The sequence below is a fragment of the uncultured Tenacibaculum sp. genome (assembly GCF_947498805.1).
Classification (GTDB): Bacteria; Bacteroidota; Bacteroidia; order Flavobacteriales; family Flavobacteriaceae; genus Polaribacter.
Map to the genome: position 1 here is coordinate 1 of NZ_CANMLT010000009.1, position 115,343 is coordinate 115,343.

A 115,343-nucleotide genomic window follows, 5' to 3' on the forward strand; every position below is an offset into this window, starting at 1 on the left:
GCATTGGTAAAGGCTGCTGTTGTATCATTTAAACATACTTCTGCTTGTCCTCCTGCAATCGCTGCTACCGTTGGTAAAGCGTTGACAGTGATTGTTACAGATTCTTCTTGAACACATCCATCAGCACTTGTTGCTAATACGTAATATGTAGTAGTCGTGGTTGGACTTACCGTTGAGCTTGCTAATTCATTTCCAGGTGCAGTAACACCTCCCCTTGCAGGAGTTGCACTATGATATGTATAGGTTGCTCCCGAACTATTAGCATCTGTAATTGTTAATGTACTTAAATCAAAAGAATCCCCTTCACATATTGCACTTGGAGGAGTTATTGTTATATCTGGTGGCAGTAATGCTCTAATAGTAGCTGTTGCGTAGTCATCTTCATGACTTCTATTATTATTAGAAGCAGCACCTCCTGTATAGGTATCGTAAACAACAGGGGTAGTTATCTCAGTTGTAACGACACTAAACTCATTATCAAAATAACCATTTGTTATATCAGCTGCAGTAATTGTATAATTAACAGAGTACGTTTTAACTTGACCTGTGGTCAAAACATCTCCAGTAACAACTGAAGTACCTCCGTTCAATGTAACATTAACTCCATTAAGTGTAATGTTACCAATATTACGCACAGTTACTTGGTAGGTGATTATATTTCCTGCTACATTTGCTCCATCTTCAGTAGTAGATGAAGGGCTAGCATCTGTAGAGGTTTCATTTGCTATAATGGCAATACCCTGAGAAAATACTTTTTGGGTAGTAAAAGAAAAAGCTAACAGAAACAGTAATATACTTACTATATTACTTATTCTTGGGCTTTTATTGGAGAGATTATTTTTTCCCATAACTTTAATTTCCGTTATTTGGTAATGAGTCTATATCTGTTTGATTGCTATTTGCAATCTCTGCTGTATTTATTATTGTTCCTGAATCACTGACTGTTACAGTAATATCTATTTTTTCTGTTTCGTTAATGTCTATACTTCCTATAGTCCAAACATCTGTTCCCGTATCATATGAACCTTTTGAAGCAGCATAAGTTCCACTGTAATTAAGACCCATTGGAAGTACATCGGTCACATCAATTCCTGTAGCATTTAACAAACCATTGTTTTTTACTGTAATAGTAAAAATCACAGTATCCCCTACTTTAGGCAATGCTTCACTTACCGATTTCGTCAAACTTAAATCTACCGTACAAGCCTTACTTATGTTATCATCAATAACTTCAGCAGTTGTATCTTGCTGAAAACCTGAACCATTAACTATTGGACTACCATTAACATCTGAAGAATCCCCAAGGTTCTGAATACTTCCTCCAGTGCTTCCTCCTACTAAATCAACTAATAACGTAGTATCCAAAACTCCTCCATTCCCTTCAATAGCATCGGGACATCCATCATTATCACTATCTGTATCTAAATGATTTGCGATTCCATCTCCATCTGTATCGCAAAAATCTGTACTGTAAGCAAATCCATCAAACCCATGTGGGTCATAAGAACCAGATCGTATAGAACCGCTAATAACATCATGTCTTATTACTACTTGATTCACAGATTCAAGTGTTACAAAGCCAATTGAACTTTCTAAATTCTGACCAACCATATGAGATCCTTTTAAATTATTATTGGCATCATATATATTCACAGTACCAGTAATATCATCTCCTACGATAGTCCCTTTCAAATAAGCGATCAATTTTCCGTCTGCATAAACTTGATAACTTAATTCGGGACTATTTGTTGTAAACGTATCAAAGGCATCCACTATATCTAAACTAAAGGCCGTTACCGGTGTTACAAAATCAATTTCTATGCTGTAATAATCTCCTACTCCCAAACCTAATTCCGGTTCTAAATAAGCTGCATCACCTGAATTTCCAGATACAAACCCAGAAGATGGATTATCACTAAACTCCGCTCTATTATTTGTAGGATGATTTGAAACATATTTCATGGTACCATTAGCAAAATTTATTGTAGTATTTATGGCTGTACCATGATTTTGATTACCTCCTGTAAAATCATTTGACCCGCTCAAAACAGTTAAGCTTTTGCCTTGACCATAGGCTCCTTGTTCAAAACCAGACTCTTGATATCCTAAACCATTTGTATTTCCACCAATGGTGTATACATCAAAGCCGTTCAAACTCCAATAAACTCTATTAGTTGTATCTGGTGATGCTGCTCCTGGAATTGTAGAACATAACTCGTTAATATCTATAATACCATCATTATCATCATCAACATCACAAAGGTTAACGACACCATCTCCGTCGGTATTAACGCCCGAACATTGCGCCTGCATATTGAGTGTATTAAATACAAGAAGTAAAATCAAAACAACATATATATTGTTGTTTTTCAAAAATGAATAAACGTAGTTTTTCCCCATAAATTTCTTTTTAGTTTGCACATATTACAATACTATTAAGTGATTTTACACTTTTGATATACTCCATAAGAACGATTGATACTAATAAAAGTCCCCTGAAGTTACAATACCGATACAATACAATTTTATATTGCATCTATGTTTTATGGGGGGGACTTTACCTTACTAAATACTAGCTCGGTACATTAAACACAAAAATATATATTTTTTTATATTAATTTAACATTTTTTAACTAATTTCTTTAAAACCTATCATTTGTTACGTTTTAACCACCATTATTAGGGGTTGAATCGACATCTGTTTCATTTATTTGTGAAATTTGCGCTGTATTTATAATTATTCCTGACTGTTCTACTCTAACTGTTATTTCCAGTGTTTTTGTTTCGTTAATTCCAATATCACCTATTGTCCAAATATCTGTTGTTGTACTATAACTTCCTTGCGAAGGGTTATCACTTACATATGTTAAAACTGTTGGAGGAATCACATCTACCACATTTACACCTGTTGCTTTAGATCTTCCTCTATTTACTACTGATAACAAGTAAACAACATTATCCCCTACTTTTGGCAACGCTGCTCCGACCGTTTTTGTTAACTTCAAATCTACTGTACATGCTGTACTAATAGCATTATTTGTTACTTCAGAAGTGTTTGCTTGTCCTGAAGGGGCTAGTGTATCTATTAATCCGTCGTCATTACTATCAGTTCCTGTCAATCTATCTCCAGTTAAATCTGATGGATAAAAACTTCCTGCAGCTTCCACAGCATCAGGGCAACCATCATTATCTGAATCTGTATCTAAATAATCAGGCGTACCATCTCCATCAGAATCTCTTACTGTACAAAAAGAAAAGTCTAAAATTTCTATTGCTTGAAAATTAGGATTTGTAAACCCTTGACCATCTCCCAACCTATTCGTAATCACCAACCTTCTTACATGCGCACTTGATGTTATTGTTAATTGATTTGAGGCATCCGTACCTGAAGCCCCAAAAGTTCCTGTTGGATCAACCACATAACCATCTGAATTATAAGCCAAAGCACTTCCCAAGGCAAAACTTAATTGTACTGCATTATTATTCTCATCGAATGCCTGCACCTCTACTTCATCCTGGAACCCCGCTCTATCAATATCTGCTATTATAAAATTTGTAAGCCTAATACTTTCTGAGAAAACAAAATTCAACACAGAATTCTGACTCGCATCATTAATATCTGTACCATCCATTCCAAAAAGAAGAATATCTCCAGAAATCCCAATAACATTGGACCCCACATTATTAAAAGATGTATTCAAATCTAAATTAACACCAGATCCTGAAATATTATTAAAAGTTTGACTAAGTCCACCACTTACTATCCCTAAAGCTGAAATATCCACATTATAAGAAGCCACACAATTCCCTTCATTAGAATCTAAAATCCCGTCATTATCTTTATCTAAATCACACGCTTCATTTACCCCATCGGCATCATCATCATGAACCGTTACTGTTCCGCTAGTTGCACCTACAGTACACACATCTACTGGAGGAGCAGTACAAGAAATAGTTGCTTGCCAACCAAAATCCACAACAATATTATCAGAAAAAAACACAAAATGCAGAGAACCAGTTGTTGATGTTACTAGCCCTGGCGAATTGGTACCACAATAAGTACCTATCAAAGGCGCACCCGCACTAGTTCCATCATAAATTGATAATGTATCAAAACACCCAAAAAAATCAGGATCTTCCAAATCAAAACCAAAAAAATCAATTTGTATTTGACCTCCATTGTTTGCTGAAAAAGTTACTGAGTGAGTTGCATCAGTATCGTACAAACCAGTTACCCCAGGTCCTCCTGGGTCATAAAATGTACCTGAACAAGTGCTAATAGTTTGCCCATCTACATCATCAATATTATAGGTTTGCGAAAAAGAATAAGTACTAAAAATAAGCGCCAAAAATAAGAGAAAGAACTTTCTCTTAAATATCATCGGAAGGAGGGGTAAGTTTCTCATAAAACTTATAAATATTAATAGTTAACCGAAGACACAAAAAAAGCCCTCGAAACAACATTAAACACTTGAACACAAGCAGTATAACATTTGCTTCGGGGGACGAAATTTTATATTACAAATATAATTAATATAAATAGTTATCAAATATTTAGACACTTTTTTTTATTTCAAGTCACATCAAACGAACAAAAAACATAATAAAAAAATACTATCAAAAATAATTCCACATAATTAAAAACTATAAAACAACCACCTATATTACGCTTTTTAAAAAACTATATAAAACAAGTAACCCAATCCTATATAAACATAAAAAAAAGCGCTTAAAAACGCTTATTTAGATAAAAATCTGTTTTTACAAAAATTAACCACTATATCTAAATCTTCTTTTATCGTATACTTACTAAAAGAAAATCTTACTGAAGTCTTTTTCGCTTCTTGCTCATTTAAAAAAGTACTCAAAACATGTGATCCTTTATTACTACCACTCTGACAAGCACTCCCTCCTGAAACTGCAATTCCTTGCAAATCCATATTAAACAACATCATCTTATCCTCCACTGGAAATCGAACACTTAAAACAGTATATGTACTTTTATCCAAATCGGAAGACATCCCATTAAATTGAATATCTGAAGAAATTGCTCTCAACTCATCTAACAAATACTTCTTTACTCCTTTAATATAATCAGTATCGACAACTAAATTCTCATATGCCACCTCAAAAGCTTTCCCCATACCTAAAATAGCATGAACATTTTCTGTACTAGATCTTGCCCCCTTCTCCTGATTCCCTCCATGAATCATCGGCTGTATTCCAAATCCTTTTCCAAAATATGCAAAACCAACTCCTTTAGGACCATGAAACTTATGAGCGGAAGCTGTAATAAAATCAACCGGAGTAGCTTTTAAATCTAATTTATAATGCCCAATACCCTGAACAGTATCTGAATGAAACAAAGCATTATACCTTTTACATACATCCGAAACTTCTTTTAATGGTAACAAATTCCCCACCTCGTTATTTACCCACATCAAACTCACCAAAACCTTTCCATCAATCCTACTTAACTTATCCTCTAAATCATCAAGAACAACTTCACCAAACTCATCAACATCAACATAAACCAGTTCAACCCCATACTTCTCAACTAAAAACTCTATACTATGTAAAACCGCATGATGCTCTATTTTTGAAGTAATTATTGTTTTTACACCTAAATTTTCTACAGCATTTTTTATAATTAAGTTATCAGCCTCCGTTCCACCAGCAGTAAAAATAATTTCACTCGAAGAAACATTTAATTCTTTTGCAATCTCTTTTCTCACCCTCTCTATTGAAGCTTTCGCTTTTCTTCCAAACTGATGCGTTGACGAAGGGTTTCCAAAATTTTCTTGCATGGACTGACGCATAACTTCAACAACTTCTGGTAGCATAGGTGTTGTTGCCGCATTATCTAAGTAAATCGATTTCATTTTGCAAAAATACTATTAAATACTGTTTTGAAAAATATAAACTTCTGTTGCTCCTAACCCGTACCTATTATATGAAGCATCACTATAAGTAACCGGATAATTATTAAACAAATAATTCAATTCTGTTCTCAAAACCCCTTCCCCTACACCATGTATAAACACCACTTTAGAAATACGATTTCTAATACAATATTCCAATTTTGCTTTTGCTGTATTTACTTGTAAGGTAAGTATATCAAAATTATCCAACCCCTTAATAGACTTCACAAGCTTCTCAACATGTAAATCCACTTCCATCACCACCTCATTTCTTTGCTTAATGAATTGCGTTTTTTTCTTTTTCTTTTCTTTTTGTTTTTCCCTTAGAAGAGAATTATTAATATCTGAATATTTCGTCAAGTCATTCTGATCCATTTCAATTTTTACCAATTCAGATCTCAAAAACCGAAATTCCATACCACTATCATCTTTAACAAAAACAAAATCATTATCAAGTTTTGTTACGATACCCTTAACAATATCATCTATTACAGCTACTTTATTACCAATTTCTAAACACATCCTTAACCTTAGCTTAATTATCTAATCCTCCTTAAGACTCTATTTTTGCAAAAATAAAACAAATAATAGCTAATCGCTATATGACACAAACGAAAACAACAAACCCTATACTTTTTTTTGAAGAAGCTCTAAAAAGCACTTTAATATCTCAAGAAAGAGAAAGCCTTTTACAAGACATTGCTACAACACTTTTCAACGAATACAGCGACAGAAACAAATTAAACATTAATTTTATCTGCACTCATAACTCAAGAAGAAGCCAGATAGCACAAGTATGGAGTTTTCTTGCCATCGAATACTTTAATCTAGAAAATATTTTTTCTTTTTCCGGAGGAACAGAAACAACTGCATTTCACAGAAACACAGTTAGAACATTACAAGAAGTTGGTTTTGAGTTTAATGTTATTGATTTTTCGCATCAAAACCCAAAATACCTTATCACTTTCAAACAAACTAAAAAATCTACGATTGGGTACTCTAAAATATATGATGATTCTGAAAATAACTTCCCTTATATAGCTATAACCACTTGTGATAGCGCAGATGAAAACTGTCCTTTTATCCCTGATGCAATTCACAGATTTCACTTACCATACACCGACCCAAAAACATCAGACAACACAGCGCTTACGTCGGAAACATATTTAAAAACAAATCAACAAATTGCAGCTGAAGTTTTTATTATTTTCAACACTTTGCACCAATATATAAACAACAATTAAACAACTGTATTTTTATCATAAGGAATGCTATTTAGTATATGCTGAATAGCACTTACCCTCGCAGTAGTTTTTCTATTAGCCCTAATAACTCTCCATGGTGAAACCTTAGTATTGGTTTTAGAGAACATTGCTTTTTTATACACAGTATAATCATCCCACAACTCTTGAGCTCTTTCATCAACTGGAGTCATCTTCCACTGTTTTAAAGGATTATTTTTTATATCCTTAAATCGCTTAGCCTGCTCTTTCTTTGTTATTGACATATAAATCTTAACCAATCTAATACCGGACTCTAAAATCATTCTTTCAAAATCATTAACCTGATTCATAAAGACCTGATACTCTTCTTTTGTACAAAAACCATTTACCGGCTCAACGACTGCCCTATTATACCAACTCCTATCAAAAAAAACCATTTCTCCTGCCTTTGGAAACTGTTCTACATATCGCTGAAAATACCATTGCGTTTTCTCATCTTCACTTGGTTTCGGTAAAGCTACAATTCGCATAAAACGAGGATTAATTCGCTCTGTTATCCTTCTAATTGCTCCACCTTTACCAGCAGCATCTCTTCCTTCAAAAATAACAATAATCCTTTCATTTTCTTTGATACCCCAAGTCTGCAGCTTAATTAATTCTAACTGTAACTTTTTAAGCTTTCGTTCATAGTCTACATAGCGAATTGCCCTTTCAACATTAAAAGGTTCTCGAGATAAAATTGCCTTTATCCCTCTATTAGAATTTAACTTATTTACATCTTTTTGAGTTAACTTTTCCATACAAATTAATCTAAATGATTTACCGATCTATAATACCTCATTACCACATTAGGATCAGGATTTAAAAGTGTTTCAGCCTCTTCTTTACCCTCGTAATTAAACTGAGATAAAACATAACGCATACACTCTACTCTTGCCACTTTTTTATTATTGGTTTTTACAACAATCCAAGGACTATAGGTTGTATGTGTATTACTAAACATTTCATCTTTATAGAAAGTATACTTATCCCACAATTCCTGCCCTTTTCTATCTACTGGACTAAACTTCCATCTTTTTAAAGGGTTTTTGTTACGCGCATTAAACCTTCTTAACTGCTCTTCTTTTGATATTGACAACCAAAATTTAATAATAACAACTCCATCTTCATATAACATATGCTCGAACTCAGGTACTTGCACTAAAAACTTCTTGTACTCTCTTTCCGTACAAAACCCCATAACAGGCTCTACGACAGCTCTATTATACCAACTCCTATCAAAAAACACAATCTCTCCAGGGTTAGGCAATTCTTTTATATATCGTTGAAAATACCATTGCCCTTTCTCAACTTCTGTAGGTTTATTCAAAGCCACTAAACGCATTGACCTGGGATTTAAATGTTCCATAAAACGTCGTATACTTCCTCCCTTCCCGGCAGCATCTCTACCTTCAAAAATTACCGCTACACGTTTGTTTTCCCTAGCAACCCACTGCTGCAACTTCACCAATTCAATCTGCAATTCTTTTAATTCATCTTCATAATTAATCTTCACATCCACAGCTTCAGTTGAAATTTTTTTCTTCTTTAGAAGTTCCCTAAATGCTTTATTGGAAGTTATATTTTCAAAATCCTCTACTGTTAGCTTTGCTTTGTTTTCCATATAAATATTTAACAGAAGACTAATGTAACAATTATATCAAAGAACCAATGCATTTAATTTGTAAAAAAAGCCACATTATACGACTAATGAAAACAGCTACTAACAAAATGTTAAACCCAATAAACAAGCTTAATAAAATCATATATTTGTTTTCATGATAAAGAAACTTACTACACTTACAATATTCTTATTGTCTTTCAATTCGTTTACCTTATTTTCTCAGAAACATTTCTCTAAAGAGTTTAGTATATACAACGATAATGATTTGTACACCTCTGTAAAACGTGACAGATACTATACTAATGGTTTATTCTTATCCTACAGGTATATCTCAAAAAAAGCTAACGATCATCTTGAAAAAAAGATATACGAGTTCCAAATTGGTCAAGAAATGTATACACCTTTCAAAGCTACTGTTAACTTAAAAGGAGATCATGACAGACCTTTTGCTGCACATCTTTTTGGTAGTTTTGGAATCAATCGTTTCTACAAAAACAAATCAGCTTTAAACACCAAATTACAAATTGGAATTATTGGCCCAGACGCTCTTGGACAAGAACTACAAGATTTTATTCACTCTATATACAATTATAAAAAAGCTATTGGATGGAATTATCAAATTGCGAACGCAATTTCTGTTAACTTCAACACTGAGTACTTAAAGTATTTAGCCAGTAACAAAGCCAAAACACTTGATATTACATGGACCAATAGATTAAGAACTGGTACTGTTTATACAGATATAAGCACAGGACTTTATGGAAGAATAGGTTTTAAGCCTCTTCAAGAATTATTCAATTCGATTGCCTTTAGTAGTAATCTAAACACCGCTAATTCTAAAACCTCAAATAAACCAGAAGCTTTTCTATTTATAAAACCAATGATTCATTATGTTTTATATGATGCCACGATACAAGGAAGCTTCCTTAATGAAAATAGCCCTGTTACTTTTGAACTAAGACCAATTACTTTTACCACCCAAGTTGGTATACAATTTACGGCAAACAGATTCAACTTTGGATATTTTGTAAATTACCATTCTAAAAAGCTAAAAAGCATCCGTGTTCCTAATGCAAATTTTTATGGAACTATTTTAATAAATTACCAATTTAACTAAAGGAAAAAAGTATTTCCGATTTTATTTTAATTATCATCAAATTAAAATATATTTGTAAGTCTAATAATTAGAAACAATAATCAATGAAATTTATCGTATCTAGCTCTCAACTATTAAAACAATTACAAGTTTTAGGAGGGGTTATCAACAGCAATAACACATTACCAATTTTAGATAATTTTTTATTCGAATTATCTGAAAATCAATTAAAAATATCTGCTTCTGACCTAGAAACTACTATGTCAGCAGCTGTTGAAGTTGAAAGTACTGATACGGGGTCTATTGCTATTAATGCTCGTTTATTACTAGACACATTAAAAACATTTCCTGACCAACCTTTAACATTTAAAACAGAAGGAGATAGTACGATAGAAATTATTTCTGAGCAAGGTAAGTACGATATGGCGTATTTTAGTGGAGAAGAGTTCCCTAAAGCTGTAGAACTACCTTCACCAAGTAGCACTGAGGTTCCTTCTCATATCTTAGCAACTGCAATAGCTAAAACTATTTTTGCAGCTGGTAATGATGATTTAAGACCAGTGATGAGCGGTGTCTTCTTTCAATTTAACTCTAAGGAGTTGACTTTTGTAGCTACTGATGCTCACAAATTAGTAAAATATACTCGTACTGATGTTACTGCTGATAAGTCTGCTGAATTTATCATGCCAAAGAAGCCTTTAAATCTATTAAAAGGAATTTTATCAGGATCAGAAGAAAATGTAACTATAGAATACAACGACACGAATGCTAAATTCACTTTTGATAACGTGGTTTTAGTTTGTCGTTTGATCGACGGGAAATATCCTAACTACGAAGCTGTAATTCCTAAAGAAAACCCAAACAAGCTTACTGTTGACAGAGCTTCTTTCTTAAATTCTGTTCGTCGTGTTTCTATTTTCTCTAGTAAAACAACACATCAAATTCGTTTGAAAATGGCTGGTACAGAATTAAATATTTCTGCAGAAGATTTAGATTACTCTAACAAAGCCGATGAACGATTAAGTTGTGACTACCAAGGTGATGACATGCAAATTGGGTTTAACTCACGCTTTTTAAGTGAAATGTTAAGTAACTTAGGGTCTAACGACGTTTTAATTGAAATGAGTTTACCTAATCGCGCTGGTATTTTAACTCCTATTGATGGAACTGAAGAGGGAGAAAACATCACAATGTTAGTAATGCCTGTTATGTTAAATAGCTAAACGCAAAATACTTATATTATATAAAAAACCATGGTTTTACGCCATGGTTTTTTTTTATTTGCATCTAACAATCAACAGCTTACCACATTGTTAACATCTTTCACTTTTAAAAACCATAAATAATTGTAAATTTACCTCTTTCAAACTTTTTTAAACAATGGGTAGAATTATTGCAATTGCAAATCAAAAAGGAGGGGTAGGTAAAACAACTACAACAGTAAATTTAGCTGCAGCACTAGGTGTTTTAGAAAAAAAAGTACTTTTAATAGATGCAGACCCTCAGGCAAATGCTACTTCTGGTTTAGGTTTAGATGTTGAAACTATTGAACTTGGAACTTATCAGGTCTTAGAACATACTATATCTCCGAAGGATGCCATTTTAACAACAGAATCACCCAATGTAGATTTAATCCCCGCACATATTGATTTAGTTGCTATTGAAATTGAATTAGTAGATAAGCAACAAAGAGAGTACATGTTACAAAAAGCTTTACAAGATGTAAAAGACGACTATGATTACATTTTGATTGATTGTGCTCCTTCCCTTGGATTAATTACATTAAACTCTTTAGTAGCTGCCGATTCGGTCATCATACCAATACAATGTGAATACTTCGCATTAGAGGGATTAGGAAAACTATTGAACACTATTAAAAGTGTACAAAAAATCCATAATCAAAACTTAGCTATTGAAGGACTATTATTAACCATGTTTGACGCTCGTTTACGACTTTCAAACCAAGTAGTTGAAGAAGTACGTAAGCATTTCAGTACCATGGTTTTTGAAACAATAGTACATCGAAATATTCGCTTAAGTGAAGCTCCTAGTTATGGTGAAAGTATTATTTCTTACGATGCCACTAGTAAAGGAGCGGTAAATTACCTAAATTTGGCGAACGAAATCTTAAATAAAAACGCGTAATCGTAATGGCAAAAGCAACCAAAAAACAAGCTCTAGGTAGAGGTTTATCGGCATTATTAAAAGAAACAGCTGAAGTAAGTTCAGCTTCTGATAAAAATGCAGATAAGTTAGTTGGAAATATTATTGAAATTGATGTTAATTCAATTGACGTAAATCCATACCAGCCAAGAACTTATTTTGACGAAGAAGCTTTACGAGAATTAGCAAGTTCCATCAAAGAGCTAGGTGTTATTCAACCAATTACAGTTCGTAAACTAGATGGGAATAAATTTCAATTAGTTTCTGGTGAAAGACGTTTTAGAGCTTCTAAATTAATTGGAAACAAAACCGTCCCTGCATATATTCGTTTGGCAAACGATCAAGAAATGCTCGAAATGGCATTGGTTGAAAATATTCAACGTAAAAATCTTGATCCAATAGAAGTTGCTTTATCATATCAGCGATTGATAGATGAAATTCAGCTTACTCAAGAAGAGTTAAGTACACGTGTAGGTAAAAAGCGTTCTACAGTCACGAATTATTTACGCTTATTAAAGCTTGATCCAATTATCCAAACGGGTATGAGAGATGGTTTTATTTCAATGGGACACGGTAGAGCTTTAATTAATATTGAAAGTACTATAGACCAATTAACTATATATGAAAAAATAGTAAGAGATAAACTTTCGGTACGCCAAACAGAAGAATTAGTTAAAAATTTAAAAGCTGGTACTGTTGCTAAAGCAGCAAAGAAAAAAGCTTTACCAAAGTATATTTCTGATAGTGTAAAAGACATGAGTGAATACTTTGGAAACAAAATAGACGTTAGTGTTAATAACAGAGGAAAAGGAAAAATCACAATTCCCTTTACTTCTGAAGAAGATTTTAACCGCATCAAAAACTTACTAAAGTAAATTGTCTATTTTACGTAACATATTAATTACCATAAGTTTATTTTGGAGTGTCCTTGGGTTTGCTCAAACAGATACTTCTCAAATTAAAGTAGAAAAACTTCAATTAAGTAGTGATAAATACAATCCACTTTCTCCATCAAAAGCAGCTTTTTACTCTGCTATTTTTCCTGGAGGTGGACAAATTTATAACAAAAAATACTGGAAAGCTCCTATCGTATGGGCTGCTATTGGTACAAGTGTGTATTTTTACATTGACAATAGCAATGAATATGATAGGTTTAGAACCGCTTTCAAATTAAGAAGTCAAGGTATTAGAGATGAATTCACAAGAGAAGATGGAACTGTATTAATTTCTACTCAAGGGCTTGAAAACGCACAAAAAACGCTTAGAAAAAACAGAGATCTATCCCTTCTATCAGGAATTCTTTTATATGTCTTACAAATTGTAGAAGCCAGTGTTAATGCTCATTTGTTACAATTTGACACAGACGATAGTTTGTCTATTAAACCAAATATTAATATAGACCCTATGCTTATTGAAGCTCCTAAAGTGGGATTAACCTTTAAATATTCTTTTTAAATGAAAATAGCTTTACTTGGCTACGGAAGAATGGGTAAAGAAATTGAAAAAATTGCTTTACAAAGAGGACATGAAGTAGTAATAAAATACTCTGGAAAAGAAAACTACGATATTTCATTGGCTGATGTAGCTATTGATTTTAGTCTTCCAAACGTTGCTTTTGATAATATTTCCAACTGTATCCACAACAAAATTCCTGTAATTTCTGGAACTACGGGATGGTTAGATAAATATCAAGACATTGTTAATTTATGTAACGAAAAAAACGGGGCCTTTATTTATGCCTCGAATTTTAGTTTAGGAGTAAATATTTTCTTCGAACTAAATAAGCAACTCGCTAAAATGATGAATTCTTTACAGGAATACAATGTAAGTATTGAAGAAATTCACCATACTAAAAAATTAGATGCCCCTAGTGGTACTGCCATTACTTTAGCTGAAGGAATTGTTGATAGTTCCAAATTAAACGGATGGACCTTAACTCCTGAAAAACAAAAAAACAACATCCCTATCACTGCTATTAGAACACCTGACGTACCAGGAACACATACGATAGAATATCAATCTGAGATAGATTCAATTGAAATAAAACATACTGCTCATAACCGACAAGGCTTTGCATTAGGAGCTGTGGTTGCAGCAGAATGGTTGGCTGATAAGACAGGAGTTTATAGCATGAAAGATGTGTTAAACTTAGGTTAAAAGCCGTAACATTAATAAATAGAAAACACTAATACTCTTAAGAAGAGTAAAAACAAAAATATTATGACATTTACTGAGTGGTTTATCGTTTTTGTAATCATACAAGTAATTCATTTCTTAGGAACATGGAAGCTATATGTTCGAGCTGGAAGAAAAGCATGGGAAGCAGCAGTGCCTGTATATAACGCTGTTGTATTAATGCAAATAATTAGAAGACCTAAATGGTGGGTGATTCTATTATTTTTCCCAATCGTTAATTTATTAATGTTTCCAATTATCTGGGTTGAAACTTGTAGAAGTTTTGGATTTAACCAAAGAAAGGATACAATATTAGCCATTGTCACTTTGGGTCTGTATATCTATTATATTAATTATGCTACTGAGGCTACTTATATAGAAAATAGAAGTTTACAACCTAGAACCGCTCTGGGAGAATGGGTTAGTTCTATTGCTTTTGCTATAATTGCAGCAACCTTAGTGCATACTTATTTTATGCAACCATATACAATTCCAACTTCATCATTAGAAAAGACATTATTAGTCGGAGACTATTTATTTGTTAGTAAATTTCATTATGGAGCAAGAGTACCTATGACAACGGTTTCAGCTCCTATGGTACATGATACCATACCTGGATTGGGGCTTAAATCATTCATGTCAGATGATAAAAACAAAGAAGGTTTATTAAACAAACTTACTTTGCCCTATATGAGACTTCCAGGGCTACAAAAAATAAAGCGCAATGACATTGTTGTATTTAGCTGGCCAGCAGACAGTTTAGCTTCAATGTGGGGAGATACTTCAGGAAAACACACTTATAAGCCTATCGACAAACGTACTAACTATGTAAAACGATCTGTAGGAATACCAGGAGATAGTTTAGAAGTACGAGATGGTTATGTATTTATAAATGGACAACAAACTGTTTTACCGGACAGAGCCAAACCACAATGGATACATCTAGTTGAAACTGGAGGTGAAAAATTTGCTCCAGGTGCTATTCAAAAATACAATATCAGAGAAGGTTCTGTAACTAAAGATGGTAAATACTATCTTAATCTTACAGATGATGAAGCTGCAGCTATTGCCAAAGATCCAATTGTAAAAAGCGTTAAAAAGCAACTGCAACCAAAAGGACATTATAACAAGGCTGTTTTTCCTCATGATCCAAGATATGCATGGTCTTCAGATAACTTTGGCCCTATTTATATCCCTAAAAAAGGAGCCACTGTTACCTTAAATGCAGCAACTATTCCTTTTTATGAGCAAATTATTAGACGTTATGAAAACAATGATTTAACCATTTTTGGTGATGATATTTACATCAACGGTAAAAAGGCTAATACCTACACTTTTAAGCAAGATTATTACTGGATGATGGGTGACAATCGTCAAAACTCATTAGATGCAAGAAATTGGGGTTATGTACCATTTGATCATGTTGTAGGTAAACCTGTAATGATTTGGTTAAGTTGGGATGCCAAAGCTCCAAACTTTATGGCTAAATTACAATCTATTCGTTGGGACAGAATGTTTACTACTGTTGGAGGTAGTGGAAAACCTGTTTCTTACTTATGGGTAGTTATCTTATTAATCTTAGGATACACAATTTTTAGTTTTAATAAAGGAAGAAAGAAAGAATAATGGCTTTATTTATTCCAACATATTTCTCCCCTATTGCTCAATATTCAGCTATTTTTAAAGAAGATTCTGTTATATTTGAAATAGAGGATAATTTCCAAAAACAAACCTATAGAAATCGTTGTTATATCTATGGTGCCAATGGAAAACTTTCATTAAATATACCTGTTAAACACAAGATTTCTGGAAGTAGAAAAAAAACTAAAGACACTTTAGTTGAAAATGATTTTCCTTGGCAGCAACAGCATTTAAAATCTCTACAAAGCGCTTATAGAGCATCTCCATTTTTTGAATTCTATGAGGATGACTTACTTCCTATTTTCAACAAAAAATATACGTATTTACAAGATGTAAATATTGATACTTTTTTATTTGTTAGTGAAGCTTTAGAATTATCGAATGCTTATACAAAAACTGCTGAGTATACACTTAATGCTACTAATGATTTTAGAGATTTAGCCATTGCTAAAAAGGGTATTGAAATAGAAATGGATACCTATATACAAATGTTTGATGACAAGTACGGATTCATCCCAAACCTCTCAATATTAGACCTTTTGTTTATGGAAGGTCCAAATACCGTTAGCTTTTTAGAAAAAATTAATGTAGATTTGAAATAAAACCTTTTTATTTCTTACTATGGATACTATACAGCAATTTTTGGCTGCATATAGTCCGTTATCATCTAACTCAACCAAAGAGTTTAAACAAATATTTAGTTTAAAAACTTATCGAAAAGGAGAAGTAATAGCAGGCTATAGCCAATCTAAAAGTAAATTTTTTATAATCAAAGAAGGTATTGCCTGTTCGTATTTAAACGATCACAAAGGCAAAAAGGTCATTAGAACCTTGTTTACCCCAATATCTGTTATTGCTTCGTTAAAATCTATTGTACGCTTAAAACAAGTAAATGTTGACTACTATTGTTTGACCGATTGCTGTATTTTAACAGCCAATTTAGACGATTTTCTTGCACTTGTAGACAAACACCATGACATTTCTAAATTATACATTGAAATACTCGAAAAATCTTATGCTATGCTTATAGAAAGAGTAACTCAACTAACTACATTAGAAGCTACGGAAAGGTATTTATTACTAAAAGAAATTGCACCAAACATTGAAAATCAAATTCCACAATACCAAATTGCTTCTTACTTAAACATTACTCCCATTCAGTTAAGTAGAATTCGTAAGAAACTTCTTTTTGATTCCTAGTGATCTTTTTTTAATTTATCTATCATATTCCTTTTTATGAAAAATTTAATGTAAATTTGAGATAAGTCCCACGTTAAAAAGCATCTATTATGGATTTTTTAAAAAACTTTGTATTCAATATTCATAATGTCTCTCTAAATTCTTTAAAGGAGTTTGAAAACATAGTGCAAGAAAAAAGTTTTAAAAAAGGGCATAATTTGGTTAAAATCGGTGAAATTTCTAAAAACTTTTATATCTTAAAAAAAGGAATTATTCGTTCTTTCTTGGTAGACGAAAAAGGAAAAGAACATACAAGAACATTATATACTCCACCTTCTACTTCTGGTAATTTATCTTCATTAATTAGTAAACAACCTTCTATATTAATATATGAATGCTTAACAGACTGTGAAGTTTTAGAATGTAATTACGAAAGCTTTTACAAACTTTCTTCGAAACATCATGACCTCTCAATATTCCAATATAAAGCGCTCGAATTTATTTATATACGCGAAGAATCTCGAATCTTAGAGCTAAGCATGCTAAATGCAACCGAACGTTATCAGCTACTTTTAGAAAAATCACCAGGAATAGATCAAAAAATCAATCAATATCATATCGCTTCATATTTAAACATTACTCCAGTACAATTAAGTAGAGTCAAAAAAAACATGTTACATAGTTAATTATTAACATATGTTATTTAGTTAATTTTTATTGTTACCTATATTTACCATGTAATTAACAAGTTACATCCGTAAATACTTTTCCCCTTATACCAAAGTTTTTTTGGTAAGCAAACCTTTATAGTTTTATAAAGGTTTGTTTTTCATTTTGTTTCCTTTTGCTTTATTTAATAAATTTAGTTACATTTATTCAGTGTTAAATACACGGAATAACTTGTTAAATTATTTATGGTAAACAGTGATATCGAGATTTTTCTAAATCGATATATCTCGTTACCTCCTCATATTATCGAAATTTTTGAGGGGCTGATAGAGTATGTTGAATTTTCTCCTAACGAATTTCTTGTAAAGTCAGAAGAATATTCTACCGATTTTTTTATAATAAAATCTGGTATTGTTCGGTCTTACTACCTCACTCAAAAAGGAAAAGAAATTACGAGAGCCTTTTTTACACCTGGTTATGTTACAGGTGCTTCTTCTGCCATTATGCAAGGAATCCCTTCAGAATTAAATTATCAAAGTTTAACAAAAGTTACAGCCTACAGAGGTAGTCTAGTAAAATTAAAAGAGCTTACTTTAGCTCATCATGAAATGTCTATGTTTTATATTAAAACACTTGAAGATGCTTATTTAAAAGCGGAGGCTATTGTTTTAGAAATTGCCACATCGAATGCCGAAGAACGCTACATATCCTTAAAAGAAAGAGTTCCTAATATAGATAATATTATAGCTCAAAAATATATAGCTTCTTACCTTAATGTAACCTCAGTACAGTTAAGTAGAATTAGAAAAAAACTCTATTCAAAATAAATACAAATCTGTTTATTTCAATCTTCTATTAATCAAATTATTAATTTGATTTGAAATATTCAACTTATATCCCAAAAACAAATATACTGGAACAATAATTATACTCTTGAGGATAATATTTACCAAAGGATGTATCGCATAATCTCCCAAATAAAAACTAGGAACATTAAAATTCCAAGCATTAAAAACCAAATAAAAAACTAAAATTTGGATAATTATAAGTGCCGTTTTATTAGTAAAAGGATTCATACTCATTTTATGATGTACAAACCAAAGTCTAAACATCCCTACTAATAATGTCACTAACAATGTAGATAAAGCCAACCCATCAGTTCCTAAACCTAAAGTGTAATAGAAATAATTATTTAAATAATAAACACTAAGAGCCATTCCTAGCCCCATTGGAAGTGTTACTCGATAAAACTTAGAATTATTGATTATAGCACCGTTATTTCCTAAAAGCATTAAAAACAATTTAGCTGATGAAATCATTAATACCACTAATTCTCCTCCTGCATATCCCTTATTAGGTAATATCTTAAACAACTCAGTAACATTTGAATTTACCAACACAAAAAATAAACCTCCTACTAGCAATAAGTTTATAGAACTTTTTTTATACAAACTCTTAACTTCATTTGTATTTTCTTCATTGATAGATTTTGATGTTAAGGGTTGTAATATTTGTGTCATCGCTCTACTTGGAGCCTCAATAAAAGAACCAATAAATAAGGCTACTGTATAAAACGCAGCTACCTGAAACCCTTCTTTACCAGGAATCATTACCTTATCTATATCTAGTACAATTGCTCCAGCACTACCCGCTAATAATATATAAACCGTATACTTTACAACTTCTCCAAAGTTTTCTGGTAATGAAAAACTAATTTTCGGAAAATAAAGTTTAAAAGCATACAGCATCATTAAAATAGTTCTCAAAACATAAGCCAAAGACATATAAAAAAGAAAGTCTTCTTTCCCAAAAAAGCCAAAAGCTACTGCAAATAGCATCATCATTGTTGCCGCTCTGTTATAAAGCTCTTTTAAAGTATTTCCAAACACAGATTGCATTTGCACCTTTGCCCACGCATAAAACACTTCAAAATACGCACAACAAACCGCCACAACATAAATATAAAACGTGTAGCTCTCCACTATCAGATTCTCTTTTACATTACTTTGAGCTACATATGACATAATTAAATTATGAAAATAATCCCAAAAGAATCCTATAGGAATAGCTATAAACAAGGGTAGAAAAAGAAAAGTGCTTAAAAAACGATCTCGTTCTTTTTTAGATTTATACGCCGAGAAAAATTTAATTATTGAAAAATGTACACCAAAAGCTATTAACGGAGTAACAATGTTGGACGCAGCAAAAATATACTGCGCTAATCCGTAATACTCAGATGTTAAAAAACGATCATAAAGAATTAATGTATTAATCCCTCCAATTAAAAAACCTAAATAAATTATAAAGGTATTTTTTAATGATTGTTTAAATATAATTCCCAATTTTTTCCTCTCTTTTATTTAACTATTATAAACCTTCCCAATATAATCAACTAAATTTTTCGTTAGCTGTTTCCTATGATATTTTTCAATTGAATTATCAAGTTTAGGTATACCTCCTAACTTATATTGGTTATATAGTTTCAATATATATTCTTTTAACTCTTTTTTATTCTGATAACTAAATACCCTTCCTGCATTATTCTCTTTAACTATATCGGCTAAATCACCATCTTCTGGTCCTATACCTACTATTGGTCTTTTAGCCTGTAAATATTCAAAAGTTTTACCAGGAATCATTTCCTTTGCACTTGCATAATCATTTACCACAATTAATAGCACTTGTGTTTCTTTTTGATATTGTTTTGCAACCGGATGTGGTACATAGCTAATCTTCTCTACATTTTTCAAATTGCTTTTTTCTATTTCCTCTGAAATTGTATTGTCAATTTTACCTATGAATTTTAAAACAAAATCATCAGCAAAGTTTGCATTCTCTTTTGATAATTCCGAAAGTACTTCCCATAATATCTTAGGATTTCTCTCAGAGTTCATCATTCCAATATGTGTAAGCGTAAATTTATTATCTACAACAACCTCTTCTTCTTCTGAATGAATTCCATCTACATCAAAACCATTGGTTATAACCTCAATTAGCTTGGCATTTTCCTCGTACTTCTTTTTCGCGTGATTACTTACCATAAGTACTCCATCTGCCTCCTTTACAACTTTCTCTTCTAATGTATAATGTTTTTTCAAAGAGTTTTTTGTCAACGGTAGCAAATGAAAATAATCTACACTCGTCCATGGATCTCTAAAATCTGCAATCCACTTTATTTTTAACTGTTGCTGTATTTTTAAACCAATTAAATGCACGCTATAAGGCGGTCCTGTTGTTATTAATACATCAACTTTATTATTTTTAAGGTATTCTTTTAGCTTTTTTACAGAAGGTTTAATCCAAAACTTTCGAGCATCAGGAATAAAGTAATTAGCTCTAATATACATTAACACCTTATCTAAAAATGTAGGGTTTGGATTTAAAAACCCCATACTATTTTGAGTTCCTTTTTTCTTAAACTTCGATAAAATACTATTCGGCTCAAATATTGAGCTTTTAATAACTTCAATTCCATCTGGAACATCCTTTATCAACGATTCATCTAAAATTGGATAACTTGGATTTTCCGCAGTAAAAACTACAGGCTCTACACCAAAATCCCTTAGGTATTTTACAAATTTCAACCATCGCTGTACCCCAGGACCTCCCGCCGGCGGCCAATAATAAGTTACAATTAATACTTTCAAGCTAAATTATTATATAATGCAATTAAATCTTTTGATGTTTTGTCCCAAGTAAAATGATTTCTAACGAAATCTTTTCCATTCTCTCCCATTTTTTTTCTCAACGCCTCATCCTCATACATTCTCAAGAGTTTCTCTGTAAAATCTTCTGAATTTCTTTCCTCATGCACCAAACCTGACTCCACTTCTTCTACAAGTATTTTTTGTACTGTAGCATCACTCACCAATATTGGTTTACCAAAGCTCATGTACTGAAACAACTTGTTTGCAAACGTTGTATCGTGATGAATATTTCTATGTAAAGGAGATAAACCTATATCTGAATTTCTTACCCAATTAGGAAAAGTCTTAGCATCTCTCCACCCCATTAACTTAACACAATCTTTTAATCTAAAACTTTCAATTTGTCTTTCTAGTTCTGGATTTGATTTTCCTACAATTACAAAAGTAAGGTTTTCTATTTTCTCTTTTAACACCACCAAGCTTTCCAATACTGTTTCCAAGCCCCTTCTATTTCCTGTGTCACCTAAATACAACAAGGTAAAGTCTTCTTCCTTCTTTTTATAAGGAACTTCAGGTACATCTGCATTTTCATAAAAAGATTTACGTACGGTATTAGGAACAACAACTATTTTTTCTTCATCAACGCCAACCCTATGCACGATTTCTTTTTTCGCCTCATTAGTTACAACAACTACTTTTGTTGCCTTCTTTATGAACTCTTCTTCCTTTTTCTTCCACTTTTCAATCGAAATAAGCAATTTCCCTCTTAGCTTTTGCATATGAGGATAAAAACGCATTATTTCAGGTCTGTTTTCGTGTAAATCTAAAATTACAGGCAATACATTTTTTTCATTAGCCTTAAATGCTGCTTCCGCAATTCGTATATCATGAATGTGAATTGCTTCTATTTTATTTTTATGAATGAAATTGCTAATTTTTCCTTTCATTAAGAATGTATATACAGGTACTGTATACACCAATGCTGACATTTTATATTCAAAAGTATTCGTTTTATACCTTCTAACATTAATACCTTTTACTAATTCTTCTTCTTTTTCATTACCGTAGGTTAAGCAAAATAAAAAAACATCATGCCCTTTTTTTATTAGTTCAATTGCTTCATTCTCTACTCTTGGGTCTGGTGGATACACATTATCCAAAATCATTCCTATTCTCATAGCTATTTCTCTTTTTCAGCATAAACAGCATAATACCTAGGAGTAAAACTTCTTAAGATTGGTCGAATTCCTATTTTATTTACAGGGTTTGTCCATTTTTCAGTTTCTTTGATATTCCATCCTGATTTTTCCAACAGCCAATCAAATTGCCAATCTTCAAACTCATGATAATGCCTATCCCACATATCTGTCTTACTTCTATAAGCCTTAGAGAACCACAAATCTAATGGTACTGTAGCGACTAACTTTGTTGCTTCAATTTCCCTTAAGACATTAAATGGAGCTATCAAATGTTCAAATATTTCAAAAGCTGTAACCACATCAACATTATATTCTTTAACCAACTGCGGCAACATATCAAGGTCTTCACCATTTGTATTGAAAACAGTGTAACCGTTTTCCTCCATAATTTCGCTAAATGGATTTCTTACCCCTAAATCTAATATTGTTGAAGAAGGTGGAATATGATTTTTTAAAAATTTAAGTGTATGTGTATATCTTTTCTTAGGAAGTTTATTATACATTTTACTATTTTAAAGCAAATGTATTACTATTTTACATATTAAATAAATAAAAAAGGAGAGCAAACTAGTTTGCTCTCCTTAATACGTACTCGTTCTTTTTCAATACTTCTTCTTTCTTATTTCAATTTCTAATTAACTTACTACTACAAATATAAATTTGAAGTTCTAGTTTATCAACTACTATATACGCGCTTTTATAAAAAGCATGTATATTTGTGTAATCACAAACATACTTTTTATAAAAAGTATAACGATTAATTATTTCTATATGCCTAGGTATTTTCTTATTTTCTTGCTAGTTTCTGTCATAAAAATAGGTTATACTCAAAATACTTCGTCAGACTCAATTTATTTAAAAAAAATTGAACTCTTTAAAAACACTAATAGTGACAGTACGCTGTTTTACTCAAAAAAACTTATAAATTCCACTAATATTTGTAATCAGTTAACTGCAGCAAATGCAAAAATCTATGCATTATATCGACAAAAAAAATTCAAAGCAGCTATTGTAGAAATAAAAGCCTTAGATATCAAAATTGATAATCTTTTAAAAAAAGACGAAAAACCATGCTTTTACGATTACAAAGCTGTTATAAATAATAGATTGTTTTGGATAAGTAAAAATCAAGAGAATTATAATCAAGCATACGAATATCTCTTAAAATGTGAACAGTATTTAAAAGCACATCCCATTAAAGATGCTAAAAATTATATGAACAACTTGGGAGTAGCTTCAAGCAAAGCTTTAATAAAAAACAAGCTAAATATGCAAAAGGAAGCTAAACTCCTTCTATTACAAACATATGCCGAAACTAAGAACCCAATATTAAATAGTTTAAAAGACAAAAACAGTTTAAACTTGTTAAAAGCAAATGTCTTAAATTCTTTAGGTAACACTTACTTATCTATTGCCAATAAAAAGAACAATACTATTTTACTAGACTCTGCTTCGTATTATTATGACAAAGCGTATGAATTAACCAAGTTGTTTAAACCGCTTCACAAAGATTCTGAAATTATATATAGCTTTAAAAAAACAGAAGTTTTAATTGCCCAAAAACAATTTAAAAAAGCCCTAGCTTTAATTAATAATTATAAGAACATCAACAAAGGGTACCACTACAAGCATAGAGAGTTTTTTCAAAAAACTATCTGCTTTAATGGCTTACATAGTTCCGATTCAACCATTTATTATGCCTATAAACTTCTTTTAGATAAAAAAGAAGAATGCAAACGCAGTAACTTGATTGCTACTTATGATATTCTTTCTAAGCAATACACTCTTTTAAAAAAGCAAGACAGTGCTTTAAAATACTCTCAAAAAACCTTAGAACAATTCTATCTTGCGGATAAAAACAAAGAAGAAACATTTCATTTACTTTATAAAAATGATTTTGAAAATGCTCAAGATCTAAACAATGCTCTTTTAGAAAAAGAAAATACTACTAACTATACTTTATTTGGGTTTATTGGGAGCTCTTTGTTAGTTACCTCTCTTTTCTTTTTATTGTTTTACAGAAAAGAAAAAAAAGCTAAAAAGAAACTAATCAAAAAGTTAGAAGAAAACACTTATGAAGATAAAAATGAAGTTACCAAGAAAGAGTACAACATCGATGATGCTTTAGAAAATAAAATTTTAAATCAAATCAATAGTATCGACAATAATCTTGATTTCTTAAAGCCTGAATTTACAATTACAAATATTGCTGAAACTTTAAATACCAACACCACATACATTTCTTTCGTCTTCAATAAAAATAAAGGAGTTACTTTTAAGCAGTATTATACCAATTTAAAAATTGAATACATAAAAGAAAAACTAACAACTGAAAATAAGTACAAAAACTATTCGATAAAAGCACTTGCAGAAGAAATTGGATATTCAAATGCCTCTGCTTTTTCTCGTGCTTTTAAGAAGCACACCGGAGTGACTCCTTCTGAATTTATTAAAAATTTGAGCTCTTAATTATTTTTGTTTTTTCTCGACAAAGAACCATCCAATAGGAATTAACAAAATCATTGCATACGCTAATAACGAAATGGTATTTCCTTTACCAATCACTGCTGGTTCAAATTTAAATTCAATCACATGCTTTCCTTCAGGAACTAACATCCCTCTAAGAACATAGTCTACTTGATAATGTGGAACAAGCTCACCATCTAAATAAGCATTCCATCCATCTTTATAATAAATCTCAGAAAACACAGCAAACTGTTTCGACATCGTATTACTTTCGTATACCAACTTAGCTGTATTATATTCTTTCAACTTAATAGTAGCCAATGAATCTTGTTTGAATTGATTTCCTATCTCACTATTCAAACTAGTAGCATTAGACTTAGAAACATTAATAATAGCTGTCTTTTTAGTATTAACAGAATCCAATGCCTGCATCTCTTCATTTGCAGTTTTTACATACTTTATAGTATTTACAAACCACGCATTTCCATTTGCCTCCGGATTTGGTTGTATTTCTGTATCACTAGCTATAAAATATTTGGCATTTAGCATATTTAATATCTCCATATTATTTTTTGCTAACTGATACTCAAATAATTCTTGATAACGCTTCATTTTTGCAGCATGATATCCTCCTAAAGAATTATGAAAATATGATGTTCTTGCTTCGTTTAACATATTTCCAGAAAAATTAGCTACTCTATAATGTGATTTATCTTTTAATATCTTACGATCTGCTTCGTTTACAGTAAAAGGTTTATCAACCTTTCTTGCAGAGGTAAAATCTTCCTTATTCACGTAATTTATATTAACTGAAACTAAATCGAATAGTATCAAAACCGTAATTCCAGCAATAACTGGCACCTGCTTTATTTTTTCCTTCAAATACATCCAAAGAACTCCTCCTACCAATAAAACTAATACAAACGAACGTAAACTATCGTAAATCATCATTGACTTTCGGTCTGAAATTAAAGCATCTACCAATTCTGGCAACTGTTGTTGGTATTGTGCATCTCTTAATCCTTCAAAAGCAAATAAACTCGTTCCTACTAAAGCAAAAAAGAGCGTTATACCTCCAACAACATAAAAAGCTTTCTTTAAAGCAGCTTCTTTTTCTTCTTTATTTCTATTTGAAAAGAAAAACTCTTTTAATGCAATCACTCCCAATAAAGGAATACACAATTCTGCTATTACCTGAATAGATGACACCGCTCTAAATTTATTGTATAACGGGAAGTAATCAATAAACAAATCAGTAGGTAAAGAAAAATTCTTTCCCCAACTCATGATAATCGAAAAAACTGTTGCTGCTACCAACCATTGTTTTAGTTTTCTTCTTACTAAAAAGATGCCTAGGAAAAACAAGAAAATCATGATTGCTCCAACATAAGCTGGTGCTTCAACAATAGGTTGTTTCCCCCAGTATGTTAATACCTGACTCGAGTAATCTTTTGCGACCCCATCTCCAGCTCTTAATTGAACTGTTTCATAAAACTTTGAAGTTTCATCAAGTTTTTCTACTGTTCCTCCTCCCATAAAGCGAGGGATTAACAAATTAAATGTTTCGGCAATGCCGTAACTATATTCAGTAATATAAGCTTTATCAAGGCCAGACACGGCTTCTTTTGGAGTACCGTCTGGATTTATTGTTAGTTCAGATTTTCCTCTTGTACTATAATTCGCATATTCTTTAGTAGCTAAAAGCCTAGTTGCATTTACTCCAATTCCTAGAACAAAAGCCAATAAAACAACTCCAGTTTGCTTAGCAAATACTTGAAGGTTCTTATTCTTTACGGCATCAATTAATTCAACAATTCCAAAAATCAATAAGCAAAACCCAAGATAAAAAGTCATTTGAGGATGATTTGTACTCACTTCTAGAGCCATTGCTAATGCGGTGAGTATAAATCCGAGTAAGTATCTTTTTTGATATACATACAAAACACCGGCAATAACTAAAGGCATATACCCAATCGCATGCGCCTTTGCATTATGTCCCGCCCCAAAAATTATAATCAAGTATGTTGAAAAACCAAAGGACAAACTTCCTAATATAGCCAATTTCCAATCAACTTTTAGTGCAGTTAACAAAACAAAGAAACCTAGAAAATACAAAAACAAATAATCTGCAGGTCTTGGTAAAAAACGAATTGCTTTATCTACGTAGCGAATAAAATCATTTGGGAAATACGCTCCTACTTGATATGTAGGCATTCCTCCAAAAGCATTCCCTAACCAATAGGACTCTTTTCCTGTTTCGGCTCTGTAGTTTGCAGACTCTCTGGCCATTCCAATAAATTGAGTAATATCTCCTTGTTTTATTTTCTTTCCGCTCAAAACCGGGTTGAAATATAATAAGGATGCTATTGTAAACACCACAAGTGCAATAGCGTAAGGTAAAAGTTTCTTAAAGTTCATAGTTAGTCTAGTTCTTCAAAATCAACATATTCTCCAACAGAATTATTGCTTTGCTTTGTATTTTGAGGTTTTTTATCAATTACTGTTTCTCCTTCATTCACCGTACTATCATTTTGTCTATTCTGATTCTGATATTGCTGTTCTGCTTTTTGTTGCATTTTATCCATTGCCTTTTTTACTAAAAAAGGAGCAAACAACTTCATCAAAAAACGTAAAGCATAGTATACAACGAGTATTATTAATATTGTTCTGATCATATTTATAGGTCCAGCTTCTTGTATATTCATTATAAATTTTCAAAAAAACAATCAAAAATAACAATTTGAGACAAAAGCTAGCGTTAAGACTTTACAAAACTTATCATCTATTATATTTGATATTTTTAATGTATGTTTGTGTAACTTCTATAAAATGGATTTATTTAATGAATAAGAAAATTTTATTTTTCATTTTACTTTTAATAACCAGCACTGTTAAATCACAGTATACTAATGTTATAAACTCCAACAGACCTGGTTTTTCAGAAAATCCATATAGTGTAGGAACTGGGGTTTATCAGTTTGAATCTAGTTTGTTTTTTAGAAAAGCTGAGGCAACTCCGCTATTTAGTAATCCACAATCTTTAGGTTTAGACCTACTTTTTAGGACAAGTTTTCTATATGATAGGTTAGAATTAAACTTAAATACAACTTTTCAAAATGATAAAATAGCATTTAAAAATATTTTTGAATCTTCCCATACACAAACTGGACTTGGAAAATTTACCTTAGGAGCTAAATATTTGGTATACACACCAACATACAACGATAAAGGGAAAGAAATAAGAAGCTGGAGAGCACGTCATTCTTTTGATTGGAAGAGATGGATACCTCATGTTGGTGTATATGCAGGTGTTAATTTTGGATCTTTTTTAACAGATTACAATGAAAGAGGAGGAATTTCTCCAAAAATTGGAGTTTTACTACTTAATGAGCTTTCTAATGAACTCAACGTTGTAACCAACTTTTACTACGATTATATTGGAACTGACTTTTCTCAATTCTCTTATATTCTTACAGCAACCTATAACGTTAATGATTATTGGTCTGTTTTCACAGAAATTCAAAGTCAATTCGAAAAATATGAAGACAGAACAAACCTTGGTTTAGGTTTGGCATATTTATACAATGAAAATTTACAATTCAACACATCTCTACGAGCTATGTTCGAAAGAGACAATGCAGGTGTTTATGCCGGTATTGGTGTTTCATATAGAATAAACAGACATGTAGATGAATTTAGTGAAATTGATGAGTTTGGAAATATTATTGAAGAACCAGAAACAGTAAAATACAAAGAGAACAAAGGATTCTTTGGGAGGTTATTTGGAAAAATCACCGGTCTTTTCAAAAAGAAAGACAAAAAGGTGGAGTTAGATATGTCTAAAGAGGAAAAAGAGCTTATCAATGAAGAAAAACCAAGAAGAACTCGTCAAAAATCATTAGTTGAAGAGATCATCAAAGAAGACGCTAAGCAAAAAAAGAAGACTACTAAAGAAGAGAAAAAAGCTGCTAAAAAAGCAAAAAAAGAAGCTGAAAAAGCACAAAGAAAACTTGAAAAAGACAAAGTTAAGGAGGCTAAGAAAAAAGAAAAAGAACGATTAAAACTAGAAAAAGAGCAAGAGAAAGAGCGTTTAAAAATCGAAAAGGAAAAGCAAAAAGAACGCGAAAAACTTGAAAAAGAAATTAAAAAATTAGAAGAGGAAATCAAGAAGGAAGAAGAAGAAAAAGAAAAGCAAAAAGACGGAGGAAACTAGAAATAAAAAATTACTTTTGTTACATGATTCATGTAAAAGAAATAAACTCTACAAAGGAAATGAAACAATTTGTTACGTTTCCTTTTTCCATTTATAAAAACAACGAATGCTGGGTTCCACCCATTATCAAAGACGAGTTAGAGACTTTTGACTCTGAAAAAAATCCAGTTTTTGAGCATGCAACTGCTCGTTTTTTTCTTGCTTACAAAAACGATGAAATTGTTGGACGAATCGCTGCCATAGTTAACACCTACGAAGTGAATCACCAAAACATAAAAAAAATGCGTTTTGGTTGGTATGATACCATAGATGACATTGAAGTAAGTCGCGCATTATTAGAAAAAGTAAAAGAGATTGGCTTTCAAAATAATCTGGAGTATGTAGAAGGTCCAGTAGGATTTAACAATTTAGACAAGACTGGTGTACTTACTTATGGGTTTAACCATATAGGAACAATGATTACCTGGTATCATAATCCCTATCAACATAAGCATCTAGAACAACTAGGTTTTATAAAAGAAAAAGAATATTTAGAAAATAAATTTCCTTTTGCCAATGTAGATTTTAACAAATACCATAAGGCAAGTAATTTAATAAAAAGAAGGTATCAATTAAACGCCCTTAATTTTACAAAAACAAAGGACATTATGCCTTATGTAGACGAAATGTTTGATTTGTTTAACAAAACATATTCTAAACTATCTACATATGTACCTATTTCTCAAAGTCAAATTGATTATTTTAAAAAGAAATATATAAGCTTTATTAATCCTGAATTTATAAAGTTTGTAATTGATAAGGAAGGGAAACTAGTTGCTTTTGCAATAGTGATGCCTTCATTTTCGAAGGCCCTTCAGAAAGCTAAAGGTAAGTTATTCCCCTTTGGTATTTTTCATCTATTAAAAGCTAGAAAAAAAGCAAAAGACGTTACATTTTACTTGATTGGTGTTCATCCAGAATATCAGAACAAAGGTGTTGTTGCCATTATTTTTGAAGAATTTCATAAAACCTTTACAGAGAAAGGAATCATAAATTGTATTAGAACACCAGAATTGGAAGATAATACAGCAATTCATCAAATATGGAAAAACTTTGATCCTTCAACACATAAAAGACGAAGAACTTATAAGCTTAATCTGTAATGCAACTTTTTTACAATCCACATATCACGAAAGACACAGAACAAATTCATTTTGAAAAAGATGAAAGCAGACATATTGTAAAAGTCTTACGTAAAAAAGAAAACGATGTTTTAAAAATCACCAATGGACATGGCTTTCTTTTTGATGCAGAAATAATTATTGCTAGTGATAAAAAATGTGTTGCTAACATTGTAAATATTGTAGAAAAAAAAAGAACTAGAGATTACTATTTACATATTGCAATTGCTCCAACTAAAAATAATGATCGTCTTGAATGGTTCCTAGAAAAAGCTACCGAAATAGGAATTGATGAAATTACACCGATCATTTGTAAAAACTCAGAAAGAAAAGTTGTAAAAACTGAAAGACTATCTAAAATTATACAATCTGCAATGAAACAATCTTTGCAGTTTACACTACCAAAACTCAATGATCCTGTAAAGTTTTCTGATTTTATAGAAAATGATTTTAACGGACAGTTATTTGTAGCACATTGTGAAGATGGTATGGTAATGAAACATCTAAAAACCGAAGTACTACCTAACGCATCCTATACAATCTTAATTGGCCCTGAAGGTGATTTTTCTACAAATGAAATATCTAGGAGTTTAGAAAAAAAATTCAGCCCTATTTCACTAGGTCCAAATCGTTTAAGAACAGAAACAGCAGGGGTTACTGTTACTCAAAGTATTGCCTTCATACATCAATAACCTATTTTTTGTATATTTAGCTAATAAAACCCTACTACAATTGGCAATTACAGAGTTTTTTAATTTGTTTTTATTGATAAGTGCTTTGCATGGCTTTGCTTTTAGTATCGTACTATTCTTTTCTAAAAATGGAAAAGATCGCAGTATGGTATATTTGAACTTACTTATACTAGCGATATCATTAAATAACTTTCAATCATGGGTTATAGAAAGAAAGCTATTCCAACATAGATTTGCACTGGATTATATTGAAGTCCCTTGGATTTTCCTAGCAATGCCTTTTCTATATATGTTTTTAGTACATTACTTAAACATCGAGAAAAATACCTTCAACATATTAAAGGTAGCTATTCCTATGTTTCTTTTCATGACATTGGCTCAAATAATTTTTGTGATGAAAAACAGTGGCCTTCACCCTCAAGAAAACTTGGATTATGTATATGAAAAATACACTACTACTGAAGAAATTGTCAGCTTTTTAACATCTATATCATTATTCATTTATTCTTTCTTTATTTTATTAAAAAAAGAAAAGCTCTTTGAGAAAATTCAATCTTATGATAATCTAAAATGGCTAAGTACATTTTTTAAATTGAGCAGTGTTGGATATATATTATGGATGGTTGCGCTAATTGTTACGGTAAGCTTAAATTTTACTGATTTTATCTTCTCCTATTACCCGTTAAGAATATACACAACAATTTTGATCTATTGGTTAGGTTACCAAGGAATTAGACAATTGCGTATTTTAAAAGAACGAAAAGTAATACGTAAAGGCATTCAGAAAAAAAGCAAAAACAAAATTACTAAATCAAAAGTAACTTACCCGATAAAGAGTTATGCTGTATCAGAAACTCAACTCGAAAAACACAGAGATCAATTTGAAATAATTGACAACTACATTAGAAAAAACAATAAGTTTTTAGAAAGTAAATATACCTTACAAAACTTATCTTTCGATACTGATTTAAGTTCAAGCACACTTTCAGTAATCATTAATAACGTTGCTGGAAAAACATTTACCGATTATCTAAATGAAATGCGTATCGAACAGGCAAAATCTTTGTTATTAGCTCCAGAATTTTCAAATTACACTATAACTTCAATAGGATTAGAGTCTGGTTTTAATTCTAAATCTACTTTTTATACTGTCTTCAAAAAGCATACAGGTATTACTCCTTTTGAATTTAAAAACTCTTTACTTTTAGCCAACTAACCATTCCTTGTTATTTTTTCTTATTAAAAAGTATTAAATCACCCAATCTGGATGATTCCGAACTCACCAAACAAACATATTTCTTAAATTTAAATTGTAAAAAAACTATGAACTTAGGAATTAAAGATATGAAGGGTTCTTTAATTCTTAAGATGAAAACTATTCAAGATACTGTTGATAGGCTACAACCGCCGTCAATAAAGAAAAGGAAAAGAGTGAAAACAAAAAACACTGGTACTATTTGACCAGTGTTTTTTTTGTTCTCATATATTCTAACACACAATATAAAACCACAAAAAATCATGCTTTTTATAAAAAGTCAGAAGCAAAACATCCAATTTGGACGTTTTTGAACCAAGCTTCATTTATGTCATTATATATTTGGCTATCAAAGAAAATAAACAAGTTTTTGAAAGCTTATTAAGGGGGTAGCTTTCATAAAACAAAACATGTTTACTTACTTTTAGGGGGAAAACAACACCATTGATAAAATCTCATTGGTGTTTTTTTTTGTTTTACTATATTGCTACTATTATTTAATAGTATAATGAGGTTATTGTTTTATATATTTTTTTTCACAGCTTCTTGCTGTTTTTCTCAACAAGTAGCAATTTTAAAATATAAAGGTGGTGGGGACTGGTATGCCAATCCTACTTCGCTACCCAATTTAATTAACTTTACTAATAGCAATAGTAAAGCTACCATTAGTAAAAATGTAGCAACTATAAATTCAGATGATGAAGATATCTTTAATTATCCTATTGTTTTTGTAACTGGCCATGGGAATATCTTTTTTTCCAATGATGACATCAACAATTTAAGAAGTTATTTAATGTCTGGTGGGTTTATGCACATATCCGATAATTATGGTTTCGATAAGTACATAAGACGTGAATTGAAAAAACTATTCCCAGAATTAGAGTTAAAAGAAATTCCAAGTAATCATCCCATTTTTCATCAAACGTTTAACTTTCAAAACGGAATTCCTAAAATACATGAACACGATAAAAACCCTCCAAAAGCTTTTGGGCTTTTTTACAATGGGAGACTTATTGTTTTTTATGATTATGAAAGTGATTTAAGTGATGGTTGGGAAGACCAATCTGTTCATAATAATCCCAAAGAAGTAAGAGAAAAAGCTTTAAAAATGGGAGCCAATATCATTGAATATGCTTTTAACAATTAATCCCAACCAAATAGATAGTATCAAAATAAATTTTGACACTGAAGCATTATGGTTATTAAATATTGCTTTGGCAATTATAATGTTTGGCGTTGCATTGTCAATAACCATTGACGATTTTAAAAGATTAATTAAAAACCCTAAAATACTAGCAGTTGGTTTATTATCTCAGTTTATCCTGTTACCATTCTTAACGTTTATTGCTATTTTAATTATCAAACCTCATCCGAGTTTTGCTTTAGGAATGATGTTAGTAGCCGCTTGCCCTGGAGGTAATGTCTCTAATTTTTTTAGTAAAATGGCAAATGCAAACGCAGCACTTTCAGTTAGTTTAACAGCCTTTGCTACTGTTTTTTGCTTAATCATGACACCTTTAAATTTAGAATTTTGGGGAAGTCTTTATGAGCCTACGAACAATATTTTAAAAGAGATTCAATTAAATCCATACGAGCTTTTTAAGCTTGTTTTATTGATTTTAGGCATACCACTGCTATTAGGTATGATAGTTAATCATTATCACCCTCTAATGGCTGAAAAAATTAACAAAATACTTCGCCCTTTTTCTATAACGGTATTTATGATCTTAATCATTGTTGCTCTTTATGATAATGCAGAGATTTTTAAGAACCATATTCATTTAGTTTTATTTCTAGTAATATTCCATAATATCTTTGCGTACTTCATAGGATATTTTACAGCAAAATCTTTCCGACTTGCTAAAAACGATGTCAAAACAATTACCATAGAAACTGGTATTCAAAATAGTGGATTAGGTTTACTATTGGTTTTTGGTTTTTTTGAAGGTTTAGGAGGAATGGCATTATTAACAGCCTTTTGGGGTGTATGGGATTTATTTTCAGGAATGGCATTAGCAACCTATTGGGGTAGAAAAAAGAAATAATGAAAACGTTATTATACTATTTAGTTAAGCTATACATTAAAACTGGACTCTATTTTTATTCTAAGAAAATAAAAGTTGTTGGTTCTGAAAATGTCCCTAAAAAAGGGGCTGTATTGTTTTTGGCAAATCACCCCAATGGTTTAGTAGATCCTTTATTTATTGCCACCAACACATCAAGGAGAACATTTTTCTTAGTAAGAGCTGCTGTTTTTAAGAATAAGGTTGTAGCTTTTTTATTTGATCTAATTGGAATGATGCCTATTTATAGGATACGCGATGGAATAAAAGAACTTTCTAAAAACGATGCTATTTTCAACAAATGCTATGACATACTAGGAAGTAAAAAATCTTTATTAATATTCCCTGAAGGAAGTCATAATAGAAAAAGAACAGTGAGACCCTTAAGTAAAGGGTTTACTCGAATTGTTTTTGGAGCTATTGATAAATACCCTGATCTACAAATACATCTCGTTCCTGTAGGAATTACGTATCAAAATTCTTCGACTTATCCATGTAAAATTGCCTTACACTATGGAAATCCAATTATAGCTAATGACTATTATGATAAAGAAAATATTAATCAATCAGCAAATCAATTAAAAAGCAACATACAAGGCGCTTTAGAGAAACTTTGTGTACACATTCCAACATCAGAATACGAACACACAAATAATCTTTTAAATACTGCTAACATTGATTTTACCAACGTAGCACATACCAATCAAATGATTCAGGATAAAGTTCTTCCAGTTAGTAAACTTAAAAAGAAAAAGAGCATCATCTTACTATCTCTAGTTATCATAAATTCTATCATTCCCCATTTCCTATGGAAAATAGCTTCTAAAAAAGTAGATGAAATTGAGTTTGTAGACACATTTAGATTTGCAATGAATATTGTATTGTTCCCGTTTTTTTATATGCTTCAAGCCTTTATAATCTATAAATTATCAAATCTGAACTTAGCGATTTTATATTTTATTTCCTCGATTATATTAGTTCTGTTATATACAAAAACTAGTCCTACTAATTCAGAATAGCGCTCTGTATATCAGCTTGAATTTTAGTTCTCATATTACTTTTTACCAGCCCTCTATTTCTCATAGTAGGATATACTCTATTTGATAAAAACACGTATAAAATTCCACTTTCAGGATCAGCCCAAGTGTAAGTTCCAGTAAAACCGCTATGTCCAAAACTTTTCTCAGAAACACATCCACAGGTTGGTTTCTCTTTTGGATTAATCTGCGGTTTGTCAAAGCCTAGTCCTCTTCTTACATTTTTATCAGCATAATAACGTTTATTAAACTTGGCTACTGTTTCTGGCTGATAATATTGTTTACCTCCGTAATATCCTTCCTGTAAAAACATCTGCATAATCTTGGCTACATCATTAGAATTACCAAACAATCCTGCATGACCTCCTACTCCACCTTGCATAGCTGCTCCCATATCATGTACATAACCATGCACCAATTGATTTCTATAATAAGAATCCTTTTCACTCGGTACAATTGCCTTCTTTGCAAACTTTTGTAGTGGTAAATAGGAAGTTCTATTAGCTCCTAAAGGAGCGTACAAATAAGTTTCTGCTAACTTGTTTAAAGGTTTATTAAATTTACTTTCTAAGATATCTTTAAATATATAATACCCTAAATCACTGTACTTATACCCTTTTCTATCTCGTTGTTCTGACTCAACAATAAACTTAGAAATAGAGTCTTTATAAATTCTATTTAAGTATAAGTTTTTAGCTACTCTTGTATTGTATTTTTTACTCCACTTCGAACTGTAAAATTCAGGTAGGTTTTTATGGGTTATACTATCTTGTGTTTTAATATAAAACGGAATCCAAGACTTTAAACGTGCCATATGAGACAATACTTCTTTAACCAATAAAGTATCTTTGTTGGACTCTTTATACTTGGTTAAAATATCTCCTAAGCTTGAATAAATACTAAACTTTTTCTCCTCTTCTGCTTTCATTATTAATGGTAACGAAGCAAGTATCTTAGTTAATGAAGCTAAATCATATACATCGTTATCCTTTACTCTAAGTTTTTTAGAATTCGTATGATATCCAAAATTCTTCTTATAAATCACTACTCCATTTCTAGCTACTAAAACCTGACCTCCTGGTGTCATTCTTTTTCTTAAAATAGTATCTATTCGCTTATCGATAATTGATAAGCTATCTGAAGACATTCCTACTTCCTCCGGAATTGAATACTGCAATCTTTTTAATGATTTCTTCTCTACTCCATCTCCTACCTTAAAATCTTCTTTAATAGACACAGGCAACTTACCATTTACATCAAAAGCTCCAAAAATAGCTTGAGCAGATAATTCCTGAGCTAGTTTACTGTTTTGATAAGAAACTACAATTCCATCTATATTTGTAAACGATTTTACTTGTAATAGACTATACGGACTAGTAAGTACATTTAAAATAACTTTATTCTGTCTAGCAATCTCCTGTAATCGAACAAGCTCAACATTTTTAAACTTATAACCTTTCCATGGGTGAGCATTAGACTTATGATATCCCACAATTACAAGGTCATATTTCTTTAACTTTTTTAATAAAACATCTAGCTTTGTACTTGAAATTACGTCTACTTGTGTATAATTGTTCAACATTTTAACAAAGCTCTTGTTATTAGCATCTCCTAATTTTACATAAGCGACTTTTTTACCCGCCAATTCTTTAACTGGTAAAATATCATTTTCATCCTTTAAGAAAGTGATTGATTGCTTTACTAATTTTCTATGTAAAACTTCATCCTCAACACTGTTTAAATCTAATCGAAGGTTTTCTTCTTTGATAGGTTGGTAATTATGTAACCCCGCCCAGTACTTTGTTTTTAAAATCTTTCGTACCGAATGATTCAATCGTTCTTCTGTTAGTTTTCCTGACTCGTATGCTTTCTTAAATAAAGCCATAGTCTTAGGCACATCCTGTGGTATTAACAACAAGTCATTTCCTGCTAAAATTGCAGCCAAATTAATTTCTTCTGAAGTTGAGTAGTTTGCTGCTCCCTTCATATTCAATCCATCTGTAATAACTAAACCATTAAAACCTAATTTATGCTGCAGTAAATTAGTTACTACATTCTTTGAAAGTGATGTTGGCAACACCTCATTAGTTTCTAAAGCTGGAATACTTAAATGCGCCGTCATAACACTTCCCACACCCGCTTCAAACATTTTTTTATACGGATACAACTCTATAGAATCAATTCGTTGTTCCGAAAAATTAATGGTTGGCAATGTATGGTGTGAATCTGTCGCTGTATCTCCATGACCAGGGAAATGCTTAGCATTGGCAAGAACTCCCATACTTTGCATACCTTCTGTCATCGCAATAGCTTTCTCTGTCACATTCTCCTTACTTTCTCCAAAAGATCTGTTTCCTATAATTGGATTATCAGGATTTGTATTTATATCTACTACTGGTGCAAAATTCACGTGAATACCTAAACGCTTACAATGTGCTCCTAAATGCTTCCCAAACTCCTTTAAGGCATTATTATCTTGAATAGCACCTAAAGTCATATTCCAAGGAAAACGGTATGTATTTTTCAAACGCATATCTAAGCCCCACTCTCCATCAAAACCAATTAGCAAAGGAACTTTGGCTATAGACTGATATTCATTATTTAAAACCGCCTGTTTTTCTGGTGTTCCTTGCATAAAAATTAAATTTCCTACATGATACTTTGTAAGCATCTGTTTGATAAAATCTTTATGCTTTTTATCTTTATTTGAATAGGCCTGTACCATAAACAACTGACCTATTTTTTCTTCAACGGTCATATTGTTTAGAATACTATCTACCCAAATAGTTTGATTTTCAGCATCTGTAGTTCGCAATGGATCTATCTGTTGTGCTGATATAAATTGAACAAAAATTAGGGGTAAAAATATTAGTAGTCTCTTTTGCATTCGTATTCTCTTTCTTTAAATATTACAATTCTTATACCAAAAAGCGTGCGTGCCAACTATTACTTGCAGGCACTTCCCATTTAGTCTCAAAATCTTCCTTAGTATTTACCATATTGTTAAACACAACAGTTTCTGAAGTTATCTTTTGCTCTTTAGCATATTTTTGAAAATCTGGTAACTTAACAATATTAATATTCTCTCCATCTTTAAAAGAGATATTCATCTTATTCATTAAATCTACCTCAAGTTCTTTTTCTAACTCTTGTACAAAGCGCACAGAAGCATCGATAGAACATCCTGAAACATTGTTAAAACCTTCGTCTACTCCTAATACTAAAAACTGATTGTATTTTATAGTGAATGAACCTTTTAAATCATCTCCATGACGTGTCCAATTCTCTATAAACAACAAAGCTTTTGCGCTAATATGCTCTATTTCTTCTTGAGTAAACTCTCTATCTGATTGATACACCCAAACTCTTGAGTTATTGGGTAAATTTGTATATGATGTAAACATGTAGTTTATGTTTATTTATTGTAAAAAATAACTTTTGATAAAGTTAGCGAAATTGCTGGTTGTATCCCATTTTCTTTACAAAAAACTTAAAAAAGAAAAGCTCTCACAACCTTAGGTTTAACGAATGTAAAAACTGTAAGTTATAAGAGCTCTTAAGTTGGTGTTAATTTTTTAATTATCTCAAATTAAATTTTTGCTGTAAAGCTTGTAATTTTTCCTCGTCTGTCATGTTACTCTTAGGAGCAGACATACGTTCTTTTATTTGACGCAAAACCTTTTTTGTATATAAAGGAAAATCGGCATTTTGCATCCAAGAATTATATCCTGGGTTTTCTTTCAATACATCTTCAACAGTTCTTCCTTTATATTTTCCAAAAGAAAAGATTTCTTCTTGCTTATCATTAAATAATATGAAACCAGCAAAATCTGCTCTTTGTGTATGTGAAGAAAATTCGCTTAACACATCGACAGAATTTTCGATATCTTCATATTTGTCTAACTGAGCTTTTAAGATTTCATAGGTAGCTAAAGTATCTGCCTCTGCAGAATGCGCATCTTCTAAAGTTTTACCACAATAAAATTGATACCCTGCACTCAATGTACGTTGCTCTTTTTTATGGAAAATTACTTGAACATCAATTGCCTTTCTATCTTCCATATCAAAATCAATTCCTGCACGCAATAACTCTTCTGCCAGTAAAGGAATATCAAAACGATTTGAATTAAATCCTGCTAAATCACATCCTTGAATCATTTCATTAATTTGAGATGCTAATTCTTTAAATGTAGGCTCAGTAACTACTTTTTCATTTGTTATTCCATGAATATCTGAAGCCTCTTTAGGAATTTCTATTTCAGGGTTCACTAACCATGTTTTACTTTCTTTATTCCCGTTCGGAAACACTTTTAATATTGAAATCTCCACAACTCTGTCAGTAGCAATGCTAATTCCTGTTGTTTCTAAATCAAAAAAGATGATGGGTCTTGTTAAATTTAATTCCATTTAATTTATTTCTTGGATAAATTAATAGCTTTAAAAACGCAATGAGATTCTATTTCACAGCTTTCTTTTCTAAAACTTTAATCTAACTATTTTTTTATTCGTTATTCAATTGAGCTTTAAACTCGTCTAATTTTTCTAATACTTTAGCCTCTAAAGTTGGCTCGGTAAAATTATACTTTTTCATAGTTTCCAACAAAGTTTTCGCAACTATAAATCGAGCAGTTGGCTTATCATCTGCTGGTATAACATACCAAGGAGCATAATAGGTCGATGTTCTATTTAAAATATCTTCATAACATTCTTGATATTTATCCCAAAGTTTACGCTCTTTCATATCTCCAGCAGAAAACTTCCAGTTCTTCTCAGGTATATTCAATCGTCTTAACAATCGATTCTTTTGCTCCTCTTTAGATAGATTTAAAAAGAACTTTAAAACAATGGTTCCGTTATCAGACAAATGCTTTTCAAACTGATTCATTCTTTCCATTCTCGAATGGTAAAAAGCATCATCTAAATCACCTAAACTCTTCACAGTTGGAATATTCTCTGAAAAAACATAGTGCGGATGCACTCTTGTCACCAATACATTTTCATAATGCGTACGATTGAATACTCCAATTTTACCCTTAGGAGGTAATGCAATATAGTGACGCCACATAAAATCTTGCTTTAGTTCATGCTCTGTAGGAACTTTAAAACTATGAACTTGTACTCCACGGGCATTTACATCTTTAAATACTTCCCGTATTAAACTATCCTTTCCTGAAGTATCCATTCCTTGTAAGCAAATCAATATACTATACTTTCCTTCCGCATACATCTTATCTTGCAATTCACTAATCCCTTTTCTCAGCTTCTTTAATTTCTTTTTGGCATCTTCTACAACCTCTTTAGTTACTGAATCTTCTAAAGAAACACCTTCAGCTACTTTATAATTATCTGTATTCATTCGCTTCGTATTATAGTATAAAAGTAAGAATTTTCAATCGTTTTTTAATCGATTTTATCTTGGTATCTATCAATTTTAAAAATTGCTTACCAAACTTCTTTTTGATTTTATTACTCAATTTTATAATCTCAAAAATTAAAAATTATGAAATCAACAGTAATAATACAAGCCAGCGCTCAAAGTCAAGGAAACACCAATTTAGTAGTTAACTATCTAAACAAGAACAATGATTTTGACGTTATAGATATCGCTACAAAGAACATCGGACATTTTAACTACAAGTTTGAAAATGCCAATGACGACTTTATTCCTACTATAGAAGCAATAATCGAAAAATACGATACTATCATTTTTGCCACCCCTGTCTATTGGTACACTATGAGTGGACACTTAAAAGTGTTTTTTGATCGTATGTCTGATTTACTACACTACAAAAAAGAATTAGGAAGAAAAATAAGAGGTAAAAAAATGGCAATGATTAGTAACTCTTATGGAAACGATAGACGTGAAGGTTTCAATATGCCTTTTATTGAAAGTGCTAAATATTTAGAAATGGAATACTTAGGTGATGTACATGCATTTTTCAATGAAGAAGAAATTCATATAGAAGCCAAAGAAAAAATTGACACTTTTAGAGGAAGTTTTATAAATTAGTTGCTTCTCTAAATTATTCACATGAAAAATATCATCATTCAAGGTATACAGTTTGACAGTAATTCTTCTTATCAAAAAGGACCAAGATTAGCTCCTCCGCTTATACGAAAAGTATTACACTGTGGATCGTCAAATATGTATGCCGAAAATGGTATTTCTATTGAAAGTGAACACATTCAAGATAAAGGTGATTTTGAGATTCAAAAGTACTTTGATATTGAAAAAATTACCCAACAGCATTTAGAAATAGGTGATAGAATCGTTACTCTTGGAGGTGATCATTCTATCACTTATCCTATTATAAAGGCCTATCATAATACATACAAAAAGATAGACATCCTTCACATTGATGCGCATTCTGATTTATACGATAATTTTGAAGGGGATCAATTTTCTCATGCATGTCCATTCGCAAGAATAATGGAAAACAAATTTGCTGAAAGATTGGTACAAGTAGGCATTAGAACATTAAATACCCACCAAGCCGAACAAGCTGAAAAGTTTAATGTAGAAATACATCAAATGAAAGATTTAGATCTTTCTAAGATTAAAAAATTTGAAAATCCACTATATATCTCTTTAGATATGGATGGTTTTGACCCTGCCTTTGCCCCTGGAGTTTCTCATCACGAACCTGGAGGACTAAGCTCAAGACAGGTTATTGATTTAATTCAAAATCTCGATGCGGAAATCATAGGAGCTGATATTGTGGAATACAATCCTACAAGAGACTTTCAAGAAATGACAGCTTTTCTAGCAGCTAAAATGCTCAAAGAAATTTTAGGTAAAATGTTAACCTAAGACAAACAAAACTCAAGTAATATGTTAAAAATAAGTTAGTTTGAATTTGAATCAAAATATTAATCGTAATATTGCAATATAATAATTAATAAATGGGACTTACTAAATCAGAAATATTTACAACTGAGCAAAACGAGATTGCCAAAATAGCCAAAGTATTAGGACATCCAGCTCGTATTGCTATTATTCAGTATTTATTAAAAATGCAATCTTGTATTTGTGGTGATTTAGTAGAAGAAATCGGTTTAGCTCAACCTACCATTTCTCAACATTTAAAAGAATTAAAAAGCATCGGAATTATTAAAGGAAGTATTGAAGGAACTAGCGTATGTTACTGTATTGATGCTACGAATTGGAAAACTATTCAAAATACCTTAAACAAAATATTCAATCAGAATTCAGAGAATCTGGACTGCTGTAATTAAAAAAATTTAAAACATTTAATCGCAATATTACAATGAACAAGAAATTAACTGAAACTATCGAAAAAGTATCTAAAATTCCAATTGACAATAGTAGAATTGAAATTTTAAATCAACTTTCATCTTATATTCAAAACAAAATCAATCAAAACCAAAAGATTGATATTAATTTCATTTGTACACATAATTCTCGAAGAAGTCACCTAGGACAAGTTTGGATGCAAACATTGGCTGAGCATTTCAATATTAAAAACTTACATGCATATTCTGGAGGTACCGAGGAAACTGCTATGGCAAAACCCATTGTAAACACACTGATTGAACAAGGTTTTACTATTACCTCTCTATCGGATAACACCAATCCAGTATACGCTATAAAAACCAGTGATAATTCACTACCTATGATCGGTTTTTCTAAAAAATATGACCATTCTTTCAATCCTACATCTGGCTTCGCAGCAATTATGACTTGTTCTCAGGCTGATGAAGGTTGTCCGTTTGTAGCGGGATCTGACAAAAGAATTCTGATTACTTATGAAGACCCTAAATCATATGACAACACCGATTTACAAGATGAAAAATACCAAGAAAGAAGTTATCAAATAGCTTCTGAAATATACTATATATTATCGCAAATAAAATAATAATTATGATCTTATCAGAAATAAAAAACCACTTACAAACACTAGATACCATAGCATTTGAACTACCTAATGGAGATTTAGTTCCTGCCCATTTTCATGTAACTGAAGTAGGAAAGATATCGAAACATTTTATTGATTGTGGAGGTACCGTAAGGACAGAAAATGTGATAAACTTTCAACTTTGGAATGCAAATGATTACAACCATCGTTTACACCCAGAAAAATTGACACACATCATAGAACTTTCTGAAAAAACTTTGGGATTAGAAGATTTAGAAATAGAAGTAGAATACCAAGGAGATACTATTGGTAAATATGCTTTAGATTTTAATGGCACTAATTTTTTATTAGTAAATAAAGCTACTGCTTGCTTAGCGGAAGATGCTTGTGGTATCCCAAAACCTAAAGTACGTTTATCTGATTTACAACAACAAGCCTGTGCTCCAAACTCTGGATGCTGTTAATAAAAAAAGAGCGCTTTAATAGCGCTCTTTTTTATTTATTCTACGGGAATACAAAGATCTACAATCCACTTCCCTTCTGGATGCTCTTGTGCATTATTATAATAGATTTCAAACGGATCTCTATCTGCTTTTCTATAACCATTTTCGCCCATCCAAACAAAATTACTTTCCCAAGCTTGCTGAAACTCTCTTGGCGTAACCTCTAAATGCGCCACAATACATTTTGCAGCTGGAATTGTTTTCAGGTTAATCTCTCCATTAGCAATTACTTTTTCATTTAATATCATGCAAGCGCTCATTCTTATTTTAGTCGGATCGGTAATCTTAGGGCTATCGTGATAAATCGTCATCATTCGTAAATTGGGTTGATTCATCAATCCCTTTGGTGCTGCCCACTTCACTAACCTGTCATAAGCATTACCTACAGAATCCATTTTACCTTGATGACTTATATAAGCCACATCCATTTCAGGAAGTACTTTTACTTCTATTTTTTTTGCATTCATTTTAATCCAGTCTAAAGCATTATTAATATTGCTAATGTATTGCTCAAACCGAACTTCTATTTGACCATTCTTGCTTTCCGTTTTACAAATCTTGCTAAATTTTACGGGACTCTCTTTTGAAAACTGTACTGGAGAAATTCCGTAAAACTTTTTAAATGCTCTAGAAAACGAAGATAAATTCGTGAATCCTACTTTTTCAGAAACTTCCGTAATACTCCTATCTTTTTGATGTAATAAATAATGTGCAGCTTTCTCTATCCTTTTTCTTGTAATAAACTCATTAATGGTTTCTTTCGTTACAATTTTAAAAAGCCTATGAAAATGAAATGCAGAAAAATGTGCTTTGGTAGCAATCTCCTCTAAAGTTAATTTTTTATCTAAATTTTCTTCTATATAAAAAATTGCTTTACTTATTCTTACCGCAGTCGTATTAGGTATGTTTACTTCTTTTTTCAGGATTTATTCTCTGTTTGAAATGAATATTGATTTTTCTTTTTAAAAGGACGGATAATTAAACGTGTTTCTCTATCGAAACGAATATAATTATACACCCAATTCATAAAAACAATTACTTTATTTCTAAAACCAATTAATGAAAATAAATGTACAAACATCCACACAAACCAAGCAAATACCCCTTGGAATTTCCACTTTGGTAAATCAACCACAGCTTTGTTTCGTCCGATAGTTGCCATGGATCCTTTATCATTATACGTAAATGGCTTTTGCTTTTTGCCTGTGTATTTTGCCACCAAGTTCTTTCCTAACACAGTTCCTTGTTGAATGGCAGGCTGTGCCATCATAGGATGTCCATATTCAAACTTTTCAGTTTCCATACAAGCAACATCTCCAATTGCATAAATATTATCGTATCCTTCTAATTTAGAAAATCGATCTACTTTCAATCGATTTGGTCTTTCTATTAAACATTCAGAAGAAAGTCCGTCAATTATTTTTCCTTTTACTCCTGCTGCCCAAATTACCGTAGCAGCATCAAAATGATCATGCCCGTTAGTAGTTACCGTTGTTCCATCATAATCCAACACTCGTAAATCTTTCCAAACATCAACTCCTAACTTAATTAAAAAGTCTTCTGCTTTATCAGAAGCTCCTTTACTCATTCCTTTCAGCAATTCACCTGAACTTTGAATTAGGTTTATTTTCATCTGGCGAATATCCAAATCTGGATAATCTTTAGGCAAAATACCTTTTTTCATCTCTGCCAAAGCTCCTGCTAACTCAACTCCTGTAGGACCACCTCCAACAATGACAAAGTTCATTAAAGCTCTTCGCTTCTCTAAATCACTTTGCAATAAGGCTTCTTCAAAATTTTCTAATACTAAACTACGAATATTCAACGCTTGTGGAACTGATTTCATTTCCATTGCATATTTTTTAATATTCGTATTTCCAAAGAAATTGGTTGTAGAACCTGTTGCAATAATCAATTCGTCATACTCTAAATTACCTATAGAAGTTTCTAGAATATTTTCTTCAGCATTTACATTGGTTACTTCTGCTAAACGAAAAAAGAAATTCTCTACATCATTAAACCTCTTTCTCAGAGGAAAGGCAATACTGTCGGGTTCTAATCCACCTGTAGCTACCTGATATAATAAAGGTTGAAAAGTATGATAATTATGTTTGTCTATTAAAACTACTTGAAGTTCTTGATTTTCTAATCCCCTAGCAACGGCTAATCCAGCAAAACCTCCACCTACAATCACAATACGTGGAAAACTGGTTTGAGGTATATTCATATACACTAAATTTTAGATAACAAATTTACGAAAGAGTTAGCTCTTGGCGAATTTCTACCTTAATAATTTGTAAAGATTTATGCGTAGATATCAATTCTTCAATCACTTTTTTTTGAATCGTTTTTAAATCTCCATTTAAATATTTCATCCACTTTGTATCCTTAAAAACAGCTTGAGCACTTTTCAGTTTTTGATGTGCCATTTCAGAAGTCATCAAAAAAAGCTTGGCACCCTTGTCATTTTGTATTCTACAAATCTTAGCATGTTCATTTTCAAAATCTACTGTCAAGTAAAACACTTTGTCCGTATCATTTAAAGGATAAAAATCACTCCAATTGGCAAATCCAACATAATATTTCTGATTCTTATAACCTTCGATTCCTTTTATTTTCCATCGACAATTGGCTACTCTACCCCAATGGTTTGAATATCGAAATACTCCTTCTTCGGTATAATAGTAATAACTTCCAGATTTACTTTGAAAATGTGCTTTCATATCTTTAAAGAAATCCACATTTTTCATTTCAAACTCACAATACGTATATCGGTAAAAATTGAATTTATGATACTGCTTCAATTACAATCTATTTTTTAGTTTTGAAAACTCCTGTTCTAAAAACGATAGTTTATCTTCTAACGGACTATGAAACTCAGGTAACCTATTTAAAAATACATACTGAACATCCCATAATTCTTTGATCGCTTTTTTATCAAAAATCTTATCATCAATATTTTTATGATCCGCTCTAAAAACAAAAGTATCTTCTTTCTTAAAAATACGTCTTAAAATCAACTCCTCTTCTACAACTGCCATCACCAAGTTCCCTTCTCTCATTTCATCAGCTGTGCTAAGTGCTACTTGTTTACCCACGACCATGTCTCCAGGATACAAACCTTTATCATTCGAAGTCATCTCCAAATTCGGAACAATCAAACCTCTTAATACAGCTTCATCTTCAATAGGTAATTTTACCACAGGCAAATCTTTTATAAACTTCGGTTTATCATAATACTTAACATAGTCAGTATAATAATCCTTTGTAATCAGAGGAATTTCCAAAAATTCTCTTTTTGTTACCTCTTCTACCATAATTGTAACATCTCCTTTAAACCTTAATAATGCGTTTACGGTTAATTCAGAGGTTAAAATATCGTCTATAGTTATGCTAAAATAATTAGCAACCTTTATAATTGTCTCTATTTTAGGTTCACTCCTTTCTTCTTCATAAGCACCTAAAGTAGCTCTTTTTAAGTCAAATAGCTCTGCAAATGCCTGCTGACTCATTCCTTTAACTCCTCTAATTTTTTTTATATTTTTTCCAAAAAAAGACATTTTTGCTAATTTTATTTGCAATATTAAAAATAATTTGTACTTTTACACTAACAATATTAGCTAATAATTCTGTTTTGTGCTAATATTTTTAGACAAAAACAGAAAACAAACCAAATATTAACTTAAAAAACACATCATGGTTGCAATAAGTATTTATTTTACTAGCGTAGTTTTTAGAACTTTTTTGTAATATTACATCGCTAAAAAGAGAACTATATTAACAACTACTAAGCCAATTGCTAATGGACAATTACTATTTAAAAACGAAGAGCTTCTTACAAGAACTCAATGTAAACATTATTAAAGAAGACGAGAAAGACGGAATTTTTGTTATCGAAAAGGAAAGCTTCGGTATAAAAAGCATGATTATTGGAGTTGCTGCTCCTATTGTAATCATTGAACAATTTATATTCAAAGTAAACCAACCTAACGAAGAAATATTCAAAAGTCTTCTTAAGAAAAATCGAGACATTGTGCATGGTGCCTTTGTTTTAGACGACAGCGGTGAGCGTGTTATTTTTAGAGACACCTTACAATTAGAAAATCTAGATCTAAATGAATTAGAAGCTAGTTTAAACTCCTTAAGCTTATTGTTAAGTGAGTATTCAGAACAAATTATTACATATTCAAAATATTAAAAAAATTATCATGAACATTTTTAGAAGACTTTTTAGAATAGGAAAAGCTGAAGCACATTCTGCTATCGACAAAATGGAGGATCCTATTAAGATGACCGAGCAAGGAATTAGAGATATGAAGCAAGATTTAGACAAAAGTCTTGAAGCATTAGCTCAAGTAAAAGCTATGGCTATTAGAGCTAATAACGAAAAAGAAGAATACACTTCTAAAGCCGAAGATTATCAAAATAAAGCCATGCTTATTTTAAAGAAAGCTCAAAACGGTGACTTAAATATGGCGGAAGCTGATCGTTTGGCCAAAGAAGCTTTAATCAAAAAAGAAGAAGCTACAAAGCATGTTGAGAGAGCTACTCTTGAAGCGGATAAATTTAACCAATCGGTTTCTCAATTAGAAAAGAATGTTTCTGAGATCAAATCGAACATTAGCAAATGGGAAAATGAATTAAAAACCCTAAAAGCTAGAGTTAAAGTAAGCAACGCTACTAAGAACTTAAACAAGCAAATGGCTGAAATCGATAGTTCAAGTACAGTTTCTATGCTAGAGCGCATGAAGGAAAAAGTACAACAAGAAGAAGCTTTAGCTGACGCTTATGGAGATATTGCTAACAAATCTAAGAGTATCGATGAAGAATTAGATGCTGCCGTAGACACTACAGAAACAAGTGCAATGAGCGACTTAGAAAAATTAAAAGAACAATTAGGAATGAATAATAAAGATTCTGAAAACAGCTAATAGTATAAAACTTAAATAATATATGGTTGGATTAACTGATATACTTTTTTCTCCAGTAAACATTTCGCTAACAATTCTACTAATCATTTTAGTATTGTATTGGCTTTTAACAATAATTTCTGGAATTGATTTCGATCTAGACTTTGATGTAGAAGTTGATGTTGATATAGATAGTGATATTGATATTGATGCTGAAACCAGCTTGGATAGCGGTAATGTATCTATTGAAGATGTTTCAAATGCAGAAGTAAAGCATCAGAATATTATAAAAAACAGAAGAAAGGATTTAAAATGGTGGCAAATAGTATTGATCTACTTCAATTTCGTTGGGCTGCCATTTATGTTCACTTTTACTTTTTGGATTTTTTCTTGGTGGTTTTTAACCGTTTTTACAACCAACCTAACAAATAGCTATAACAATAGCTTAGGTTTTATTATTTTCTTTTTGGCTATTATTCCTTCATTAATATTAACAAAAATAGGTACAACACCTTTCAAATCCTTATTTAAAAACTTTAGTAAAAAAGGAGTTGATTCGCTTGACCTTATTGGAAGAGTTGGAATTTTAGAAACCAATATTAAAGAAGAACGCATTGGAAAAGCAAAAATAAAAATAGAATCAAGTCCAATTATTGTTTATGTAAAATCTATTGATGGAAAACCAATAGGTATGGATGAGAATATAATTATAATCAACCAAGTTAAAGGAGACAATCTTTATTTGGTTCAACACTATGAAAAATAATAACTAACTAAAATCAATTAATTTTATGGAAACATTAAGTAATGGAGCACAAATTGCCATTATAGCTGTTGTAGGTATTTTGTTTTTATTTATAGTATTCATTGCTGTAATTGCAATGTTCTATAAGAAAATACCTCAAGGAGAAGCTCTAGTGAAAACAGGTTTTGGAGGCACTGCAGTTGCTTTTGATAAAGGAATGTATGTTATCCCTGTTTTACACAAAGTAGAAGTAATGGATATTTCGGTTAAAAAAATCGAAATTGAACGTTTAGGTGATGACGGTCTTATATGTAAAGACAATATGCGTGCCGATATTAAAGTAGCATTCTTTTTAAGAGTAAATAAATCTAAAGATGATATTATTGAAGTAGCCCAAACAATTGGGTGTGAAAGAGCTTCTAATATTTCAACCTTAGAAGAGTTGTTTGGAGCTAAATTTTCTGAAGCTTTAAAAACAGTAGGAAAGAAATTCGATTTTGTTGATCTATACGAAGCTCGTATGGAGTTTAGAGACGAAATTATGGAGTTAATTAGAAAAGACTTAAATGGATATGTTTTAGATGATTGTGCCATTGATTATTTGGAGCAAACGGATGTTCAGCACTTAAAGGCAGATAATATCTTAGACTCAGAAGGTATTAAGAAGATTACCGAATTAACAGCCGCTCAAAACATAAAGTCTAATTTGATTAAGCGTGATGAAGAAAAAGTAATTCGTAAACAAGATGTAGAAGCTAGAGAAGCTATTTTAGAGTTAGACAAACAATTAGCAGAAAAAGAAGAGCAACAAAAAAGAGAAATCGCAAATATAAAAGCACGTGAAGAAGCAGAAACTTTAAAAGTGGCTGAAGAAGAGCGTTTAAAATCTGAGACTGCTAGAATTGCTACTGAAGAAAAGGTACAAGTTGCAGAAGAAAATATGCAACGTCAAATCATTGTTGCAGAAAAAAATAAAGTGCGTACAGAGGCTGTTGAAACAGAGCGTGTTGAAAAAGACAGAGCATTAGAGGCTACAGAACGTGAACGTATTGTTACACTTGCTCAAATTGAAAAAGAGAAAGTTGTAGAGGTTGAAAAGAAAAACATTCAAGATGTTATTCGCGATAGAGTGATGCTAGAAAAGGGCGTGGTAGAAGAGCAAGAAAACATGAAAGATATTGAAGCTTTCAAAGGTGCTGATCGTGAAAAGCAAGTTGCTATTACTTTAGCTGAGAAATCTGCGGAAGAGCAATTAATTAAACGAATTAAATTAGCTGAAGCAGAAAAAGAAGCGGCAAAACAAAAAGCTGAAGAAATTAACATTCATGCACAAGCTCAAAAAGAAGCGAGTGAAAAAGAAGCTGAAGCAAGAAAAACATTAGCAGAGGCTAAAGCAAAAGAAGAAGCTACTATTGGTATGTCTGAAGCACAAGTAATGCACGCAAAAGCAGATGCTAACGAACGTCAAGGACTTGTAGAAGCTACTATTATAGAGAAAAAAGCAAAAGCGGAAGCTGCAGGTACTTTAGCAAAAGCGGAGGCCTTAAAAGAAGAAGGTATTGCAGAAGCAGAAGTAATTAAAGAAAAAGCGCTTGCACAAGCAACTGGAGATAGAGAGATTGCATTGGCAGAAGCTGCTGGAATCGAAGAAAAAGCAGAAGCAATGAAGAAACTTGACGGTGTTGGTAAAGAACACGAAGAGTTTAAGCTACGCTTAGATAAAGAATTAAAAGTTGATTTAGCTCATATCAATGTTCAAAAAGATATTGCAGATGCGCAAGCTCAAGTTATTGGTGACGCATTGAAAGCTGCTAATATTGATATTGTAGGTGGAGAAACAATGTTCTTCGATCAAATCATTGGACAAATTACCAAGGCTAAAGGGTTTGATAGATTAGTACAACATAGTGATAATATTCAAGATGTAAAAGATGCTATCTTAGGAAGTGACGATGTAAAAGGAAATTTATTAGATAAAATAAAAGACTTTGCTACCAAATACGGAATCTCTTCTGAAGATATTAAAAACCTAACTGTAGCCAACCTTTTAATGGACTTAAAAGGAAAAGCAACCAGTTCTGATGATGAAACACTTTTTGGTAACCTATTCAATTTAGCAAAAGGTTTAGGTTTATCAAACCAAAAGTTATCATAAAAAGCTAGATTCAAGAGTTTAAAAAGCTCTTGAATTTTAACTGTCTTAGAATTATAATCGTCATTCCGATGGAGGTACGAGTGAAGAAATCTCTTAATAAAAAACAGATTGCTTCTTTCCACTGCGTTTCAATCGCAATGACGATTTTCTGTAAAAACACTCTTTTTACAGAGTACATAATGATTCCAATAGAATTCACTAAAAAAAGTACATGGAAAACCAAAACAATGCGCAGCAATTAGACGGCGGTACTTATGAAATCATTCAAGGTAGATTGCAAAAACAAAAGCAAGATCTACAAGAAAGATTGCATAAGCTAAATGAAGACAGAAAACATGTTTTTGGGGCTATAGAAACCAAATTAATTACTAACGATAGAATCAATACCGAAAACAATTGTATTGCTAGAGATATTGTGTCTTTAGGAAACATTTCTATTTTCGGGTATAACGTTCACTTTGGATTAAGAACCGACATTCAATTATCGGATGTGTTTAGTATCTATGAATTTAAAGATCAACATTTCCAAATTCAGTCTTTAGATTTATTAAACGATCCTATTTTTATAGACGACTTCACCAACCTTTATAAATATTACCGAAATACCATTTTCTCAAAGTTTGCCATTATTGGAAACTACTTGTACATGGTTTTTCAATTGAGCGAAAACAAAAGTGATATCAAAGCTTTTAAATGGCTAATTAATGAAGGTAGTTTACAGTATGTAGACAATCGTAGTGAACATGAATATAAGTTTCCTACCCAACATGAGTTTAAATGGCAAGAGGTAACTCGCGACATGCACCGATACGGTACCTACTCTCACGTTTCTATTTTAGATAAAATTTTTGTAGAAACTATTGGTGGAGATTTAACCATTAAAATTGAAGATAATACAGATGAAGGAAGAGGAATTCTTGCGGAACCTGTTGAACATATAGATCAAACCTTAGATGACGGTCAATTTCGTTATGGTAATTTAGGGAACCTTATTACCTTAGAAGTAAAACCGTTTCAAGAACCTGCCCGATACTTTGTATACAATCATAAACTTCAAGAAGTTCAAAAAATTGATAGTATTAAAGACACTGCAGTTCAGTTACCAGATGATCATGGTATTATATTCCCGAACGGGTACTACCTTCAAACGGGAGAATACAAACTTTTTGAAAACGATGCTAAAGAGGTAAAGTTTCAAGAAAAAATAATCTCTCCAAATGGAGAAGACTTTTTATACGTTTTCTATGCAACCATTCGCGGTTTGTATATTTTAATGTCGTATAATATTATAGAGCAAGAGGTTAAAACTCCAATTATTTGTAATGGTTTTACGGTATTACAAAATGGAGAACTTTGTTATTTTAAAACAGAAAACGAACAAACGAAACACCATGTTGTACAAATTTGGCAAACACCGTATTTAAAGGGCGATTTTATACCTTCTCAACATGAAGATAGCTTGTTATATAAAATAGGAAACAAAGACATTGTTCGTGCCATGGCAGAGTGTCACGAATTAATCAACCTATTAAACAAAGAAGATAATTACACAGGTTTATACAATGATATTGCTAAAATATCTAAAGATATAAACGACACCTATTATTGGTTACCAGAAAAAGAAACTTCTCAACTTAACCTACCAATTGCTCAAATTAATGAAGCAGCCAATGCCGCTATTGAAGAGTTTGAGAAAGTTGTTCAGTTAAAAAAACAAGCTGAAAAGGAAACCAAAAGTATCAATACGAAATCAGAAGAATTATTTGGTAAAATTAAAAGTACTTCTTTTAAATCTATTGATGATTTTGTTGTGCTTTTAAACCAGCTTCGCACCTTACGTGGAGAAGTAATTAGCTTACATGATATTCGCTATATAAATGCAGACCTTTTAAAAGAATTAGAAGAGCAAGTTGCTGAGCAAAATAACCTTATTTCTAAGCGTTGTGTTCAATTTCTTTTAAATGATAAAGCTTTAGAACCATATCATAATCGCGTTGCAGAAAAACAAGAGGCTTTACCAAACATTAAAAAGGTAGTCGACGTAAAATCTTTAGAAAAAGAAGTGAATCAAATTACATCGGATTTAGAGATGTTAATTGATATTGTTTCCAATTTAGAAATCGAAGATACTTCTCAATCTACTAAGATTATTGACAATATTTCTTTGATATTCGCTACACTAAACCAATTAAAATCTGGAATTAAAAACAGTATTAAAAGTTTAGGTAGTAAAGAAGCTAAAGCTGATTTTAATGCGCAATTAAAATTAATTGACCAGAGTATTATCAACTATATTGATATAGCGAATACTCCAGAAAAATGCGACGAGTTCTTAACCAAAACAGCCATTCAACTTGAAGAATTAGAAGGTAAGTTTGCCGACTTCGAAGAGTTTATTGTTCAAATTATTGAAAAAAGAGAAGAAGTTCATGCGGCTTTTGACAATAGAAAGAATAGCTTAATTGAAAAAAGGAATAAGAAAACCGTTGCCTTACAAACTGCTTCAGAAAGAATTTTAAAAGGTGTTCGTAAAAAAGCATTGAGCTTTAATTCTAATGAAGACATCAATGGGTACTTTGCTGCCGACTTAATGATTAACAAAGTAAGAGATATCATTAGTCAGTTAAAAGAACTAGACGATATTGGTAAAGCAGAAGCCATTGAAACGCAATTAAAGGTTGCCAAAGAAGATGCGCTTAGAAAGTTAAAAGACAAACAAGAATTATATGAAGATGGTGAAAATGTAATTAAATTAGGACAACATAAGTTTGGGGTTAACAGACAAATATTAGACCTAACCATTGTTTATAAAAACGAGCAATTATACTATCACCTAACGGGTACAGATTTCTACGAAGAAGTTTCCAATGAAGTCTTACTAAATTCAAAAAAATACTGGAACCAAGAGCTCGTTTCTGAAAACGACACAGTATACAGGTCTTCTTATTTAGCTTTTAAATTATTTAAAAAGTTCAAAGAAGAAGAACTCATCAACCTAACAGAAGAAGACTTATTAGCTTTAATACAAAAAGAAAGCAGTAATTCATATGCTGAAGGATATGTAAAAGGAGTTCACGATGTAGATGCCGCTAAAATATTACACTTATTGATACATAAACATCATGAATTAGGTTTACTAACCTATACTCCTGACACAAGAGCTTTTGCACAGTATTTCTGGAACTCTTTAACAGAAGAGCAAAAGGTTGTCTATAATAATTCTATCAAAGCTTCTGGTGAAGTTTTAGCAGTGTTTCCAAACAGTACCGCTTATGATTTTATTATTGACGATTTAACAGCTGCTTTGAATGCATTTTCTAAAGAAACACAACTTTTTTCTACAGAACAATCGCAAACAATTGCTAAGTATTTATTCAACGAATTAAGAAGCGACAATACCTTCCATACTAGTAGTGAAGCATTGACTTTAAAGGAAACATTTATAAAAACCTTAGACAAGCAAGATGCGCTGCATAAGTTCAAATTAGGAATTCAAAAGTTAGAAGCTTATACAGACAAAATTCAACTAGCAAAACAATGGGTAAGCTCTTATATCATAGAAAAGACACCTAGTGATGTAGAATACATTCATGAAGTAGTTGTATTATTATTGTTTGAAGATTTATCGGCTTTAAATCCGATTAATGTACACCCTAAACAAACCTTACAAGATTTAAAAGGAAATCATGCAACCATTAATGAAAATTCAATTGAGTTCGATTATCATCAATTCATTAAAGATTTAACACACTTTAATCAAAATGAAGTACCGAACTTTATTCAATATAAAGAAGCAAAACAACAAGTTACAGAAGAATTAAAAGAAGATTTAAAACTAGAGGAATTTAAACCTAGAGTACTTTCTTCTTTTGTAAGAAATAAGTTAATTGACCAAGTGTATTTCCCTTTAATTGGTGATAACCTTGCAAAACAATTGGGAACTGTAGGAGGTAATAAGCGTACCGATCGTATGGGAATGCTATTATTGATTTCGCCTCCAGGATATGGTAAAACTACCTTAATGGAATATATTTCAAATCGATTAGGGTTGGTATTTATGAAAATCAATGGTCCGGCTATTGGTCATGAGGTCACTTCTGTAGACCCAATGTCTGCGAACAACTCAGCATCTAGAGAAGAATTAAAAAAGCTAAACTTAGCTTTTGAAATGGGAGACAATGTAATGTTATATCTTGATGATATTCAACATTGTAATCCAGAGTTTTTACAAAAATTCATTTCTCTTTCCGATGGAACAAGAAAGATTGAAGGTATTTACAACGGAAAATCTAAAACCTATGATTTACGTGGTAAAAAATTCTGTGTAATCATGGCAGGAAACCCGTACACCGAAAGTGGAGATAGATTCCAAATACCAGACATGCTTGCCAATAGGGCCGACATTTACAATTTAGGAGATATTATTGGAGATACAGAACACCTATTCAAACTAAGTTTGATAGAAAACTCTTTAACTTCAAATCCAGTATTACATCAATTAAGCAGTAAATACTTTGAAGATGTATATGCTTTGATTGATAAAGTTGAAAACAATACGCAAGAGGTTAACCTAAAAGGAAATCACACCAAACAAGAAGTGCAAGATTATACAGCTGTTCTTGAAAAAGTAATCACGGTTCGAGATACTATTTTAAAAGTAAACCAAACCTATATTCAATCAGCCGCAATGGAAGATAATTATAGAACGGAGCCTTCTTTTAAACTACAAGGTTCGTATCGTGACATGAATAAATTGGTGGCTAAAGTTGTTCCGATTATGAATCATGATGAATTAGAACGTTTGTTATTATCTCATTATGAAAGTGAATCACAAACCTTAACCTCAGCTGCCGAAGCAAACCTTTTGAAGTATAAAGAATTAATTAGTTCTTTATCGGAAGAAGAACAGACTAGATGGAACGACATTAAGAAGATTTTTGTGAAAAACAATAAACTAAATGGTTTAGGAAACAAAAATGAAATGGCACAAATTCTAAGTCAGATGATGGCTTTTACAGAGAATTTAGAAGGAATAAAATCTGTTTTACAGAAAGGACTAGACAACAAAAATTAACAACCTACTACTATGGGATTTTTTGATTTATTCAAAAACAATAAAAAAGAAGAGGAAAAACATTACGATCCGATTGATATCAAAGTAACCGATTTAGAAAATGGTTATTTATTAGACTATGATTTAGAAACATGGACGGTTACCAAAATGTCTGAATACGACTGGGGAGACAGCCATTTTTCTAGAGAATTTCTGATTGAATCTAAAGGAAAGAAATGTTTTCTTCATATTGAAGAAGATGATGAACTGATCATTTCTCTTTCGGAAGAACTAAAATATCGAAAACTTGGGCCAACAGTTACCGACTATATTGATACTAATGGTAAACCTCCAAAGCAAATCGTTCATCAAGACATTACTTACTATTTAGATGAAGAAGCTCCTGGATACTACCGAAATGTAGAAAATGAAAACTGGGAAGAACTGATTTCTTTTTACTACCTAGATGAAGACGAAGAAAAATGTTTAACAATAGAACAATGGGGAGAAGAAGACTTTGAAGCAAGTATTGGAAAAATACTGAAGTCTTATGAAATCTCAAATATTTTACCATCATACAACGAATAAAACTACCATGCGATATATCAACTATTTTTTGCTACTAACCGTTTGCTTACTTATAAGCTCATGTAGTGCAGAAAGAAAACCAAAATTTGTAAAATCACCAATTGACAATATCATTACCAAGTATATTGACAAAAGTGATTATAGTGTCATACTAGCCGATATGGACTATAAAGAAGACACAGATAAGTACTTTCATAAATATCGTATTCTTATTGAAGAAAAACAACCAAGCTTATCTATTGAGCAATTAAAAGACAGCTTAGCCGAACCAACAGATATTAAGGTTATTGATACCAATTGGAAGGAAGTGTCTCCTATTACTTTTGAAGAATACCAAAACGACTTAGGAATGACCATTTTGAGCAAGAAAAATGGTAAACTTGACAAAAACTCTTCTCCTGCAGGTGTAGACAACTATGTTGGAAATCCGAAATATGGAGAATGGAGAACGCATAGCAATGGAAGTTCTTTTTGGGCTTTTTACGGACGTTATCGTTTGTTTTCTGATTTATTCTTTGGTCCAAGATATGGCTACGGATATGGGTATCCTAGAAACGACTGGAATGATTATAATAGAAACTATAGAAACAAGAAGTCATATTATGGAACTTCTAGTAAATATGGAACTACATCTTCTACAAACTCAAAAACAAGTTGGGCGAATAAACCAAAAACTTTTAAAGACAAAGTCAATTCAAAAGTAACTCGAAGTGCTTCTAATTTACGTTCAAGAGGATATACTTCAAGCAAAAGCTATAGTAAAACTAGTCGCAGTGGTTCTCGCTATAGTAGATCTTCTTCTCGTTCAAGAAGTGGTGGATTTGGTAAATAACAACTAACTAAAAAGAATTATCATAGATGGACAATCTAACTGAATATATAGATTTTAACAGCGTAACCCACTCTTTGGGTTATATCGTTACAGCTTTCCTTGTTTTTTATATTGGAAAGTTACTTTACAAACTTGTAAACCCAAAGATTAATATTACCAACGAACTTATAGAAAAGGACAACTTTGCTTTTATCCTTGCCTATGTTGGTTATTTTACTGGACTTGTTATCATTTTAGGTGGTGCTATTATTGGAGAAAGTGCTGGTTTTACCACTGATATTATGCATATTGGTATTTACAGCATTATAGGGATGCTTTTACTACATATATCGCTATTTGTAAGCAACAAATTAATCTTACCAAAATTCGATATCAAAAAAGAAATCATTACTGATAAAAACGAAGGAACCGGAATCATTGAAGCTTGTATTTACATAGCCAATGCCCTACTACTTCATGGTGCACTTATTGGTGAATCTGAAAGTTTACAAGAAGGACTTTTCACCTTTGTAAGCTATTGGGCTATTGGTAATATTATGCTCGTTGTAGCTGCTAAGATTTTTACACTTTGGATTCGTTTTGATGTACACGATCATATTGAAAAAGATAATGTAGCGGTAGGAATTAGTTTCGGTGGCGCCATATTAGCCATTGGTATTGTTATTATGAATGCCCTATTAGATCCGTTTGTTGACTGGACTACAACTATCGTAGATGTAAGTTTGCAAACAGTTTTAGGTATTATATTATTACCTGTTATGCGCTTTATTACCGACAAAGTTCTATTACCAGGACGAAGATTAACTGATGAAATTATCAATCAAGAAAAACCAAATATTGGAGCAGGATTAATCGAAGCATTTGCTTATATAGGTTCTGCAATATTAATTACATGGAGTATTTAAAAAACAATTCATTTATATTAAAATCGGCAATTTTTGCAACTGGTTTTGCAGGAATTGTTGCTGAATATGTTCTTTCTACGCTCGCTACTTATTTTATTGGAAACTCTGTTTTTCAATGGACTATGATTGTTTCCTTAATGCTGTTTTGCATGGGATTAGGTAGTAGATTGAGTAAATACTTCAATAAGAACCTAATCAGAAACTTTCTATTGTTAGAATTAGCGCTATCGTTAATCGTAGCCTTTTCTTCTGTATTGGTTTATACCTTAGCAGCTGTTTCTTCATACTATGAGGTAGTTATTTACTTTTTGAGTATGCTCGTAGGACTGCTTATTGGTTTAGAAATTCCTTTAGTAGTTAGAATTAACAAAGAATATGAGGATTTAAAAACCAACATCTCCTCTATTCTAGAAAAAGATTATTACGGAAGTTTACTTGGAGGGGTTTTCTTTGCTTTTATTGGATTACCTATACTTGGACTTACCTACACTCCTTTTATTCTAGGTTTGATTAACTTTTTTGTAGCTTGCATTGTCTTTTATCGATTTAAAGGAAAAATGCTTCAAAGTCAATTAAAACCAATGCTTGGAATGATAAGTGTGGTTTTGGTAGTACTTGCTTTAGGCGTAAGCTTTACTGATTCAATTATTACTTGGGGAGAACAAAAAAAATACCAAGACAAAGTAGTTTTTGCAACACAAAGTAAATATCAAAAAATTGTTTTAACAGAATGGAAAGATGAACATTGGTTGTACCTCAATGGAAATTTACAATTTTGTTCCATTGACGAAGAAATGTACCACGAACCTTTGGTACATCCAATTATGCAATTGCATCCGAATCCTCAAAAAATTTTAATTCTTGGAGGTGGTGATGGATGTGCTGTTAGAGAGCTTCTTAAATATCCTTCTGTTGACAATATTGATATGGTCGATTTAGATCCGAATATGACTGATTTAGGAAAAAACAATCCTATTCTAATCGATATTAATGAAGGTTCTATGAGCAGTAATAAACTCAACATTTATAACAAAGATGCCTATGTTCATTTAGAACAAGACAACACATCTTTTTATGATGTCATCATTATTGACCTGCCAGACCCACGTAGTGTAGAGCTTGGAAGACTATATTCTCATGAGTTTTATAGCTTATGTAAACGTAAATTACGTCCTAATGGATTAATTATTACACAATCTGGAAGTCCATATTTTGCAACCAAAGCATTTCATTGTATTGATGCCACTTTGCAATCAGCAGGTTTTACTACAGTCCCCATGCACAACCAGGTTATTTCCATGGGAGAATGGGGATGGATTATTGGAACTAAAAACAATCAAATTACCCGAGAAGAATTTAAACAAAAATTGCAACAGCTAAAGTTCTCTTCCATTCCAACAAAGTGGATTAATAACGAAGCTATGATGTTAATCACCTCTTTTGGGAAGAAAGATTTTTTCAATATTGATGCTAACGAAATAGAAATTAACAAAATTCAAAACCCTGTATTATATCAATACTATTTAAAGGGTAATTGGGATTTATACTAACAAGAAATGAATACCACATATAAACATATAAAAGCACAAATTTTTAACCTTCAAGAATGGGTTTCTGAAACCAATCCTGACGTTTTAAAAATTAAATTTGAAGCTTTATTAAAACAAAGTAAGTTTACCATACTAGCGTTTAACGAACACTATTTTGAGCAGCAAGGATACACTTGTTTTTGGTTATTGGGTGAAAGTCATTTAGCCATACACACTTTTCCTGAAAGCAATAAAACCTATATAGAGTTAAGCAGCTGCAATCAAGAAAAATTAGATTCATTTAAAAGCTTGATGTAAACATGAGTACCAAACAAAAATTAATCATTTTTGTGGTAATTGCTCTCATATACAACTTGCTTGTTTATGGATTATATTACTTCGAATCTAACTTTGAAAACACGAATATTCATAATATTTCCGATGCTTATTGGTATTCACTAGTAACACTAACTACAGTAGGGTACGGAGATTTTTATCCTATTACTTTTTGGGGTAGACTTATTGGAATTCTATTTGTTTTAGGAAGCCTTGGAATATTAGGATATATCGTAACAGAATTAAGCTTAAAAATATCAGAATACTTAAAAAAAAGAGAAATGGGATACTTTGGAACCGACATGAATAACCACTGTATAATAATAGGTTGGAATGCCTTTTCTAAACAAGTTGCCGAACAAATTATCAAAGCCAATGAAGATTTGGCTATTGTGGTAAATCAAGAATCAGATTTAAAAACTATAAGACAGATATATTCTGATAAAAAATGTTTTGTTTTATTGGCTGATTTAAATGACTATAACGCGTTAGAAAAAATAAACATTACCTCATCTAGACGTGTTTATATAAGCTTTGAAAATGACACAGACTCATTGGTTTACACTATAAGCTTAAAAAAGCAATTTGAAAGTGTTAACTGTGTAGTTGCTATAGAAAATATTGAACTAAAATCATCTTTCAATTATTTAGGAGTTCAATTTATCATTCCTAAGAAAGAAATCGTTTCTAAGTTTATTGCTAGTTATATTTTTGAACCAAATGTAGCTCTATTAACAGAAGATTTAATTTCTACTTCTAACGACAAAACGAACCTTGATATTTGTGAAACCAAGCTAACTAACAATCACAATTATATCAACACCAGTTTTCTTAAGACTTATATAGACCTAAAAGAAAAATCAGGAATCACACTAGTTGCATTAAGTCGAGAAAATCAACTGATAAAGAATCCAGAAAACGATCTAGTTCTTAAAGAAAATGACGTGCTACTTTATATTGCTAACGGAGAAAACAAACAATTTTTGAATTAACCTCTCATGCAACATCAACTAAACGATATACTCAGTAATGCTCCATTGCTAAGAAAAAAAATTAACAAAATAAGTACCCAACATCAGGTTGACACTGATGAATTACTTTCTGAAATGCTTAAATTTTTAAATCTAATTCATATAACGAATGAGAAATTAAGTCCGTCTCTCATTGTTGATCTTGCTTGGCATGAGTTTATATTATTTACCAGGTATTATCATGAATTTTGCCAGTCTCACTACCAAAGATTTATTCATCACACTCCAAGTGAGAATAGTGATCCTAAGATCTTTCAAAAGACTATTGAACTATATATAAAACATTACAATAAACCTCCAGAAGCTATCTGGGGAACCTATGCTATAAAAGAATGGGAAGCTAGCAATTGCGGAGCTTGTCACAACTAAAAAACAACATATGTATTTAGAAGGAACTATTACTATTGATCCATCTCAACTAACCGAGATAAAAAAAGTAAAGCCTACAAAGGCTTTTAAAAAGATTTTCCACTACTTAACTATTGGTGCTATTTCAGATAAAGAAGAAAGAGAAACCTTTACTGCAGTAGCTATTTTACAACAACTCAATGCTACTTTTAGAAGTTTAAATATTACCAATATTATCAAAATATCTCATGATGATATTACTTTTTACCATGACAAAGATGGTAAAGAAAATGACCTAAAACATGCCTTAGATAAGTATGAAATTGAAGTGAACGAAGCCATGTCTATTCATTTCAAGCAATTAAAACTAGTTTTAGAACATGAAGATGATAATTTCAAATACCTTATAGAAGTTGAAGTCAACAGAGACCATAAAGTTGGCGTATACCCAATAGTTATTAAGGTTTCGGGATTATTTAAAGAATTTAGTTCTGGAGATGTATCTAATAAGATTACCGAAACAACCAGTTCTCAACAAAAATTTGATTCATTTAGAGAGAAAAAAACAGAACGTTTTGATTATTTCTCAAACCAAATAAAATTGGCTTTGAAAAAACAAATTGAAACCGATGATATTCAAACCTATACTAAAACTAAACATATTTTACCTAAGCGTAAGATTAAAGACAGAAAAGACTTTCAACCAAATACCAATGGAGGTGGAATTTATGAAAGACACCATGGATTTGATGATTTTATCTTCTACAGCTTCATATGGTCAGATATAATGCATCATAATAACAATATCATTATAAAAGACGCTTATTTTGAAAATGATGAAGGCGAAGAAGTTGGATACTCAAATGAAATAGATACTTCAAGTGATGTTTTTGACAGTGACTCTAATGAAAGTCTTCTAAACTCAAATACATTTGAAGAAGATCCTTTAAAAATAAATGAGCCCGAATCTGACGAATCAACTAGTTGGTTTGATTTCGATTCCTTTGGAGGTGATTCCTTCTCAGATTCCTCTTCTTGTTCTAGCTGCTCTAGTTGTTCTTCTTGTGGAGGAGATTAATTAATTTAGCTATTATGATATTAGCATTTGACACGTACTATTTTGAAGATAAGGCAAAGACTATTGGTTTGGAATTTAATCAATGGACAGACGAACAAGAATCAAATACATACGAAGAAACTTTAGAAGGTATTAGTGAATATGTTTCTGGAGAGTTTTATAAGAGAGAACTCCCTTGTATTCTAAGCCTTCTAAAAAAGATAAACTTAGATCACTGCGAAGCCATTATTATTGATGGCTTTGTAGTGCTTAACGATGAAGATAAAAACGGTTTAGGAGGCTACTTGTATCAAGAACTAGGTGAAAAAATTCCGATTATAGGAGTAGCCAAAAATAATTTCAATCAAATTACGCAACATAAAAGAGCTGTTTATAGAGGAGAAAGCAGAAAACCACTTTATATTACTGCTAAAGGTATTGATTTAGATGAGGCTTCTCAAAAAATTGAACAGATGCACGGTGAATACCGTATTCCGCATCTATTAAAAAAAGTTGATTCCATTGGAAGAGAAAATAACGATTAATATATGTTTAACGCAGCAATTAAAAGTACTTTAGAAGAAGACATTTCTATTTTAGTAAAAGTCGATAATCATCCTTGGCATTACTTATGTGAATGTGGTGAAGCTAGTAAATTAAGCATTAAAGAAATTCAGAACTGCAATGCTATTTTCATAAGCCATGCCCACATAGATCATTTTATCAATTTTGATACTATTATAAGGCATCAAATAGGGATTGAAAGAAAGGTTACTATTTGCGGTCCCCAAGATATAGCTGCGCAGGTTCAGCACAAATTAAAAGCTTATACTTGGAATCTTATACACAAAGAAGCGCTCTCATATGAAGTAAAAGAAATGATTTCGGATAATGAGATTATTACCTATGAATTATTTCCCCCTCTATGGGACGTTAAAGAAGTTTCAAGAACAAATTCTAATATTCTTTTTGCTGATAAAAAATTTGAAGTTCGCGGAACTTTACTCGATCATAAAACCCCTACTTTGGCGTACAAGTTTATAGAATACGACACTATAAGCTTCAATATTACAAAGACGAATTTTCAAGGAGGTAAATGGGTTAAAGAGCTCAAAGAAGCTTTTGACAAAAAACTAGATCATCAAATCATTGAAATTGAAGATACTCAATACAAAGCAAAAGACCTTTTTCATCTTCTTGAACTAAAGAAAGGGAATACCTTAGGAGTTATTATGGATCATGCATCTTCTGAGATAAATCATAAAAAGATAAAAACACTTTTCCTTAATTGCGATACTGTTTTTATAGAATCGTTTTATAAAAATGAAGATCAACAATTCGCTGAATTGAATTATCATAGCTACGCTAAAATGTCTGGTCAAATTATGAAGGCTTCTGTAGTAAAAGAAGCTATTCCAGTTCATTTTTCTAGAAAATATAAATCAGAAGAAATTGAAGAATTACTACAAGAATTTCACGAAGCATTTACGAATTCCCAAAAACAGTAATTACAATTTTTCTTCTCCCTCCATAATTACGATGTTCTCCTAAATAGATTCCTTGCCAAGTACCTAGGTTTAATCTTCCGTTCGTGATTGGAATTTGTACCTGACATCCTAACATAGAACTTTTAATATGCGCCGGCATATCATCTGACCCTTCATAATCGTGTTTGTAATACGGCATATCTTCTGGAATCATTTTATTAATATGAGTTTCAAAATCCATACGCACGGTTGGATCTGCATTTTCATTTATAGTTAAACTTGCAGAAGTATGTTTTATAAATGCTTGAAACTGCCCTATTTTGACTTCTTTTAATTCTGGCAACGCAGCGATTAAAACATCTGTAATTAAATGATATCCTCTTCTATATTCTGGTAATTGAATTTCTTTTTGATAAAACTTCATACCTCAAAAATAACAAAAGCCAATGACCTAACATCATTGACCTTTTAAACAAACAACTTGATCAAAACCTATAAAGTTCGGTTTTAAATTTAAAATCTCTTGAACGCTCTTTGCTTTTAGGACGTATTTCGAATGCTCCTCCCCAAACATTTTCGTTCCCTAAAACTTTCTTTACAATCACTCTCATGTCTTTATATGCTATTTTTTCTATCGCCTTATCTATACGAACCCAAGCTACATCGCTACACGATGGAGGTGCTTTTATAGCTCCTGAAACATAGCTAGCTTGATAATAATGCATTAAAGTAGGCTTATGATAACCTTCAAAATGAAATGTAAACAATCCTTTTAGCTTAATATTTTCAACTTCTACACCTGCACCTTTCGCCATGCTTTTTACAAATTCCTTCATACCAAAATCTCCAGCAAACCTTCTTCCTTGAATTTCCCAATCATTTCTCCACTTTACTAATAATATTTCATTTGCTTCATTGGTTATCATCAACTTTACAAATGAATAATTTGGCTCTACAGACTTCTTTTGAGCATTTAATTTAATTCCAATTAAAAAAAATACTACTACAATAAATTTCTTATACATTCTCTTTAATAATTAAGAAAACCGAATTGCAAAAACAATTCGGTTTAGAAATAATCAAAACTGCGTTTTTATTCATCTAAATAATCCTCTAAAATTGTAATCCACCCCTTAACTGGATCCAATAATAGTTTTTCGGTATTAGCAGTGTATTCTAACTGAATGGTCCCTTGAGCAACAGGATCTATATTTTGCCCATCTTTAAAGGCCCAAACGGTTACTTTTAAATCGTAAACTTTTCCTTCTTGTAAGTTATCTTGTGTTAATCTTAATAATTCTAAGAAAGCATAATCAGCTACATTGTTTGATCTATTTGTAGTTACTTTTGGATAAAAGAAATAGAAATCATTTGTATAGTCATCTAATTGTGGAATATTTTTAGAAAACTTAGTACTAGTTTTTCTTAATGCTTCTCTATCTGTTTTTTGTCCAGCCATTTCATAAGTGATATTAAACCATGCTCCAGGATGTGATACAGATAATGGTTGATCAAAATAAGGCTTAAACGCTACAGTTTCTCCTAACTCTCTTTTCGTGATAAAATTAGCTACTTTCTCTACTGGTTGATTAGACTTAGAGTTTCTTAAATAATTTGTTCCTTTTGCAAAAGCAATTTTACCGTGGTAATTTTTATAAGCTTCAAAACGCATTAACTTCTTTTTAGTTTTTGCCATTTTTAATGAGCTTAACTCACTTATCATCATATCTACTTTTGCCTGTGCAGTTTCAATATCCCAAGTGTCAAAATCAGCTTTATTCTTAGCCATTACCTCAATTACAGTTCTTTTAGAATCTAATGGAACTGACTCTTCATACTTGTTTAAGCTTCTATCGGTTTGTTGCGTTTGAGCTAATACTCCAGGTGCTACTTCAAACACTTCTATATATGATTTTGCTGAAGTTGAGTACCATACAAAGAACATTTTTATCTGCTTCTTTCTATAATAGCTCTCCTTAAAATTCATTTTTAATTGAGGCTTTTCTTGTTTCTTTTCCCAATAATGTAACTCATTAACAACCTTCCCTTCGTCTTCTTTTACAAATCTAAATCCGAAAGCCTTCTTATCTTTTAATCCGAAATACTCTCCACTTAAACCTAACTCATCGTTTTCACCATTTAAGTAAGCAAAGGTTCCTCCTGAAGCTCCTCCAGATTTTTTTGAACTTCTTGATGAGCTCTTTTTCGATGTTACCTTTTTTAATAATTTTTTAAACTGTGCATTAGACTCATTGCTTGTTCCTAAAAGCATAAATGCACTTAGCATACATGTTAAAAATACTTGTCTTTTCATTTTGTTTTATTTATAGTTAATTAGAAATTCAATTGTACTGCTTTGGTTTGCTTTGTTGTTCTTCCTGGATCTCCAGCAACACCATTTCTTCCTCTACTGGCATGCGAATACTTTGGAGCACCTCCTTTTCCTGCTGCTCCTCCAGAATTATTTAATTCAATATTTAATTTAGTAACAGAAGGATCTTTGATCAGTAGTATGTTTCCTCCTGCTCCACCATTTCCACCGTTTCCTCCATTTGGAGAACTCTTACTTCCTTCAAAACCATTCATTCCTCCACCTCCTTGATTGTTCACAATCAACTTGGTTCCTGTAGTTAATTTATATCGAGCAACATGTTTTTGCTTGGTAGTATTGTAAATGTCAATCTTATTTAGCTTTACTCCTGTTTGCTTATGAGTTACCGTTTTTACTTTTATTGTTAAATTATCACCTCTACCAGCATGTTGTCCATTTTTTCCTTGAAAAACTGTTACATGTTTATGACGATTGTATCCCCAAAATCCATTTTGATTTACCTGAATAGAAATATTATTCGTTGTATTTATGTGTTTTACTGCTTTTAAACTTGGGTGATACTTAGAAATTAGTTCAATAGTAATTCTATCTTCTTTTAATGATTTCGCATCTTCATCAACTCTTACCTCATCAATTGTGTTGCTACATCCTTTATTTTTAAGAGTAAAGTCACTCCAAGGAAGTTTTCCTCCTAAATTTTCTGTAGATAATTTAGAGCCATCCTTTAAGGTAGCAACTACACCATACTTTATTGCTTCTGAAAAATGTGCTACCTTTTGTGGTTTGTTGATAAGCTTAATTTGAATATTAGAAACTTCTTTATTTTCTAAAGAGTTCTTTTTTCTTTCTGCCTCTGCAACAGCTTTCTTTTGTTCTTTTACATTGGCTCTCGCTGAAGTTTGATTCTTAAACACTGCTTTCGCATAATCAGCAACCATCTTGTTTAATTCCTCATATTTTTTCGATAAGCTAACACTCTTTGAAAAAACATACTTTGTAGTAGCTTGTTCTTTTCCATTCCAACTGTAATAAATTCCTAAGCCATTGATAAAAGTTAATCGATAAGATTTAAACGAAAAATAAGCAGGATGTCCTGGTACATCAGGAATAAAATTTTCATCTAAGATCCCTGCTCTCTTTACCAAAACATTACTCACCTCTGTTCCTCCCTTAGTTATCTGAATTGGCCATTGTTTCTTAACCTTGACCATTTTGTATTTTTTATACGATACTTTTTCTACTTTAAACACCGTATACTTCCCTGATTGAAATCCTGCTAAGATTTCATTTTGATTTTTTTGTCCCAAAACAAAAAAAGGTAAAAGAAGTAATATAAGAGCTAGTTGTTTTTTCATTATGAATTCCCTTTTTATATTCCTTCACAAATAAAGCTCAGTCTTAAAGAACTTAAACTAAATTACTTCCCAATGAACGTTTTTCTCTTCCAAACAAAACTTCATCTTTAAAAACAATTACTTTTTATATACCTTTAAATATCAATAACATAACTCAACTTCCCTTCCTTATCTTTATCCAATAAAAAAAGCCAAAACTTTAGCAGTTTTGACCTTCATGTTATTTTTAAAAAATTCTTATTAGAATTTCGAAAGCTTTAATGTTTTACCACAATGTTTGCTTTCTATTTTAAAAATAAGCTTCCCTTTTCTCCCTTTATTCGCCCAGCGTACTTCTTTACCTATTCTACATGAAATACTCGTTTTTGAACCTTTATTTAAAGTTACAAAACCCGAACCCGTATAGATGGATACTTTTTCTTTAGTATCATTTATCAAAGAAATACTGCTACCTATAATTTCTATTTTTGACTCGTTACTTTTAATGTCTATTTCTTTTACCTTACTAAAAGAACATAAAACTAAGAAGCTAAAGACTGTTATAATTGTTCTCATATTTTTCATTTTGTTTTATAGAATTCAAAAAAAGAGTAACTCAATTGAAATGTTACCTTTTTACTTCCGAATCAACTATTTTTTCTTCCGAACATAAATATTCCATAGAACTATGCATAAAAAAGTGCCTCGAACCCTTCTTTATAACTTTTACTTACTGGAACCTTATAATTGGTATCAAGAGTTACCTCTTTTTCTTTTTTGGAATAAACTTCGATTTTATTCACATTTACAATCCAAGACCTATGAATTCGAAAGAAATGTTTTTCTTTACATAATAAATTCTCATAATGACTTAGTTTTTTTGCTATGACATATTTTTTCCCTTTGATTGTGTATAAATTAGAATACATCCTATCTGCTTCAATACATAAGACATCATTGATATCTAAAATGGCATAATCACTTTTATATGGAATTGCTATTTTCTTAATCTCTTTTTTATTTGCTTTAAGAACATCTAGTTTAGTTTGGTTTTGACTAGCATTTTCTATTGTTTTTTTTACCTTTTTTACTGCTTCTTGCAACCTTTCAATGTCTACCGGTTTTAACAAATAATCTAAAGCAGCTACTTCAAATGCTCGAATAGCATATTTATCATAGGCTGTTACAAAAACAACTTGGAAATCTATAGTAGAAAACTCCTCTAATAATTGAAATCCATTTTTTTGAGGCATTTCAATATCTAAAAAAACGAGTTGAGGAGAATGTTTCTTGATCTCTTTAATAGCACCATCTACATTAGAAGTTTCTGAAACCACCTCTACATCCTTGCAAAACTCATTCAGCAAAAAACGTAAATTCTCTCTAGCATTCGCTTCATCATCTACAAGTATAGCTTTTATCTTACTCATCTAAATTTAAATATGGGATTTAATTCTATCAAAAAAGGAATAGTTTTAACTCGTATGAATACATCTTCTTGTTTCCTTTAAAAAAAACATGAAACATAGCACTATTACCATAATTTGTTTCATTGTTACTATTCAACTTCAACAAGTTTGTTACTTGTAAAAGTAAAAGACTTGAAATTGATTACCTTTCAAGTCTTTTAAGTTCATTTTAATCAAACGAGTCTCCAGGGTTTTCTGGGCTCTGCGCTTGCGCTTTTTGAGGGTTTAAAATCATATAGGTTCCTATTGCTGTTAAAGCAGCATACTTACTATAATTCCCTATTTTTTTTAATGCCTCTTTTCTTGAGATATCTTTATTTTCTCCTTTTTTATTATTTGTGTTCATCGTCCTGATTCTTTACTCTATAATTACCTTTCTACTTAAACCTCCCTCTCTTTCTGTTTCCAATTTAACTACGTAAACACCAGTACTTACTTCTGGAAGATTTAAATCATTAATTCCTGTAGATCTAAAAGTCTTTCTAAAAACTTCTTTCCCTAATAAATCAAATATTCTTACGGTAGCTTCTTGTCCTTGTTCTTTAGTTAAAACTCTCAATGAGTTATTCGATACAAACATTGCTAGTTCGTTATTTACTTCTTCCATAGTATCTATAACTTCTTTTGTACTCATATGTAAGTAAAAACGATCTACTGTGTTTTTAGAAACTAATACCTTATAAGATTCTTTAGATACATTTGTAAACCTGTTGGTTAATTTATCTTCAATAAATACATTCATCCCAGCAGGTAAACCTGTAGCATTTGATTTAAAAATTAACTCTTTATCTTCTGATAATGATACTCCTAACGGAATTACCATCTCTTCATGTTTTGAATTCGGTAAACACTGTAAAGTGAAATTATTATCATTATTATTAGATACCAATTTAGTAAATAGGTTAAAGGCTTTTGATTGCGCTGAGAAAACTCTTGCGTCATACCCTGGATCTAAATCGATACTTGTGTTATTTAAAAATTTAACTTCAGTAGTACTTGTTCTATCTGCATTTGTCATTTCAATTTTTATAGAAGGAATTATTGTTGTTCCTCCTCTTGAAAAAACATTTCCTGTTTGATGACTTTGCATCGCTTCAGTAAATTGTACCGTTCCTCCGCCATTTTTTGCTGTCACAAAAAATCCTTGACCTGGTGCTAGGTATTTAGCTGGAGTTGCCTGATTTATTACATCATAAGAGTTTGTACCTGCATTCCAAACATACATTGCTACTGCAGTTGGGTCTAGTTCAGAAGCATTTTGAGTTAAAAAGTTGTTTGTAGCATTTGCGTTAACATTAAAATGTAAACTTGATGTATATGGATTAGAAACTAAGTTTAACTTATTTCCTGTTGCACTTCCATCGGTAATTACCATTGAAACATTTGTTGTGTTCAAACTTCCCGTAAAAGCAAATGTACCTGCGCTTGCTCTTTTTACTGAATATCCTTTTGCCTTTGTAAATGTACCAGCTGAATTAATATCATTAGCCCCCGCTGGAGTTGTATAATATACATAGCGAGATGATGCTAATGAGTTATTATAAGTAGCAACACTATATTTAATACCATTTGTACTCGTTACTAAATCATTTTTAAACGCAACTATATTTTGTCCATCAACTGGCGCTCCAAGTAAATGCCAATCTCCTGATACATATCTGTTATAAGACACAAGTCCTGAACCTGAATGCGTTCCTTTTAAAATTAAAGAACCATTTGTTGTTGCATTTGAATTAATTGTAAACGTTCCGTTTTGAACAAGATTACCTTCAATTGTCAATGCTTGACCATTATCTACTACAACACTTGACCCTGTATGAACCTCTAAATCTTTTACTGAAGCAGAAGTTATATCTACAATTGGTTGATTCGCGGCATTGGCAACTACAGCATCGAATGAAGATGATGGTACACCATTGGTCCAGTTATTTGCTTCACTCCAGTTCGTGTTACTTGCTCCTGTCCAAGTTGTATATTGAGATGTTACATCATATTCATACGCACCTCTATCAACAGTTGTATTTAAAATACGAGCATTTCCAAACAAATCCTTAGTATTCCCTGCTAATATCTTAGTATTGTCACCACTATCTCTAGAAGGTGAAACTGTTTTTAAGTTAAAATCAGAACTACTCATAAATAGAGGATCAGTATTTAAGGTATTCGTTTGATTTCCTGCAACTACATTTGCAAAACTATTAACATCTGTACTATTGAATACTGTTACTGTTCCTAAATTAGCATGAGTTCCTTTTCCTACCGAGTTTACATTTCCTGATAAAAAACTTCTTGTATTATTCCAAAAAATACAATTTGAAACCTCAGCTGTTAGCGTTCCATTGTTTTGTGTTAATCCTAATACGGCATTATCTCCCACAAATTTGTCTGTTCTATCTGCATAACTTAAGCTATTTACATAGGTATTGTTTACAAACTTGGCGCTAATATTAGTTCCTGTATTAGATGCTGTCAACCATCCTCCAGTAAGACCATGAGCTCTTAAACCAGGTGTAGTATTGTTAAAGTTTGTTGATTTGTTAGCTTTAAACAATGAATTTTTAACTTCAATATCAAATTGAGAATTTGCTGCTGGTGATGAGAAAAATGCTGCTCCATATACAGAATAGTTATCTTCAAAAACACAACGATTTATCTTAAAATTACCTCTAGTTACCGTATTATTATACCCTAGATAAATTCCTGCTGAATGACGTGCTATATTATTTTTAAAAATACAGTTTTCTACAGTTAATGTTTCTACATCGTCTGATTTTAAAATAGCTCCTGAATTGTAGTTTGATGGATCACGGTGCGCCGCAGCACCACTTATAGTAAACCCGTTAATAACTACATCTTTTTTAGTTACTCTAATGATATGACGCGTATTATCTGCAGTAGTTCCATTATAAATATTTGTTGATGCAGCATCATTTCCAGACAAATCTCCAGCGAAAATAGTGGCATTATCTGTATGTATTTTAGCATCATCTCTATCAACTAAATTTGCTTCTGTTCCTGTAAATCCACCGTGTACTTCCAATCCTTCAATATCTAAAATGATACTCACATTTGCATTCGAAGCATGTGCTTTATACGCTCCTTTAGCAAACCAAATTTCCTCAAGCATTGGAGTATTTCTTGCTATAGATAGTGCAAACTGTATATCTGTAAATGCATTTGACCATGATAAACCATCGTTAGAACCAGATGAAGTTTCTGTAATGTATAACCTTGTTGCATTAGCATAAGGGTTTACACCAACTGTATTTTCATAACATCCCATATCTATTGTTCCACCAACAACACGAGTATTTCCAAATAAATCTTTCGTTAAACTTCCATTTAACTTTGCATTATCTCCCGAGTTTAAAGCATATGAATAATTTGGTAATGTAAAATCTGGATTTAATAATGGATCATTGTTTGTTGCATTCGTTTTATTTCCTGCTGGTACAATAGAGAAATTCCCTTGCCCAATACTATTAAAAATCGTTACAGTACCTAGGTTCGTAACTGTTGCCTTACCTATTGCAGGAGCTACGACACTACTATTTCTTGTATTTCCCCAGAAAATACAGTTAGCTACTTCTACTGTTGCTGTTCCATTAGTTCTAGATACTCCTATTACAGGATAATCACCACCTGCTGAACCTAATGTTTCGTTATTTACATATGTATTATTTACTAAAGTAGCATTTACTTCTGAACCTGAATAATGACCTCTAATCCAACCTCCGGCGGTACCATATGACTTTAATGTTCCATTTCTATCTTTGGTTTTATTATCCTTAAACAAAGTATTGGTTATAGTTAAATCATACTTTGAATTTGCTGAAGGCAATGCATAAAAAACAGTAGAATGCCTTGCTAAGTTATTTTCAAAAACACAACGATTAAAAGTAAAATTACCTCTGTTAGCTGTATCGTTATAATCAAGGTTTATAACTGCAGACCAATCAGCAATATTGTTTATGAATATACAGTTTGTTACTGTTAATGTTTTAACCGCTTCTGCCTTGAAAATAGCAACTCCTTTTTTATCATCATTATTTGTGGCAGCTTCATTAAAACTACCATTTGAAATTGTTAATCCATCAAAAGTAGTATTGTCCTCAGATACATTTACAATGTGAATTGAATTGTCTGATCTTGTACTGTTTGAAAATGTAATATTAGCATCGTCATTCCCTAATAAATCTCCACTTAAAACAACTTTGTTATTTGTATGTATTTTTGTCACATCTCTAGCTGAAAGCGTAGCTTCATTTCCTGCAAAACCACCATAAAGGGTCAAGTTAGGTACGTCAATATCAAAACTTTTATTTCTATTTGAAGCATCTGGCTTATACGTTCCTTTTGCTATCCAAATTTGTGTCAAGTTTGTATTTAATTTTGCTATATCAATAGCATCATTAATATCTTTAAAAGCATTTGTCCAAGAAGTACCATCATTTACTCCTGTAGCATTCACATCAACAAATAAATTTGTTAATGTACTATATGGACTAACTCCTGAAGTATTTTCAAAACACCCTTTATCAACTGTTCCTTCTACTAATCTTGCGTTACCTGCCAAATCAGTAACAATTGTATTAGATAAATACGTATTGTTTCCTGTATTCATAGCTAGCGAGGTATTTTTTAAAGTATAGTCACCATTAGCCTCATCAGTAAATTTAGGATCAATATTTATCATTGTATCTGCCGTATTAACAGCATTACCTGAAAAAGCTTTTGCTTTTCCATATAGTGGTAGGTTTCCTCCAGAAGCATTCAAGTTATTCCAAAAAATAGAATTATAAACATTAAAAAAAGCTTGTCCTGCATTTCCGTTTGGCCTCAATGCTGCGATAATTCCCTTTGTAACTCCTGTTTCTGTACCAGTATCTACATTATTTACAAAAGTGTTATTATAAAACTTCGCATGTAATCTACCTGAATTATTAACATATAAAGCAACCATTCCTGTTACTCCTTTTCTAGTAGCTTCATCTGCTATTTTATTATTTGCAAATAAAGTATTGTGTATATTTAAATATCCGTTTTGACTAAACGTTTTTCCGAAATACACATATAACGTAGTGTAATATGTACTTAAATTATTCTCAAACTTAGAATTAATAATATCTAATCTATCATTGGTTCTATTGAATGGAGCTTTTATTCCTGCTGATGAGTTTCTAGCAACATTATTTCTTACCGTTAAGTTTCGTAAGGTTAATCTTTCCGCTTCAACGTGCTTATTAATTGCTGCAGCATCTGTAGTAGTATCTGCTCCTTCAATCGTAAACCCATCAATAATTACATCATCCGCCGCCGTTCCTAAAGTAACAATGTTGTTACTATTATCGGATCTAGTAGCATTCGCAAAAGTTATGTTTGCATCATCATTTCCTAACAAATCTCCAGATAAAATTGTAGGGTTTGCTCTAAAGTTTCTTTGAGCTAAACTTGTTTCAGTTCCAATAAACCCACCAAATAATACTGTATTTGCCTTGCTTATTGTAAACTTTACTGTTTGATCTGAAGCATGTGGCTTATAAACTCCTGCTTTTACCCAAATTTCTCCTCCGGTAAATGCATCTAATGCTGCCTGTAAGGTAGTATACCCATTAGCCCAAGAACTTCCATCATTAGCTCCAGTTGCTGATGGATTTACATAAACTATTTGACTTAATGTTGTTATTTGATTTGCTCCAGACCAATTCGAAACTACGTTTGCCGCCGTACAATGTTCTCTTATGTAAATATTATACATTGTATTTGGTTGCAAACCTAATGCATGCTTCGCTGTATTAATGTTTGAGTTAATTGTTGCAGATGAAAATGGTTGACCATCTTCTACAAAAGCGATATCATATGTTTTTCCTCCTGCTGGCAATATTACTTCTGTAGAAGTAGCAGTTGTGTTGATTAAAGAAAAACTTGATGACAATGGTGCATAACAAAATCCATTGTTACCTCCTAAAGCTGCAGCTTCAGTTGAATTTAGAACTGAAGTATAAATATGAATATCATCAATAATATCTTGATATTGATTGGCAGCGGCCAATGTACCATTCCCATTATTTGCAACAATAAAATTGGTATTTTGATTTACTGGATTATTTATTCCAAAAGAGTTAGCATGTGCCTTATTAAAACTTTCTACTACCCCATCAACATAAATTTTCACATCTTGACGTAATTGATAAATAGGATTTGCTGAATGAATCACTCTTGGATATTCTCTATCTAAAGAAATTACAATATGATGCCAGTTGTTATCAGAGATATTTTTCGTACTTGAAAAGTCAAAAAACTTAGGCTCAATTATTCCTCCTGGAGCTCTTGCTTGTGCATGACGACCTGTAATTCCTATTTTACCGTCTTTCAAATACACATACATTCCATATTCTTGACCAGTAAAACCTGCTCCTGTCTTAAAACTTTTGTTTAATAAGGTCCTACTGTTACTGTCATTAGTTCCTGTTTTTACCCAAAAACTTAAGGTTAAATCAGAAAAACTAAAATTTGGTGCTGTTAAATAATCTCCCCCAAGATTCAATGCATTGTTTGCGTTAGAAAAACGATCAATAACATTTGTTAAACTAGCCCCCGCTTGTGTAAAGTTATTTCCGTTTACAGCATCGGTTAAGTTACCGTTTGTAAACTCATAAAAAGCCTCTAAATTTGCTGTAGGTACTTGTGCTTTTGCAATAGCACCTAGCATTATGAGGCTACATAGTAGTATTTTTTTGAACATTCTTTTTTGTAATTAATTATTAATTAGCCACAAAAAAAAATAATCGAGTATATTACAATATCAAATTGTTTCCGAATGAACGAATTAAGCTTCCCTTTACAAAAAAGTAGTTCTTATATGAAGTATACAGCTTCAAAACTTTCTTTGTAACTCTTACTTACTGGTACCTTATAATTAGTATCAAGAGTTACTTCTTTTTCTTTTTTTGAATATATTTCAATTCTATTTAGGTTTATAATCCAAGATCTATGAATTCTAAAAAAGTCTTTTTCTTTACATAGCAAATTTTCATAATGACTTAGTTTTTTGGCTATAATATATTTTTTACCATCTCTGGTGTACAAATTAGAATACATTCTGTCTGCTTCAATACACAAAACATCATTGATGTCTAAAATGGCATAATCACTTTTATATGGAATAGCAATCTTTTTTATTTCTTTTTTATTAGCCTTAAGTACCTCAATTTTTGACTGATCAAAACTGGCCACTTTAATTGCTTTCTTTACTTTTTTCACAGCTTCTTGTAACCGTTCTATATCCACTGGTTTTAACAAATAATCTAAAGCAGCAACTTCAAAAGCTCTAATGGCATATTTATCATAAGCTGTTACAAAAACAACCTGAAAATCAATCGTAGAAAATTCCTCTAATAATTGAAATCCATTTTTTTGTGGCATTTCAATATCTAAAAAAACTAGTTCTGGTTTATGCTTCTTTATTTCCTTTGTAGCTTCATCTACGTTGGAAGTTTCCGAAACTACTTCTACTTCCTTGCAAAACTCATTTAGCAAAAAACGTAAATTCTCTCTAGCATTTGCTTCATCATCTACAACTATGGCTTTTATCTTACTCATCTGAATTTATATAAGGTATTTTAATAATTACTTTAGTTCCTTCTTTTACTTGTTCATAATGAAACCCTATATCTGTTTTATAATAATCCTTTAGCAAAGACAATCTATCTTTTATTGCGTTGGTTGAAAAAGAATTATTCTGGTTTCTATTTTTTAAGTTTATTTCTTTTGACGCTTTTACACCTATTCCATTGTCTTCTATAACACACTTAAAAACTTCATCTATATCAAAAGTAATTTTAACCATTTTTACTCCATTTAACTTATGAAGTAATCCATGTTTTATTGAATTTTCTACAAAAGGCTGGATAATCATAGACGGCACCTTGATATCGTTTATTCTTTCCATTCCCTGTATAGAGTATTCAAAATCTTTTCTAAACCTAAGTTTTTCTAATTCTAAATACTTTTCCAATAAAGATAATTCCTCTTCAAATGAGACGAAACTCTTTTCACTCATATTTAAATTCTCTCGTATTAATGAAGAAAATTTAGTTAGATAATTGTATGCTTCATGTTTCCCTCCTTTTAAAACTAAATTTTGAATAGAATTCATAGCATTAAACATAAAGTGCGGATTCATTTGAGCCTTTAATGACTTTAGTTGAAAATGTGCTAATTCTGCCTGTTTTCGTTGCTCTAACTCTTCATAAGCCTTTTCTAAAGCTTCTTTTTGCTCAAGTACCAATTCATTTATTCTAAAAAGCTCTTCCTCATTTCTCTGATTCTCTATTTTAAAATATCTTATGGCCAAAAATATTCCTAAGAAAAAAATTGCTGTATGAAAGTATCCAAAATCACCTTCCTCATAAACTTTAAAGAAATAGTTGGGAACAAAAAATAGAACTAAACACAACAATAAAGATGTATAGTGATGTATATTTTTATCAAAGAAGAACAGTGAGGCTATTGGTAAAATTAAATAATAATATTCAGAGTAATTTCCCTTTATTAAAAAGTTACAATGGTAAAATAATATACACGCAAAAGCAATAAAAAAGACCACCCTAGCTATAAAATATTCCCTTTTATACTGTAAAAATATAATTACTACAAAGACTAACATTTCAACTAAAAATGCTAATCCAATTGAAAACGATAATGCATTCAATAAAAGTCGTAAGATTATAAAAAACAACAAATCAACGATACAAAACACACATGTAAAGTTTAAAACTCTAATGCGTTTTATTTCTTTTGTAGGTAAATTTTTGACAATTCCAATATTTATAATCTTTCTTATCATTTCTCTACTCCATCAATTTATAAGGTATTTTTATAATTACTTTCGTTCCTTCTTTCACTTGTTCATAATGAAACCCTATATCTGTTTTATAATAATCTTTTAGTAATGCAAGTCGGTCTTTAATTGCCTTCGTTGAAAAGGAATTGTTTTGATTCTGATTCTTTTTATTAATCTCCTTAGACATCTCTATACCTACTCCATTATCTTCAATAATGCATTTAAAAACTTCATCTATTTCAAAAGTAATTTTTACTCTTTTAACACCATTAAGTTTATGTAACAACCCATGTTTAATTGAATTCTCAACAAAAGGTTGAATTATCATAGAAGGTATTTTTATATCATCAATATCTTCCATTTCATTTATTTCATATTCAAACTCCTCTCTAAACCTTAGTTTTTCTAACTCAAGATATTTCTGTAACAAGGACAACTCTTCTTCAAAAGAAACAAAGCTTTTTTCGCTCATGTTTAAATTTTCACGTATTAAAGAAGAAAATTTTGTTAGGTAATTATACGCTTCTTGTTTGTCTCCTTTCAATACCAAATTTTGAATAGAATTCATTGCATTAAACATAAAATGGGGATTCATTTGAGCTTTTAAAGACTTTAATTGTAAATGAGCCAATTCACTCTGCTTTCTATCCTCCAGTTCAACATATGCCAATTCTAATTCTTCTTTTTTCTCCAACAAAAGTGCTTCTTTCTTGAGATTTAAAGTTCTAAAGTAATTTAAGATCACAAAGTTTCCTATAAAAACCATTAGAGCTAATACAATAGTATTTACTGAGTGATAAGGGTATTCTCCCGTAATAAGCCAGCGAGGTAAAAAATAAAATATCCAACATATGATTAGAATAGATATGCTGATCCATTTTTTATTGATAAATAGTAAGCTCACCAATGGATACATAAAGTATAGATTCTCCATTAAGGTCAAAGGTTCTGCATAATTTGAAAATATGAATGTTACAATTATCAATGCTAGAATAAAAATTACTCGAGCTATTACATACCATTTATTCTTTTGTAGCCCGTAAATTAACATCAATGTTGCAAAAGAGGATAGGTGAATTTTTAAACTTTGATAAAAATCTCTCGCAAAAAAATAATCTAAAAAAACAAAGCATATGATTGAAATACCCCATGTTAAACAAAAAACGTTTAGCAATTGTATTTTTTTTTGCTCGTTTTCAGGTGTATTAGAATAAATTCCAATATTAGTTAAGTAAGTATAACTCTTTTTCATTTTATGCTACTTTGTAAGGAATTTTTATCACCACTTTAGTTCCTTCCGTTACTTTTTCATAATGAAAACCTATATCTGTTTTATAGTAATCTTTTAGAAGTGACAACCTATCTTTTATTGCTTTTGTTGAAAATGAGTTATTCTGATTTTGATTTCTTTTATTTATTTCTTTTGATGCTTCTATTCCTACTCCGTTATCTTCAATAATACACTTAAAAACCTCATCTATTAAAAAAGTGATTTTAACTTTTTTAATCCCGTTTAGTTTATGTAATAATCCATGTTTAATTGAGTTTTCTACAAATGGTTGAATAATCATCGAAGGCACCTTTATATCATCTATACTTTCAATCCCTTTTATTTCGTATTCGAAATCTTCCCTAAATCTTAGTTTTTCTAACTCAAGATATTTTTCAAGCAATGACCATTCTTCTTCAAAAGAAACAAAACTCTTTTCACTCATATTTAAGTTCTCTCGAATTAAAGAAGAAAACTTTGTAAGATAGGTATAAGCCTCTTCTTTATCTCCTTTTAACACCAAGTTTTGAATGGAATTCATTGCGTTAAACATAAAATGAGGATTCATTTGCGCCTTCAACGACTTTAATTGCAAATGTGCTAATTCATTCTTTTTTTGCTCCTCTAATTCTTTATAAGCATTCGCTAGCTTTGCTTCATTTTTTTTATTTAAAGTTTGAGAGTAGTTTAATATTACAAATCCTCCTATAAATACTGCGAGAATGATAACTGGATTTTTAAACAATACATCATAATGATTAAATGCGATGTTTGGTATATAAAACAACACAAAACATAGCGCTAAAAAAAACAAATTTGTTTTTAAATCATTTACAATAAGAAGTGACATCAAAGGAATTAAAAAATAGACAATTTCTAAGTTTTTACCTTTCTCTACATAGTTTGTAAATAGAGAAACTAGGAAGGTAAGAATTATCAAAAAACTAAATCTTGCTAGTTTAAAATTTCCTTTTTTCTGAGCCCAAAACACCAGAAACAAACACAAAAAACCTATAAAGTGAATTAACATACTCCCTAGTATGTTATTTGAAAAAAACAAGTCTGCGATTCCAAAAGGAATAATCAATAGTCCCCAAGTAATGCAGAAGCTATTTAGCAAACGTATTTGTTTATGTTGATGAACATTATCTTCATAAACTCCTAAGTTTAAAATATGGTTGTATAGTTTGGTTAAGCTTTTCATTTCCTACAGTATAAAATGAAAGGTTGATAAAATTTTTACTAAATTCTTAAAAAAATTTCCGAGCGCATCAAAAAAGTTTCCGAATGAACATTGTTAAGATAATGTATACGGGATTTTAATAACAACCTCAGTTCCTTCTTCTACTTCTTTATAGGTTATTCCAATATCGGTTTTATAAAAATCTTTTAATAACAACAGTCTTTTTTCTACCAAATCTGTTGACTTATTATTAACATCTTCCTTGTTTTGTTCCATTATCTTTTGAGATGCTTCGATTCCTATACCATTATCTGATATAGTACATTCAAACAATTCTTTTTGCTTAAATGCTACCGAAATTCTTTTTTCTCCTTCCTTTTTATGTAATAAACCACATCTTACGGCACGTTCTATGAATGGTTGAATTATTGCTGAAGGTATTTTGACCTTCTCTATCTCTTGCTCTCCTAAAAAAGTGTAGACAAAACTTTTTCCAAACCTAAGTTTTTCTAATTCCAAATATTTATTCAACATAGAAAACTCTTCCTTAAACTCTACATAACTATCTTCACTAGCCTTAATACTTTCTCTTACAAACAATGAAAATTTAGTTAAATAGGTATATGCTTCCGTTTTTTGATCTGTAAGAATTAAATTCTGTATTGCGTTAATCGAATTGAATAAAAAATGAGGATTCATTTGTGTTTTTAATGCCTTCAATTGTAGTGCTGCTACCTCGCTCTTTTTCCTCTCTTCCAATTCGAGGTATGCCTGCTCAAGATTCCTTTTACTTTTTAATAATTCTTTTTCGTGTTTTCTATTTAAATTTTCAGAATAATTTAAAATCACATAGGTAGCTGCAAAAACAGAAAATATTAGAACTGGCAAAATAGTTTCTTTTGGATAATGCTGAAAATACAAGTTAGGTACAAAATAAAGCATAAAACATAATCCAAGAATGCTTAGATTAATCCATTTCTTTTCTATAAAAATCAAGGCAATAAGTGGATATATAAAGTAAAAGTTTTCTATTAAACTAAATGGGGTTACATAATTAGCAAAGACAAAAGTTACTCCCATTATAGATGTTAAAAAAAGCACTCTTGCCAAGGTATACTTTCTGAATTTTTGTAAAAAAAAGATAATGAATATTAATACGTAAGATACTCCATGAATGAGCAAACTTTCTAATATTTCTCTTTGAAAAAGAATATCAAATAATGTTATAACGATAATCATAACACCCCACGTAAAACAAAAAATATTTAAAAGCTTAATTTTCTTATTCTCCTTTACGTTGTTTTCTTCAAAAACACCCGTATTAAAGATTTTATGTAAACTTTGTTTCATCCCCTATGCCTAATGAATATAAAAACAGGAAAAAGACCTCTTGTTTTTACAGAAATACACTTGTAATATATTGCTTTTTTTTTCTATTGATAGAATTCCTTTCCTAATCCCTCAATTTTACTTCCAAACACACCCTATTTCGTGTAAGGAAGATTGATAACAACTTTGGTTCCTTCTGCAACATCGATATAGGTTACCCCAATATTTGTTTTGTAGTATTTTTCTAACATCAATAATCTTTCTTCTATTGCTTTTGTAGAAAACGACTCTCTAGTTATGCTATTTTTCTCTTTTATTTTTTTTGCGGCATCCATACCAATTCCATTATCAAAGACTATACATTTTAAGGTTTCTTCTTCTTGATAGAACTCTAAAACTATTTCCTTATTTGTTCCTTGTTTATGTAGCAATCCGTGTTTAATTGCATTCTCAACATAGGGCTGTATAATCATTGTAGGAATTCTTATTTCTTCAATAGTATCCTTCCCTATAATCTGGTATGAAAACTCCTTTCTAAACCTTAATCTTTCTAATTCCAGATATTTTTCCAACAACCTAATTTCATCCTCAAACAATACAAAACTCTTCCTACTCATATTTAAATTTTCACGTATCAAACCAGAGAACTTCGTTAAATAATCATAAGCTTCTATTTTATTACCTTTTAAAACCAAGTTTTGAATAGAATTCAACGCATTAAAAGTAAAGTGAGGATTCATTTGCGATTGTAGACTTTCTAATCTTGAGGAAATTAACTGTTTTTGCATTCGTTCTTTCTCTAAAACTTGTTCTTGCTTTCTCTTCAATGCTTTTAATCTCAAATTAAACCAATACCAAATTAGAAAAAGTAGTAGAGAAACAACACTAAGAATAAACCACCATTCTTTATAAAAAGGTAGCTGAATATTCAAATCAACTCCAATAATATTACTTTCTTTTGTTCCATTAAGATCAACGGCTTTTAACTCAAATCTATATTTCCCAGCAGACAAATCATTAAACACCACCTGATCAATTCCCTTATCTAAAACATCCCATTTTGCATTTTTATCGTCTTTTAGCAAACGATATTTACATTGCAAGCCTTCACCCGATAAAAATCCATTTGCATGAAATTTGAACTGTATTTTATTCTCGTTGTATTTTAATTCATAAACTTCTTTAATTGGTACCATTTCATCATTAACCAAAATATCTGAAAAATAAAATTCTTTTACATCAACGTCTTTAAAACCTTCATTTTTATCAACTTCATACACCCCTTTATTTGAACTAAAAAACACTTTCTTATCAAATACAGCAATATCTGATATATTGTAGGAATTAACTCCGTCTTTCTTTGTTAGGTTCTTAAAACTGCTATTTTGAGTATTTAAAACCTGAATTCCTTTGTCTGTTGATATCCATAGTAAATTCCCATCAGCTTTAATTACACTGGTTAAGTTAGATATTAACCCATTTTCTTCAGTATAGTTTATGTATGCCTTTCCATTTTTAACCCCTATCAAACCATCTTTAAAAGTAGACATCCATATAGTGCCATCTTCGGTTTCCTCTATATCAAGTGCAAAAATCTGTTTGTTTTCATATAAAATAGGAGTCCCTTCTAATTTTTCATCATACTCAATAACTCCATCAACATAACCCACATATATTTTTTTACTTTCATTACTATAATGAACTGAATACGATCTTTTTCCCCTTAGTCTAATTTTTTCATCACCACTTTCTGGCTTATTTATCGATGCATGCGCAAAAGCGGCAAAGACTATTTCTTCATCTTTATATAAGGAGAAGTCTTTTGTGTTTCCAAAACGAATAAGCTTGTTAAATTTTAATGATTTCAAGTCCAGCACAAACGAATTTGACGAAAAACTTATGAGTGCTTTATCTTTCGTAAAACCAATAATTGAAAACACTTTTTCTCTAGACCTAACATCTATATCTATTTTTTCTCTCGTTTTTGTGTTTAATAAAGTTAAATATCCATTTGTAGAACCAAATAGTACTTTATCATCACCTACTTTACTCATTGCGCTTATGTTTTGCATAACATCTTCGCTCTCATACTTATTTAAGTATATGTTTGGAATGATAAATATCCCATCTCTTAAAGTACTAAGCCAATAATTTTCATTAGAGTCTTTTATCACCTTAGTTATTTGTTTATTCTTAAAATATGTCTTTACATGGCGTATTTCTTGATTCTTATACTCACAAACATAAATCCCTTTTTCGGTACAAAACCATAAATAATTATCTCTGATAAAGATTCTAATTGTATAGTGTACTTCTAAATCTTCAGGGAGCTTAACTTTAAATAATTCTCCTTTTTTTTCTACTACTAAACTTCCTTTGGCAGTTGTACTTGGATCTGTATTATATTCAAAACTATAATGAAACTGCGTATTTTTATAAATAAAACTTCTCCATGACACCCCTGAGCATCTAACAGCATTCTTTAATTCTCTTTTCTTCTTAAAATCCTTTCCATTAAGAGAATAGTTAAAATTTGTTTCTCTTAAATAAAACAGGGTATCATTCCTTTTATATGCTGTTGCTATGAAGTCATTATTATGTACAAGTTGATATGCTCTTGTTTTTAAGTCAACACTTAGAAGATACCTATCACCAAATACTATTAAAAAATCCTTGTAAAGTTTATAATCGGCTAACTGACCATTGGCTTCTTTCTCTAAATCTATAAAAAGTTTTAGCTCGTCATTCTCTATATAAAAAAACTGTCCTGAAATATTATTACACCATATCCTACCCTGAGCATCTAATTTTAAATTAAAAACAGATAATGCTCTTTTTTCTGGATGTGAATAATTTCTAAATTCTTTCCCATCATAACGAAACAGTCCTTTATCGGCAGCCAACCAAATATATCCCTTACTATCTTCTAGTACATCGTAAAACTCTATATCTGGGAGTCCATCTTTTTCTGTCAAATGTTCAAAAACGGGGTGCTGTGCAAAAAGAATATTGCTTAAAAACAACAATAAAGTAAAAAGGAACAATGGGGCTCTATTCATAATAGTTCAAAACTACATTATTATCGTTATTAATTTACTTTTAAAAATAAAAAATCCCGATACAAAATTGTATCGGGATTCAGTTTTATAGTTTTTTGTTTCAGAACTACTTCACTTCTTCGAAGTCTACGTCTTCTACATTATCACTTTCAGAAGAAGGGTTTCCTTGAGCTTGCTGTTGCTCTGCTCCATTTGCTCCAGCTTGTTGCTGCGCTGCATACATTTCTTCTGAAGCTACTTTCCATGCTTCGTTAATCTTCTCCATTGCAGCATCAATAGCAGCAAGGTCTTTAGATTCATGAGCTTTCTTTAACTCTTCTAAAGCAGCTTCGATTGGTTCTTTTTTATCAGCTGATAATTTGTCTCCGAATTCTTTTAACTGCTTTTCAGTTTGGAAAATCATAGAATCTGCTCCATTAACTTTCTCTGCAGTTTCTTTAGCTTTTGCGTCTGCATCTGCATTTGCTTCTGCCTCTGCCTTCATCTTTTGAATTTCTTCGTCAGATAATCCTGATGAAGCTTCAATACGAATATCTTGAGATTTACCAGTTGCTTTATCTACTGCTGATACTTTGATAATTCCGTTTGCATCAATATCAAAAGTTACTTCAATTTGAGGAACTCCTCTTTGTGCTGGTGGAATATCTGTTAATTGGAAACGTCCAATAGTTTTGTTATCTGCAGCCATCGCTCTTTCACCTTGTAATACGTGAATATCTACCGATGGTTGGTTGTCTACTGCTGTAGAGAACACTTGAGATTTCTTTGTTGGAATTGTAGTATTTGCTTCAATTAATTTAGTAAATACATTCCCCATAGTTTCAATACCTAATGATAAAGGAGTAACATCTAATAATAATACATCCTTTACATCACCAGTTAAAACTCCTCCTTGAATAGCAGCTCCTAAAGATACTACCTCATCTGGATTTACTCCTTTACTTGGAGCTTTTCCGAAGAACTTCTCAACAGCTTCTTGAATTGCAGGAATACGAGTTGAACCTCCTACTAAGATTACTTCATCAATATCAGAAGTAGCTAAATCTGCATTCTTTAATGCTGTCATACATGGCTCAATAGTACGTTTTACTAAATCATCTATTAACTGCTCAAACTTAGCTCTACTTAAAGATCTTACTAAGTGCTTAGGTCCTGAAGCCGTAGCCGTAATATAAGGTAAGTTAATTTCTGTTGTAGTTGTACTAGATAACTCAATCTTAGCTTTTTCTGCAGCTTCTTTTAAACGTTGTAAAGCCATTGGATCTTTACGTAAATCCATGTTCTCCTCAGCTTTAAACTCTTCCGCTAACCAGTTAATGATTTTCTCATCTACATCATCTCCTCCTAAGTGCGTATCTCCATCAGTAGCTAATACTTCAAATACTCCATCTCCTAACTCTAAGATAGAAACATCATGTGTACCTCCACCAAAATCAAATACTACAATTTTCTTATCAGAATCTGCTTTATCTAATCCATATGCTAATGCTGCAGCTGTTGGTTCGTTAATAATACGACGAACTTTTAATCCTGCAATCTCTCCTGCTTCTTTAGTAGCCTGACGTTGTGCATCGTTAAAATATGCTGGTACAGTAATTACTGCTTCTGCAACATCTTGTCCTAAATAATCTTCAGCAGTTTTTTTCATTTTTTGTAATACCATTGCTGATATTTCTTGTGGCGTATATAAACGACCATCAATATCAACACGAGGAGTATCGTTATCTCCTTTTACTACATTATAAGGTACTCTTTCAGCCTCTCTTTGAGATTCAGAGTATTTGTTCCCCATAAAACGCTTGATAGAATAAACTGTCTTTGTTGGGTTTGTTACGGCCTGACGTTTAGCAGGATCACCTACTTTACGCTCTCCACCTTCTACAAATGCAACAATAGACGGAGTAGTTCTTTTTCCTTCTGCATTAGGAATTACTACTGGCTCATTTCCTTCCATTACAGAAACACATGAGTTAGTTGTTCCTAAATCTATTCCTATAATTTTACTCATAATCTTTATTTATACTTTTTATGTTTTTAATTCAAATTTACGTTTTGAATTAGTCAAAGTATATGCCATTAAAGTTTTATAGGAAATTTGACAGAAAAATTCTAAAAAATGAAGTTTTTAGTGACAGTGTGTCACAATATCAGACATTTTTATAGCATTGATGCACCAATTTTATGTTCGCATACGTATCTGCAAGTGCCTCTTTTACTTTGTCTTCGTTTCTAAATTCAACCTTTGTAATTCCTTCTTCTAACTGTGGAGTTAATTTTCCTTTGTAATCCGATTTCATTAAATACCAATATGTTTCTTTTAATCGATATTCGTTATCCTGAACAAATAAATGATATGTATTTAATAAAAAGTTAGTGATTGAGATATTACGAATACCACATTCTTCTTCAACCTCTCTTATTGCAGTTTCTTTTACAGATTCACCTCTTTCAATTCTTCCTTTTGGTAAATCCCATTTATTACCTCTATAGATAAACAGTATTTCATTTTCATCATTTAAAACCAACCCACCTGCTGCTGAAATAACTTTGAACTCCTTTTTAAAATTATCCCAATCCTTTTCTAAATTATTACAGTATAAATACACGCCCTTGTATTTTCCAAGCCGTAGTTTATGAATTAATTCACTTACAGATACTGTTTTTATAATATATACCGGGTATTTTTCCTCTTTTTTTAGTGAGGAGGTAAAGATAATTGGCTTATCATTGACAAAAACTTTATACATTTGCGGTATGGATTTTAACAAAGATACGGCAAAAAAAACAGCTGAACTTTTATTACAAATAAAAGCTATAAAATTGAGTCCTCAAACTCCGTTTACTTGGGCTTCTGGTTGGAAATCTCCTATTTATTGTGACAATAGGATTACATTATCTTATCCGCCAGTTAGAAATTTTTTAAAGGAAGAAATTGCTAAATTAGTAGAAGAAAAGCATGGAAAACCTGATGTTATTGCAGGGGTTGCTACTGGTGCTATTGCTATTGGTATATTAGTTGCACAAGAACTAGGAGTTCCTTTTGTATATGTAAGACCTGAACCTAAAAAGCACGGTAGAAAAAACCAAATTGAAGGACATATTGAAAGCGGACAAAATGTTGTAGTAATTGAAGATTTAATTAGTACTGGAAAAAGTAGTTTGAATGCTGTGCAAGCTTTAAAAGAAGTTGACGTTAATGTGAAAGGTATGGTAGCTATTTTTTCTTATGGCTTTGATATTGCGTCTCAAAACTTTAATGAGAAAAATGTAGAACTAACAACATTAAGTAACTATGAATATCTTTTAGAGCAGGCTTTGGATAGCAAATACATTACATCAGAAGAATTAAGAATGCTTGAAGACTGGAGAGTTTCTCCAAGTACTTGGAAGCAAAACGAAGAATCATAAAAATTAAATTAAATGAACATAGAAGGAAATACTATAACTGTACAAAAGTCATCTAAAGAGTTGTTTGAGTTTTTTTTAAAACTTGAAAACTTTGAACAGTTAATGCCAGAAAACACTCAAAAATTTGAGGTAGATGGAGATAGCTTTATTTTTGGTTTAAAAGGAATGCCAGAAATACGCTTAGTTATGAAAGAAAAAACAGAATTTTCTAATGTTACTTTAGGAGCTGCTAGTAGTAAATTACCATTTACCTTAGCTGCCGATATTAATGAAATTTCTGAAAACGAAAGTAACGTTACTTTAAAGTTCGACGGAGATTTTAATCCAATGATGGCAATGATGGTTAAAAAGCCTTTAACTAAATTCATTGACACTTTATCTGAAAATATAGGAAAGCTTTAAATGAATGAAACCTCTTTGAGGTCAAATTCTTTTATCGTTTCATCTTCCAATTCTAATTGGAGTTTCCCTTCTTGTGAGACTCCAATTATTTTTCCCATAAATAAATTTCCTTCAGGAGTTTTAAACATACTTGCTATATCTTTTTTATATAGGTTATCTAGATATTTATCCTCTAAAACTTTATACCTCTTTTGTTTTAACAGCCTTATATTTTCTTTTAACCTATTTAAGACATTCATTAATAGTATATCTAAACCTACCTCCTCTCCAAGAATCTTTTTTAATGAGCTTGCTTTTGATAGTTCTTTTGAAAAATTATCTTGATTCACATTTAATCCAATCCCAATTATTGAAGATACAATCGTATCTTTCTTTAACGAGTTTTCAATCAAAATACCTCCTATTTTTTTGTTTCCTGCCATTATGTCGTTAGGCCACTTTATTGACAACCTGTTAAGCTCTAAACTTTTAACAGCTTCAAAAACACTTAATGCAACCGCAAAACTTAAATACCTTTGATCACTAAACAAAAAAGACTCAAACCTAACAAAAACACTAAAAGTCAGGTTTTTACCTACTTCTGAAACCCATTCACTATTCATTTGCCCTCTCCCTTTGGTTTGTTGCTGAGTGACCACTGTTGTAAAATCTTCAATGACACTATTAACTGCCATTTCTTTTAAAAAAGAATTGGTTGAATCAATGGCACTAAGTTTGATTATTTTCATATACGTTTTGCAGTAAAAACAAGTATCAATATTACATAAATTACTCGCAAAAAAATAATAACTTTGCTAAAACTTAATTTTTTTTAATGACAAAAAAACAAGCAACTGCAGATGAGTTAATATCTGTAATAATAAAAGGGATTGATGATGTAAAGGGTGAGGACATCCAATTATTAGATTTAAGAGAAATAGATAACACTGTTTGTGATTACTTTATAATTTGTACTGGTAACTCAAACACTCAAATAAATGCCATATCTGGCTCTGTACAAAAGATTGTAAGCAAAGAACTTAAAGACAAACCTTGGCATGTTGAAGGAACAGGAAATGCCGAATGGGTTTTAATGGATTATGTGAATGTAGTAGTTCATATTTTTCAAAAACAAGTTCGTGAATTTTACGATATCGAAAGCTTATGGGGCGATGCTAAAATCACTCAAATAAACCCAGCGTAATTGCTATTTAATTCATATAATATTTATGAGCGATAAGAAAAAAAATACACCTAAATTTTCATTCAATTCATTTTGGATATACATTCCTATTTTCGTTATTCTTTTAGGATTAAGTTTTTTTAATTCTGGAAGTTTAGCTTCAAGGGATATATCTAAAAATAAATTTGAAGAGATTTTAAAAGCGAACGACATTAAGAAGATTATCGTTGAAAATAATAACGTAGCAAAGATTTTCTTAAAAGATGAAGCTGAAAAAAAAGAAGAGCACAAACAGTTAACTGAGTCTCCTTTTTATAGAAAAGGGACTCCTTTATATACTTATAACTTTGGTGATTTACAAAATTTCGAAAATCAAATAGATCACGAAAAAGAAAAGTTAAATTTAGATTTCGATAAATCAAATATCGAGAAAACAAGTCTTCTTGAGAACATCTTTAACTTTTTACCTTTTATCTTATTAATTGTTATTTGGTTGTTCTTCATGAGAAGAATGTCAGGTTCAGGTGGATCTGGTGGTGCCGGTGGACAGATTTTCAACATTGGTAAATCAAAAGCTAAACTTTTTGATCAAGATACACAGGTTAAAACGACTTTTAAAAATGTAGCCGGATTAGAAGGTGCTAAAGAGGAAGTACAAGAAATTGTTGATTTCTTAAAAAGCCCTGAAAAGTATACAAAATTAGGTGGTAAGATACCTAAAGGAGCATTATTAGTAGGACCTCCAGGAACAGGTAAGACTTTATTGGCTAAAGCAGTAGCTGGTGAAGCAGGAGTTCCATTCTTTTCATTATCTGGTTCAGATTTCGTTGAAATGTTTGTAGGAGTTGGTGCTTCTCGTGTAAGAGACTTATTTAAGCAAGCACAACAAAAATCTCCATCAATTATTTTTATTGATGAGATTGATGCAATTGGACGTGCTCGTGGTAAAAATAGTATGACCGGTGGTAATGATGAACGTGAAAACACCTTGAATCAATTATTAACAGAAATGGACGGTTTTGGTACAGATACCAATGTAATTGTTTTAGCAGCTACAAACCGTGCAGATATCTTAGATAAAGCATTGATGAGAGCAGGTCGTTTTGACCGTCAAATCTATGTTGACTTACCAGATTTACATGAAAGAAGAGAAATTTTTGAGGTACATATCAAACCTTTAAAATTATCAGATGATGTAAATATTGAATTCTTAGCACAGCAAACACCTGGATTTTCTGGAGCAGATATTGCAAATATGTGTAATGAAGCTGCACTTATTGCTGCTAGAAATAATAAAGAAGCAATTCATCATCAGGACTTTTTAGATGCTGTAGATAGAATTGTTGGTGGTTTAGAAAAGAAGAATAAGGTAATTACTCCAAGAGAAAAAGAAGTAATTGCATATCACGAAGCAGGACACGCTACAGTAAGCTGGATGTTAGAACACGCAGCTCCTTTGGTAAAAGTTACTATCGTTCCTCGTGGACAATCATTAGGAGCAGCTTGGTATTTACCAGAAGAACGTAAGATTGTACAAACAGAGCAAATGCTTGATGAAATGTGTGCAACTATGGGAGGTCGTGCAGCTGAGAAGTTGATTTTTGATAAGATCTCTACAGGAGCTTTAAGTGACCTTGAAAAGGTTACTAAACAAGCTAGAGCCATGGTTACAGTATACGGATTAAATGACAAAGTAGGAAACATTACCTACTACGATTCTGCCGGAAATGATTCGTTTGTGAAGCCTTATAGTGACTCTACAGCGAAAACAATTGACGAGGAAATTTCTAAGATTATAGAAGGTCAATACATACGTGCAATTGACATTCTTAAAGAGCATCAAGATAAATTATCTGAATTAGCTGAAATTTTATTAGAAAAAGAAGTTATATTTAAAGACGATTTAGTTAAGATATTCGGAACTAGACCTTTCGATCAAGAAAAAGAAAACGAAGTTGTAAACCCTAACACTGAAGAATAGCTTACGTTTTAATGAATTTTTTTAAAAAATTATTTAAATCATATCAAGATTCATCTAGAGACAAAGAAATAAAAGAACAACAAGTTAAACTTGCTCTAGATGATTCTTTTGTACATCACTTCATTAATAAAGGAGGTAAATTCTTATACTGTACCTCTTTTAATGAAGTTATTGCTAATTTTAAACATATCCTTCAAGAAAATAATTGGAAGAAAATTTCATGTTCTGATGTTGACTTATTAAAAATCGCTCAACAGGTAGATGTAAATACATTTGAAAAAAACGATACAAAAATTCCTTATTTCACAACTTGCGAACACTTAATAGCAAACAAAGGAGACATTCTTTTTTCTTCAAACCAATTAGGCAGTAATAAGTTATCTAGCTTAACTGAACATTTCATTGTATATGCTACCACTAGTCAGCTAGTTAAAAATACAGGAGAAGGACTTACAGGAATAAAAACAAATTATAAAGGTAACATCCCAACAAACATTAGTTCTATAACGAATTATGTTAAGGAGAATTTAGACGAAGATAACTTTTTGAATTATGGTAACAGTAATTCAAAAAACTTATATTTGCTGCTCTTTGAAGATTTATAATATGCGAGATCTTTTAACAAGAAGTGTATCTGCACTTGTTTATGCTGCTGTTTTTATAACAGCAATTTTCTTTTCAAAAGAAAGCTACTTAGTAATTATTGGAGTTTTCTCTTTGATTAGCCTCTGGGAATTTTCAAAAATAATTCAATCCAAAAGCTATCTTTCATTTTTAGTATTAGTTCTATTATCAATTGTAACCATATATACTTTAGATGTAGAATACCCTTCAGTGATTTTAGGGTTTTCTTTATTTTGCCTAGCCATACTGCTATATTATCTTTTCTCTTTAAAGAAAATACATTATGCCAATACACAGCAAAAGACATTCTTAAAGTATATATACATAATACTGCCATTCTTTTATTTGGCTAAGCTCCCATTTATCAATTCTGAATATACCCCGAGTATTATTTTCTATATTATTTTACTTATTTGGACTAATGACAGCTTTGCTTATTTAGTAGGTAAGAATTTTGGAAAACATAAGCTTTTTGAAAAGGTATCTCCTAAAAAAACAATTGAAGGATTTTTGGGTGGACTTGTCTTTGCCATTTTAGCTGGATTTGTTATTGCTAAAAACTCTATTATTTTCTCTACAGTTGATTGGATTATCATTGCCATTATTGTTTCTGTTATGGGGAATTTGGGAGATTTAGTTGAATCAAAGTTTAAAAGACAAGCAAACGTAAAAGATAGTGGTACAATAATGCCTGGACATGGAGGCTTACTTGATAGACTTGACAGCTTGTTTTTCCTTGCTCCCTTCGTATATTTGTATATACATTATATAATGTAATATTTTTCCATACTTTATGGCTGATGATTTAGACATCTTATTTAATGAGGCTTATGAAAAGGCTTCTAATACTAATGAAAAGTTACCTCCTGATGTAATGCTAAAACTATATGCTTATTATAAGCAAGCTGTTAAAGGAGATCATTTTTCATTCAATGCACATTCTGAAGCTAACCTAAGAAGTGCCTTTAAGTTCAATGCTTGGATGCAGTTAAAAGGAATGTCTGAAGATGAAGCCAAAAGAGAATATATAAACTTAGTTAACACAATTATAAAATAATCCTCATGAAAAAAATCGTATTTGCTTTAGCAGTCTTAGTATCATCTAGTAGCTTAATTTCATGTAAAAATGAAGCTAAAAAGGAAACTGAAACACAACCACAAGAAACAGTTGTAAAAAAGAAAGCTAGCTACGTTTTACAAGATGCTACCAACAGTATTAACTGGACAGCTTATAAAACTACCGAAAAAACACCTGTAAACGGACAATTTAACAAAGTTGATATTACCTCAGGAGGAGCAGGAGAAACTGTAAAAGAAGCTGTTAATAACGTAGAGTTTTCTATTCCTGTAAGTAGTATTTTCACTAAAGATTCAAGTAGAGATTTTAAAATTAAAAAGTTTTTCTTTTTCGTTATGGATCAAACTAAATTACTTTCAGGGAAATTGGTTTTAGAAAATGACTCAATTGGATATGCTAATTTAACAATGAATGGAGTTACAAAGAAACTTCCTTTTAACTATACTATTGCAGATAAAACTTTTAATATGCAAGGTGTAATGAAAATTACTGATTGGAATGCAGAAAAAGCTTTAAGTTCTTTAAATGAAGCTTGTAAAGATTTGCACAAAGGAGCAGATGGAGTTTCTAAAACTTGGGATGAAGTTGCAATTAATATTACTTCTACTTTTAAATAGAAAGTAATTCTACCATACATAAAAAGCCTTGGAAGTTTCCAAGGCTTTTTTATTTATTCTAAACTACAATTCTTTAATGGTCTATCATACGGTTATTTAATGAATACCATTCATCATTCTTTTTATTGGTGATGAAAACACAACAACAAGCACTCCTATTAATGATGCAATCACTCCAAAACTGGCATATACTGACACATATGAGTACAACTGCTGAAAAGCTTCTCCTTTAGTCAATATAGATTCTCCCGACATTCCCGTAACAAATTCAGTTATTCCTCCAAAAAAACCTTCAGAAAAGACTCCTGTATCTCCATTAGAAACTGCAGTTAACTTTGCTATTTTTCCAGCAAAAAAATGTCCATAAAAATTAGCAGAAAACCATACCCCCATAATAAAGGCAACATATTTTACAGGCGATAACTCAGTCATTTTTGACAAGCCAATTGGCGATAAAAACAATTCTCCTACAGTATACACAAATGTTCCAGCAATTAAATAAAACATTGGAGTTCTAGCAAACTCATCTACTTGCTGCGCAGATAACCCGAAAACAACAAAACCTAAACCTAAAAAAAACACTCCTAAGCCAAATTTAATCACAGAATTTGGGTTTTTCTTTATACTGCTTAAAAAGGTCCATAATATCGAAAATGGGATCGCTAATAAAATTATAAACCCGGAATTAATACTATTGGTCTGTGCTGCATTCAATCCTACTAAATTCACACTTCTATCAGCAAACAAGGTCAATGAGCTTCCTGCTTGTTCAAAGATGGCAGAAAACAACGTATACAAAGCTGTAAAGTAAACTGCAACCAATAACTGCTGCCTTTCGGTTTTTGATACGTTCTTTAAGATATAGGTTAAATAAATAATTAAGAATGCAGAAACGATCCATACCAGATAGTGTTCGAACTGGTGAAACCTCACAATCAATGCAAAAATAGGCACCGATAAAAACGCGCAAATCGTAACTAAATACCCTGATTTTATTCCAAATCTTTTCTTTTCAAATACATTTGTATCTGGCACTAAACCATGTGTATCAAAAACAGCGGCATTCAATCCTCTCTTAAAAACCAATAAACCAATTAACATTCCTATTCCTGCTAACACAAAACCATAATGCCAACCATATACCTCGGCTAACCAAGCGCATAATAATGGAGCCACTGCTCCACCAATATTTACTCCCATATAAAATATGGTAAAACCAGAATCTCTTCTGTTATCGTCTTCTTTGTACAATTTACCTACAAATGAAGATATGTTTGGTTTAAAAAAACCATTTCCCACTATAATTAAAGAAAGTGAGCTATAAAAAAACACTGGATGCTCAAAGGTCAAAAAGAAATGTCCTAAAGCCATTAAAATGGCTCCTAAAACAATAGCTTTTCTAAACCCAAGTATTTTATCCGCTAGCATCCCTCCTATTAACGGTGTAACATACACCAACGACATATAGGCGGCATAGATACCAAAAGACATTTCATCTGAAAAAAGTAAATGCTTTGTCATGTATAGAACTAGTAATGCACGCATTCCGTAGAATGAGAATCGCTCCCACAATTCAGCGAAAAATAAATACAATAAGCCTCTTGGATGTCCAAAAACATCTCTTGTTGATGTATGTGTTCTCATATAAATAAAGTTTTAGCGAATGTATTTTTTGACTAAAACTTTAAGAACACTTGTAGCAAATTGTCATAAAAAATAAGTTTTGTGAGTTTCTGTAACCCTAATAAAACAAAGTGTTAATAAACTTTTAACATTAAACCTCACTATGTTAATAGTATTACTATTAACTTTGCAGTAAGAATAATTATTTATGAAAAATCTACTTTCAAATTTAAAAATAGAAATTCCCTCTGGAATTTATATTAAAGACCCTGAAACATCTGATTTAGGAAAAAGAATTATTGAACATAGTATTGTTCTAATTGAAGAAATCGGCTTTGAGAAATTCAACTTTAAAAAGTTAGGTTTACGAATTGGTTCAAATGAAAGTTCTATTTACAGATACTTTGAAAGTAAACATAAACTTCTAATTTATTTAACTTCTTGGTATTGGGGTTGGATTCAATACCAACTGGTTATTGAAACCTATAGCATTCAAGATTCAAAAGATAAACTTAGAAAAGCTATTGAAGTTGTTACCAAAACTACGAAGCAAGACAGTAATTTCTCACATATTAATGAAGTTTTGTTAAATCGTATTGTGATCGACGAAAATGCTAAATCGTATTCAACTAAAGAAGTAGATACAGAAAATAAAGAAGGCTTTTTTAGACTTTACAAAGAAGTTGTTAGACGTTTAGCTGAAATTATTAGTCTTTATAATTCTTCATACAAACATCCATTAACCTTAGCTAGTACCATTATAGAAGGAGCATTGCATCAGCAATTTATTAGACAACACTTTAAAACATTAACAAATTGCGATGACACTATAACTCCAACGTCTTTTTTTATTGATTTAACCCTTAACACCTTAATTAATGAGCGAAAATAAAATTCTAACCCCTTGGAAACGTTTTGTTGGTTTATTAAATCTTGAGAAAAAAGACACTTTTCAAATTGGTTATTATGCCATTTTTGAAGGTATTGTGGCATTATCTCTTCCATTAGGAATACAAGCCATAATCAATTTGCTACAAGCAGCTCAGGTATCTGCTTCTTGGATAGTTCTGGTAGTGCTTGTTACTGGAGGTGTAGCTTTTAGTGGAGTTTTAAAACTTATGCAAATAAGAATTATAGAAACCATTCAACAACGCATATTTACCAGAGCATCTATTGAGTTGAGTTATCGATTTCCAAAAATAAAAATGAAGGAATTGGAAAATTATTATCCACCAGAATTAGCGAATAGATTCTTTGATACATTAACTATTCAAAAAGGAATTTCAAAAGTTTTAATTGATGTTCCATCTGCATTTTTGCAGATTATTTTTGCCTTAATTTTACTTTCATTCTATCATCCATTTTTTATTGTATTTGGTATTCTTCTACTCTTATTAATTTATGTAGTATTTAAGTTTACTGCTGAAAAAGGTTTAGAAACTAGCTTGAAAGAATCTAAAAACAAATACAAAGTTGCTCACTGGTTGCAGGAGATTGCTCGTACTATAATTAGTTTTAAGTTATCTGGAAAAACAACGTTAGCACTACAAAAAAGTGATGATCTTGTAAGTGAATATATACAATCTAGAGAAAGTCATTTTAAAGTATTACTTACACAATACATTCAAATGATAAGTTTTAAGGTAATTGTTACCGCTGGATTACTTTTAATTGGAGGTTTTCTTGTACTTAACCAACAAATGAATATCGGGCAATTTGTTGCTGCTGAAATCATTATTTTATTGGTTATTACTTCTGTTGAAAAACTTATTCTAGGGCTGGAATCTTTTTATGATGTACTTACCTCTATTGAAAAACTAGGACAAGTAGTAGATAAGCCAATCGAATCTCAAAAAGGAACTAAACTAGAAGATTTAGACTCTTTAGAAATTGAGATTCAAAACGCTAGTTATTCTTCTACCAATAAAGAAACACCAATTCTTAGTGATATTTCTTTTAAAATTAACTCTAAGGATCGAATTTTAGTTCAAGGGAAAAGTAGTTCTGGAAAATCAAGTTTATTACAACTTATTGCGGGAGTTATAGAGCCTACTTCTGGGAACATTTTCGTTAACAATCTATCATTAAAAAGTCTATTGTTAAACGACTATAGATCAAACTTAGGATTATCACTTTCAGAAGAAACCCCTTTTGAAGGAACCATCCGTGAAAATATCACTTTTGGAGATCCAACAATTACAGACAAAGAGATATATGAAATGTTTGATGCTATTGGATTGTCATACTTCCTAAAACACCAACCTAATGGGCTCGATACTTTTATTCAACCAGAAGGAAAATTAATTGGTTATACCATTGCTAAGAAAATCATTCTAGCAAGAGCCATGATTATCAAACCAAAACTATTAATTCTTGAAGATCCATTAGATCAATTAGAGAAAGAGGAAGCTCAGAAAATCATCGATTATATTACAGATCCATCTAAACCTTGGAGCTTAATTATAGTAAGTAGTAACGATGCCTGGAAAAAGAAATGTAATAAACAAATAACACTTGTAAAAGGAGTTATTGTAAATTAAAAAGACCTATATATGTTAAACATATCTAAGAATAGTATCTCACATTATGTAGATATCACTAAATTTAAGTCTGGCAAAGAAATATTCGCTAAAGAGCATCATAAACTCTTCAGGAAGTTTTTACTTGGTTTTTTAGTTGCTCTTATCATTATTTTATTTTTACCATGGACACAAAATGTTTCTAGTACAGGTAGAGTAACCACTTTAAAACCTAATCAACGTCCGCAAACTTTACAATCTCAAATACCGGGTAGAATTGAACAATGGTTTGTTCAGGAAGGAACTTTTGTAAAAAAGGGAGATACCATTTTAAGAATTTCTGAAGTAAAAAGCGATTATTTTGATAGTAAATTAACAGAACGAACTGGACAGCAATTAAACTCTAAAACTCGATCTGTAAAAGCCTATAACAATAAAGTAAATGCCTTAAAAAAACAGATTGGTGCCTTGCAAAATGAACGCGTTTTAAAACTGGAGCAAGCTAAAAACAAACTTCAACAAACTTATTTAAAAGTAAAAACAGACAGCATCGATCTAGAAGCGGCTAAAATAAAACAGCAAATTGCCAAAACTCAATTTGACCGAACTGTTATGTTAGAAAAAGAAGGACTAAAAGCAGTAAAGGATGTAGAAGAAAAAAGAGCCAAGCTACAAGAACAATCCGCCAAATTGGTTTCTCAAGAAAACAAACTTTTAAATACTCGAAACAATGTTTTAAATGCTCAAATTGCTATCAATAGTATTCAAGCATCTTATACCGATAAAATATCGAAAGCCGAGAGTAATTTGTATACCGCAGAATCCAATGCTTTAGATGCCGAAGTTCAAGTATCAAAACTAGAAACAAGTTTATCTAATTATAGTAAAAGAAGCTCTTTACTATATGTTACAGCTCCACAAGATGGATATATTAACAAAGCAATTAAAACAGGTATTGGAGAAACCTTTAAAGAAGGTGAAGCTTTGGTTAAGATAATGCCTGCTAATTATGACTTAGCAGTAGAAATGTTTATTGAACCAATAGATTTACCACTAATTCACATTAATGAAGAAGTTCGTGTACAATTCGATGGATGGCCTGCAATAGTTTTTAGTGGTTGGCCGAATGCTTCTTATGGTACTTATAGCGCTAAAGTAGTAGCTATAGAAAACTTTATAAGCGACAACGGAAAGTATAGAGTTTTAATTGTTCCTAATAATCCTTCTCAACCATGGCCAAAAGCTATACGAGTTGGTTCTGGAGCTAAAACCATAGCATTATTAGAAAATGTTCCAATCTGGTTTGAATTATGGAGACAAATAAACAGTTTCCCTCCTAATTTTTATCAACCTAAAAAAGACACTAACGAAAAAGTAAAGAAGAAGAAATAATGAAGTTAAAGATTTTACTTGTTCCATTTTTACTCCTATGCTTTCAAGCAAGCTCTCAAAATGCTGAATTAGATCAATTGAGTTTGGAAGAGTACTTAGGGTATGTAAAGAAGTATCATCCTGTAATTAAACAGGCCAAACTAATTACCAGTACAAATGAAGCTAAACTATTAAAAGCGAGAGGTGCTTTTGATCCTAAAATAGAAGTAGATTTCGAAAAAAAAGAGTTTAAAAACACTGAATATTTTGAAAAGCTAAATTCTGTTTTTAAAATCCCAACTTGGTATGGAATTGAGTTGAAAGGTAGCTATGAAAACAACTCTGGTCAATATTTGAATCCAGAATTAAACACTCCTGATAATGGATTGTACAATGTTGGTATTTCGGTATCATTAGCTAAAAACTTATTTATCAATAAAAGAATGGCTACATTAAAACAAGCCAAACTCTATTTAAAGCAAGGAAAATTAGAGCAACAGTTATTGGTTAATAATATTCTTTTTGATGCTATTGACGCTTATTTAAATTGGACAAAATACCATCAGAGTTATGAAACCTTTAAACGTTTTAACAACAATGCTCAGTTTAGATTAGAGAATGTAGTTAAAAGTTATAAAGCAGGAGACAAACCGGCTGTTGATACTTTAGAAGCCCGTATTAATTTAGATAGTAGAAAATTAGATTTAGAAAAAGCTCGAATCAAATATGTAAAATCTACTTTAGAGTTATCGAATCATTTATGGATTGGAGAAAACACCCCTTTGACTTTAAGAGAAAATATCAGGCCTACTTCAGATACTTTTTCAAAGATTAAAATTTTATTAGATAATTCTATAGGAAGTACATCCATCATAATTGAAGAGCATCCGAAGCTAAAACTTTTAGAATTAAAGCGAAAAAATCTTCAAATAGAGAAAAGATTAAAGATTAACAATCTATTACCTAAAGTAGATTTTCAATACAATCTCTTAAGTTCAAACGTAGACAATTTTGATTCTTTTAAAGCTTCCAACTATAAAAAATCTCTTCAAGTAAGTATTCCGCTGTTCTTAAGAAAATCTCGAGGTGATTTACGATTAGCTAAAGTAAAATTACAGGACATTGATTTTGAAATTGCTTCAACAAAAACTGTTCTTTTAAATAAAATAAAAGCTACAGAGCAAGAAATAGCATCTTTAGAAACACAAAATAATATTCTAAATAATCTTGTAAACGATTATAATAGTATTGTAAAAAGCGAAGAAAGAAAATTTTCTTTAGGAGAGAGTTCTGTATTTTTAATTAATTACCGAGAGGTAAAATTGATAGAAACGCAATTAAAAGAAATTGAAAACAATTACAAATTCGCAAAAACGCACAGTAAGTTTTTCAAATTACTTGGAAAACTAGATACGTTATAACTCTCTTTCGAACTCTTTTAATAGAGCTTGATCAAATGATATATATTCTGGTAGTATACGCAAGCGATATTTACTTTCACCTATAAAAGTAATTAAATCCTTGCGTTCTAGTTTATTTTCTTCTTCTAAGACAAGTATTGTGTTGATATTGTCTATTATTCTAGTTAAATAAGTCTGGCTTTTAATTTCTCCACCAGAATTCACAACTATTGACTGCTTATCTGCAGCTAAATACTTTCTTCTATAAGCAAAGTTTAAAAGGTTCTTGTATTGAGTAGTTTTTGATCCAAAATCAATTTTCTCATTAATAATTCCTTTTGAAGGAATACTTAACTGAATCAACGACCAATCTAAAAAACTTATTTTCATTTCATTGGGTTTAGGCATACTAGCCAACTGAATTACCCAGCTCGTTGCTAACACCAAAAAAACAGACACCAATGAAGTTTTCGCAATGATACGAATTAGTTGATTGACAAAATCATTATCTAATCCAACAAACACATCCGATAATTGCGATATAAACAATAAGGCTATTGCTATGATAGAAATAAACGCTACTAATTTCAAATCTCTATGCATAAAAGTTCTATAAAAAGATACCCCCATTAGAAAACACAAAAACGTAGTTAGTAATACGTCTGGAATAGAAACTATTTTCACGCCAGAGACTACCTTATTTCCTAACACAGATGAAAGTAGTAGTGTAATAGCGGCAACAGCAACAATAATTATAGCAATAATCTTAGCGTTCTTTTCATTTCTGTAAATAAATTTTGGAGCGTCATACACGTAATACAAAGCCAATAACCAAAACAAATTATTAATAGTAGACAGTATATTTATACCTATTTGATTTAGTAATGTATCTTGAAAAGAGAAGTAATTCACTATAAAAGCCCAAGTTCCAGAAACCACCCAGACAAGCATACCAAAGCTAAAATACAACAACCCTCGATCTACTCTTTTTATCGAATTCCCCTCTTCCAGAACGGCGCTAAAGCGCTTTCTAATATTATAATAAATAGCTAGTAACAACACAGCTCCAATGAATGATATACAAATATGTGATAAGTTATGGAACTGTGTTACTTCTGTCATCTATTGTAAAATTTTATTGACTAAATTTTGTTTTGCTTTTTCATCATCTCCATACAACCATTGTAATACATTATCTTCCCACATCTCATCTTTCTGCTGTTCATTGATAATACTTCTATCAATTGCTAAATCTAAGATTTTTCCTGGATATGACGATTGTTTATCACTCTCCATTTCTCCCAATGGATATGGATCATCTAATCCTATAAGCACTTGACTTGCCCCTTGGTTTTTTATCAACAAATCTAAAGAACCTGTATCATGTACCAAGGTATCAAAGAAAATATTTTTATGCCCTACTGCTTTTCTTGGATGACTTTTTCCTTCAAACAAATCAGGCCTACCATCAAAACCTTGAATACGACGACCTAAATTCATTTGAGCCAACTGTCCTCCATGTGCAAAACAAATTCGCATATTTGGATACTTTTCATAGTATCCATTTAGTGTTAAGAAATGATATGCATCTGCACATTGTGCTAGCATCCAAATCAAATGAAAACGCCATGAGGTATTTTGCAGTTTGATAAACTTTTCTCCATCATATGGGTGAATCTCAACTGCCAAGTTATATTTATTAGCTAGTTCGAAAATAGGTTCATTCTCTTCATCAAAAATACAACGCCAAGTACCAATGGTATCCATGTAATGCGTAGGCAAACATAACAGACGCATCCCTAACACCTCAACACAGCGTTCTATTTCCCATAACGCTCCTCTAACAAAACCAGGGTGCACCACAAATCCACAAGTAAACTTATTTGGATTATCATGTTGCACACGTGCATTAAAATCGTTTTGAAAACGTAAAGCCTGTTTCATCTCTTCTAAGCGCAAACCATTTCCATAAAGCTGTGATAAATTTAAAACTACTGCATGGTCAATTTTAAAATGCTCCATCCAAGCTAGTTTTTCTTCTAAAAAGAAACTTGAGTCTGTTACTGGTCGACTCCAATCTTTTTGAAGCATGTATTTTCTGTCTTTATCCACCCAAAAAATTCCTTTATCTTTCATGTATTGAGGAATTTCTTCTGGATAAGGAAGTAAATGTGAATGTCCGTTTATTCTTAGTTTACGTTTCATTTTAGTTGGTTTGTTTTAAGGAAATCATTGTTCCTTGCATTGTTGTATATAATATCTCTTCCTTTTCATCTGTAACTTTTGCTTCACAAAAAACTAAAGTTCTTCCACTTTTAACAACACGACCTGTAGCAATAATAACATCTGCTTTGGCCGGACGTAAAAGATTGGTTTTAAATTCTACCGATAGTACATCAGAACCTTCTTCCATAGTAGTCAGTGCTGCATAACCACAAGCCACATCCATAATACTTGTAAGTACCCCAGCATGAAAAAAACCATGTTGTTGTGTTAACCCATCATTCTTTTTACATCGTATTTTGAGTAATCCTTTTTCGATATGAATAATTTCAGCTCCTAAGGTTTTCATAAAACCTTGTTTTAAAAAACTTTCTTTTGCCGCTTCAATCATTATTTCACCTTATTCGGAGCTTCCATTACGGTACCACAATTAGCACAAGTACATTTTGCTCTATCTGAGTAATATTTATCGAAAATAATAGGCATGTCTGTTTCAATATTATCTAAAGCAAATTCTTCTCTATACAATGGTGTTCCACAATTTTCACAATACCATTCTAAAGCATCCATCATACCTTCAGCTCTTGGGTACTCTATTACTAAACCAACAGTATTTGCTTTTCGTTGAGGAGAATGTGGAACTTTTCCTGGTAACAAGTAAATATCTCCTTCCTTGATTTCAACATCAACCATTTCTCCATTATCATCAATAATCTTTAATACCATATCACCTTCTACTTGATAGAAAAACTCAGGTGTTTCGTTATAATGATAATCTTTACGATTATTAGGTCCTCCAACTACCATTACTATATATTCACCATCTTTCCATACTTGTTTATTTCCAACAGGTGGTTTTAGTAAATGACGATGTTCATCTATCCATTTTTTAAAATTCAAAGGTTGTACTAGCTTACTCATGATTGTTTAGATTTTATAATGATTTTGTTCTTCCTCCGTCTACAGGAACATTAATTCCGTTAATAAAACTTGCTTTTTCACTTGCTAAAAACACCACTGCATTTGCTATCTCTTCAGGCTGAGCAAATCGTTTTGCTGGTGATGCGTTCTTCATTGTCTCAGCAACCTCTTCAACAGATTTTCCTGTCTTTTTAGCTTTATTATTGATTATTTCATTTAAACGCTCCGTTCCAGTTGCTCCAGGCAATACATTGTTTACCGTTATACTATACTGTCCTAATTCATTTGCCAATGTTTTTGACCAATTAGCTACAGCGCCACGAATGGTATTTGATACCCCTAAACCATCTAAAGGTTGTTTTACAGAGGTAGATATTACATTGATCACTCTACCATACCCTGCTTCTTTCATAAATGGCACCAATGCTTGTACCAATACATGATTGCATTTTAAATGTTGTGTAAAAGCTCTTTCAAACTCATCTAATTGTGCATTAAAAACTGGTCCGCCTGCAGGTCCTCCAGTATTGTTTACTAGAATATGAAAATTCAAATTAGAAGCTTCTATTTTCTCTTTTAATTCTAATGGATTAGAGAAATCCGCAATGATATAATCATGACGTTGTCCGTTATTTGGCAATTCAGCTAAAACTGCTTTTAGCTTTTCTTCATTTCGAGCTATCAATGTAACATTTGCTCCTTCTTCTGCTAACTGAATTGCAGATGCCTTCCCTATTCCTTGTGTACTACCGCAAACTAATGCGTTTTTATGTTGTAATCCTAAATTCATATTAAGCCCCTCCTAGCCTCCCCAAAGGGAAGGAACTCTTATCTGGGTGGATAATCGTTTTTATTATTATTATTTTTCTACTTACTTCTTCTCATTTAGAGAATATAAGTATTATTTATACTGTATACATATATTTTTAGGCTCTGTAAAAAAGCGTAATGCTTCAAAACCTCCTTCTCTTCCTACACCACTATCTTTTTGTCCGCCAAAAGGTGTTCTTAAATCTCGTAACAACCATGTATTTACCCAAACAATTCCTGCATACAATTGCTTACTTAATCTCATAGTTCTATTCAGGTTATTGGTCCATAAGGTTGATGACAATCCGTATTTTACATCATTTGCCATTGCTAATGCTTCTTCCTCCGTTTTAAATGGCATAATGGTAACTACTGGTCCAAATATTTCTTCTTGATTGAGTTTACAGTCATTACTTTCTACTTCAATAATTGTTGGTTGTAAATAATATCCTTCTTCACATTTATCAACTGTGACTCTATTACCTCCATACAATACCTTCCCTCCTTCTTCTTCAGCTATTTCTATATACGATTGTACTTTTTCTAAATGTGGTTTAGAGACTAAAGCTCCTACATTAGTCTCTTTATCAAAAGGATTTCCAACTTTTAATTCTGATACTTTCTGAACAAAGTCTTTTTTGAATTGTTCATAGATATTTTCTTCTACGAAAATTCTACTCCCGCATAAACAAATTTGTCCTTGATTAGCAAATGAAGAACGTACTGTAGTAGCAATCATTTTATCATAATCACAATCAGCAAAAATGATATTCGGATTCTTTCCTCCTAATTCTAAAGAAAGTTTTTTAAACATTGGAGCCGCTACGCGCGCTATATGAGCTCCTGTCGTGGTTCCTCCTGTAAATGATATCGCTTTAATATCTGGATGTTCAACAATTGCTTGTCCGGTTGTTCCTCCTAAACCATGTACTATATTTAACACTCCTTTGGGGAGCCCTGCTTCATTACATATTTCTCCTAATAAAAAGGCTGTCATTGGAGTAACTTCGCTTGGTTTTGCAACAACACAATTCCCTGCTGCAATGGCAGGTGCTATTTTCCAAGTAAATAAATACAACGGTAAATTCCATGGAGAGATACAACCTACAACTCCAATTGGCTGACGTAATGTAAAATTCATTGCATCTAAACCTACACTTTCATGCGCTTCCGAAGAAAATTGTGTTATGGCATTGGCAAAAAACTGAAAATTAGATGAGGCTCTTGGGATATCGATAGTAGTTGCTAAACTCAATGGTTTTCCATTATCTTTAGATTCTGCCTCAGCCAATTCGGGTAATTTATCTTGAATTAGCTGTGCTATTTTAGACATAATCTTACTTCTCTCTTCCAAAGAAGTATTTGACCAAGCAGGAAAAGCTTCCCTTGCCGCTTGATATGCCAATGCTACATCTTCTTTTGAAGAATTTGGAATTTGTCCATATACCTCTCCAATAGATGGATTATAATTATCTATATAATTCCCAGCTATTGGAGCTACAAACGCTCCATTTATATAATTTTTAATGTTTTGCATTTTAACTGACCTTCTTTTTTTCAAGCCATCCCATTGGAATTTCTTGGTTACAAAATTCTAAATGAATTACTCTTCTATCATATGTTGAAACCGATTTTGAAGAAGCATGTAATAACAATGGTTTCATTAACATCACTCCTCCTTTTTCAACAATACATAACTCTTCATTTCCTAAAGAGTTTTTATCAAAACTCTCATCTACTCTAATAATTCCTTTTGAATGTGTTTTGGGTATTACACTTAAAGCTCCATTTGTTTCATCAGTTTTATCTAAATGAATTCTAAATGTAATTGTATTATCTAAAACATTATTTGGTGGAATTACCCCTAGTTGACCATTCTTATTGGTCCAATTTGTATATCCTATCTCCTCTATTCTTCTTGCTACACTAATACTCAAATCTTGATGCATACTCACAAACCAATTAGACTTACTTGGTTTGTTAAAGAAAATTGCTTTAGATAAGAAGTACTTTTGATCACAAGTCAACTCGTATAATTTCTTGAACTTCTCATTTCCAAAAATCACATCTAATATTTCAGGCTTTTTGGTAGTGAGTTTTCTTATCGCATACTCCTTTTCTGAAGTTTCGATCAACAACAACAATCTCTGAATTTCTTCATTACTAAAAACACATTCAGTAATTGAAAATCCTTGATCTATTAATGCTTTTTTGTGTTGATTGAAACTCATCCTTATACTAAGATTTAGGTTTATATGCCACTACTTTTATCTCTATTAATAAATGTGGATGTGGCAGTTGATGTACTGCTACGGTTGTCCTTGTTGGACCATTATAATCGAAATATTCTGCATATACTTGATTATACCCACCAAAATCATTCATATTTACTAAAAACGAGGTTACATCAACAATATCAGATAAATCTGCTCCTACTTCTTGTAAGATATCTCTAATATTTTCTATTACAGCCTTTGTTTGTTTTTTAATATCCAAGTTGGTTGTTCCAAATTCATCCACCTCAACTCCTTCAAAAGAATTATCAGGTCTACGAGAACTTGTTCCTGATACATATATAAAATCTCCTACTTGTTTTACATGCGGAAATTTTCCTCTTGGTATTGCTTTTCCTTTGATTACTTTACTGTCCATGTTATAAGCCCCTCTTAATCTCCCCAGAGGGGAGAAACTCTTTTATAGGGTATTTGAGTTTATTTTTATTATTCTTTTTAAAGCCTCAACTTACTCCTTCCCATTGGGAAGGCTGGGATGGGCTAATTCTAACAACTTTTTTGTTGTTTTATAATTTCTTGTAGTAGCTATTACATCTAACTTCTTTTCAATAGTATTGTTTGTTAGTTTTGTCTTTCCAAATCCAGATGGACAATACAAATAGACCATGTCATCTTCTATTTTATATTGATCTTCATTAATTCCTTTTACCTCTATTTCTTTTTGAGAGGGAAGCTTATCTAAAAATGAAAATGCTACTATTTTTTCATTCTCTATTGGAAAAGGATATTTATCAATCGTTCTTTTCCATTCTTCAGGTGTTCTTGCTAACACGGGAATATCAAACCCAAACTTCTCCTTAATACCTAAATGAACTTTATTACAAACTTCATTCTTTGATTCATTAGCATCTAAAACAATATTTCCACTCTGAATATAGGTTTGTACATTTTGAAAACCTAAAGTATCTAACACCTCTCTAAGTTCAACCATGGGAATTTTATTCTTCCCGGATACATTAATTCCTCTAAGTAAAACGATATACTTATTCATTATTTCAGTCCTGCTACTTTATCTTCCTCTAAAATCTCATTCGTTTCTTCTTGCACTTTCCTTAACACCACCTTTAATTCTTCCTTTGTCATTTCTAAAGAAGTTGTTACCTCCTTATCTGCAATAAGATTTAATAATGCTTTATCTTGTGCTCTTCCTTTTTTCATTGCACTCGCATATGGAATTTCTTCATTAAAAGTTACCATTGAGTATTTAGAAAAATATTCCGTTGGAAAATTACTTTCTAGATCCATTTCAATCTTTCGTTTTTGCTTAAACAAAGGATTTGCCACATGGTCTCGCATTTCATAATAATTATCAATTGCTAAATCAGCAATAGCATCTGTATCTTCTTTTCTTGCATTTTGATATACCAAAAATATCTTTTCCCAATCTCCTTCGTGAGCGTCTAAGATGGCATCAAAAACAGTAACATCTTCAAAAGAAGCATTCATCCCTTGTCCATAAAAAGGCACTATGGCATGTGCCGCATCTCCCATTAACATTGTTTTGTTTTGATACATCCAAGGAGAACATTTTACAGTTCCAAGCGCTCCAGTTGGATTGTTGAAAAACTCATCTTTTATATTAGGAATCAGTGCTAGTGCATCTGGAAATTCGTTCTCAAAAAAACTAGTAATCTTTTCTTCGGAAGTTAAATTATTAAAGTTATACTCACCTTCATCATAACTTAAGAATAGTGTTACCGTAAAACTTCCATCTAAATTTGGTAAGGCTATTAGCATATATTGTCCACGTGGCCAAATATGTAAATGATCTTTACTTATTTGATGATTTCCAAGTTTGTCGGCTGGAATTTCTAACTCTTTATACCCATGCGTTAAATAGTTTTGAGAATAACTAAACAAGAATTTCTTTTCTAAATAATAACTCTTGCGCAATACTGATCCTGCTCCGTCTGTTCCAAAAACAACATCTGCATCTACAGAAAATTCTTCTTTGGTAGTATAACTCTTAAAATGAACAATCGTATTCTCAATATCTGCTGAAGTACATTTTGTGTTGAAATGAATGCTTACATTTTCATGTTTTTCAGCTTCCGTAAGCAAAATTCCATTTAAATCTCCTCTTGAGATTGAATTGATATATTCATTTTCTCTTCCTGAATAGTTAGAAGCAAAGGTATTTCCTTCTTTATCATGAATTAATCGCCCATACATAGGAATGCAAATCTCTCTAGCTTTTTCTTCAACACCAGCCAATCTCAATGCCTTAAAACCTCTATCTGATAAGGCTAAGTTTATTGAACGTCCAGCAGAAATATCAGTAGTTCTTAAATCTGGTCTACTTTCATATACCGAAACTTTATATCCTCTTTGTGCTAAACGAAGTGCTAATAAACTTCCACACAATCCAGCTCCTATGATTACTATATTATCTTTTTTACTCATTCTATTTACAAAAAACTTAAGATCAGACTAATGAATATATAAATTGGATATCCATAAACTGAAATATTATATTGATAATTCTTTTCTTCTTTATTTTTAAAACTTAAAATAGTCAATACAATACCAGCTATTAACAACCCAAAAATTAGTAATGACAAACCTAATAATCTTATCCCCAACATTTCTCCACTATTCCCAATACCTAAAGGTGTAGTTATTATTAAATACGCGACTAATGCATTCAATAATAATATATAAATCAAAAACTTAAATGACCATTTTTTATAATTCGTGTCTTTCCTTTCCATTATTTTTTTTAATTACAACAATCCTTTTAAAATCTCAACCATTCTAAACACGTCTTCAAAGCTATTGTACATTGGGACAGGTGCACAACGTATTACATCTGGCTCTCTCCAATCGGTTATTACATTTTTTTTTGTTAGTTTATGATGCAAACTTTTATCTGCATTTCTTACTTGAATGGATAATTGACAACCTCTTTCTTTTGGATTACTAGGAGTAATTACCTTAATTCTATCGGTATCAATTTGATTTACTAAAAACTCAAAATATCCGGTTAGGCTTTCTGACTTTTCTCTTAAAGCCTTCATTCCAACTTTATCAAATAAGTCCAACGATGAACGTATAGCTGCCATAGATAAAATTGGTGGATTACTCAATTGCCATCCTTCTCCTCCTGCCATTACATCAAAGGGTTGACGCATGTTAAAACGAGTTTCTTTGTTGTGATTCCACCATCCTGCAAATCGAGGTAATTCTTTATTGTGTGCATGTTTTTCATGCACAAACAACCCTGCTAAACTACCTGGACCAGAATTTAAATATTTATATGTACACCAAGCAGCAAAGTCTACCCCGCTTTCATGTAATTCAGGAGAAATATTTCCAGCTCCATGTGCTAGATCAATTCCTACAAAACAATCTTTTGCATGTCCTATTTCTGCAATTCTCTTTAAATCTAAGTATTGCCCCGTATAATAGTTCACACCACCAATTAACAACAGAGCTATTTCATCTCCTTGTTCAGAAACGATTTGTTCTAAATCTTCTATCCTAAGTAATTCTTCTCCTTCTCTTGGTTTCCATTCTACCAATCCTTCTTCCGGATCAAATCCATGAAATTTTAATTGCGATTGTACAGCATATCTATCTGAAGGAAAAGCATCAGATTCTATAACAATCTTATATTTCTTTTTCGTAGGTTGATAAAAAGAAACCATTAATAAATGAAGGTTGGTTGTAAGTGTATTCATTACAACTACCTCCAATGGTTTTGCTCCTACAATTGTTGCCATTTTTTCTGTAAGAAATTCATGATAGGGCATCCAAGGATTCTTCGCTTCAAAGTGTCCTTCTACTCCAAACTTTGCCCAATCATCCAATTCTTGTTGAATATATTGTTGTGTTTGTTTTGGTTGTAACCCTAAGGAGTTCCCTGTAAAATACAACCAATCACTCCCCTCTTTATCTTTTGGTATATGAAATTGATCTCTTAAATAACTTAGTTGATCTTCTTTATCAAGTTGTTGTGCGTATTCTAACGTTGCTTTATACATACTGTTTTTATTTCAAAAGCCTTTTCTAAAAGAACACTAAAGATACTTTATTTCTAAGCAAAATAAAAAGCCAAAGTGTTTCACTTTATGAAACGGTGTTTTATAAATCTACACATTTTTATTATCTTAGTCAACATATTTTAGAATTTTATGAGTGATCCTGACAAAAAAGTAAATCAATCTGTAGTAAAGGCTTTTGCCTTACTTGACGCTTTTACCAATGAAAAAACTTCCTGGGGTGTACGTGAATTAGCTTTAAAAACTGGTTACAATAAAAGCACCACATATCGTTTATTAAACACTTTAGCTTCTTTAAATATTGTTCATCAAAATAGCAATGAAAAATACAGTTTGGGTAGTAAGCTATTTGAATTAGGAAATAGAGTAGCTATATATAAAGCTATTACCAAATCTACGAATGCACCTATAAAAAATGTTGCTCTAGAAATTCAAGAAACTGTTTTACTTAGTATATTAAAGGAAGATCAGGTTTTTCATATTAACAAAGCGGACAGTTTACATGGTTTAAAGATAAATACTTCTATAGGTTCTTATCAACCTATACATGCTACCGCTTCTGGTAAACTATTGCTCGCTTTTTCTAAAAGAGATATACAGAATGAAATTTTAAAAAGAATTCAACTCACTAAAGCTACACAACATACTATTACAAATCTAAAAAGCTTAAAAAAAGAATTAGACACAATCCTTTCTCAAGGATATGCTCTCGATGTTGAAGAATTTGAATTAGGTCTGGTTAGTATTGCCATTCCTATCTGTAATAAATCAGGCAATATTATTGCCTGCATAAGTGCATCTGGACCTTTAAGTAGGTTTAGAACTGAAAACATTCCTAGTTATATAAACATCCTTCAAAAAGGCGTTATTATAATGGAAGAAGAGTTTAAGGACTTTGACCGTTTATAAATAAAAAATCCCGCATCAGCGGGATTTTTCTTATTTCTTAATATAGAACTCTAAACTTAATTGTTCCATCTACATTCTTCAGTTTTGCAACTACATCTTGATCATACTCTTTATCAACATCTGTTATTACATAACCTACTTTTTCATCTGTAGATAAATACTGTCCTGTAATATTTAGCTCATATTTTGCAAGTACCTTATTAATCTTTGCCATTACCCCTGGTACATTTTTATGAATATGCAAGAAGCGATGGGCGTTATCATGCTTTGGTAATCTAATATTCGGGAAGTTTACAGCATCTACTGTATTTCCAGAGTTTATATATGCCATGATTTTACCAGGAACAAAATCAGCTATATCTTTTTGTGCTTCTTCTGTACTTCCACCAACATGTGGTGTTAAAATTACATTATTCAATCCTTTTAACCTAGTAAAGAATTCTCCATTCTTTCTTGGCTCTTCAGGATACACATCAACAGCAGCTCCTGCTATTTTCCCTGACTCTAAAGCACCTACTAACGCTTCAATATCAACAACAAACCCTCTTGATAAATTTACCAAATGAGCTCCGTCTTTCATCTCTGCAATTTCCTCTTTCCCTATATAGTTTTTATTTGCTGCATTGTCATCAATATGTAACGTAACTACATCAGATAAGTTTAAAAGCTCTTTTAAAGTATTTACTTTGGTAGCATTCCCTAAAGCTAACTTATCTTCCACATCATAATAATACACATCCATTCCTAAAGCTTCTGCTAAAACAGACAATTGTTTACCGATATTACCATATCCAACAATTCCTAATTTTTTACCTCTTACTTCTTTAGAACCCTGAGCTGTCTTATTCCATTGTCCATTATGCAATTCTGTACTTCGTTGGAAAACACTTCTCATTAACATAATGATTTCACCAATAGCCAATTCTACTACTGAACGTGTATTACTATACGGTGCATTGAATACAACAATTCCATTTTCTTTGGCAGCTTCTAGATCAATCTGCTTCGTTCCAATACAAAATGCTGAAACCACCATTAATTTTTCAGCCGCTTCAATTACTCTTCTTGTTACCTGTGTTTTCGATCTAATACCTAAAACATGTACATCTTTTAATTTCTCAATTAATTCATCTTCCGATAAACTTCTAGAAACTGTTTCTACTGAAAATCCATCACCCGATAATTTTGTAAATGCATCTGGGTGTACATTTTCTAATAATAGAATTTTAATTCTATGCTTTGGAAATGATATGTTTCTCGGTAATTTATTCACGTATAAAAATTCGTCTAAATTTGGTGTTATATGATCAGCATTCGCAATGGTCTTATCTCGTATTACATTTTCTGTATAAGCAAAAAATGTATCTGCCACTCCTGCCTCTTTAGTTACTGCATCGCTATATCCGTCTCCAATAACCTGAATTTCTCCTTTTAAATCCAAATCTTTTAAACATTGGATTTTCCCATTGTGAGTAGATAAAACATTCTCTCTATCAAATCCAACAATCATTTCGTTTTCATCAAACTCAAAAGTATTGGCAAAAACTCTTTCCGACGGAATATTATATTCTGCAACAATTGGATCGATAAACTCTTTAAACCCTGCTGAAATTACATAAATATCTTCAGAAAACCTCTCAAAAAACTCTTTATTTCTTTCTATAGAAGGAGAAACCTTTTGTTTTAGTTCGTCTATTAAAATGGATAAATCTGATTTTTTAGCATTCAATACTTGAATACGTTTTTCTAGGGATTCGGTGAAAGAAATCTCTCCATCAATTCCTAAATTGGTAATATTAGAAATGCCTTCTAAAATTTCTTCTTTTTGCGGATTATTAGCTAATGTGATTTCCGCCAATACGTCTAAAGCCTCTACTTTTGTTAAAGTGCTATCAAAATCGAATACAAAATTTCTTTTTTCAGTACTCATAATTACTGTGTTGTGTTGTGTTTTTTAAGCCCACTAAAGTACAAAGGATACGCAAAAAAAGTATCACAAAATGATAACATTTTCATACTTACCTCATATTTCTTATAAAAACTAAGTTAAATCGTTTAATAACTATAAAACCGAAAGAAAAATAAACCAAACAATAGGAATAGCTTCCACAATTAAAGAACTGTAATATTTTGGTTGATTTTCATTTGCATTTATTAATAGGATAAAAAACAACAAGATAGTTGCTAAAAATGCCTTTCCAAACTGAAAGTCTTGTGTAATTAAAAACTCTAACAATACACATATTATTAACAAAGTACCCCCTAAAACTTTGGTGTTATTAATCCCTATCTTTATTGGAATCGTTTGTAACGTTATTGCATCATACTTTGCGTCTCGTATATCAAAAGGTAAAATCAACG

105 protein-coding genes and 2 pseudogenes (1 of these 107 running past the window's edge) are annotated in these 115,343 nt (G+C 31.4%); 53 read left to right on the forward strand and 54 right to left on the reverse strand.

All coding sequences use genetic code 11. The features are described 5' to 3' along the window. From Q0873_RS15945 to Q0873_RS15965, 5 genes and pseudogenes are all read right to left on the reverse strand, one after another. Positions 1-848: pseudogene (locus tag Q0873_RS15945) on the reverse strand (hypothetical protein); the annotation flags it as partial. Between the two features lie 4 nt (positions 849-852). Further along, positions 853-2,313 (reverse strand): DUF11 domain-containing protein, encoded by a 1,461-nt coding sequence (locus Q0873_RS15950; protein ID WP_299109170.1) that lies wholly within the window; start codon positions 2,311-2,313, stop codon positions 853-855. Between the two features lie 353 nt (positions 2,314-2,666). Continuing rightward, the gene (locus tag Q0873_RS15955) at positions 2,667-4,382 is read right to left on the reverse strand and encodes a CUB domain-containing protein (RefSeq protein WP_299109172.1); all 1,716 of its coding nucleotides are present in this window, start codon (positions 4,380-4,382) and stop codon (positions 2,667-2,669) included. A gap of 357 nt (positions 4,383-4,739) precedes the next feature. Next, complete coding sequence (locus Q0873_RS15960; RefSeq protein ID WP_299109174.1) at positions 4,740-5,882, reverse strand: cysteine desulfurase family protein; 1,143 nt, start codon at positions 5,880-5,882, stop codon at positions 4,740-4,742. A gap of 15 nt (positions 5,883-5,897) precedes the next feature. Next, positions 5,898-6,443 (reverse strand): Smr/MutS family protein, encoded by a 546-nt coding sequence (locus tag Q0873_RS15965; protein ID WP_299109176.1) that lies wholly within the window; start codon positions 6,441-6,443, stop codon positions 5,898-5,900. Positions 6,444-6,523: 80 nt separating this feature from the next. On the opposite strand from Q0873_RS15965, the gene Q0873_RS15970 reads away from it, so the two are divergent. Further along, positions 6,524-7,165 (forward strand): hypothetical protein, encoded by a 642-nt coding sequence (locus Q0873_RS15970; RefSeq protein ID WP_299109178.1) that lies wholly within the window; start codon positions 6,524-6,526, stop codon positions 7,163-7,165. Here the strand turns inward: Q0873_RS15970 and ppk2 (Q0873_RS15975) are convergent. Then, entirely contained in the window at positions 7,162-7,944 is a 783-nt protein-coding gene (gene ppk2 / locus Q0873_RS15975) for a polyphosphate kinase 2 (RefSeq protein ID WP_299109180.1), read from the reverse strand. The genes Q0873_RS15970 and ppk2 (Q0873_RS15975) overlap by 4 nt on opposite strands. 5 nt (positions 7,945-7,949) lie before the next feature. Beyond that, entirely contained in the window at positions 7,950-8,807 is an 858-nt protein-coding gene (gene ppk2, locus Q0873_RS15980; RefSeq protein ID WP_299109183.1) for a polyphosphate kinase 2, read from the reverse strand. 154 nt (positions 8,808-8,961) lie between these two features. On the opposite strand from ppk2 (Q0873_RS15980), the gene Q0873_RS15985 reads away from it, so the two are divergent. From Q0873_RS15985 to Q0873_RS16035, 11 genes are all read left to right on the forward strand, one after another. Further along, complete coding sequence (locus tag Q0873_RS15985) at positions 8,962-9,924, forward strand: lipid A deacylase LpxR family protein (protein ID WP_299109185.1); 963 nt, start codon at positions 8,962-8,964, stop codon at positions 9,922-9,924. Positions 9,925-10,007: 83 nt separating this feature from the next. Continuing rightward, a complete protein-coding gene (gene dnaN / locus Q0873_RS15990; protein WP_299109187.1) occupies positions 10,008-11,126 on the forward strand; it encodes a DNA polymerase III subunit beta in 1,119 nt (372 codons plus the stop codon). A gap of 157 nt (positions 11,127-11,283) precedes the next feature. After that, the gene (locus tag Q0873_RS15995) at positions 11,284-12,048 is read left to right on the forward strand and encodes an AAA family ATPase (RefSeq protein WP_363322563.1); all 765 of its coding nucleotides are present in this window, start codon (positions 11,284-11,286) and stop codon (positions 12,046-12,048) included. A gap of 5 nt (positions 12,049-12,053) precedes the next feature. After that, positions 12,054-12,941 (forward strand): ParB/RepB/Spo0J family partition protein, encoded by an 888-nt coding sequence (locus Q0873_RS16000; RefSeq protein ID WP_299109189.1) that lies wholly within the window; start codon positions 12,054-12,056, stop codon positions 12,939-12,941. A 1-nt stretch (position 12,942) separates the two neighbouring features. Continuing rightward, the gene (locus tag Q0873_RS16005) at positions 12,943-13,521 is read left to right on the forward strand and encodes a DUF5683 domain-containing protein (protein ID WP_299109192.1); all 579 of its coding nucleotides are present in this window, start codon (positions 12,943-12,945) and stop codon (positions 13,519-13,521) included. Next, the gene (dapB, locus tag Q0873_RS16010; protein ID WP_299109194.1) at positions 13,522-14,223 is read left to right on the forward strand and encodes a 4-hydroxy-tetrahydrodipicolinate reductase; all 702 of its coding nucleotides are present in this window, start codon (positions 13,522-13,524) and stop codon (positions 14,221-14,223) included. It abuts the gene before it with no gap. A gap of 63 nt (positions 14,224-14,286) precedes the next feature. Beyond that, a complete protein-coding gene (lepB, locus tag Q0873_RS16015) occupies positions 14,287-15,867 on the forward strand; it encodes a signal peptidase I (protein WP_299109197.1) in 1,581 nt (526 codons plus the stop codon). Then, positions 15,867-16,484 (forward strand): WbqC family protein, encoded by a 618-nt coding sequence (locus Q0873_RS16020; protein WP_299109199.1) that lies wholly within the window; start codon positions 15,867-15,869, stop codon positions 16,482-16,484. Before lepB ends, Q0873_RS16020 begins: the two co-directional genes overlap by 1 nt. A gap of 19 nt (positions 16,485-16,503) precedes the next feature. Next, positions 16,504-17,082, forward strand: a complete 579-nt coding sequence (locus Q0873_RS16025) for a Crp/Fnr family transcriptional regulator (RefSeq protein ID WP_299109201.1) — start codon at positions 16,504-16,506, stop codon at positions 17,080-17,082. 89 nt (positions 17,083-17,171) lie between these two features. Beyond that, positions 17,172-17,747, forward strand: coding sequence for a Crp/Fnr family transcriptional regulator (locus Q0873_RS16030; RefSeq protein WP_299109203.1), 576 nt, complete (start codon positions 17,172-17,174; stop codon positions 17,745-17,747). Between the two features lie 228 nt (positions 17,748-17,975). Further along, positions 17,976-18,557 carry a Crp/Fnr family transcriptional regulator gene (locus Q0873_RS16035; RefSeq protein ID WP_299109205.1) on the forward strand — a complete coding sequence of 194 codons (582 nt, stop codon included), beginning with the start codon at positions 17,976-17,978 and terminating at the stop codon, positions 18,555-18,557. 12 nt (positions 18,558-18,569) lie between these two features. Here the strand turns inward: Q0873_RS16035 and Q0873_RS16040 are convergent, their stop codons facing one another. Genes Q0873_RS16040 through Q0873_RS16055 form a run of 4 tightly spaced genes read right to left on the reverse strand, consistent with a single transcriptional unit; the run spans position 18,570 to position 23,079 of the window. Continuing rightward, positions 18,570-20,072: a lipopolysaccharide biosynthesis protein gene (locus tag Q0873_RS16040; RefSeq protein ID WP_299109207.1), complete on the reverse strand. Its 1,503-nt coding sequence runs from the start codon at positions 20,070-20,072 to the stop codon at positions 18,570-18,572. A gap of 18 nt (positions 20,073-20,090) precedes the next feature. Next, complete coding sequence (locus Q0873_RS16045) at positions 20,091-21,377, reverse strand: glycosyltransferase family 4 protein (RefSeq protein WP_299109209.1); 1,287 nt, start codon at positions 21,375-21,377, stop codon at positions 20,091-20,093. Continuing rightward, complete coding sequence (locus tag Q0873_RS16050; protein ID WP_299109211.1) at positions 21,374-22,555, reverse strand: glycosyltransferase family 4 protein; 1,182 nt, start codon at positions 22,553-22,555, stop codon at positions 21,374-21,376. The genes Q0873_RS16045 and Q0873_RS16050 overlap by 4 nt, the downstream gene beginning before the upstream one ends. A gap of 2 nt (positions 22,556-22,557) precedes the next feature. Further along, complete coding sequence (locus Q0873_RS16055) at positions 22,558-23,079, reverse strand: methyltransferase (RefSeq protein ID WP_299109213.1); 522 nt, start codon at positions 23,077-23,079, stop codon at positions 22,558-22,560. A 268-nt stretch (positions 23,080-23,347) separates the two neighbouring features. On the opposite strand from Q0873_RS16055, the gene Q0873_RS16060 reads away from it, so the two are divergent. Continuing rightward, positions 23,348-25,045 (forward strand): helix-turn-helix transcriptional regulator, encoded by a 1,698-nt coding sequence (locus Q0873_RS16060; protein WP_299109216.1) that lies wholly within the window; start codon positions 23,348-23,350, stop codon positions 25,043-25,045. On the opposite strand, the gene Q0873_RS16065 is transcribed toward Q0873_RS16060, so the two are convergent. Continuing rightward, on the reverse strand, positions 25,046-27,460 hold the full coding sequence (locus tag Q0873_RS16065; RefSeq protein WP_299109219.1) for a YfhO family protein: 2,415 nt from the start codon (positions 27,458-27,460) through the stop codon (positions 25,046-25,048). Between the two features lie 2 nt (positions 27,461-27,462). Further along, positions 27,463-27,747 carry a DUF4834 family protein gene (locus Q0873_RS16070; RefSeq protein WP_299109220.1) on the reverse strand — a complete coding sequence of 95 codons (285 nt, stop codon included), beginning with the start codon at positions 27,745-27,747 and terminating at the stop codon, positions 27,463-27,465. Between the two features lie 137 nt (positions 27,748-27,884). Here Q0873_RS16070 and Q0873_RS16075 point away from each other — a divergent pair, with 137 nt between their 5' ends. The 7 genes from Q0873_RS16075 (at position 27,885) to Q0873_RS16105 (ending at position 35,444) form a co-directional block, all read left to right on the forward strand. Beyond that, positions 27,885-29,255, forward strand: coding sequence for a transporter (locus tag Q0873_RS16075; RefSeq protein ID WP_299109222.1), 1,371 nt, complete (start codon positions 27,885-27,887; stop codon positions 29,253-29,255). 23 nt (positions 29,256-29,278) lie between these two features. Next, the gene (locus Q0873_RS16080) at positions 29,279-30,397 is read left to right on the forward strand and encodes a GTP cyclohydrolase (RefSeq protein WP_299109225.1); all 1,119 of its coding nucleotides are present in this window, start codon (positions 29,279-29,281) and stop codon (positions 30,395-30,397) included. Continuing rightward, a complete protein-coding gene (locus tag Q0873_RS16085; protein ID WP_299109227.1) occupies positions 30,397-31,107 on the forward strand; it encodes a 16S rRNA (uracil(1498)-N(3))-methyltransferase in 711 nt (236 codons plus the stop codon). The genes Q0873_RS16080 and Q0873_RS16085 overlap by 1 nt, the downstream gene beginning before the upstream one ends. A gap of 40 nt (positions 31,108-31,147) precedes the next feature. Then, positions 31,148-32,323: a helix-turn-helix domain-containing protein gene (locus Q0873_RS16090; RefSeq protein WP_299109230.1), complete on the forward strand. Its 1,176-nt coding sequence runs from the start codon at positions 31,148-31,150 to the stop codon at positions 32,321-32,323. Between the two features lie 547 nt (positions 32,324-32,870). Next, positions 32,871-33,509 (forward strand): DUF4159 domain-containing protein, encoded by a 639-nt coding sequence (locus Q0873_RS16095; protein ID WP_299109232.1) that lies wholly within the window; start codon positions 32,871-32,873, stop codon positions 33,507-33,509. Further along, positions 33,493-34,407, forward strand: a complete 915-nt coding sequence (locus Q0873_RS16100) for a bile acid:sodium symporter family protein (protein WP_299109234.1) — start codon at positions 33,493-33,495, stop codon at positions 34,405-34,407. The genes Q0873_RS16095 and Q0873_RS16100 overlap by 17 nt, the downstream gene beginning before the upstream one ends. After that, positions 34,407-35,444 carry a lysophospholipid acyltransferase family protein gene (locus Q0873_RS16105; RefSeq protein ID WP_299109236.1) on the forward strand — a complete coding sequence of 346 codons (1,038 nt, stop codon included), beginning with the start codon at positions 34,407-34,409 and terminating at the stop codon, positions 35,442-35,444. The genes Q0873_RS16100 and Q0873_RS16105 overlap by 1 nt, the downstream gene beginning before the upstream one ends. On the opposite strand, the gene Q0873_RS16110 is transcribed toward Q0873_RS16105, so the two are convergent. From Q0873_RS16110 to Q0873_RS16125, 4 genes are all read right to left on the reverse strand, one after another. Beyond that, positions 35,431-38,349, reverse strand: a complete 2,919-nt coding sequence (locus tag Q0873_RS16110; protein WP_299109238.1) for a glycoside hydrolase family 3 N-terminal domain-containing protein — start codon at positions 38,347-38,349, stop codon at positions 35,431-35,433. The genes Q0873_RS16105 and Q0873_RS16110 overlap by 14 nt on opposite strands. A gap of 31 nt (positions 38,350-38,380) precedes the next feature. Next, positions 38,381-38,866, reverse strand: coding sequence for an ABC transporter ATPase (locus Q0873_RS16115; RefSeq protein ID WP_299109240.1), 486 nt, complete (start codon positions 38,864-38,866; stop codon positions 38,381-38,383). Positions 38,867-39,041: 175 nt separating this feature from the next. Next, positions 39,042-39,869 carry a 3'-5' exonuclease gene (locus Q0873_RS16120; RefSeq protein ID WP_299109242.1) on the reverse strand — a complete coding sequence of 276 codons (828 nt, stop codon included), beginning with the start codon at positions 39,867-39,869 and terminating at the stop codon, positions 39,042-39,044. Between the two features lie 94 nt (positions 39,870-39,963). Then, a complete protein-coding gene (locus Q0873_RS16125) occupies positions 39,964-40,818 on the reverse strand; it encodes a PPK2 family polyphosphate kinase (protein WP_299109244.1) in 855 nt (284 codons plus the stop codon). Between the two features lie 144 nt (positions 40,819-40,962). Between Q0873_RS16125 and Q0873_RS16130 the strand changes: the two genes are divergently transcribed. The 5 genes from Q0873_RS16130 (at position 40,963) to Q0873_RS16150 (ending at position 43,803) form a co-directional block, all read left to right on the forward strand. Beyond that, entirely contained in the window at positions 40,963-41,472 is a 510-nt protein-coding gene (locus tag Q0873_RS16130; protein WP_299109247.1) for an NAD(P)H-dependent oxidoreductase, read from the forward strand. Between the two features lie 21 nt (positions 41,473-41,493). Next, a complete protein-coding gene (gene speB / locus Q0873_RS16135; protein WP_299109249.1) occupies positions 41,494-42,273 on the forward strand; it encodes an agmatinase in 780 nt (259 codons plus the stop codon). 92 nt (positions 42,274-42,365) lie between these two features. Beyond that, positions 42,366-42,698, forward strand: coding sequence for a metalloregulator ArsR/SmtB family transcription factor (locus tag Q0873_RS16140; RefSeq protein ID WP_299109253.1), 333 nt, complete (start codon positions 42,366-42,368; stop codon positions 42,696-42,698). A 32-nt stretch (positions 42,699-42,730) separates the two neighbouring features. Beyond that, positions 42,731-43,339 carry a protein-tyrosine-phosphatase gene (locus Q0873_RS16145; RefSeq protein WP_299109255.1) on the forward strand — a complete coding sequence of 203 codons (609 nt, stop codon included), beginning with the start codon at positions 42,731-42,733 and terminating at the stop codon, positions 43,337-43,339. Positions 43,340-43,344: 5 nt separating this feature from the next. Then, a complete protein-coding gene (locus tag Q0873_RS16150; RefSeq protein ID WP_299109257.1) occupies positions 43,345-43,803 on the forward strand; it encodes a DUF6428 family protein in 459 nt (152 codons plus the stop codon). A gap of 35 nt (positions 43,804-43,838) precedes the next feature. On the opposite strand, the gene Q0873_RS16155 is transcribed toward Q0873_RS16150, so the two are convergent. The 5 genes and pseudogenes from Q0873_RS16155 to Q0873_RS16170 all read right to left on the reverse strand — a co-directional run bounded on the left by Q0873_RS16155 (position 43,839) and on the right by Q0873_RS16170 (position 47,402). Further along, positions 43,839-44,309 carry a GyrI-like domain-containing protein gene (locus tag Q0873_RS16155; RefSeq protein ID WP_299109259.1) on the reverse strand — a complete coding sequence of 157 codons (471 nt, stop codon included), beginning with the start codon at positions 44,307-44,309 and terminating at the stop codon, positions 43,839-43,841. Positions 44,310-44,435: 126 nt separating this feature from the next. Further along, positions 44,436-44,768, reverse strand: a pseudogene (locus Q0873_RS18260) (AraC family transcriptional regulator); the annotation flags it as partial. Next, complete coding sequence (locus tag Q0873_RS16160) at positions 44,762-46,069, reverse strand: NAD(P)/FAD-dependent oxidoreductase (protein ID WP_299109261.1); 1,308 nt, start codon at positions 46,067-46,069, stop codon at positions 44,762-44,764. The pseudogene Q0873_RS18260 and the gene Q0873_RS16160, both read right to left, overlap by 7 nt. Positions 46,070-46,094: 25 nt before the next feature. Continuing rightward, positions 46,095-46,646 carry a hypothetical protein gene (locus tag Q0873_RS16165; protein ID WP_299109263.1) on the reverse strand — a complete coding sequence of 184 codons (552 nt, stop codon included), beginning with the start codon at positions 46,644-46,646 and terminating at the stop codon, positions 46,095-46,097. Next, on the reverse strand, positions 46,647-47,402 hold the full coding sequence (locus Q0873_RS16170) for a helix-turn-helix transcriptional regulator (protein WP_299109264.1): 756 nt from the start codon (positions 47,400-47,402) through the stop codon (positions 46,647-46,649). A gap of 242 nt (positions 47,403-47,644) precedes the next feature. On the opposite strand from Q0873_RS16170, the gene Q0873_RS16175 reads away from it, so the two are divergent. From Q0873_RS16175 to Q0873_RS16245, 15 genes are all read left to right on the forward strand, one after another. After that, on the forward strand, positions 47,645-48,040 hold the full coding sequence (locus Q0873_RS16175; RefSeq protein WP_299109266.1) for a molecular chaperone Tir: 396 nt from the start codon (positions 47,645-47,647) through the stop codon (positions 48,038-48,040). A 10-nt stretch (positions 48,041-48,050) separates the two neighbouring features. Continuing rightward, positions 48,051-48,773 (forward strand): PspA/IM30 family protein, encoded by a 723-nt coding sequence (locus Q0873_RS16180; RefSeq protein ID WP_299109268.1) that lies wholly within the window; start codon positions 48,051-48,053, stop codon positions 48,771-48,773. A gap of 22 nt (positions 48,774-48,795) precedes the next feature. Then, on the forward strand, positions 48,796-49,518 hold the full coding sequence (locus tag Q0873_RS16185) for an OB-fold-containig protein (protein ID WP_299109270.1): 723 nt from the start codon (positions 48,796-48,798) through the stop codon (positions 49,516-49,518). A gap of 25 nt (positions 49,519-49,543) precedes the next feature. After that, entirely contained in the window at positions 49,544-51,652 is a 2,109-nt protein-coding gene (locus Q0873_RS16190; RefSeq protein ID WP_299109272.1) for a flotillin family protein, read from the forward strand. Between the two features lie 211 nt (positions 51,653-51,863). Further along, positions 51,864-56,726 (forward strand): DNA repair ATPase, encoded by a 4,863-nt coding sequence (locus tag Q0873_RS16195; protein WP_299109274.1) that lies wholly within the window; start codon positions 51,864-51,866, stop codon positions 56,724-56,726. Between the two features lie 12 nt (positions 56,727-56,738). Beyond that, positions 56,739-57,293: a DUF4178 domain-containing protein gene (locus Q0873_RS16200; RefSeq protein WP_299109276.1), complete on the forward strand. Its 555-nt coding sequence runs from the start codon at positions 56,739-56,741 to the stop codon at positions 57,291-57,293. After that, positions 57,256-58,125 (forward strand): hypothetical protein, encoded by an 870-nt coding sequence (locus Q0873_RS16205; RefSeq protein ID WP_363322565.1) that lies wholly within the window; start codon positions 57,256-57,258, stop codon positions 58,123-58,125. The genes Q0873_RS16200 and Q0873_RS16205 overlap by 38 nt, the downstream gene beginning before the upstream one ends. A 26-nt stretch (positions 58,126-58,151) precedes the next feature. Then, entirely contained in the window at positions 58,152-59,030 is an 879-nt protein-coding gene (locus tag Q0873_RS16210; protein ID WP_299109278.1) for a DUF350 domain-containing protein, read from the forward strand. Then, positions 59,018-60,580: a polyamine aminopropyltransferase gene (locus Q0873_RS16215; RefSeq protein ID WP_299109280.1), complete on the forward strand. Its 1,563-nt coding sequence runs from the start codon at positions 59,018-59,020 to the stop codon at positions 60,578-60,580. The genes Q0873_RS16210 and Q0873_RS16215 overlap by 13 nt, the downstream gene beginning before the upstream one ends. A 6-nt stretch (positions 60,581-60,586) precedes the next feature. Continuing rightward, the gene (locus Q0873_RS16220) at positions 60,587-60,877 is read left to right on the forward strand and encodes an S-adenosylmethionine decarboxylase (protein WP_299109282.1); all 291 of its coding nucleotides are present in this window, start codon (positions 60,587-60,589) and stop codon (positions 60,875-60,877) included. A gap of 2 nt (positions 60,878-60,879) precedes the next feature. Then, entirely contained in the window at positions 60,880-61,887 is a 1,008-nt protein-coding gene (locus tag Q0873_RS16225) for a potassium channel protein (RefSeq protein ID WP_299109284.1), read from the forward strand. Positions 61,888-61,893: 6 nt separating this feature from the next. Beyond that, complete coding sequence (locus Q0873_RS16230) at positions 61,894-62,295, forward strand: hypothetical protein (protein ID WP_299109286.1); 402 nt, start codon at positions 61,894-61,896, stop codon at positions 62,293-62,295. 10 nt (positions 62,296-62,305) lie between these two features. Beyond that, positions 62,306-63,352, forward strand: coding sequence for a hypothetical protein (locus Q0873_RS16235; protein ID WP_299109288.1), 1,047 nt, complete (start codon positions 62,306-62,308; stop codon positions 63,350-63,352). Between the two features lie 14 nt (positions 63,353-63,366). After that, positions 63,367-63,876, forward strand: a complete 510-nt coding sequence (locus Q0873_RS16240) for an endonuclease V (RefSeq protein WP_299109289.1) — start codon at positions 63,367-63,369, stop codon at positions 63,874-63,876. 3 nt (positions 63,877-63,879) lie between these two features. After that, positions 63,880-64,839 (forward strand): peptidase, encoded by a 960-nt coding sequence (locus Q0873_RS16245; protein WP_299109291.1) that lies wholly within the window; start codon positions 63,880-63,882, stop codon positions 64,837-64,839. Here the strand turns inward: Q0873_RS16245 and Q0873_RS16250 are convergent. From Q0873_RS16250 to Q0873_RS16325, 16 genes are all read right to left on the reverse strand, one after another. After that, complete coding sequence (locus tag Q0873_RS16250) at positions 64,817-65,242, reverse strand: secondary thiamine-phosphate synthase enzyme YjbQ (protein WP_299109294.1); 426 nt, start codon at positions 65,240-65,242, stop codon at positions 64,817-64,819. The genes Q0873_RS16245 and Q0873_RS16250 overlap by 23 nt on opposite strands. A gap of 61 nt (positions 65,243-65,303) precedes the next feature. Beyond that, complete coding sequence (locus Q0873_RS16255) at positions 65,304-65,843, reverse strand: hypothetical protein (protein ID WP_299109296.1); 540 nt, start codon at positions 65,841-65,843, stop codon at positions 65,304-65,306. Between the two features lie 68 nt (positions 65,844-65,911). Then, positions 65,912-67,132: a hypothetical protein gene (locus Q0873_RS16260; protein WP_299109298.1), complete on the reverse strand. Its 1,221-nt coding sequence runs from the start codon at positions 67,130-67,132 to the stop codon at positions 65,912-65,914. Between the two features lie 20 nt (positions 67,133-67,152). After that, positions 67,153-68,505: a hypothetical protein gene (locus Q0873_RS16265; RefSeq protein ID WP_299109300.1), complete on the reverse strand. Its 1,353-nt coding sequence runs from the start codon at positions 68,503-68,505 to the stop codon at positions 67,153-67,155. A 240-nt stretch (positions 68,506-68,745) separates the two neighbouring features. Further along, entirely contained in the window at positions 68,746-69,060 is a 315-nt protein-coding gene (locus Q0873_RS16270; RefSeq protein ID WP_299109302.1) for a hypothetical protein, read from the reverse strand. A gap of 110 nt (positions 69,061-69,170) precedes the next feature. Further along, a complete protein-coding gene (locus Q0873_RS16275) occupies positions 69,171-69,914 on the reverse strand; it encodes a LytTR family DNA-binding domain-containing protein (RefSeq protein WP_299109304.1) in 744 nt (247 codons plus the stop codon). A gap of 208 nt (positions 69,915-70,122) precedes the next feature. Beyond that, positions 70,123-70,299, reverse strand: coding sequence for a hypothetical protein (locus Q0873_RS16280; RefSeq protein ID WP_299109306.1), 177 nt, complete (start codon positions 70,297-70,299; stop codon positions 70,123-70,125). Between the two features lie 12 nt (positions 70,300-70,311). Continuing rightward, positions 70,312-76,665: a T9SS type A sorting domain-containing protein gene (locus tag Q0873_RS16285; RefSeq protein WP_299109308.1), complete on the reverse strand. Its 6,354-nt coding sequence runs from the start codon at positions 76,663-76,665 to the stop codon at positions 70,312-70,314. Between the two features lie 146 nt (positions 76,666-76,811). Further along, positions 76,812-77,555, reverse strand: coding sequence for a LytTR family DNA-binding domain-containing protein (locus Q0873_RS16290; protein ID WP_299109310.1), 744 nt, complete (start codon positions 77,553-77,555; stop codon positions 76,812-76,814). Further along, complete coding sequence (locus tag Q0873_RS16295; RefSeq protein WP_299109313.1) at positions 77,548-78,801, reverse strand: histidine kinase; 1,254 nt, start codon at positions 78,799-78,801, stop codon at positions 77,548-77,550. The genes Q0873_RS16290 and Q0873_RS16295 overlap by 8 nt, the downstream gene beginning before the upstream one ends. Positions 78,802-78,805: 4 nt before the next feature. Next, positions 78,806-80,050 (reverse strand): histidine kinase, encoded by a 1,245-nt coding sequence (locus Q0873_RS16300; RefSeq protein ID WP_299109315.1) that lies wholly within the window; start codon positions 80,048-80,050, stop codon positions 78,806-78,808. Position 80,051: 1 nt separating this feature from the next. After that, positions 80,052-81,272, reverse strand: coding sequence for a histidine kinase (locus tag Q0873_RS16305; RefSeq protein WP_299109318.1), 1,221 nt, complete (start codon positions 81,270-81,272; stop codon positions 80,052-80,054). Positions 81,273-81,365: 93 nt separating this feature from the next. After that, positions 81,366-82,490: a histidine kinase gene (locus Q0873_RS16310; RefSeq protein ID WP_299109320.1), complete on the reverse strand. Its 1,125-nt coding sequence runs from the start codon at positions 82,488-82,490 to the stop codon at positions 81,366-81,368. A gap of 245 nt (positions 82,491-82,735) precedes the next feature. Next, entirely contained in the window at positions 82,736-85,639 is a 2,904-nt protein-coding gene (locus Q0873_RS16315; RefSeq protein WP_299109323.1) for a histidine kinase, read from the reverse strand. Positions 85,640-85,745: 106 nt separating this feature from the next. Beyond that, positions 85,746-87,647 (reverse strand): molecular chaperone DnaK, encoded by a 1,902-nt coding sequence (dnaK, locus tag Q0873_RS16320; RefSeq protein WP_299109325.1) that lies wholly within the window; start codon positions 87,645-87,647, stop codon positions 85,746-85,748. Between the two features lie 139 nt (positions 87,648-87,786). After that, positions 87,787-88,386 (reverse strand): NUDIX domain-containing protein, encoded by a 600-nt coding sequence (locus Q0873_RS16325; protein WP_299109327.1) that lies wholly within the window; start codon positions 88,384-88,386, stop codon positions 87,787-87,789. A 7-nt stretch (positions 88,387-88,393) separates the two neighbouring features. Between Q0873_RS16325 and pyrE the strand changes: the two genes are divergently transcribed. Together pyrE and Q0873_RS16335 are read left to right on the forward strand one after the other, a co-directional pair. After that, the gene (gene pyrE, locus Q0873_RS16330) at positions 88,394-89,047 is read left to right on the forward strand and encodes an orotate phosphoribosyltransferase (protein ID WP_299109329.1); all 654 of its coding nucleotides are present in this window, start codon (positions 88,394-88,396) and stop codon (positions 89,045-89,047) included. A gap of 12 nt (positions 89,048-89,059) precedes the next feature. Continuing rightward, the gene (locus tag Q0873_RS16335; RefSeq protein WP_299109331.1) at positions 89,060-89,449 is read left to right on the forward strand and encodes an SRPBCC family protein; all 390 of its coding nucleotides are present in this window, start codon (positions 89,060-89,062) and stop codon (positions 89,447-89,449) included. Here Q0873_RS16335 and Q0873_RS16340 read toward each other — a convergent pair. Continuing rightward, positions 89,446-90,177, reverse strand: a complete 732-nt coding sequence (locus Q0873_RS16340; protein WP_299109333.1) for a biotin--[acetyl-CoA-carboxylase] ligase — start codon at positions 90,175-90,177, stop codon at positions 89,446-89,448. The two genes, Q0873_RS16335 and Q0873_RS16340, sit on opposite strands and share 4 nt — an antisense overlap. A gap of 86 nt (positions 90,178-90,263) precedes the next feature. On the opposite strand from Q0873_RS16340, the gene rsfS reads away from it, so the two are divergent. The 6 genes from rsfS to Q0873_RS16370 are packed head-to-tail and all read left to right on the forward strand — an operon-like array spanning position 90,264 to position 94,911. Beyond that, the gene (rsfS, locus tag Q0873_RS16345) at positions 90,264-90,632 is read left to right on the forward strand and encodes a ribosome silencing factor (protein WP_299109335.1); all 369 of its coding nucleotides are present in this window, start codon (positions 90,264-90,266) and stop codon (positions 90,630-90,632) included. Positions 90,633-90,657: 25 nt separating this feature from the next. Beyond that, complete coding sequence (gene ftsH / locus Q0873_RS16350; protein ID WP_299109337.1) at positions 90,658-92,592, forward strand: ATP-dependent zinc metalloprotease FtsH; 1,935 nt, start codon at positions 90,658-90,660, stop codon at positions 92,590-92,592. A gap of 11 nt (positions 92,593-92,603) precedes the next feature. After that, positions 92,604-93,197, forward strand: a complete 594-nt coding sequence (locus Q0873_RS16355) for an LUD domain-containing protein (RefSeq protein ID WP_299109339.1) — start codon at positions 92,604-92,606, stop codon at positions 93,195-93,197. Position 93,198: 1 nt separating this feature from the next. Beyond that, positions 93,199-93,993: a phosphatidate cytidylyltransferase gene (locus Q0873_RS16360; RefSeq protein ID WP_299109341.1), complete on the forward strand. Its 795-nt coding sequence runs from the start codon at positions 93,199-93,201 to the stop codon at positions 93,991-93,993. A gap of 16 nt (positions 93,994-94,009) precedes the next feature. Continuing rightward, positions 94,010-94,273, forward strand: coding sequence for an acyl-CoA-binding protein (locus Q0873_RS16365; RefSeq protein WP_299109343.1), 264 nt, complete (start codon positions 94,010-94,012; stop codon positions 94,271-94,273). A 5-nt stretch (positions 94,274-94,278) separates the two neighbouring features. Continuing rightward, entirely contained in the window at positions 94,279-94,911 is a 633-nt protein-coding gene (locus tag Q0873_RS16370) for a YceI family protein (RefSeq protein ID WP_299109345.1), read from the forward strand. 96 nt (positions 94,912-95,007) lie between these two features. Here Q0873_RS16370 and Q0873_RS16375 read toward each other — a convergent pair whose 3' ends face one another. Next, positions 95,008-96,555, reverse strand: coding sequence for an oligopeptide:H+ symporter (locus Q0873_RS16375; RefSeq protein ID WP_299109347.1), 1,548 nt, complete (start codon positions 96,553-96,555; stop codon positions 95,008-95,010). A gap of 187 nt (positions 96,556-96,742) precedes the next feature. Between Q0873_RS16375 and Q0873_RS16380 the strand changes: the two genes are divergently transcribed. From Q0873_RS16380 to Q0873_RS16395, 4 genes are read left to right on the forward strand one after another with little or no spacing between them, the layout of a single operon-like run. Beyond that, positions 96,743-97,426 carry a TetR/AcrR family transcriptional regulator gene (locus tag Q0873_RS16380; RefSeq protein ID WP_299109348.1) on the forward strand — a complete coding sequence of 228 codons (684 nt, stop codon included), beginning with the start codon at positions 96,743-96,745 and terminating at the stop codon, positions 97,424-97,426. Then, a complete protein-coding gene (locus tag Q0873_RS16385) occupies positions 97,413-99,074 on the forward strand; it encodes an ATP-binding cassette domain-containing protein (RefSeq protein ID WP_299109349.1) in 1,662 nt (553 codons plus the stop codon). Before Q0873_RS16380 ends, Q0873_RS16385 begins: the two co-directional genes overlap by 14 nt. Before the next feature lie 12 nt (positions 99,075-99,086). Next, the gene (locus Q0873_RS16390) at positions 99,087-100,445 is read left to right on the forward strand and encodes a biotin/lipoyl-binding protein (RefSeq protein WP_299109351.1); all 1,359 of its coding nucleotides are present in this window, start codon (positions 99,087-99,089) and stop codon (positions 100,443-100,445) included. Further along, positions 100,445-101,845 (forward strand): TolC family protein, encoded by a 1,401-nt coding sequence (locus Q0873_RS16395; protein ID WP_299109353.1) that lies wholly within the window; start codon positions 100,445-100,447, stop codon positions 101,843-101,845. The genes Q0873_RS16390 and Q0873_RS16395 overlap by 1 nt, the downstream gene beginning before the upstream one ends. Here Q0873_RS16395 and Q0873_RS16400 read toward each other — a convergent pair. The 12 genes from Q0873_RS16400 to kynU form a co-directional block, all read right to left on the reverse strand. Continuing rightward, positions 101,840-102,946 carry a hypothetical protein gene (locus Q0873_RS16400; RefSeq protein ID WP_299109356.1) on the reverse strand — a complete coding sequence of 369 codons (1,107 nt, stop codon included), beginning with the start codon at positions 102,944-102,946 and terminating at the stop codon, positions 101,840-101,842. The two genes, Q0873_RS16395 and Q0873_RS16400, sit on opposite strands and share 6 nt — an antisense overlap. Continuing rightward, entirely contained in the window at positions 102,947-104,029 is a 1,083-nt protein-coding gene (locus tag Q0873_RS16405) for an amidohydrolase family protein (protein ID WP_299109358.1), read from the reverse strand. 1 nt (position 104,030) lies between these two features. Further along, positions 104,031-104,396 (reverse strand): PaaI family thioesterase, encoded by a 366-nt coding sequence (locus Q0873_RS16410; RefSeq protein ID WP_299109360.1) that lies wholly within the window; start codon positions 104,394-104,396, stop codon positions 104,031-104,033. A gap of 41 nt (positions 104,397-104,437) precedes the next feature. Further along, positions 104,438-104,968, reverse strand: a complete 531-nt coding sequence (locus Q0873_RS16415) for a 3-hydroxyanthranilate 3,4-dioxygenase (RefSeq protein WP_299109362.1) — start codon at positions 104,966-104,968, stop codon at positions 104,438-104,440. A 13-nt stretch (positions 104,969-104,981) separates the two neighbouring features. Beyond that, a complete protein-coding gene (locus Q0873_RS16420; protein ID WP_299109364.1) occupies positions 104,982-105,758 on the reverse strand; it encodes an SDR family oxidoreductase in 777 nt (258 codons plus the stop codon). A gap of 111 nt (positions 105,759-105,869) precedes the next feature. Next, positions 105,870-107,315 carry an aldehyde dehydrogenase gene (locus Q0873_RS16425; protein WP_299109367.1) on the reverse strand — a complete coding sequence of 482 codons (1,446 nt, stop codon included), beginning with the start codon at positions 107,313-107,315 and terminating at the stop codon, positions 105,870-105,872. Between the two features lies 1 nt (position 107,316). Then, complete coding sequence (locus Q0873_RS16430; RefSeq protein WP_299109369.1) at positions 107,317-108,009, reverse strand: phytanoyl-CoA dioxygenase family protein; 693 nt, start codon at positions 108,007-108,009, stop codon at positions 107,317-107,319. 7 nt (positions 108,010-108,016) lie between these two features. Continuing rightward, the gene (locus Q0873_RS16435; protein ID WP_299109371.1) at positions 108,017-108,430 is read right to left on the reverse strand and encodes a RidA family protein; all 414 of its coding nucleotides are present in this window, start codon (positions 108,428-108,430) and stop codon (positions 108,017-108,019) included. A gap of 90 nt (positions 108,431-108,520) precedes the next feature. Next, positions 108,521-109,063 carry a DUF1697 domain-containing protein gene (locus Q0873_RS16440; protein WP_299109373.1) on the reverse strand — a complete coding sequence of 181 codons (543 nt, stop codon included), beginning with the start codon at positions 109,061-109,063 and terminating at the stop codon, positions 108,521-108,523. Continuing rightward, positions 109,063-110,475 (reverse strand): NAD(P)/FAD-dependent oxidoreductase, encoded by a 1,413-nt coding sequence (locus tag Q0873_RS16445; RefSeq protein ID WP_299109375.1) that lies wholly within the window; start codon positions 110,473-110,475, stop codon positions 109,063-109,065. The genes Q0873_RS16440 and Q0873_RS16445 overlap by 1 nt, the downstream gene beginning before the upstream one ends. Positions 110,476-110,480: 5 nt before the next feature. Continuing rightward, positions 110,481-110,783, reverse strand: a complete 303-nt coding sequence (locus Q0873_RS16450) for a hypothetical protein (RefSeq protein ID WP_299109377.1) — start codon at positions 110,781-110,783, stop codon at positions 110,481-110,483. A 12-nt stretch (positions 110,784-110,795) separates the two neighbouring features. Further along, the gene (gene kynU / locus Q0873_RS16455; RefSeq protein WP_299109379.1) at positions 110,796-112,055 is read right to left on the reverse strand and encodes a kynureninase; all 1,260 of its coding nucleotides are present in this window, start codon (positions 112,053-112,055) and stop codon (positions 110,796-110,798) included. A gap of 150 nt (positions 112,056-112,205) precedes the next feature. On the opposite strand from kynU, the gene Q0873_RS16460 reads away from it, so the two are divergent. Next, positions 112,206-112,982, forward strand: coding sequence for an IclR family transcriptional regulator (locus tag Q0873_RS16460; protein ID WP_299109381.1), 777 nt, complete (start codon positions 112,206-112,208; stop codon positions 112,980-112,982). A 37-nt stretch (positions 112,983-113,019) separates the two neighbouring features. Here the strand turns inward: Q0873_RS16460 and serA are convergent, their stop codons facing one another. Both serA and Q0873_RS16470 read right to left on the reverse strand, forming a co-directional pair. Then, positions 113,020-114,912 carry a phosphoglycerate dehydrogenase gene (gene serA, locus Q0873_RS16465; RefSeq protein ID WP_299109384.1) on the reverse strand — a complete coding sequence of 631 codons (1,893 nt, stop codon included), beginning with the start codon at positions 114,910-114,912 and terminating at the stop codon, positions 113,020-113,022. A gap of 132 nt (positions 114,913-115,044) precedes the next feature. Next, positions 115,045-115,343, reverse strand: the final stretch of a protein-coding gene (locus tag Q0873_RS16470) for a hypothetical protein (RefSeq protein WP_299109386.1). Its footprint extends 499 nt past the window's final position; 299 of the gene's 798 nt are visible here — the last part of the coding sequence; the start codon falls outside the window, past its right edge; it ends in the stop codon at positions 115,045-115,047.

Excerpts from the sequence above, each read along its gene's own strand:
- Q0873_RS16370 (WP_299109345.1), top strand. The coding sequence starts at position 94,279 with ATGAAAAAAATCGTATTTGCTTTAGCAGTCTTAGTATCATCTAGTAGC.
- Q0873_RS16270 (WP_299109302.1), bottom strand. The coding sequence starts at position 69,060 with ATGAGAACAATTATAACAGTCTTTAGCTTCTTAGTTTTATGTTCTTTT.
- Q0873_RS16355 (WP_299109339.1), top strand. The coding sequence starts at position 92,604 with ATGAATTTTTTTAAAAAATTATTTAAATCATATCAAGATTCATCTAGA.
- Q0873_RS16290 (WP_299109310.1), bottom strand. The coding sequence starts at position 77,555 with ATGAGTAAGATAAAAGCCATAGTTGTAGATGATGAAGCAAATGCTAGA.
- Q0873_RS15950 (WP_299109170.1), bottom strand. The coding sequence starts at position 2,313 with ATGCAGGCGCAATGTTCGGGCGTTAATACCGACGGAGATGGTGTCGTT.
- Q0873_RS16230 (WP_299109286.1), top strand. The coding sequence starts at position 61,894 with ATGCAACATCAACTAAACGATATACTCAGTAATGCTCCATTGCTAAGA.
- Q0873_RS16025 (WP_299109201.1), top strand. The coding sequence starts at position 16,504 with ATGGATACTATACAGCAATTTTTGGCTGCATATAGTCCGTTATCATCT.
- Q0873_RS16215 (WP_299109280.1), top strand. The coding sequence starts at position 59,018 with ATGGAGTATTTAAAAAACAATTCATTTATATTAAAATCGGCAATTTTT.
- Q0873_RS16450 (WP_299109377.1), bottom strand. The coding sequence starts at position 110,783 with ATGGAAAGGAAAGACACGAATTATAAAAAATGGTCATTTAAGTTTTTG.
- Q0873_RS16260 (WP_299109298.1), bottom strand. The coding sequence starts at position 67,132 with ATGAAAAGACAAGTATTTTTAACATGTATGCTAAGTGCATTTATGCTT.
- Q0873_RS16255 (WP_299109296.1), bottom strand. The coding sequence starts at position 65,843 with ATGTATAAGAAATTTATTGTAGTAGTATTTTTTTTAATTGGAATTAAA.
- Q0873_RS16265 (WP_299109300.1), bottom strand. The coding sequence starts at position 68,505 with ATGAAAAAACAACTAGCTCTTATATTACTTCTTTTACCTTTTTTTGTT.
- Q0873_RS16190 (WP_299109272.1), top strand. The coding sequence starts at position 49,544 with ATGGAAACATTAAGTAATGGAGCACAAATTGCCATTATAGCTGTTGTA.
- Q0873_RS16150 (WP_299109257.1), top strand. The coding sequence starts at position 43,345 with ATGATCTTATCAGAAATAAAAAACCACTTACAAACACTAGATACCATA.
- Q0873_RS16300 (WP_299109315.1), bottom strand. The coding sequence starts at position 80,050 with ATGAAAAAGAGTTATACTTACTTAACTAATATTGGAATTTATTCTAAT.
- Q0873_RS16220 (WP_299109282.1), top strand. The coding sequence starts at position 60,587 with ATGAATACCACATATAAACATATAAAAGCACAAATTTTTAACCTTCAA.
- Q0873_RS16375 (WP_299109347.1), bottom strand. The coding sequence starts at position 96,555 with ATGAGAACACATACATCAACAAGAGATGTTTTTGGACATCCAAGAGGC.
- Q0873_RS16425 (WP_299109367.1), bottom strand. The coding sequence starts at position 107,315 with ATGCAAAACATTAAAAATTATATAAATGGAGCGTTTGTAGCTCCAATA.
- Q0873_RS16105 (WP_299109236.1), top strand. The coding sequence starts at position 34,407 with ATGAAAACGTTATTATACTATTTAGTTAAGCTATACATTAAAACTGGA.
- Q0873_RS16360 (WP_299109341.1), top strand. The coding sequence starts at position 93,199 with ATGCGAGATCTTTTAACAAGAAGTGTATCTGCACTTGTTTATGCTGCT.
- Q0873_RS16305 (WP_299109318.1), bottom strand. The coding sequence starts at position 81,272 with ATGAAAAGCTTAACCAAACTATACAACCATATTTTAAACTTAGGAGTT.
- Q0873_RS16175 (WP_299109266.1), top strand. The coding sequence starts at position 47,645 with ATGGACAATTACTATTTAAAAACGAAGAGCTTCTTACAAGAACTCAAT.
- Q0873_RS16210 (WP_299109278.1), top strand. The coding sequence starts at position 58,152 with ATGGACAATCTAACTGAATATATAGATTTTAACAGCGTAACCCACTCT.
- serA (WP_299109384.1), bottom strand. The coding sequence starts at position 114,912 with ATGAGTACTGAAAAAAGAAATTTTGTATTCGATTTTGATAGCACTTTA.
- Q0873_RS16225 (WP_299109284.1), top strand. The coding sequence starts at position 60,880 with ATGAGTACCAAACAAAAATTAATCATTTTTGTGGTAATTGCTCTCATA.
- Q0873_RS16310 (WP_299109320.1), bottom strand. The coding sequence starts at position 82,490 with ATGATTATCGTTATAACATTATTTGATATTCTTTTTCAAAGAGAAATA.
- Q0873_RS15960 (WP_299109174.1), bottom strand. The coding sequence starts at position 5,882 with ATGAAATCGATTTACTTAGATAATGCGGCAACAACACCTATGCTACCA.
- ftsH (WP_299109337.1), top strand. The coding sequence starts at position 90,658 with ATGAGCGATAAGAAAAAAAATACACCTAAATTTTCATTCAATTCATTT.
- dapB (WP_299109194.1), top strand. The coding sequence starts at position 13,522 with ATGAAAATAGCTTTACTTGGCTACGGAAGAATGGGTAAAGAAATTGAA.
- Q0873_RS16335 (WP_299109331.1), top strand. The coding sequence starts at position 89,060 with ATGAACATAGAAGGAAATACTATAACTGTACAAAAGTCATCTAAAGAG.
- dnaN (WP_299109187.1), top strand. The coding sequence starts at position 10,008 with ATGAAATTTATCGTATCTAGCTCTCAACTATTAAAACAATTACAAGTT.
- Q0873_RS16400 (WP_299109356.1), bottom strand. The coding sequence starts at position 102,946 with ATGACAGAAGTAACACAGTTCCATAACTTATCACATATTTGTATATCA.
- Q0873_RS16315 (WP_299109323.1), bottom strand. The coding sequence starts at position 85,639 with ATGAATAGAGCCCCATTGTTCCTTTTTACTTTATTGTTGTTTTTAAGC.
- Q0873_RS16095 (WP_299109232.1), top strand. The coding sequence starts at position 32,871 with ATGAGGTTATTGTTTTATATATTTTTTTTCACAGCTTCTTGCTGTTTT.
- Q0873_RS16275 (WP_299109304.1), bottom strand. The coding sequence starts at position 69,914 with ATGAGTAAGATAAAAGCTATACTTGTAGATGATGAAGCGAATGCTAGA.
- Q0873_RS16060 (WP_299109216.1), top strand. The coding sequence starts at position 23,348 with ATGCCTAGGTATTTTCTTATTTTCTTGCTAGTTTCTGTCATAAAAATA.
- Q0873_RS16170 (WP_299109264.1), bottom strand. The coding sequence starts at position 47,402 with ATGTCTTTTTTTGGAAAAAATATAAAAAAAATTAGAGGAGTTAAAGGA.
- Q0873_RS16380 (WP_299109348.1), top strand. The coding sequence starts at position 96,743 with ATGAAAAATCTACTTTCAAATTTAAAAATAGAAATTCCCTCTGGAATT.
- Q0873_RS16055 (WP_299109213.1), bottom strand. The coding sequence starts at position 23,079 with ATGTATAATAAACTTCCTAAGAAAAGATATACACATACACTTAAATTT.
- Q0873_RS16430 (WP_299109369.1), bottom strand. The coding sequence starts at position 108,009 with ATGAGTTTCAATCAACACAAAAAAGCATTAATAGATCAAGGATTTTCA.
- lepB (WP_299109197.1), top strand. The coding sequence starts at position 14,287 with ATGACATTTACTGAGTGGTTTATCGTTTTTGTAATCATACAAGTAATT.
- Q0873_RS16385 (WP_299109349.1), top strand. The coding sequence starts at position 97,413 with ATGAGCGAAAATAAAATTCTAACCCCTTGGAAACGTTTTGTTGGTTTA.
- Q0873_RS16110 (WP_299109238.1), bottom strand. The coding sequence starts at position 38,349 with ATGCAAAAGAGACTACTAATATTTTTACCCCTAATTTTTGTTCAATTT.
- Q0873_RS16205 (WP_363322565.1), top strand. The coding sequence starts at position 57,256 with ATGAAATCTCAAATATTTTACCATCATACAACGAATAAAACTACCATG.
- Q0873_RS15985 (WP_299109185.1), top strand. The coding sequence starts at position 8,962 with ATGATAAAGAAACTTACTACACTTACAATATTCTTATTGTCTTTCAAT.
- Q0873_RS16405 (WP_299109358.1), bottom strand. The coding sequence starts at position 104,029 with ATGAAACGTAAACTAAGAATAAACGGACATTCACATTTACTTCCTTAT.
- Q0873_RS16280 (WP_299109306.1), bottom strand. The coding sequence starts at position 70,299 with ATGAACACAAATAATAAAAAAGGAGAAAATAAAGATATCTCAAGAAAA.
- Q0873_RS16000 (WP_299109189.1), top strand. The coding sequence starts at position 12,054 with ATGGCAAAAGCAACCAAAAAACAAGCTCTAGGTAGAGGTTTATCGGCA.
- Q0873_RS16050 (WP_299109211.1), bottom strand. The coding sequence starts at position 22,555 with ATGAGAATAGGAATGATTTTGGATAATGTGTATCCACCAGACCCAAGA.
- Q0873_RS16390 (WP_299109351.1), top strand. The coding sequence starts at position 99,087 with ATGTTAAACATATCTAAGAATAGTATCTCACATTATGTAGATATCACT.
- Q0873_RS16285 (WP_299109308.1), bottom strand. The coding sequence starts at position 76,665 with ATGCTAGGTGCTATTGCAAAAGCACAAGTACCTACAGCAAATTTAGAG.
- Q0873_RS16240 (WP_299109289.1), top strand. The coding sequence starts at position 63,367 with ATGATATTAGCATTTGACACGTACTATTTTGAAGATAAGGCAAAGACT.
- Q0873_RS16075 (WP_299109222.1), top strand. The coding sequence starts at position 27,885 with ATGAATAAGAAAATTTTATTTTTCATTTTACTTTTAATAACCAGCACT.
- Q0873_RS16365 (WP_299109343.1), top strand. The coding sequence starts at position 94,010 with ATGGCTGATGATTTAGACATCTTATTTAATGAGGCTTATGAAAAGGCT.
- Q0873_RS16420 (WP_299109364.1), bottom strand. The coding sequence starts at position 105,758 with ATGAATTTAGGATTACAACATAAAAACGCATTAGTTTGCGGTAGTACA.
- Q0873_RS16340 (WP_299109333.1), bottom strand. The coding sequence starts at position 90,177 with ATGAAAATAATCAAACTTAGTGCCATTGATTCAACCAATTCTTTTTTA.
- Q0873_RS16245 (WP_299109291.1), top strand. The coding sequence starts at position 63,880 with ATGTTTAACGCAGCAATTAAAAGTACTTTAGAAGAAGACATTTCTATT.
- Q0873_RS16410 (WP_299109360.1), bottom strand. The coding sequence starts at position 104,396 with ATGAAAACCTTAGGAGCTGAAATTATTCATATCGAAAAAGGATTACTC.
- Q0873_RS16030 (WP_299109203.1), top strand. The coding sequence starts at position 17,172 with ATGGATTTTTTAAAAAACTTTGTATTCAATATTCATAATGTCTCTCTA.
- Q0873_RS16250 (WP_299109294.1), bottom strand. The coding sequence starts at position 65,242 with ATGAAGTTTTATCAAAAAGAAATTCAATTACCAGAATATAGAAGAGGA.
- ppk2 (WP_299109183.1), bottom strand. The coding sequence starts at position 8,807 with ATGGAAAACAAAGCAAAGCTAACAGTAGAGGATTTTGAAAATATAACT.
- Q0873_RS15970 (WP_299109178.1), top strand. The coding sequence starts at position 6,524 with ATGACACAAACGAAAACAACAAACCCTATACTTTTTTTTGAAGAAGCT.
- Q0873_RS16200 (WP_299109276.1), top strand. The coding sequence starts at position 56,739 with ATGGGATTTTTTGATTTATTCAAAAACAATAAAAAAGAAGAGGAAAAA.
- Q0873_RS16435 (WP_299109371.1), bottom strand. The coding sequence starts at position 108,430 with ATGGACAGTAAAGTAATCAAAGGAAAAGCAATACCAAGAGGAAAATTT.
- Q0873_RS16120 (WP_299109242.1), bottom strand. The coding sequence starts at position 39,869 with ATGGAATTAAATTTAACAAGACCCATCATCTTTTTTGATTTAGAAACA.
- Q0873_RS16145 (WP_299109255.1), top strand. The coding sequence starts at position 42,731 with ATGAACAAGAAATTAACTGAAACTATCGAAAAAGTATCTAAAATTCCA.
- pyrE (WP_299109329.1), top strand. The coding sequence starts at position 88,394 with ATGGATTTTAACAAAGATACGGCAAAAAAAACAGCTGAACTTTTATTA.
- Q0873_RS16180 (WP_299109268.1), top strand. The coding sequence starts at position 48,051 with ATGAACATTTTTAGAAGACTTTTTAGAATAGGAAAAGCTGAAGCACAT.
- Q0873_RS15995 (WP_363322563.1), top strand. The coding sequence starts at position 11,284 with ATGGGTAGAATTATTGCAATTGCAAATCAAAAAGGAGGGGTAGGTAAA.
- Q0873_RS16325 (WP_299109327.1), bottom strand. The coding sequence starts at position 88,386 with ATGTATAAAGTTTTTGTCAATGATAAGCCAATTATCTTTACCTCCTCA.
- Q0873_RS16065 (WP_299109219.1), bottom strand. The coding sequence starts at position 27,460 with ATGAACTTTAAGAAACTTTTACCTTACGCTATTGCACTTGTGGTGTTT.
- speB (WP_299109249.1), top strand. The coding sequence starts at position 41,494 with ATGAAAAATATCATCATTCAAGGTATACAGTTTGACAGTAATTCTTCT.
- Q0873_RS16115 (WP_299109240.1), bottom strand. The coding sequence starts at position 38,866 with ATGTTTACATCATATACAAATTTACCCAATAACTCAAGAGTTTGGGTG.
- Q0873_RS16080 (WP_299109225.1), top strand. The coding sequence starts at position 29,279 with ATGATTCATGTAAAAGAAATAAACTCTACAAAGGAAATGAAACAATTT.
- Q0873_RS16100 (WP_299109234.1), top strand. The coding sequence starts at position 33,493 with ATGCTTTTAACAATTAATCCCAACCAAATAGATAGTATCAAAATAAAT.
- Q0873_RS16395 (WP_299109353.1), top strand. The coding sequence starts at position 100,445 with ATGAAGTTAAAGATTTTACTTGTTCCATTTTTACTCCTATGCTTTCAA.
- Q0873_RS16020 (WP_299109199.1), top strand. The coding sequence starts at position 15,867 with ATGGCTTTATTTATTCCAACATATTTCTCCCCTATTGCTCAATATTCA.
- Q0873_RS15955 (WP_299109172.1), bottom strand. The coding sequence starts at position 4,382 with ATGATATTTAAGAGAAAGTTCTTTCTCTTATTTTTGGCGCTTATTTTT.
- Q0873_RS16160 (WP_299109261.1), bottom strand. The coding sequence starts at position 46,069 with ATGAATATACCTCAAACCAGTTTTCCACGTATTGTGATTGTAGGTGGA.
- dnaK (WP_299109325.1), bottom strand. The coding sequence starts at position 87,647 with ATGAGTAAAATTATAGGAATAGATTTAGGAACAACTAACTCATGTGTT.
- Q0873_RS16440 (WP_299109373.1), bottom strand. The coding sequence starts at position 109,063 with ATGAATAAGTATATCGTTTTACTTAGAGGAATTAATGTATCCGGGAAG.
- Q0873_RS16085 (WP_299109227.1), top strand. The coding sequence starts at position 30,397 with ATGCAACTTTTTTACAATCCACATATCACGAAAGACACAGAACAAATT.
- Q0873_RS16295 (WP_299109313.1), bottom strand. The coding sequence starts at position 78,801 with ATGATAAGAAAGATTATAAATATTGGAATTGTCAAAAATTTACCTACA.
- Q0873_RS16035 (WP_299109205.1), top strand. The coding sequence starts at position 17,976 with ATGGTAAACAGTGATATCGAGATTTTTCTAAATCGATATATCTCGTTA.
- Q0873_RS16415 (WP_299109362.1), bottom strand. The coding sequence starts at position 104,968 with ATGAGTAAGCTAGTACAACCTTTGAATTTTAAAAAATGGATAGATGAA.
- Q0873_RS16125 (WP_299109244.1), bottom strand. The coding sequence starts at position 40,818 with ATGAATACAGATAATTATAAAGTAGCTGAAGGTGTTTCTTTAGAAGAT.
- Q0873_RS15965 (WP_299109176.1), bottom strand. The coding sequence starts at position 6,443 with ATGTGTTTAGAAATTGGTAATAAAGTAGCTGTAATAGATGATATTGTT.
- Q0873_RS16195 (WP_299109274.1), top strand. The coding sequence starts at position 51,864 with ATGGAAAACCAAAACAATGCGCAGCAATTAGACGGCGGTACTTATGAA.
- Q0873_RS16070 (WP_299109220.1), bottom strand. The coding sequence starts at position 27,747 with ATGAATATACAAGAAGCTGGACCTATAAATATGATCAGAACAATATTA.
- Q0873_RS16460 (WP_299109381.1), top strand. The coding sequence starts at position 112,206 with ATGAGTGATCCTGACAAAAAAGTAAATCAATCTGTAGTAAAGGCTTTT.
- Q0873_RS16235 (WP_299109288.1), top strand. The coding sequence starts at position 62,306 with ATGTATTTAGAAGGAACTATTACTATTGATCCATCTCAACTAACCGAG.
- rsfS (WP_299109335.1), top strand. The coding sequence starts at position 90,264 with ATGACAAAAAAACAAGCAACTGCAGATGAGTTAATATCTGTAATAATA.
- Q0873_RS16130 (WP_299109247.1), top strand. The coding sequence starts at position 40,963 with ATGAAATCAACAGTAATAATACAAGCCAGCGCTCAAAGTCAAGGAAAC.
- Q0873_RS16140 (WP_299109253.1), top strand. The coding sequence starts at position 42,366 with ATGGGACTTACTAAATCAGAAATATTTACAACTGAGCAAAACGAGATT.
- Q0873_RS16155 (WP_299109259.1), bottom strand. The coding sequence starts at position 44,309 with ATGAATGCAAAAAAAATAGAAGTAAAAGTACTTCCTGAAATGGATGTG.
- Q0873_RS16445 (WP_299109375.1), bottom strand. The coding sequence starts at position 110,475 with ATGAGTAAAAAAGATAATATAGTAATCATAGGAGCTGGATTGTGTGGA.
- Q0873_RS16185 (WP_299109270.1), top strand. The coding sequence starts at position 48,796 with ATGGTTGGATTAACTGATATACTTTTTTCTCCAGTAAACATTTCGCTA.
- ppk2 (WP_299109180.1), bottom strand. The coding sequence starts at position 7,944 with ATGGAAAAGTTAACTCAAAAAGATGTAAATAAGTTAAATTCTAATAGA.
- kynU (WP_299109379.1), bottom strand. The coding sequence starts at position 112,055 with ATGTATAAAGCAACGTTAGAATACGCACAACAACTTGATAAAGAAGAT.